Origin of the sequence: Devosia ureilytica, assembly GCF_024273195.1 — a bacterium.
GTDB classification, from domain to species: Bacteria; Pseudomonadota; Alphaproteobacteria; order Rhizobiales; family Devosiaceae; genus Devosia; species Devosia ureilytica.
Genome location: NZ_JAMZCU010000001.1, coordinates 337,843 through 453,185, shown reverse-complemented (window position 1 = coordinate 453,185; position 115,343 = coordinate 337,843). Strand labels below are relative to the sequence as shown.

The following is a 115,343-nucleotide window of genomic DNA, read 5'->3' as shown; positions in this document are numbered from 1 at the left end:
AACGCCCGTATCCGCAAGACCTGGCGCGCCACCAATCTGCCCATCGCCGTCATCGGCGAGCAGGCCGACCTGACTTACAACTATGAGCATCTGGGCAATGGGTTTGATACCCTGGCCAATCTGGCTGCCGGTAATGGTGCCTTTGCCGAAACCCTCAAGAATGCCCAGCGCCCGTTGATCATCGTGGGTGAAGGCGCTGTCTCCCATGCGTCGCTTGGCAAGCAGGCCGGCAGGGATACCATCGCGCTCGCCGCCAAGCTGGCCACCGGCGCCAATGTCGCCGAAGGCTGGAACGGCTTCGCGCTGCTGCACAATGCGGCCAGCCGCGTCGGCGGCATCGACATCGGCTTCGTGCCACACGACGGCGGCGTCTGCTCGGCTGATCAGATCGGCCTGGCCGGCAAGGGCGAACTCGACGTTCTGTTCCTGCTCGGCGCCGACGAATACGACACGTCCGCCATGGGCAAGGCCTTTGTGGTCTATATCGGCTCGCATGGCGACAAGGGCGCACATCGTGCCGATGTCATCCTGCCGGGTGCGACCTATACCGAAAAGTCCGGCACCTATGTGAACACCGAAGGCCGCGTGCAGGTCACCGCCCGCTCTGTGTTCCCGCCGGGCGACGCCAAGGAAGACTGGGCCATCATTCGCGCCCTGTCCGGTGTCATCGGCAAGCCGTTGCCTTACAATTCGCTAGCTCAGCTGCGCGCGGCGCTTTATGCGGAATTCCCGCATCTTGCCCGCATCGACCAGATCGTCCCCGGTTCGGCGGCGGACGTCGCCAAGCTGGGCAAGGCCGCCATCAAGACCAAGTCGGCGCCCTATGTGTCGATGGTCACCGATTTCTACCTCAGCAATCCGATTGCGCGTGCCTCGGCCACCATGGCCGAATGCGCCCAGATGGCCGCAGGCTTGCGGCAGGCTGCGGAGTAGGGGAGCACAATGGACTTTTTTCTCTCCGCACTCGACTATCTGCTCGGCATTCCCTTCCTTGGTTGGGGTGAGCAGATTGGCTTTGTTTACAAGGGCTTGGCGCTGCTTGTTGGCCTGCTGATCTTCACCGCCTTCATCCTTCTGGCTGACCGCAAGATCTGGGCCGCCGTGCAGATGCGCCGTGGCCCGAACGTGGTCGGTCCCTTTGGCCTCCTGCAGTCCTTTGCCGACTTGTTGAAGTTCGTCTTCAAGGAAGTGGTCATTCCGGCCGGTTCCGACAAGGTGCTGTTCCTGCTGGCACCACTGATCACTGCGACGCTGGCGCTCGCCGGCTGGGCGGTGATCCCCGTGGACAATGGCTGGGCCATGGCCAATATCAATGTGGGTATTCTCTACCTGCTCGGTATTTCCTCGCTCGGCGTCTATGGCGTCATCATTGGCGGCTGGGCCTCCAACTCGAAGTATCCGTTCCTGGGTGCGCTGCGTTCGGCGGCGCAGATGGTGTCCTACGAAGTCTCCATCGGCCTCGTCATCATCACCGTGCTGCTCTGCGTCGGTTCGCTCAACCTCAACGACATCGTGGTCGCCCAATCAGAAATGGGTCTCGCTCATGCCCTGGGCGTGCCGTGGCTGAGCTTCCTGAACTGGTTCTGGCTGCCGCTCTTCCCGATGTTCGTGGTGTTCTACATTTCGGCCCTGGCCGAAACCAACCGCCCACCCTTCGATATGGTCGAAGGCGAATCCGAGCTGGTGGCGGGCTTCATGACCGAATATTCGGCCACGCCCTACCTGCTGTTCATGCTGGGTGAGTACATCGCCATCCTGCTGATGTGCGCCATGACCACGATCCTTTTCCTCGGGGGTTGGGCCGCACCAATCGACCTGCCACCCTTCACCTGGATTCCGGGTGTCATCTGGTTCTTCATCAAGGTTAGTCTCGTCTTCTTCATGATCGCCATGGCAAAGGCCATTGTGCCGCGCTACCGCTACGACCAGCTCATGCGGATCGGCTGGAAGCTGTTCCTGCCGCTCTCGCTGATCATGGTCGTGATCGTCGCTTTTGTTCTCCAGCTGACCGGCTGGGGCTGGCACGGGGGTATTGCCTGATGCGCGCCGGACAAGTCATCAACACGCTGCTGCTCAAGGAATTCGTTTCGGCCTTCTTCCTGGCCATGCGTTATTTCTTCGGTGCCAAGCCGACCATCAACTATCCCTTCGAAAAGGGTGCGGTATCGCCGCGCTTCCGGGGTGAGCATGCCCTGCGTCGCTATCCCAATGGGGAAGAGCGCTGCATTGCCTGCAAGCTATGCGAAGCCATCTGCCCGGCGCAGGCCATCACCATCGAAGCGGGGCCCCGCCAGAACGACGGCACCCGCCGCACCGTTCGCTACGACATCGACATGGTGAAGTGCATCTATTGCGGCTTCTGTCAGGAGGCCTGCCCGGTGGACGCCATTGTCGAAGGCCCGAACTTCGAATTCGCAACAGAAACGCGCGAGGAGCTCTATTTTTCGAAAGAGAAGCTCCTCAGCAATGGCGACCGGTGGGAGCGTGAAATCGCTGCCAACCTCAGCGCCGATGCGCCTTATCGCTGAGAGGGAAGAGCATGACCCTTCCGCTGTTCTTCTTCTACGTCTTTGCCACCATCACCGTGGCGTCGGCCTTCATGGTCATCTCCGCGCGCAATCCCGTGCATGCGGTGCTGTTCCTGATCCTGGCCTTCGTCAACGCTGCGGGCCTGTTCATGCTGGCGGGGGCCGAGTTCCTCGCCCTGCTGCTGATCGTGGTCTATGTCGGCGCCGTCGCGGTGCTGTTCCTCTTCGTCGTGATGATGCTCGACGTCGACTTTGCCGAAATGAAGTCGGGGCTGCTGGCCTATGCGCCTGTTGGCATGGTCGTCGGGGCCATCCTTTTCCTTGAACTGCTTCTGGTGGCCGGCAGCTTTGTCGTCGCGCCTGATGTGGTGGGAGCAGGGGGCTTGCCGATCGATGCGACCATGGACAACACGCGTGCGTTGGGGCAGGTGCTCTACACGCGCTACATCTTCCTGTTCCAGGGTGCGGCTGCGGTGCTGCTGGTGGCCATGATTGGCGCCATCGTGCTGACACTGCGCCACCGGCCAGGCATCAAGCGGCAGAGCACTGCCGCGCAGCTGGGCCGCAAGCCCAGCGAGACGGTGAGAAACGTCAAAGTACAAAGCGGTCAGGGGCTGTAGGGGGTTATCATGGGTCTGGAAATCGGGCTCGGTCATTACCTGACCGTAGCGGCAATCCTGTTCACGCTGGGCGTGTTCGGCATTTTCATCAACCGCAAGAACATCATCGTCATCCTGATGTCGGTGGAATTGATCCTGCTGGCCGTCAATCTCAACTTCGTGGCCTTCAGCGCCCACCTCAACGACCTTCAGGGTCAGGTGTTTGCGCTGATGATCCTCACCGTGGCTGCCGCAGAGGCTGCCATCGGCCTCGCCATCCTGGTTATCTTCTACCGCAACCGCGGCTCCATCGCGGTTGAAGACGTCAATATGATGAAGGGCTAAGAGCACCGCTATGATCATTCAGGCGATTGTTTTCCTGCCCCTCATCGGGGCGCTTGTGGCCGGCCTTCTTGGCCGCTCTATTGGCCATCGGCCAAGTGAGTTCATCACCACCGGCCTGCTGCTGATTGCGGCCGTGCTGAGCTGGTACGTATTCATCCCGGTTGCCTTTGGCGACGGCCTGGTTGGCGCCGCGGGCGATGGCCATGCTGCGGTCGTCAAGGTCGAGGTGATGCGCTGGATTCAGGTCGGTGACATGGATCTGCGCTGGATCCTGCGGGTCGACACCCTGACCGCCGTCATGCTGGTGGTGGTCAACACGGTGTCCGCGCTCGTGCACCTCTATTCCATCGGCTACATGAACGAAGATCCGCACCGCTCGCGCTTCTTCGCCTATCTCTCGCTCTTTACCTTCGCCATGCTCATGCTGGTGACTGCCGACAACTTCCTGCAGATGTTCTTCGGCTGGGAAGGCGTGGGCCTGGCCTCCTATCTGCTGATCGGCTTCTGGTACACCAAGCCTTCGGCAACTGCGGCGGCCATGAAGGCCTTTATCGTCAACCGCGTCGGTGACTTCGGCTTTGCCCTCGGCATTTTCGGTGCCTTCCTGGTACTCGGCCATATCGACTTCGACGGCGCTTTCCATGCCGCTGACGAGTTCGCCACCACTGGCCTGCCGGTCATCCAGTTCCTGAACTGGCAGCTCGACGCCATGACTGTGGTCTGCCTGCTGCTGTTCATGGGCGCCATGGGCAAGTCGGCGCAGTTCCTGCTGCACACCTGGCTGCCGGACGCCATGGAAGGCCCGACCCCGGTGTCGGCGCTGATCCATGCCGCGACCATGGTGACGGCGGGCGTATTCATGGTGGCGCGCCTGTCGCCGCTGTTTGAAACATCGCCTTTCGCGCTCACCGTCGTTATCGTCATCGGCGCCATCACCGCTTTCTTCGCGGCAACCGTTGGCCTCGTTCAGAACGACATCAAGCGCGTCATCGCCTATTCGACCTGTTCGCAGCTGGGCTATATGTTCGTAGCGCTCGGCGTCGGCGCCTATTCGGCCGGTGTGTTCCACCTTTTCACCCATGCCTTCTTCAAGGCGCTCCTGTTCCTCGGCGCCGGCGCGGTTATCCACGCCATGCACCATGAGCAGGACATGCGGAACATGGGCGGCCTTCGCAAAAAGATCCCCATCACCTATGCGATGATGATGATCGGTACGTTGGCCCTGACGGGCGTCGGCATCCCGGGCACCAATTTCGGCTTTGCTGGCTTCTTCTCCAAGGACGCCATCATCGAAAGCGCCTATGCCTATGGCGGCAATGTCGGCTCGTTGGCCTTCTGGCTGCTGGTCATCGCCGCTCTGTTCACCAGCTTCTATTCTTGGCGCCTGGTTCACCTGACTTTCCACGGCTCGCCGCGCGATGCGCAGCATGCCGGCGAAGGCCCGCATCCAGATCCGGCTCATGCGGCGCTTGAAAGCCATGATGAACCGATCAGCGACCATGGCCACGACGATCACGGTCACCACGGCTCGGCCTATGACAATGCGCACGAAGCGCCCAATGTCATGCTGGTGCCGCTCTATGTGCTGGCACTCGGTGCGGTCCTGGCCGGCGTGGTGTTCTATGGCATGTTCTTCCACGACGTGGAGCACATCGAGCACTTCTTCGCCGGTTCGCTCTATATCGATCACGAGATCATCGAGGGCGCCCATCACGTGCCGCTCTGGGTCAAGTGGAGCGCCTCGATTGCCATGATCATCGGCTTCGTCGCCGCCTGGTACATGTATATCCGCCGTCCCGACATGCCGGGTCGCCTGGCCGCCACCAATCCTGGGCTCTACAAGTTCCTGCTCAACAAGTGGTACTTCGACGAACTCTACAACACGATCTTCGTGCGCCCTGCGCTCTGGATCGGCAATGCGGTCTGGAAGGGCTTTGATGACTGGCTGGTTGACGGCAAGATCACCGAAGGCCTTGGCCGCCGCGTGCAGAATGTCACCAGCTGGGTCGTCAAACTCCAGTCCGGCTATCTCTACCACTATGCCTTCGCCATGCTGATCGGCATCGCGGCGCTGTTGACCTGGGCCATTACGGCCGGGGGACTGATCTGATGACCTTCGAGAATTCCATCCTCACGCTTCTGACCTGGCTGCCAACGCTCGGCGCCGCCATTCTGCTGCTGACGCCGAAGGGCTCGGTCAATGCCATCCGCTGGATGTCGCTGGCCATTACCCTGGTTGTCTTCGTGCTCTCGCTGGTCCTCTGGCAGAGCTTTGATGCCTCCAATCCGGGCTTCCAGTTCGTCGTGAACATGCCCTGGATCGGCGACAGCATCGGTTACCGCGTCGGCGTCGACGGCATTTCGGTGCTCTTCGTGGTGCTGACGGCGCTGCTGATGCCAGCCGTCGTGCTGGCCAGCTGGGACGTCGACACGCGCGTCAAGGAATACATGATTGTGTTCCTGGTGCTCGAAACGCTGATGATCGGCGTGTTCACCACGCTCGACCTGGCCATGTTCTACGTCTTCTTTGAAGGCACCTTGCTGCCGATGTTCCTCATCATCGGCATTTGGGGCGGCGCACAGCGTATCCAGGCGGCCTACAAGTTTTTCTTCTACACCTTCGTCGGCTCGGTCCTGATGCTGCTGGCCATGATGGCCATGTATTGGGATGCCGGAACCACCGACATCATCCGCCTGCTGGGCCATGAATTCCCGGTCGGCATGCAGACCTGGCTCTGGCTGGCCTTCTTCGCCTCGCTGGCAGTGAAAATGCCCATGTGGCCGTTCCACCGCTGGTTGCCTGAAGCCCACGTGCAGGCGCCGACGGCTGGCTCGGTCATTCTGGCCGCAATTCTTCTAAAGCTTGGCGGCTACGGCTTCCTGCGCTTTTCCCTGCCCATGTTCCCCGAAGCCTCGGCGCAATTCGCCAATTTCGTCTTCCTGCTCTCGGTTGCTGCCATCATCCTGACCTCGCTGGTCGCTCTGGTGCAGACCGATATCAAGAAGCTGATTGCCTATTCGTCGGTCGCCCACATGGGCTTCGTGACCATGGGCATCTTTGCCGGCAACGCCCTGGGCGTGCAGGGCGCCATGTTCCAGATGATTTCTCACGGTATCGTCTCAGGCGCGCTCTTCCTCTGCGTCGGCGTCATCTATGACCGCATGCACACCCGCGAGATTTCCGCCTATGGCGGCCTCGTCGAGCGCATGCCGCAATACGCCTTTGCCTTCATGGTCTTCACCATGGCCAATGTCGGCCTGCCAGGCACGTCGGGCTTCGTCGGTGAATTCCTCACCATGATCGGCGTGTTCCAGGTCAACACCTGGGTGGCGTTCGGCGCAGCCTTTGGCGTCATCTTCTCGGCTGGCTATGCCCTTTGGCTCTATCGCCGCGTCATCTTCGGCGCGCTGACCAAGGATTCGCTCAAGGGCATTCTTGACCTCAACCTGCGCGAAAAGCTGGTGCTCTATCCGCTGATCGTGCTGACCGTGGTGTTCGGTTTCTATCCGGCCCCCATCCTCGATACGACCGCTGCTGCGGTTGATAATCTGGTGGCGCAATATGCGACCGCGAACGGCCTCGATCCGGCCGTGGCCCAGGCCGATGCCCGCGCCCCCCTTGAATATGTCGCGCCTGTCGAAGGCGCGGCCCAGCCGGCCGATGACCATGCGGCCGAGCCTGCTGCGCATTAGGAGACTGACGTGAACTCTGACGTTACCGATTTCGCGAGCCTGGCTCCCGCTTATCCCGAAATGCTCATGGCCGTGGGCATTCTCGTCCTGCTGCTGGTCGGCGTGGTGATCAACAAGGAGCGCTCGGCGCTTGTGTCGTGGCTGTCCGTTGGGCTGCTGGTCGCCACGGGCCTCCTGGTCATCCTGCAGCCTGTCGATGGGGTGGTCTTTAATGGCCTCTTCGTCGCGGACAGCTTTGCTCGCTACATGAAGGTGCTGGTCATTGGCGGCGCCGGTCTGGCGCTGATCCTGGCCATGTCCAACGCCGAGGAAAATGGCGTCCACAAGTTCGAGTATTCCGTGCTGGCTCTGCTCGCCACGCTGGGCATGATGGTCATGGTTTCGGCCAATGACCTGATGAGCCTCTATGTCGGCCTCGAGCTGCAGTCGCTCTCGCTTTACGTCATGGCTGCCATCAAGCGCGATGATACGCGGGCGTCCGAAGCTGGCCTCAAGTACTTCGTGCTCGGCGCACTTTCCTCAGGCCTGCTCCTTTATGGCGCATCGCTGATCTATGGTTTCACCGGTCACACCAACCTCAATGAAATCGTCGTCGCCATCGCCAATGGTGGTCGCTCCATCGGCCTGATCTTTGGCGTGGTCTTCCTGCTGGCCGGCGTTGCCTTCAAGATTTCCGCCGTGCCGTTCCACATGTGGACGCCCGACGTTTATGAAGGCGCACCGACCCCGGTTACGGCGTTCTTTGCCACGGCCCCCAAGGTCGCCGCGATGACGCTGATGGTCCGCCTGGTGATGGATACTTTCGCACCCATCACCCAGGACTGGCAGCAGATCGTTATCTTCCTCTCCATCGCCTCCATGGTCCTGGCCGCCTTTGCGGCCATCGGCCAGCAGTCGATCAAGCGCCTGATTGCCTATTCCTCCATTGGTCACGTGGGCTTTGCTCTTGTGGGCCTGTCCTCGGGCACCCAGGTCGGGGTGGAAGGCGTCGCGATCTACATGGCCATCTATATCGCCATGACCGTGGGGCTGTTTGCCTGTGTTCTCTCGCTGCGCACCGACACCGGCTATGTCGAAACCATCGACGAACTGGCCGGCGCCGCCCAGACCCGGCCTTTCGTGGCCGCCATCATGGCCATCCTGATGTTCTCGCTGATCGGCCTGCCGCCGCTCGCCGGGTTCTTTGCCAAGTGGCATGTGTTCCTGGCGGCCATCGAGGCTAATCTCTATGTGCTCTCGGTTATCGGCGTCCTGGCCTCGGCCATCAGCGCCTTCTACTACCTGCGGGTGGTCAAGGTGATGTTCTTCGACGCGCCGATCAAGCAGTTCGCTGCTGTTCCGGGCGAGCTCAACATCATCATGGGCGTGTCCGGGTTCCTGGTCGTCACCTACTATTTCACCGTTGGCAGCCCGCTCGCTTCCATGGCGCACACCGCCGCCGGAAGCCTGTTCTAGGTGGCAGATTTCCGTCTTGGTCAAGAGGCCCGCACTGCCGGCTACCGGTTGGCGGGCTTCGACACCATAGGCTCGACCAACAGCGAAGCGCTCGCGGCTGCTGCCGCGGGTGATCCGGGCGGCATCTGGTTTGCGTCCTTGCAGCAGACCGCAGGGCGCGGACGGCGGGGCAGGGAGTGGCACAGCCCCTCCGGCAACCTCGCAGCGAGCCTTCTCATCGTGCCCGACGCGACGCCCGACATCATTGCCACTCTCGGTTTCGTGGCTGGCGTTGCGCTCAATTCCGGTCTATCCGCAATCCTGCCGGGTGGCATGGTCCGCATTGGCATTGATGGTGCGGATGGGGCCGACGGTCGCTCCCGCATTGCCCTCAAATGGCCCAATGACGTTCTGGCCGATGGCGCCAAGCTTGCTGGTATCCTGCTTGAAGCCAGCAAGACGCCCGATGGCCGCACCGCGATCATCGTCGGCATTGGCGTCAATGTTGTTGCAGCGCCCGAAGGTGTGCCCTATCCAGCCACCTCACTGCGGGCGCTTGGTGTCGAGCGTTCCGCGGCGGATGTGTTCGAGGCCTTGTCCGACGCCTGGGTCGATACCTTCCGGCTGTGGGATGATGGTCGTGGGGTGAGCGCAGTGCTCGAACGCTGGCGCGGCTCTGCTGCCGGGATCGGCGCTCCGGTGGCCATCAGCCAGGACGGCGTGGTCCGCAGGGGCATCTTTGAAACCATCGACTCCTCAGGTCGGTTGATCATTCGCGACGACGATGGTGCGCGCATACCGATCACGGCGGGAGACGTACATTTTGGGGCAACGGCCAGCGCCCAAAGCTGACCACAACATAAGGGCAGGCGACCGGCGACCTCAGATCGTCCGGCGTCTGCCCAGACAAAGGAATAAAATACCCATGGCTAAGAACCAAAGGGATGAACTCGTCTTTGTGCCTCTTGGGGGCGTCGGCGAGATCGGCATGAACATGGCCGCCTATGGCTTCGGTCCGGCCAACCGCCGCAAGTGGATCGTCGTCGACTGCGGCGTCAGCTTTGGCGGCCCCGATCTACCCGGCATCGAGCTGATCATGGCCAATCCCGAATTTCTCGAGGAGAACGCCGACGACGTTCTGGCGCTGATCCTCACCCATTCTCACGAAGACCATTACGGCGCCGTGCTCGATCTGTGGCCGGTCTTTGACAAGCCGGTTTATGCCACCCCCTTCACCGCGGCCATGCTGGCCGCCAAGCGGGCGGGCGACGGCATTGTCGAGAATGTCGATATCACCATCATGCGCCCGGGCAAGGCATTCACGGTCGGCCCGTTCACCATCGAACCGATCAATGTTGCCCACTCGATCCCCGAGTCCAACGCCTTGCTGATCACCACCCCTATTGGCCGTGCCCTGCATACTGGCGACTGGAAGCTTGATCCCACGCCGGTGGTCAATGCCCCGACTGATGTGGCCCGCCTTCAGCAGATCGGCGAGGACACCTCGGTGCCGCTGGCCCTGATCTGCGACTCGACCAATGCCATGAAGGACGGCGAAAGTCCCAGCGAGCAGGAAATCGGCGACAATCTCGCCAAGCTGATCGCGGATGCACCGCATCGCGTTGCCGTCACCACCTTTGCCTCCAATGTGGGGCGCGTGGTCTCCATCGTGCGCGCTGCGCACAAGGCCGGTCGCCAGGTTGTGCTCTCGGGCCGCTCGCTGCACCGCATCATGGGCATTGCCCGCGAGTTGGGCATGCTCGAAGGTCTGCCCAACCTGCATGACCAGGATGCGTTCCGCTCCATCCCGCGCGACAAATGCGTGCTGATCTGCACGGGCAGCCAGGGCGAAGCCCGCGCCGCCATTGCCCGCATCGCGCGCGGCGATCATCCGGTCATCGACCTCAATGCCGGCGACCGCATGATCTTCTCGTCCTGGGCCATTCCGGGCAATGAACGCGAAGTGCAGGACATCCAGAACCTTCTTATCGACAAGGGCGTCGAGGTTCTGACGGCCGGCGACGCACTGGTCCATGTCACCGGCCATCCCCGTCGCGGCGAACTGCGCAAGCTCTACTCCTGGGTCAAGCCTGAGGTTCTGGTGCCGGTCCATGGTGAAGCCGCGCACCTGCAGGCCCACGCCAAACTGGGCCGCGAAGAAGGCATTGCCAATGTCTGCGAGGCCCGCAATGGCGACATGGTCCGCCTCTTCCCCGAGGCGATGACTTTCCCCGCTGAAGTGCGCGTCGGCGAGCTTTATCTCGATGGCCTGGTGCTCTGCACGCCCGAGGAAAGCGGCGTCAAGGGCCGCCGTCGGCTCTCGTTCGGCGGCATGGTCATTGTCAGCCTCTGCGTCAATGCTAGCGGTCAGGTGGTCTCCGGCCCCGATCTCGTGGTTGAGGGACTGCCCGAGACCGACGATGAATCGGTCACCGACCTCATCGAAGACGCCATCACCGGCGTTATCAAATCGATGCCCGCCAAGCGCCGCAGCGACACCGAAGTGCTCAATTCGGCGCTGTTCAAGGCCATCCGCAACGAGGTCAACGCCTTCTGGGGCCGCAAGCCCAATGTCAGCGTCTTCGTGCACCGGGTCTGATGCAGGACTGAAATTCATTTCCCCCACCAGCTGTCACCCCGGCGAAGGCCGGGCCCATTTCGAGATTTCAGGATGGGCCCCGGGTCAAGCCCGGGGTGACATCCGGTGGCAATGGCAGCACCCGCGACAATCCCGCCCCTTCCCCTTGAACCCCAAGACGCGTAGACAAGCCCCATGCAGATCGGTTCACTCATCGCCGTCTATTTCGTGGTCTGGTGGCTCACCTTCGTGGCAGTGCTGCCCATTGGCAGCCATAGCCATCACGAAACTGGCGCTGAAATTGTCGCCGGTTCCGATCCGGGCGCGCCGGTGCGACCGCGACTGGTCATGAAGGCCCTCATCACCACGGCGCTCGCCGCGGCCCTGACCGCACTGCTGCTGTGGGGCCTCAGCAACGAAACGCTCCAGGCCTACTGGAACCGCTGACCTTCGCCTTCCATGCGCAATTGGGGCCGTAGCGCCCGCGCTGCGCCGTGGCTATTTCCTGGTCTTTGCCACTGCATGAGCATGCGCCATCGTGAGCGCCGCCGCGATGTCATCATCGCTGGCGGGTACGATGAGAATCGTTGTCCAGCCCTGCCGTCCCCAGCCATTGTCGATGGCCTGAAATATTTCAGGGGCAACCATACATTTGAATTCTTGTTCCTCGGGCGTGAACTTGAGGTTTGCGCTCAGCCCGTCAGCAGCCAGCGTCGCAAATGTGCGCTTCACCTTGAACGCCGTGCGATCAAAATGCGGACCGGCCACAGTGCCGGGCTGCGCCATGGCAATTCGCACAAAACTTTCAGTGCTGGCCATAATATGTTGTTCCTGAAACAAAAAAGCAGGGCACTGGGCCCTGCTTGTAAAAGTTTGTTCGACAATACGTTGGTCTTAGGCACGCTATTCAGCGGCAGCCAACGCTCCTCCCTTGACGTTGTCGACGTCCGGCGGTTTGGGCCGCCTTTGTTTTATTGTGGCGGACCCTAACAATAGAAATTGGGTCTGCCAAGCGGATTCTGCATAGCTTGCATGCTTGCATCGAATGGACGCTTGCGATTTGAGTGGGCATCAACGAAACCCTCGAGTCGATGACCTTTTCCGTTGGAGTTCCCATGCGCCTTTCCCGCTATTTCCTGCCGGTGCTGCGTGACGTTCCCAAGGAAGCCGAGATCGTCTCGCACCGGCTGATGCTGCGTGCCGGCATGATCCGCCAGCAGGCGTCCGGCCTCTATTCTTGGTTGCCGCTGGGCTACAAGGTCCTGATGAAGGTGCAAAAGATCATCGAGGAGGAGCAGAACCGCTCCGGCGCGATCGAATTGCTCATGCCCACCATCCAGTCTGCCGATCTCTGGCGCGAGTCGGGCCGCTACGACGCCTATGGCAAGGAGATGCTGCGTATCGAGGACCGCCACGAGCGCGAATTCCTCTATGGACCGACGAATGAGGAGATGATCACCGACATCTTCCGCACCTATGTGAAGTCCTACAAGGACCTGCCGCTCAATCTCTACCACATCCAGTGGAAGTTCCGTGACGAGGTCCGCCCCCGCTTCGGCACCATGCGGTCGCGCGAATTCCTCATGAAGGATGCCTATAGCTTCGACCTGACCAAGGAAGCCGCCGTCGCCGCCTATGAGCGCATGTTCGTTGCCTATCTGCGCACTTATGCCCGCATGGGCCTGACCGCCATTCCGATGCGCGCCGACACCGGCCCCATTGGCGGCGACCTCAGCCACGAGTGGATCATCCTGGCCGAAACCGGCGAAAGCCAGGTGTTCTGCCACCGCGATCTGCTCGACAAGCCCATTCCCGGCCAGGACGTCGATTTCCGCGGCGACCTCAAGCCGATTTTCAACGACTGGACCTCGCTCTACGCCGCGACTGAGGAAATGGTCGATATGGCCGAATATGAGGCCAACGTTCCCGAGGACAAGCGCGTTTCTGCGCGCGGCATCGAGGTCGGTCACATCTTCTATTTCGGCACGAAATATTCCGAGCCGATGAAGGCCAGCGTCACCGGCAATGACGGCAAGGAAACCGTGGTCCACATGGGCTCCTACGGCATTGGCCTGACGCGCGTGGTTCCCGCGATCATCGAAGCCAGCCATGACGAGAACGGCATTGTCTGGCCGGTTTCCGTCGCGCCCTTCGAGGCCGTGCTGATCAATTTGAAGGCCGGCGATGCCGAGACCGACGCCGCCTGCGACGCGCTTTATGCCGAACTGACCGCCGCCGGCCTCGACATGCTGTACGATGATCGCGACCAGGGTGCGGGCGCCAAGTTCACAACGGCGGACCTGATCGGCATTCCCTATCAGCTGATCCTGGGGCCGCGCGGCCTTAAATCCGGCGAAGTCGAGATCAAGCATCGCAAGACCGGCGAGCGCGAAACGCTGCCGCTCACCGGGGCGGTCGCACGCCTCAAGGGCCTGATCGAACCCCAGCGGATGACCGACATTTGACCGACAGCGCGCGCGCAGTTCCGGGAGGCCGGGCAACCCGGCCCTTTTCCCGCTTTGAGTGGATGATCGCCGGACGCTATCTGCGCGCCCGCCGCAAGGAAGCCTTCATCTCGGTCATTGCCAGCCTCACCATGGTGGGTGTTGCCATTGGCGTGGCGACTCTCATTGTCGTTATGTCGGTGATGAACGGCTTCCGGGGCGAACTGCTCGACAAGATCCTGGGCCTCAATGGCCATTTCACCGCCTATCCCATCGAAAGCCAGTTCACCGACTATCGTGAGACAGTGGCGGCGCTCGAACAGGTCGATGGCGTCAGCTTCGCCGTCTATTTCGTCGAAGGCCAGGTGCTGGCCTCCGGTCGCGGCTCCTCGACCGGCGTTTCCGTGCGCGGCATGGACGAGGAAAACCTGAAAAAACTGGATTTGCTCTACAATTCGGCAGAGCAGGGCGGTTTCGACCAGTGGGATGACAGCAAGGGCGTCGCCATCGGCTATCGCCTTGCGCAGACCTTGGGCGTCGGCATTGGCGATTCTGTGCAGATCATCAATCCCGATGGCGCCATGACGCCCTTTGGCTCCACCCCGCAGATCCGGTCCTACCCGGTCAATGCCATCTACAATCTGGGCATGGTCGAGTTCGACAGCTTCTTCATGTACATGCCGCTCGAGCCCGCGCAGGATTATTTCCGCATGGTCGACGAGGTGCTCAAGCCCGGCCAGGCCCAGCTCGATCCGCTGGCCAGCGATGAGGAAATCGACGCCGCCTATATGCGCATTCCCCGCGCTTCAGCGGTGGAAGTGTTTATCGATGACCCCGATGAAGTCGGCATCATGCGTCAGCGCCTGCAATCGGCGCCCGGCGTTCGCCCGCTGGTGCTGACCGATTGGCAGCAGCGCAACGAGACCTTCTTCTCGGCCCTGCAGGTCGAGCGCGTGGTGATGTTCACCATCCTCTCGATGATCATCCTGGTGGCAGCCTTCAACATCATCTCCAGCCTCATCATGCTGGTGAAGGACAAGGGTGCCGACATCGCCGTGCTGCGCACCATGGGCGCGACGCGGGGTGCGATCATGCGCATCTTCTCGATCACCGGCACCACCATTGGCTTTATCGGCACGGCGGTCGGCACCGGGCTCGGGCTGATCGTCGCCGCCAATGCCGAGGCGCTGCGGGCCTCGATCTCCAACCTGCTGGGCGTTACCCTATTTCCGCCCGAGGTTTTCTTCCTCTCCTCGCTGCCCAGCCGCACCGATCCGATGGAAGTAACCGTGGTTGTGGGGATGGCCCTGGGACTCAGTTTCCTCGCCACGCTCTATCCGGCCTGGCGCGCCGCCCAATACGATCCTGTCGAGGCGCTGCGCTATGAGTAAGCCCCATCTGCGCCTGTCCGGCGTGCATCGTCATTACGGCGAAGGCGAACGCCTGGTGCGCGTCCTCGAAGCGGCAGACCTCACGGTCGAAAGCGGCGAGCTGGTTGCGCTCGTCGCCCCGTCCGGTGCCGGCAAGTCAACGCTGCTGCATCTCTGCGGCCTGCTAGAATCGCCCCAGAGCGGCGAAATCGAGATCGTCGGCCAGCCCACCAGCAGGCTCGGCGACCGCGCGCGCACCCAGTTGCGCCGCTCGACGGTGGGCTACGTCTATCAGTTCCATCACCTGCTGCCCGAATTCACCGCGCTCGAAAACGTGGTCATGCCCCAGCTCATCGCCGGCGTTGAGCAGAAGGCCGCCGAGGCTAGGGCCATGGAATTGCTCGATCTGCTTGGCGTCGCCCCCCGCGCCAGCCACCGCCCGGCCGAACTTTCCGGCGGCGAACAGCAGCGCATCGCCATCGCCCGCGCCGCCGCCAATCATCCGCGCGTCATCCTGGCCGATGAACCCACCGGCAATCTTGATCCCGAAACCAGCGACCTGGTGTTTGAGGCCCTCAAGGACCTGATCAAGAACGAAGGCGCCGCCGCCCTCATCGCCACCCACAACCACGACCTCGCCCGCCGCGCCGACCGGATCGTAACGCTCAAGGGCGGTCTCGTGGTGCCGCACACGCTTTAGATTCCGCAGATCTACAAAAGCGCTGTGTCATGATCACCAGCACCGGCATCTCGGCGCCTGCGCGCCTCCCCCTATCAGGGGGAGGTAGTGAAGCTTGGCCTTTAGGCCATAGCGAAACTGGGTGGGGGTATTGTCTGCAACAAAAATGCATCCACGAAAATCTTATCCCCGCACCCCAAACCTCTCCCATACTCCCTCCATCCCCACCGGCGACACGGGGTGCCGACGACGCTGCGGGGGGGGCGACGGGCCGCACCGGGTCGCCGGGGCGGGGGCGTATATGCTGACCACCGGCCGCTCAACAGAAGAGACTGGCGACAGGCGGCAATGGGTGTCTAAAAACATCCGGGCCAAAGGTCTGCGCCGACAGCCAAGGGGATGAGCACCTGCACGGGGGCCGCTCGATGCATGCGTCACATCTCCCGATCGTGGGAAGCGGCTTTCGCCTCTTCTTTACTAATACCTTTGGGGCGAAAGCCGCTTTTCACCGTGCAAACGCACGACCCTGGATGGGTCGGGCGCTACGAGTCGTGCCGGATGGGTGCCAATCGGCATGTCCCGAATCTTAACGCCTCCCGAACTTTTCCTAACCAAATCCTAACCAGTTAACCGCTGTCCCCGGTTTCACCGATGTTCCTGTCTGGACGAGAACAAAGATCGAACATATAAGAACATTACGAAAACACGGGAGACCACGATGCTCAACTTCGTTAAAGACCTCGCCGCTTTTGTTACCCTTGGTGCCTTCACCATCGGCTCGCTGACCTGGATGGATATCCTCACCCACTTTGCGTGATCGGCTGTGGATTGACCGCAGAGTGGTTTGACCCCGCGCGGGCCGTGCCACAAGGTCAGTTCAGGAGATGCACATGCGCGGCCCTGGCTTCATTCACCTTCACGTTCACTCTGCCTTCTCGCTGCTTGAGGGGGCCGTGCAGCTCGAAAACATCCTCAAGCTGGCGGCCGAGGATGCGCAGCCCGCGCTCGGCATTGCCGACACCAACAATCTCTTTGGGGCGCTCGAGTTCTCCGAGAAGGCCACGAAAAAGGGCATTCAGCCCCTGATCGGCGTCGAACTGGCCGTCGATTTCGCCGCTGCGGAGGAACGCCTTAGCGAGCGCGGCCATATCGCCTGGGCGGGCAAGTCCAGCATTGTGCTAATGGCCCAGTCCGAGCAGGGATTCTCCAATCTCTCCCGCCTCGTCTCCCGCGCCTATCTCGAAGGCGAGGATGGCATGGCGCGCGCCAGCCTCGACTGGCTGGATCGCGATAGTCTATCCGGCCTCATCTGCCTCTCCGGTGGCCCCGAAGGCGGCATCGACATGGCCTTTGCCAATGGGCAGGACGCCAATGCGGTTCGGCGCCTGGACCGGCTGGCCGACCTGTTCGGTGATCGCTTCTACATCGAATTGCAGCGCCATGGCCGCCCCATGGAAGCCGCAGTGGAACCGCGTCTGGTGGATTACGCCTACCGCAAGGGCATTCCGCTCGTCGCCACCAACGAGCCCTTCTTCAAGACGGCCAGGGAATATGAGGCGCATGATGCGCTCTTGGCCATCGCCGGTGGATCGGTGCTGGCCCAAAATGAGCGCCGCAAGCTCAACGACCAATATTATTTCAAGACCCGTGCCGAAATGGTCGAGTTGTTCTCCGACCTGCCCGAGGCGCTGGATTCGACCATAGAAATTGCGCGCCGCATTGCCTTCCGCCCGCGCACCCGTGGCCCCATCCTGCCGAAATTTGCCGCAGGATCGCACGACACCGAGGACGAGATTGTCGCTGCCGAGGCGCTCGAATTGCGCCGGATCGCCATGGAGGGGCTCGATAAACGCCTCGCGGTCACCGGCATCGCCCCCGGCAAGAGCGAAGCGGAATACCGCGACCGGCTCGAGTTTGAGCTGAGCATCATCGAAAAGATGAAGTTCCCCGGCTATTTCCTCATCGTGGCCGACTTCATCCAATGGGCCAAGGCGCACGATATCCCGGTTGGACCGGGCCGTGGTTCGGGTGCCGGTTCTCTCGTGGCCTATGCCACCACCATCACCGACCTCGATCCCTTGCGCTACAACCTGCTGTTTGAGCGCTTCCTCAACCCCGAGCGCATCTCGATGCCGGACTTCGACATCGACTTCTGCCAGGACCGGCGCGAGGAAGTCATCGACTATGTGCAGGACAAATACGGGTCCAGCCAGGTCGCGCAGATCATCACCTTTGGTACGCTCCAGGCCCGCGCCGTGCTGCGCGACGTCGGACGCGTCCTGCAGATGCCCTATGGCCAGGTCGACCGCATCTGTAAGCTCGTGCCTGCCAACCCGGCCGATCCATGGTCCATCGAGCGCACCATGAAAGAGGTGCCGCAGTTCAAGCAGATGGCCGACGAGGACGAGACCGTCGCCCAGCTCGTCGAGATTTCCAAGGCGCTCGAAGGACTCTTCCGCCACGCCTCGACCCATGCTGCCGGCATCGTTATTGGCGACCGGCCATTGCAGGAGCTGCTGCCGCTCTACCGCGATCCGCGTTCCGACATGCCGGTGACGCAATACAACCTGAAATGGGTCGAGCCCGCCGGCCTCGTCAAATTCGACTTCCTGGGTCTGAAAACCCTGACCACCATCCGCTACGCCGTGGACATGGTGAAAAAACGGGGTGTCGAACTCGACATCGACGCCATCCCCATCGATGACGCGGCGACCTACAAGCTTTATGCCCGTGGCGACACCTACGGCATCTTCCAGTTTGAAAGCGCCGGCATGCGCCGGGCCCTGATGGAGTTGAAGCCCGACCGCATCGAAGACCTGATCGCCATGAACGCGCTCTATCGGCCTGGCCCGATGGACAACATCCCGAGTTTCATTGATCGCAAGCATGGTCGCGAGGATGTCGCCTATCCGCATCCGACGCTGTCGACAGTGCTCGACGAGACTTACGGCATCATCGTCTATCAGGAACAGGTGATGCAGATCGCCCAACTCCTGTCAGGCTACTCGCTGGGCGAAGCCGACATGTTGCGCCGCGCCATGGGCAAGAAGGACCGCGCGGAAATGGACCGCCAGCGCGTTCGTTTCCGCGACGGTTCGGCCAAGGAGGGCGTCAAGGAAGCGCTGGCCGACGAAATCTTCGACCTGCTCGCCAAGTTCGCCAACTACGGCTTCAACAAAAGCCATGCGGCGGCCTATGCCTGGGTCTCCTATCAAACCGCCTATCTCAAGGAACACTATCCGCACGAGTTCTATGCAGCGTCGATGACGCTCGACATGGCCCAGACCGACAAGCTGGCCGATTTCCGTCGCGAAGCGAGCAAAAAGGGTATCGAGGTTGTCCCGCCCTGCGTGAACCAGTCCGAGGTCGTGTTCTCGGTCAAGAACGACCGCGTTCATTATGGTCTGTCGGCGGTCAAGGGCGTGGGCCGCGCCATGGCAGAACACATTGTCGAAGTGCGGGGCGATACGCCGTTCAAGGATCTCGGAGATTTCGCCCGCCGGGTCGATCCGCGCGTTCTCAACAAACGCACGCTCGAAACCCTGGTCAATGCTGGCGCCTTCGATGGTCTGGCGCCACGGCGCGAAGTCGCCTTTGCCGCCGTTGAAACAGTCATTGGCACGGCGCAGGCCCTGACGGCTGACCGCAGCAGCGGCCAGGTCTCCATGTTCGATAGTGTCGAGGAAGAGCCGTTCCGCCTGCCCACGGGCGTCGCCGTATGGAATTCCACCGAACGCGCCGATCGCGAACTGGCCGCCATCGGCTTCCACCTCTCGGCCCATCCGCTCGACGCCTATACCGATCTCTTTGAGAAGCTTCGCGTCCAGCGCTGGAGTGATTTCGAGCGCGCGGTCAAGGATGGGGCAGGGGCCGGGCGTCTCGCCGGAACCATTTCATCGCGTAACGACAGGCGAACGCGTAAGGGCACGCCGATGATGATCCTGTCCTTGTCCGACCAGAGCGGCACCTTTGAAACCATTGCCTTTTCCGAGCAGATCAACGAATACGGCGCCATCCTGCAGCCTGGCAATTCGGTCATACTCCAGGTGGGCGCCGATGAGCGCGCCGAGGGCATCAGCCTCCGCCTGATTTCGGCAGAGCCCATCGAGGGCCTCGCGGAACGCGTTGATCGGCAGCTGACCGTTTTCACGGCCGACGCCAAGGCTTTGGGGGCCATCAGCGCCCAGCTCAAGCGCGGCGGTAATGGCACCGTCAATTTCGTGGTCATCCGCGATGGCGGCGCCCGTGAATATGAGATCGAACTGCCCGGGAAGTACAACATCACGCCCGAAGTGGCGGGAGGCATCAAGGCATTGGATGGGGTGACCGACGTCCGCTTCGCCTAGGCCCCATTGCCATTCAGCTCGGGCCCAGCCGAAAATGTCGAGAACCGGAGCGCGTTTCCAGAAAAAGTGGCAACGGCTTTGCTCCTCGGACTTGATCCGAGGATCAGCAGCGCGACCTGACTCTGGATTTCGTCGATGCGATTGCCCAGAAAAGCGCGGGGGAGGCGAGCCATCGGCCCTTCCTCCCTCGCTCAGGGGCTCTCACCCTTGACCCCGCGTCTGGGCGCGGGTCTATGATCAAACAATAGCATGAAGGGCCCAACTGTTCCTTGAACTTGTTGTGAAAATGCGAAGAATTGCCCACGCAGGGGCCGGTGGCTTGCTTCTCTGGCCTTGTTCGCATATAGCACGCACGCGTTCGGCATGGGTCGAACGTGATTTCACACACGAAGCAGGCTTTCCTTTGCTGGAAATCCAACCGGTGGCGGGTTCCGCTGCAAGGCTTCGTGGAGGCATCAACCGGTAAAGGAGCAGCCCATCATGGCACTGCCAGAATTCTCTATGCGTCAGCTTCTCGAAGCTGGTGTTCACTTCGGCCACCAGAAGCACCGCTGGAACCCGAAGATGGAACGCTACATCTTCGGCGTTCGCAACGACATCCACATCCTCGACCTGAGCCAGACCGTGCCGGCCCTCAGCCGCGCCCTGCAGCTTGTGTCTGACACCGTTGCCGATGGCGGCCGCGTGCTCTTCGTCGGCACCAAGCGTCAGGCTGCCCCGCTGGTGGCCGATGCCGCCAAGCAGTCGGCCCAGTACTATGTCAATTCCCGTTGGCTCGGCGGCACGCTGACCAACTGGCAGACCATCTCGAACTCGATTGCCCGCCTGCGCGAGCTTGAGTCGATGAGCGAGGCCGATCTGTCCCTGCGCACCAAGAAGGAGCGCCTGATGATGTCCCGCGAGCAGGAGCGTCTTGAGCGCGACCTGGGCGGCATCAAGGACATGGGCAACCTGCCCAACCTGCTGTTCGTGATCGACACCAACAAGGAAGAAAACGCCATCAAGGAAGCCCGTCGTCTGGGCATCCCGGTCGTTGCCATTGTTGATACCAATTGCGATCCCGACATCGTCGATTTCGCCATCCCCGGCAATGACGACGCCAGCCGCGCTCTCGAGCTTTATGTCTCGCTGATCTCGCGCGCTGCCATCGACGGCATTGGCCGTTCGTCGAGCGCCCTGGGCACCGACCTCGGCTCTGCATCCGAAGCTCCGGCTGAGGACCTGCCGACCGAAGGCGAAACCGCCGTCAACTAATCGTCGTCTAGGCGTGCCTTCCTTGGCTGGGAGGCACGTCCAGCCCGAATGCGGGCTGGCGCATGATTGGGAAAAGCGAATATCGGTTCTCCCGCACGATCATGCTCAACACAGACTGATCCCTACTCAAAAAGCCGCCCCGCAAGGGGCCGCCAAGAGGTGAACCCATGGAAATCACTGCTGCAATGGTCAAGCAGCTCCGCGACTCGACTGGCGTCGGGATGATGGACTGCAAAAAAGCACTGGCCGAAACCAACGGCGATCTGGAAGCTGCGGTCGACTGGCTGCGCACCCGTGGCCTTGCCAAGGCTGCCAAGAAGGCCGATCGCGTTGCTGCCGAAGGTCTGGTTGGCGTTGTTACCGCCGGCACCAAGGCCGCCGCTGTTGAAGTCAACTCCGAGACCGATTTCGTTGCGCGCAACGAGCAGTTCCAGAACATCGTCGGCACCGTTGCCAAGCTGGCGCTCGACGCCGATGGCGACGTCGTCAAGCTGGGCGAAATGCCGTTCCCCGGCACCGGCCACTCTGTTTCGGCTGAGCTGACCGAAGCCATCGCCAAGATCGGCGAGAACATGAACCTGCGCCGCACGCAGACGGTCTCGGTGACCGACGGCGTCGTCGAAAGCTACATCCACAGCGCGGTCAAGCCCGGCCTGGGCAAGATCGGTATCCTGGTTGCGCTTGAATCGACCGGCGACAAGGCTGCCCTGTCGGCTCTCGGCAAGCAGCTGGCCATGCACATTGCTGCCGCCCAGCCGCAGGCCATTTCGGTCGAAGAACTGGATCAGGACGTTGTCGCCCGTGAGCGCGCCATCATTCTCGAGCAGGTCAAGGAAAGCGGCAAGTCTGCCGAGATCGCCGAAAAGATGGTCGAAGGCCGTATGCGCAAGTACTTCGAAGAAGTCACCTTGCTCAGCCAGGTCTTTGTCATCGACGGCGAGACCAAGGTTGCCGACGCGATCAAGAACGCCGAAAAGGATGCCGGCGCTCCGATCAAGCTGACCCGTTTCGTGCGTTTCGCCCTTGGCGAAGGCATCGAAAAGGTCGAAAGCGACTTCGCCGCTGAAGTGGCGGCCACTGCCGGCGTCAAGTAAGCCGAACCATCTTGAGGATGGGCCCAAGGGCCCGTCCTCCGCTCTCCAGAACGCGCTATTATCTGGATCGAGCTCACGAATTTCACAGTCCTCTCATGTAGAGCCTCGGCTTCATTTGCTGAGTGTTTTGCCTTAGGGTTCGCCGGGCCCGCCGGATTCGGTGGCCCGCATATTTTTCTGATCAAGGGGTCCGGCCGATGTCACCAGTTCACAAGCGCATTTTGCTCAAGGTTTCGGGTGAGGCGCTTGCCGGTGACAATTCATTTGGCATCGAGCCACCTTTCCTCCAGGCCGTCGCCAAGCAGATTGCCGACGTAGCCCGCTCCGGCGTCCAGGTCGCCATTGTAGTGGGTGGCGGCAACATCTTTCGCGGCATGGCCGGCGCTGCCGACGGCACCGACCGGGTCACGGCCGATTTGATGGGCATGCTGGGCACCATGATCAATGCGTTGGCCCTCAGCAATGCCATCATGCGCCAGGGTGTCATGTCGAAGCCCTTTAGCGCAGCGACCATGCCTTCAGTGGCGGATACCTTCACCGCACGCGACGCCAAGCTCGCCCTGGAGGAAGGCTTTGTGGTCGTTCTGGGCGGCGGCACCGGCAATCCGTTTTTCACCACCGATACGGCAGCCACCTTGCGCGCCATCGAGTTGGAATGCGACGTGGTGCTCAAGGGCACCAAGGTCGATGGGGTTTATTCCGCTGATCCGAAAAAGGACCCGACGGCCACCCGCTATGATGCTATCGGCTATGACGAGGTTATTCAGCAGAACCTCAAGGTGATGGATACTGCCGCCTTCGCGCTTGCCCGCGACAACGCCATGCCGATAGTCGTGTATGCTCTGGATGACGAAGCCGGTCTTTCGGGCGTATTGGAGGGCAGGGGGCGGTCTACACGTGTGGGCCACCCGCTCTAGCGCGACAACGGACCGTGGCGTCGCTCCCCCGGGAGCAAAAGTAGAACCGGATCGGCGCAGACACCTGTCAAGCGACCCATATCTGGCACAAGACTGGAAGGAAACGGCAATGGCCTCGACGTACGATCTCAACGACCTCAAGACCCGGATGCAGAAGTCCGTCGCTTCACTCAAGGACGAATTGGGCGGCTTGCGGACTGGCCGGGCCAGCGCCAGCTTGCTCGATCCGGTATCGGTTGAGGCCTATGGCTCGCGCATGCCGCTGAGCCAGGTCGCAACGGTGACCGTTCCCGAGCCGCGCATGCTCTCGGTTCAGGTTTGGGACCGTTCAATGGCAAATGCCGTCGAAAAGGCCATTCGCGACAGTGGCCTGGGCCTCAATCCAATGGGTGAAGGCCAGGTGATCCGTGTTCCCTTGCCCGAGCTCAACGAGCAGCGCCGCAAGGAACTGGCCAAGGTTGCCCACACTTATGCCGAACAGGCCCGTGTCGCCGTGCGCCATATTCGTCGCGACGGCATGGATGCCTTGAAAAAGGCGGAGAAAGACGGCGACATGAGCCAGGACGACGTCAAGAAGCAGTCCGAACTGGTGCAGAAAGCCACCGATGACGCTGTCGCCGAAGTCGACACCATCGTGGCACACAAGGAACAGGAGATCATGCAGGTCTGAGTGACCCGCTGATCTCGCGCCGGGAGGGCGTCAATGGCAGGGGAACCGGCCGCCAGTGTTAACGTCGAGACGGGCGCGGGCCTTAAGATTCCGCGCCATCTTGGCGTTATCATGGACGGCAATGGTCGCTGGGCCAAGCTGCGCGGCAAGCGCCGGACCGAGGGGCATGTCGAGGGCGTCAAGGCCCTGCGCGGCCTCGTTGAGCACTGCATCAATTATGGCGTCGGCTACCTGACGGTGTTCAGCTTCTCGTCCGAGAACTGGTCCAGGCCGCCCGACGAGATTTCTTTCATTTTCAATCTTTTGCGTCGCTTTGTTGCATCAGACCTGCAGCGCTTAATCCGCAACAATGTCCGCGTGCGGATCATCGGCTCCCGCCAGGATCTCGACCCGTCCCTGGTGCGGTTGATCGAGGATGTTGAGGCCAAGACCCACGCGAACACGGGCCTGACACTGGTTGTTGCCTTCAACTATGGCAGCAAAACTGAGATTGTTGCTGCCGCTCGCCACCTGGCCCGCGAAGTGGCCGCCGGTCGGCTCGATCCGGAAGCAATCGACGAGAAGCGGCTAGGCGATGCGCTCTATACCGCCGGCATGCCCGACCCTGACGTGATCATCCGTACCAGCGGCGAACAGCGCCTGTCGAATTTCCTGTTGTGGCAGGCCGCCTACGCTGAATTCGTCTTTGTCGATGAGCATTGGCCCGATTTTGACGAGGCCAGCTTCATCCGGGTCCTCGAGTCCTATTCCCAGCGGGACCGGCGGTTTGGCGGCATTGGAGCGACGGCGAGTTGAGCGAACCGGGCGGTCCCCAGCCAGAACCTTCCAGACAGACCCGGCGTTCCTGGGCCGATATTGGTCCGCGCCTCGCTTCAGCTGCCGTACTGATCGCCCTGACCGCAACGGCAATCTATGTTGGCAGCTATCTGTTCGCGGCCGTAGTCGGGGCCGTTTACGGCGGCGCCTATCGAGAATGGGAAACCATGGTCTCCCGCGCCCCGCTCACGCCAATGGGTTGGCTGCTGATCGGCCTCGTTGGGGTTTCCGGTCTGCTCTATCTGCTCCTTGGCATTGTCGGTTCACTGGCAACAATCGCACTGGCCTGCGTCCTGGCGATCTTCATGGGGCGCGAGCACCTGGCCTGGCGCATCGGCGGGCTGGTGCTGTTTGGTCTGCTCATTATCTCCCTCATCGCGATGCGCGGCACCGGCAACGCCGGCATCTGGGCAGGGCTCTATCTGGGCACCGTGGTCTGGATGACGGACTCTGCCGCCTTTTTCACCGGCCGCCAGATCGGCGGCGAAAAGCTGGCGCCCGACATTTCGCCATCCAAGACCTGGTCGGGCGCGCTTGGCGGCCTCGCATTGGGGACTGGTGCCGGGTTGCTGGTCTGGATCTGGGTCACCGACTCTCCCATCTGGATCGGCATCTTGCTGTCCGCGACAATCAGCATACTGGGGCAGGCGGGCGACTTGTCCGAAAGTGCCATCAAGCGATTCTTCCGCATCAAGGACAGTGGCGACATCATTCCTGGTCATGGCGGGTTGATGGATCGGCTCGATAGCCTCACATTCGGCGTGTTCCTGGTGGCAATCGTGGGCATGTCCCACGCCGGATTCGGCGCAATCGCCGAAGGTTTGCTCCATTGGTAGTGCGCCGGCTCCTTTTTGGGGCACACCTGAATTGGATACTGCATGTTTGATTTCGCCTTCTGGCTCCTGTCCTACATCGTGCCCTTCCTTGTGGTGCTCACGGTCATCGTCTTCGTCCACGAAATGGGCCACTATCTGGTTGCCCGTTGGAACGGCGTGGCGATCCAGACTTTTTCCGTCGGCTTTGGGCGCGAACTGATCGGTTGGAACGACCGGCACGGCACGCGGTGGCGCATTTCGGCTATCCCGCTCGGCGGCTATGTGCGCTTTGTTGGCGACATGAACCCCGCCGGCGGGCACGACGCTGATGTCATCGAAAAGGCGCCGCCGGAATTGGCCCCGCGACTTTTCGTCAACAAGAATGTCTGGCAACGCATTGCCATTGTCGCCGCCGGCCCGCTGGCCAATGTGCTTCTGACCTTCCTCATCCTCTACGCTCTGCTGCTGGGCTATGGCCGCTACACCATCACACCGGTAATCGGTGAGGTGCTGGCCGGTTCAGTTGCCGAATCCGCCGGATTTCTCGCAGGCGACGAAATCATCGCTGTCGATGGCTATGCTGTTCGCGGCTTTGAAGATTTCCAGCGCTATGTCGCCACCAGCCCGGAGCGCCCTGTTTCAGTCGAGCTGAAACGCAACGGCGAGACACAAAACCTGACGCTGGTGCCTGAAGCTGTGCAGGTCGAAGATCGATTTGGCAATGAGCAGCGGATCGGACGAATCGGGGTCACCCGGGACGTTGAAGACGCTGACGTGGTCCTCTATCGGCCCGGTCCGGTCGAGGCCGTGGGCATGACGCTCGAGGAAATCCGCTTCATCGTGCAGCGAACCGCCGCATTCCTGGGGGACTTCTTCGTCGGCCGCGGTGACGTGGAGCAACTGGGTGGACCGGTAAAGGTCGCCAAGGTCTCCGGCGAGGTCGCCACCCTTGGCATCGTCGCCCTCATCAACCTCATGGCGCTCCTCTCCCTCAATATCGGGGTCTTCAACCTGTTGCCGGTGCCCATGCTCGACGGTGGACATCTGATGTACTATCTGGTCGAGGCCATTCGGGGCCGCCCCCTCAGCCTGCGGATCCAGGAAATCGGGTTCAGGTTCGGGTTTGCCCTGGTGCTGGCACTGATGGTCTTCACATTGTTCAACGACACGGTGTTCGACCATTTCGGTATTTTGCGCTAACGCACTGTTAACCTTGGTTTGCAAGGTGTTGCACGAATACACGGGTGCCAATGAATTACTAACCGCGAAGGCACTGACGCCTTGTTCCTGGTTAAAAAAACAGTAAAACAGTCCAATGGAGTTAGCTTGGGGGAGCGCTGTGCATGGCGATTCTCCGAGCCGGTCGCAAGAAGGCAATAACAATATGACTCACCCCACCAAGCTGATGCGTGGCGCGGTTTCGGCGATCGCAATCCTGGGGGCTTCCCCCATGGTCGCTGGCCTGCCTATCCTTGGCGTCGTGACAGCACAGGCACAGGAGCAATTGGTTGCTTCGGTGCTCTTCGAGGGCAACCGTCGCTTCCCGGACAGCCAGCTTCTGGCAATGGTCGATATGTCGACCTCCGGTATTTTCAGCCAGCAGCGCCTGAATGCAGACATCGAAAGCATTCGCCAGGCCTATGACCGCGATGGTTTCACCTCGGTTTCCGTGACGGCGCGGACTGAAGCGACCGACGATGGTCGCGTTCGTGTGATCTTCACGGTCAACGAAGGGGAGCGCGCGGGTATCGCGGCGATCAACTTCACCGGCAATAATTCGATCGGTGCCAATAATCTCAAAGGCACGATGCTCACCAAGGAATCGGGCGTCCTGAGCTGGCTGCTCCGCGACGATACCTATGACGAGCAGAAGATGGCGGTCGATCGCGAGCGCATTCGTCTGTACTACGCCAACCGCGGCTTCCCCGACGCGCAGGTCAATTCGGTCTCCGAATATGATGCTGCCCGCAACGCCTATTTCATCAACGTGACGGTGAATGAAGGCCAGAAGTACGAATTCGGCACCGTCGGCATCGAGACCAGCATTGATGGCCTCAATACCGATGCGCTGCGGGGCACCGTGCGGACTGGCCAGGGCGCGACCTATTCTGTGCTCGACCTGCAGACGTCCATCGAAGACATGGCATATGAGGCGACCGCCCAGGGCTATTCCTTCGCTGACGTGCGCGCTCGTCTCGACCGCGATGTTGCGACCAACACCTTCAACGTCACCTATCTGGTGGACGAGGGTGCCCGCATTTATGTCGAGCGCATCAACATTACGGGCAACGTCAAGACCCGCGACTTCGTCATTCGTCGCGAGCTCGATTTTGCTGAAGGCGACCCGTTCAACCGCTCGATGGTTGTTCGCGGACGCAGCAATATCGACGCCCTTGGTTTCTTCTCCAAGGTTGATGTGACCACCGGTCCAGGCTCTTCGCCGGACAAGATCGTGCTCAACATCAATGTCGAAGAAACCTCGACCGGTGAATACGGTGCGACGGCAGGTTACTCGACCTCCGACGGCATCCTGGGCGAGCTTTCGCTGACCGAACGCAATTTCCTGGGTCGTGGTCAGTATCTGCGTGCCGCCATTGGCGCTTCGCAGTCGGGCCGCACCTTTGACTTCTCGTTCACTGAGCCGCGCTTCATGGGGCTCAAGGTTTCGGCTGGTGTTGATGCCTATCACCGCATCAACGACGAAACCTCCACCAGCTACTACGGCTCGGAAACGACCGGTGGCCAGCTGCGCGTCGGCGTGCCGCTGACCAGCGCTCTCAATGCCCAGTTCTTCGGCGGCTACGAGCGCAAGCTGATCAAGGATGTCGATGCACCTAATTCGACCTTGGTCAACGATGGCGATACGTTCAACAAGGCTTTCGTCGGCTACACCCTCACCTGGAATGGCGTCGACGACGTCAAGAACCCGACCGAGGGCCTCTATGCCACCTTCTCCCAGCAATACATCGGCTGGGATCATAACCTGCTGCGCAGCGAGGCGCGCGCTCGCTACTTCATGCCGCTCATTCCAGACAGCGGCATGGTGGCAAGCGTCCGCGGCCAGGCCGGTGTTATCAACAGCCTGGACGGCGGTTCGGTGCATCCGGTTGAAGCCTTCACGCCGGGTTCGCAGTTGATCCGCGGCTTCGAGGGCAGGGGCTTCGGTCCGCGCCTGGGGACTGGCGAATATGTCGGCACGACGATGTTTGCCGGTATCTCGGGCGAAATCGAGTTCCCCATCCCCGGTCTGCCAGAGAACTACGGTCTGAGCGGTGCGGTCTGGGCCGACGCTGCCTGGATTGGTGACAGCAGCGACATCCTGGGTGGTGCTGGCGCTGTTGCTACCAGCAATGATCAGCCTTGGCGGACCTCCGTCGGTGCATCGCTTATCTGGGACTCGCCGTTTGGCCCGCTCCGTGGCGACTTCGCTCACGTGCTGAACAAGTCGACCGACGACCGGACACAGATGTTCCAGTTCACCATCTCGACCTTGCTCTAGTCCGAGCAGCGTGAGAAAGTTTTAGAGCCGCGGGGCGGTAGCGCCGCGGCTCTCTCTTTTTTTAAGTGATGTAATGGTCGACACCCGCTTTCACCGCTTCGCCGGCCCGTTCACTTTGAGCGCTTTGCTGGCCCAGATAGGCCGCGCTGATCTGGCACAGAACATATCGGCGGCCGACCACGTGGTGACAGGCGCGTCGGATCTCGATCTGGCCGAGCCGGGCGATTTGGCCCTTGCTGCGCAACCCAGCTATGTCGAGGAATTGCGCCGTACCGCGGCCGGAGTGGTGCTTGTCGCCCCCGCCTTGCGTGACGCCGTCCCGGCTGGCTGCATCGCCATTGCCGTAGACAAGCCACATCATCTGTTCGCTGATCTCTTGGATGCGCTCTATCCAGCCAGCACGCGGTCGGTCATCGCATCGGGTCGCGACGATCTCGGCGCGCCGATCTTTGAACGCGACGTAACACTGGGGACCAATGTGGTCGTCGGCGCCGGCGTCGAGATCGGACGCGGCACCGTCATTGGCGCAAATACCGTCATCGGGGCCGGTGTCACCATTGGCAGGAACTGTACTATCGCTGCCAATTGCACCATCGATTGCGCGCACCTGGGCAATGACGTGGTCATACACTCTGGGGTTCGCATCGGCACGGAAGGCTTTGGCTGGCTCGACTTCGGCCAGTCAAACCGCAAGATTCCCCAGCTTGGTCGAGTGATAGTCCAGGACAAGGTCGAGGTGGGCGCTAATAGCACGATCGACCGGGGCGCTTTGGGCGACACGGTGATCGGTGAAGGGACCAAGATCGATAACTTGGTCCAGATTGGTCACAACTGCCGTATTGGCCGCTATTGCCTGATTGCTTCTATGAGCGGACTGTCCGGCTCGACCATCCTAGGCGATGGCGTATTGCTGGGCGGCGGCGTTGGAACCTCGGGCCACCTGAGCATCGGAGCGGGATCCATGGTTCACGGCCGGGCGGCGGTGACAAAGGACTGGCCTGCCGGTTCCAAACTTGCCGGTGCTCCGGCACAGGATATAAGAGATTTTTGGCGAGAACTCGCCGTCATGCGGAAACTGTCGAAGGGGGAGAAGCGGGGATGAACGATACCACCGCCGTAACCGAGCTCAATGCCATGAGCATTGCTGAAATTCTGGAAGCGCTGCCACACCGCTATCCCTTCCTCATGATTGATCGCATCGTCGACATCAATGGCGATGAATCGGCTGTCGGCATCAAGAACGTCACGTTCAATGAGCCGATCTTCCTCGGCCATTTTCCGGGCAATCCGATCTTCCCCGGTGTGCTGATCATCGAGGGCATGGCGCAGACCGCTGGTGCCATCGTCATCAAGCACGATTCAACCGGTGGTCAGAAGAACATCGTCCTGATGCTGGGCGTCGACAATGCGCGCTTCCGCAAGCCTGCCGGGCCCGGCGACACCATTGAATTCCACATCTCCAAGATGCACCGCCGCCGCAATGTTGGCCGTTACGAAGCCAAGGCCAAGGTCAACGGTGTGATCATCGCCGAAGCCGAAATCACCGCAATGATTGTCGGCGTGCCCTCGTGAGCGCACCGCTCGTTCACTCGACTGCCATCATCGCAGACGGTGCCAGGCTCGGATCCGGCGTTCGCGTCGGGCCCTACAGCATCGTTGGTGCCCGGGTGGTCCTCGGTGACAATGTCGAGCTGGTTTCCCACGTCGTCGTGGAAGGCAATACGAGCATTGGCGCTGGCACGCGCATCTTTCCGTTCGCCTCTGTCGGACATCAGCCGCAGGATCTCAAGTTTCATGGCGAGGACTCTCGTCTCGAGATCGGCGAAAATTGCACGATCCGCGAATCGGTCACCATCAATCCCGGCACCGAGGGCGGGGGCATGGTCACCCGGATTGGAGACAATTGCCTGATGATGGCCAATGCCCACGTCGCCCATGATGCCATCGTCGGCAACAATGTCGTCATGGCCAATTATGTCGGCATTGCCGGTCATGTGCATGTCGGCGACAACGTCATCTTCGGCGGCACCTGCGTCATCCATCAGTTCACCCGCATCGGTGCCCACGCCTTCATCGGTGCCCAGTCCATGGTCGATGGCGACGTCATCCCCTATGGCATGGCCCTGGGTAATCGCGCGACGCTGACAGGCCTGAACCTCGTCGGCCTCAAGCGCCGCAAATTCGACCGTGAAGCCATCCATCGCCTTCGCGCTGCCTATCGCCAGATTTTTGCCAGCGAGGGCACCTTGCGCGAGCGGGTGGAAGACGCTGCCGAATTGTTCCGTGACGATGAGCTGGTGCAAGACGTTGTGGCCTTTATCGCCGATGCCAAGGATCGCCCGATTCTCCTGCCGCGCAACGGCCACGAGACCGAATAGCATCGGCGCCGGAGATGGCCATGAGTGACCCGCTGCGCCTGTTCATTCTGGCCGGCGAGCCATCCGGTGATCGCATTGCCGCCGATCTGGTCGCGCGCCTTCGGCAACGGGTTACGCTGTCGCTATCGGGTGTTGGCGGCGATGAATTGGCCGGCCAAGGGATTCAATCCCTCTTTCCCATGTCTGATCTCGCTGTCATGGGCATCACCGATGTGCTGCTCAATCTCCCCAAGCTGCTCTGGCGGCTGGAGCAGACAGCGCGGGCAATCCTGGCCGAGCGTCCCGATGTGGTCGTTCTCGTCGATGCCCAGGACTTTTCGCGCCTGTTGGCCGCAAAGCTGAGAAAGCGCGGTTTTTCCGGCACGCTGATTCTCTACGTCGCCCCCTCGGTTTGGGCCAGAAATCCCGAGCGCGCAGCCAAGTTGAAGCCTCTGTTTGACGCCGTCCTGGCCGTCTTGCCGTTCGAGCCCGCGGCCATGGATCGGCTCGACGGTCCGGCCACGACTTACGTCGGCCATCCCGCGCTTGCCGAGGGTCTGCCCGCGCGGCAGACGCCCGACCGGGGGGCGCTGGTGCTGTTGCCGGGCAGCCGGGAAGGGGAGTTGCGGCGGCACCTGCCGGTTCTCGCCGCCATGGTTGGCGATCTCGCCGGGCGCGACGAAATCACCGAATTCGTCATCCCGACCTTGCCGCGCCTGCGCGAGCGATTGTCCGCGGAAACCCGCAATTGGCCGGTCCCGGTTCGACTCGTGGACAATCGGGGTGCCCGGCGCGAACTCTATGCGTCCGCAATCGCGGCTGTCTGCGTCTCCGGCACCGTGACCCTTGAACTGGCCCTGGCGCGCGTCCCCATGGCCGTGATCTATGCCCTCGACGGCCATCAGGCGCGTGTATTCGATAAGCTTGGCCGCCCTCAGGTTTCGTTGCCCAATATTATTCTTGATCGCCCCGTCGTCCCCGAGATGGTATCAGCGCCGCTGACAGCAGATCAGGTGTCTCCGATTGTCGCAGGGCTTCTGGCCGACAAAAAAGCCCGCCAGGACCAGATTGCGGCCTTTGGCGAGCTTTATGCTTTGATGGAGGCGGGCATGCCGCCGTATCAGCGACAGGACCCGGCGGAGCAGGTCCTGTCAATCTGGCGCAATCAACCGGCGTCGTAGTCGCGAGCCACCGCGCCGTTGTAGAGCTGGCGCGGACGGCCGATCTTCTTTTGCGGGTCGCCGATCATTTCCTTCCACTGGCTGATCCAGCCAACGGTGCGGGCCACAGCAAACAGGACCGTGAACATCGAGGTCGGGAAGCCGATCGCATCGAGGATCACGCCCGAGTAGAAATCGACGTTCGGATACAGCTTGCGGTCGATGAAGTACTGGTCTTCGAGCGCGATGCGTTCGAGTTCCTGGGCGACCTGCAGCGTCGGGTTGTTGCCGACGCCCAGAATCTCCAGCACTTCCTTGGCCGTGGCCTGCATGACCTTGGCGCGCGGATCGAAGTTCTTGTAAACGCGGTGGCCAAAGCCCATCAGGCGGAACGGATCGTTCTTGTCCTTGGCGCGGGCGATGAATTCGGGAATGCGGTCAACCGTGCCAATTTCGCGCAGCATGTTGAGGCAAGCCTCGTTGGCGCCGCCATGAGCGGGACCCCAGAGGCACGCGACGCCGGCGGCTATACAAGCGAACGGATTGGCGTCTGACGAACCCGAAAGGCGTACAGTCGAGGTCGAGGCATTCTGCTCGTGGTCGGCATGAAGCGTGAAGATCAGGTCCATGGCCCGGGCGATCTTGGGATCGACCTTGTATTCCTCGGCCGGAACCGAGAAGCACATGTGCAGGAAGTTCGACGCATAATCGAGGTCGTTGCGCGGATAAACGAAGGGCTGGCCTACCGAATATTTATACGCCATCGCCGCAATGGTCGGCATCTTGGCGATCATGCGGATCGAGGCAATCTCGCGCTGCTGCGGATCATTGACGTCGGTCGAGTCATGGTAGAACGCCGCCATTGCGCCAACCACGCCGGTCATGATGGCCATGGGGTGCGCGTCGCGACGGAAGCCGCGATAGAAATAGTGCATCTGCTCATGCACCATGGTGTGGCGCGTCACCAGCTGCTCGAAGTCCTTGAACTGGGCCTTGGTCGGCAGCTCGCCATAGAGCAGCAGATAGCAGACTTCGAGGTAGTTGGACTTGTCGGCCAGTTGCTCGATGGGATAGCCGCGATAGAGCAGTTCGCCCTTGTCGCCATCGATGTAGGTGATGGCGCTATCGCAGGCCGCCGTTGATGTGAAACCCGGGTCGTATGTGAACAGTCCCGTCTTGGCATAAAGCGATCGAATATCCATCACATCCGGACCCACCGAACCGCTCAGGATCGGGAATTCGTGGGTCTGGTCTCCGATGACGAGTTTGGCGACTTTATCGGTCATTGAGCTCTCCTCGCTACACCCCTCGCACCCGCAGAAAAGGACAGGAAAAGCGGGCCCGGGGCCGGCGCCTTGAAAGCGCCGATTTTCCCGACGAGAGGTATCAGGTCTTGCCCACGGCAAGCAACCGATAGGTGAGTATGACTTATCTATCTGACACCCGTGTGATGGGGCTCCGGGATGGCATCAGCCGACGGTCTGGTCACCCAGACGCGCCAGGCTTTCTTCACGCCCGATCAGCACCATAACCTCGAAAATCCCCGGAGAAACGGTGCGTCCGGTGAGGGCCGCGCGCAAAGGCTGGGCCAGTTTGCCCAGCTTCAGCCCCTTCTCCTCCGCCAGTGCACGCATGGCCGTGTCGATGGCCGGCACTGACCAATCGGCAAGCCCCCCTAACGTATCGGCAATGCTCTTGAGCACAAGCCGCGCGTCATCGGTCAATAATGCCGCCGCTGCGGCGTCAGGCATGATGGGACGAAGGGCATAGATAAACTGGGCCAAGTCGATCAGTTCGAGCACCGTCTTGGCGCGCGGCTGCAACTCCGGCAGCGCCGCCAACACCGTATTATGATTGGCAAGAAGGCCCTTGGCGTCCTCGTCGCGACCCACTTCCTGGGCCGTGGCGATCATCACCTCATAGAGATAGGCAGGGTCCGCCTCGCGGATATAGTGACCGTTGATGTTCTCGAGTTTGACGAAATCAAACCGCGCCGCGCCCTTGTTGAGGGCTTCAAGGCTGAACCATTCCACCATCTGCTCGGTCGAAAAGATCTCGTCGTCGCCATGGCTCCAGCCCAGCCGCGCCAGATAGTTGCGCAGGGCCTCCGGCAGATAGCCCATCTGCCGATAGGCTTCGACGCCCAGCGCACCATGGCGCTTGCTCAACTTGGCGCCATCCGGGCCATGGATCAGCGGAATATGCGCCATTTCCGGCACCGGCCAGCCCATGGCGTTGTAGATGACAATCTGGCGGGCTGCATTGGTCAGGTGGTCGTCGCCGCGGATGATATGGGTCACGCCCATGTCATGGTCGTCGACCACCACCGCATGCATATAGGTCGGCGTGCCGTCCGAGCGCAGGATGATGAAGTCATCAAGGTTCTCGGTCTTGAACACCACATCGCCCTGCACATGATCATGCACGGTGATTTCGCCGCTCAGGGGCGCCTTGATGCGAATAACCGGCGAAACGCCCTCTGGCGCCTCTGCGGCGTCGCGGTCGCGCCAATAGCCGTTGTAGCGCGGCGGCTTGCCTGCGGCGCGGGCTTCCTCGCGCATCTGGTCCAGCTCCTGCGGCGAGCAATAGCAATAATAGGCGTGACCCATCTTCACCAGTTCATGAGCCACTTCGGCATGGCGCGAGGCGCGTGCGAACTGGCTGATCGGCTCGCCTTCCCAGTCGAGACCGAGCCATTTCAGCCCATCGACCAACGCCGTGACGGCAGCTTCGGTCGAGCGTTCACGGTCAGTATCCTCGATGCGCAGCAGCATCTTCCCACCCTTGTTCTGGGCAAAGGCCCAGCTGAACAGCGCAGTGCGGGCACCGCCGATGTGCAGATAGCCAGTGGGGGAGGGTGCGAAACGGGTGACGACCTGAGACATGGACAACCGGAAAGATTTGAGGATTTGCGGGCCGTGTGTAGCATAGGCAAGCTTGAGCGCAAGGGCGGGGGCGCATGGACGCGGGGCAACAGGCATTGGGGGGCGCGGCCGGGTTCTGGCAACGGTGGCGCACCCGTCAAGTCCAGCCGTCCTGGCCACCGGAGAAAGACCGGCGTGCCGGACGGGCATATCTACGTGACGCCATTGCCAGTGCCATAGAGAAACGGCGTCTCTTTGTCCTTCTGCCCTTCGCCCTGATCGCAGGCCTCGTCTGCTACGCCGCATTGCCAGACGAACCCCCAATCCTCGCTTTTATCGCCAGCGGCATTGGCGTGCTTTCGGCGTTGATGATTGCCATCTGGCAGGGTTCGGTCCCGGGCTTGCGGGCCGGAATCCAGTGCCTTGCCCTCTGGCTCGGCTTCTGTCTCCTCCCGCTCCACGGGCTGGCCTTCGGCACGCCCATGCTCATCTATCCGGCCTATGGCACCTATGACGCCACGGTGGACGAGGTGCTGTCCGCCGACGGCAACCAGCAGCGGCTGATCGTTTCCAACATTGCCGCCACGGGTGACGCACGTCCGGTGCCGATCCGCCGTGCCCGCCTGCTATTGCCTTCCACCACACCCCTGCAACCCGGCGACAAGCTGCGCGCCAGGCTACGCCTTGCACCCATACCCGGGCCAATTTTGCCCGGCGCGCATGACGGCCAGTTCCATTCCTATTTCATCGGCGTTGGCGCCTATGGCTCGGCCATCGGCGATGTGGAGCAAATCGCCCAGGGCGACAGCTTCAGCCTGGCTCGACTGGTGCAGGGCCTCCGCGACGCCATCGGTAAGCGGATCGATACGGTTCTTTCAGACGATACGGCGGCCATCGGCAAGGCCATGGTGGTCGGCGATCAGAGCGCCATCACCGACGATACCCGTGAAGTTATGGCAGCGTCGGGCCTGGCTCATATCTATTCGATTTCCGGCCTGCACCTGTCCATCGTCGCTGGTGGTCTGTTCTGGCTGCTGCGGCTGGCGCTGGCCTCGGTGCCAGCCCTTGTCGGCTGGCCGGTCAAGCAGATTGCCGCCGTCACCGGCATTGTCGCCGCTTTCCTCTATCTGCTGCTGGCGGGCGGCGTCGACAATGTCCCGGCCTTCCGCTCGACCCTGATGCTTGCCCTGATCTTCGGGGCAGTCCTTGCCGGACGGCAGGCGCTCACCATGCGCAATGTCGCTATCGCCGCCATACTGATCATCCTCATCGACCCCTCCAGCATCTTCCGCCCCAGCTTTCAGCTGTCCTTTGCTGCAGTCGTCGGCCTGATCGGCGTCTATGAGCTCCCAAGGCGCCAGGCCCTGGGGTCGCCGGGACGATTGGCGCGGATTGGCGGGGTCATTGGGGCAACCGCCTGGACCAGCTTCATCGCCGGCCTCGCAACCCTTCTATTCTCCGCCTACCACTTCCAGCAAACCGCGCCGCTGGGGGTCATTGGCAACCTTCTCGCGCTGCCCTTTGTCAGCCTCGTCATCATGCCCTTTGGTGTGCTTTCGGTGCTCAGCATGCCTTTGGGCCTTGAAACCCCGTTCCTTTCGATCATGGGCTGGGGCATCGACCGCATGGTCGACATTGCAGAATTGGTCGCAGGGTGGAGCCAGGGTTGGACTGGAAATCCTCTTCTCGCGACCTGGACCCTTGGCCTGGGGCTCCTCGGTCTCGCCTGGTTCGCATTCATCGACAACCGCTGGCGGCTTGTGGCCCCTATGCTCGCCGCCGGCATCATTTTGCTGCTTGGTTTCGAGCAACGGCCTGATGTGCTTATAGCTGACTCCACCCAGGCCGTTGCCATCCGTGATGGCGAAGGGCTGGCTTTGGGCAGCGGTCGCACCGGCAGCTTTGCGGTGGATGTCTGGAGCCAGCACTTCCAGACCGAGATTGCCGAAGCCCATCCCGGCGCGCGCTGCGATGAGCTGGGCTGCATTGTGACGACACCCGATTTCAGCATCGCCATCGTCCGCAATGCCGCAGCTTTCGCCGAGGATTGTGGCCGCCACAATCTACTGATCGCCCGCATTTATCCGCCAAAACACTGCTTTGCAGACGGACAAGTCATTGGACCGGCCCAATTGGCCAGCGGCGGCGTGCATCGGCTGTCCTGGAACCAAGGGGCAGGGCAGTTTGATATCCGCCCCGCCATCGAAAGTCTCAATCGCCCCTGGCGAGTTTCGCCACGGTGACCCCTGCCGCCGGAATTTCGGCTCCGCCCAGCACATAGCCTACCTCGTCCGCCGCCGGCGCCAATGTGGTGTCCCCCGCGCCGTAGTTCACATAAATGCGGAAGTCGCCGCGCACCCGGCAGCGCACGCCGGCGGGAAGCGTCAAGGTCGGTGTATTAGCCTCGGCAATCAGATAATCGACGACGCGCTGAACCAAAGCCCGATCGCCCGTGGTGGTCAGATAGAACAGCTTTCCCTGCGAGAGCAGCACCGGGACGCCCTCAACGTCCTCCATCACCACCTCTGCGCCGCCTTCGACCTTCTCGCGCCAAAGTCGCGCAGCGCCACCACCCTTGACGGCCACATCGACGCCCGGCGGCAGGCTATCGACCCGCGCCACCTTGGCGTCGAGCAGATTTTGCGGCAGGTCCGGTCCAAGCCGCGCGGGCGTGGCAAAATGCTCGGTCTTCGATCCCGTGCGTGGCCCGACAAGCAAATGCCCTTCAAAACTGGCAACAGCCTCGCGCAGTGCATCGCTCCACGCCAGCAGCGCAGGAATGGCAACAATGTCATATCCGGCAAAGCTCGTGGTCGTTGGTGGCAGTATGTCCACATCAAGCCCATGCTTTCGGAACGCGGAATAAAGCCCGCGCACATGATTGCCATGCTTGAACCCGGCGGCCTGCGGCTGGATTTCCCAGGCCCACTCGCTCTCATAGTCAAAGATAAGCGCGATCTTGCCCTTTGCGGCGGTGCCGCCAAGGCCGACTGAAGCCAGTTCCCGCGCCACCTGGCTGGCTTCACCATAGGCCGGCGCCGGCTCGCTGTCCGGCCGCAACAGCCCCGCGTGCATCTGCTCTTGCGCAAATGGCGCCTGCCGCCAGCGGAAATAGGAAACGACTTCTGCCCCATGGGCAAACGCCTCCCACGCCCAGAGCCGCGCCATGCCCGGCAGCGGATCGGGGTTGGCATTGGCCCAGTTCACTGGCCCCGGCTGCTGCTCCATCACCCACCAGCGGCCATGGCCCACGGTGCGGTAGAGGTCATGGTGGAAGCCCGCATTGTCTGGATCACCTTGGCGGAGATACTGAGCCTTGTGTTCTATGGTCTCGTCGCTCATCGCCAGATGCCCGATGGGGTAGGAATCCCAGCTGGCAATGTCGATGCTTTCGCCCAGGTCGTAATGATCGAACTCGCTGTAGCGGCTCATGAAATTGTGGATCACCGGCAGGTCCGGGCGCTTGGCCTTCAGTATGTCGTACTGCACCCGGTTGAAGGCCGACACCTGATCCGATGAATATCGGCGGAAATCCAGCTCATGCGCGGGCGCCGCGTCGCACACCAACAGGTTCGGCAGTTCGATTTGCTCAAACCGATTATATTCCATCGACCAGAACACATTGCCCCAGGCCGTGTTGAGCGCGCCGATTGTCTCGTACTTTTCCCTGAGCCAAAGCCGGAACCCGTCGAGCGCAGCAGGCGAATATGAGTAGGTCGTGCCGTGGCAGCCATATTCATTGTCCGTTTGCCAGCCGCCCAGTGCCGGATGGCCACTCAACGCCTCCGCCAGAATCTGGGTAATGCGCGCCGCCTCGGCCCGATAGCCCAGGTGCGAAAAGTCATAGTGCCGCCGAGAGCCAAAGCCCTTGCGGCGCCCCTCGATATCGACGGCCAGCATGTCGGGATGCTTGTCGATCATCCAGCGGGGTGGCGTGGCGGTGGGCGTGCCGACAATCACCTTGAGTCCATGCCGCCCGAGCACGTCCATCGACCGGATCATCCAGTCGAGCTGCAGGTCTCCCTCGCTTGGCTCCAGTCGCGACCAGGCGAACTCGCCGATGCGTACAAACCGAATGCCGACCTCGGCCATTCGCGCCGCATCGCTCTCCCAAACGTCCTCGGGCCAGTGTTCAGGATAGTAGCAGACGCCAAGGGTCGGGCTGGTCATGGGAGGTCTCAGAGCTTGATTTTCGCTTCCGGCAGGCCGGCAATGTCGAGGTCGATATAGAACACACCGCCGGCCACCTTTTCGGCCGCAAGTTGCTCCGCTGACAGCGTCTTGTTGGCTGTCGTCAGGAACAGCCGCTTAAGGTCCTTGCCGCCAAAGGCGGGGCAGGTGACCTGGCTGACCGGCACCTCGATGATGCGATCAATGCTGCCATCCGGCGCGTAGCGGATCACGCAAGAGCCGCCCCAGCGGGCGTTCCAGAGAAAGCCCTCGCTGTCGACCACGGCTCCATCAGGATAGCCACGATGCTCCGAAACATCGGCAAACAGCTCCCATTCGCTCACCGGCATGCCGGTTTCGGGATCAGTTTGGCACTTGAGGATCTTCTGCTCGGGCGTGTCGGCCCAGTATGCAGTGCGCCCATCGGGCGAAAAACATGTGGCATTGGGGATTGCCGCATTGGAAATGATCTTGGTCAGGACGCCTTTGCGGTAGTGATAGACTGCGCCGTCCTTGGGTCCCTCGTCCTTGACCATGGTGCCAATCCAGAAAGCGCCCGACGGATGCACGCGGCTGTCATTGGTGCGATTGGCTGGCACGTCTTTCTCGATATCGACGATGTCGGCAATGTCACCCGTGGCCAGGTCGAAGCGCTTGAGGCCTGTCTCGGTGGCAATGGCAAGTGTGTTGTCATCGACAATCGCGGCAGCCGCGACAATCTCGTCGAAATGCCACTGGCTTTGCACATCGCCTTCGGCGCTTGCAGCGAAAAGGGTGCGATTGTTGATATCGAACCAGAACAGCTGCTGCCGTCCCTCGTGCCAAAACGGGCCTTCTCCCAATGCGCACTGGCTGTCGACCAGAAGTTTCGCTGTTTGCGTCATTTCGCCTGTCCCCGATCATAGGCCGCAACCGCGGTGGCCGCCCGTTCTGCCACCTCGGCAACGCCCATGCCGGGCTTGAAAATATAGGTACCCAGCCCGAAACCGGTGCACCCCACGGCGAAGAATTCGTGGAAATTATCGGGGTTAGCCCCGCCCACGGCATAGACCGGCAGGGCAGGCGGCAGCACCGCCTTCATCGCCTTGATCCCCTTTGCGCCCAGCACCTCGGCCGGGAAGAATTTCAACCCCGTCGCGCCGGCGCGGATCGCGGCAAAGGCGTCTGTGGGCGAAAACACCCCGGGATAGGACTTGAGACCCAACCGTACAGTCTCGGCAATCACTTCGGGATTGGTGTCCGGCGAAACAATGAATGTCCCGCCAGCCCCGGCAACAGCACGCACATCCTCCGGCGTCAGCACAGTGCCCGCGCCAATCTCGGCTCGATCCGCGAGAGCAGCTGCGGCTCGCCCGATGCTGTCAACCGCGTTAGGCGAATTGAGCGGCACTTCGATCAGCGTAATGCCAGCTTCGGCCAGGGCGGTGCACACCGGAACGGCTTCCTCAGGCGTGATGCCGCGCAGGATGGCGATGATATGACGATGGGTCACGAGACAAATCCTCAGGCAATCGAGGCGCGGGCGGCCTTGAGGCCCGCCAGCACCACTTCGGTGGAATCAACGACACGACCGGCGGCGCCGGTCATGGCCAGCACCCGCGCATAGAGCGCGCAAAGCGTCGCCGAGCCGATCAGTGGCACGGGATCCGTGCCGATCTGGTTACGGTTAGCGGCAATTTCGGTGCCGATAAGCAGGCCCGAGAGGTACCCGGCGCACCAGTCTGGCGTGCGGCCCGAAAGCAGCGCGCTGGCCCGCACTTCGAACAGTTGTCCGAGCAGTTTTTCCGGTTCATCAAGGCCATCCTGGGCCCCGGCCAGGAACCCGCCGTCCCGCTCCGGCCCATTGACGTCCCCGGCGAGGGAGTGGCGAAGCACGGAATGGGTCTTCAGCAGCTCGAACAATTCGCCCGTCATGGCGGTCGAAAATCCGGCTATCCGCGTGCCCTCAAGGCGCGCCCACTTTGAATGCGTGCCGGGCATGCAGACAAGGCCGGCATAGGTCGGCGCCGTCACAGCAAGGCCCAGGAGCTGCGTTTCTTCCCCACGCATGACATTCTCGCCACCTTCGCGCTGGCAGACGCCGGGCAAAATCGAGACGCGAAGTCGTTCATCCGGCATATTCGGGTGGACCGCGCCCTGGCCAAGCGCAATGAGATCGGTTGGCGCCTCGAGATAAGGCGCTTCGAGCCAGCCCTGCCGGGCCCCAGCCATACCGCAGATGACGACATCCACCGGTTCGTCTGGCAGAGCCAACTGGTTCGCGACCGCCATGAGAGCCGCTGGAAATTCCTGGGGCGCGAGCTTGCCCATGCCCTGGTCGGAGCCGGCTGTGGCAACGACGGCGCCAGCGGGGCCGATGCCCCAGGCGCGAAGATTGGACGTCCCCCAATCCACCGCGATCCATGCAATCTGTTCAGTCAAGGTCGTCCTCGCTCATTCCGGCGTTGTCGCGGCGCGACCCTAAAGCCCTGCCTGCCTACTGACCAGATCGATTCCTCATCTGCTGTTTTCATAGCGCAATGCCGGCGCTCTCACTTGTCCGCGGGTAAGCTCAAACACTTCCTCAGGCAGATTTCCACCAGAGTTCGCACTGACTTGTCCGATTTGTATGATTTTTTGCCATCACCCCATTCACAGCGCCTTGCGTCGTGATAGAACAAGCCCACCAAGGCCCTCACTTCCGCGACCTGGCGGATAAGCAAGGAACAGGCAAATGACTGCAGACAATGGCGGCACCGGCGGCCGCAAGCTTCGCTCGCGCGCGTGGTTCGACAACCCGGACAACCCCGACATGACCGCGCTCTATCTCGAGCGCTACATGAATTTCGGCGTGTCGCGCGAGGAGTTGCAGTCGGGCAAGCCGATTATCGGCATTGCACAGACCGGCTCCGATCTCAGCCCCTGCAATCGCCACCACATCGTGCTGGCCGAACGCGTCCGCGAAGGCATTCGCGAGGCTGGTGGCATCGCCATCGAGTTTCCGGTTCACCCGATCCAGGAAACCGGCAAGCGTCCGACCGCGGGTCTTGACCGTAACCTGGCCTATCTTGGCCTCGTCGAAGTGCTTTATGGCTATCCGCTGGATGGCGTCGTTCTCACCATTGGTTGCGACAAGACCACGCCTGCCATGCTGATGGGCGCTGCCACGGTCAATATTCCCGCCATCGCACTCTCGGTCGGCCCCATGCTCAACGGCTGGCACAAGGGTGAACGTACCGGTTCCGGCACCATCGTCTGGAAAGCCCGCCAATTGCTCGCTGCCGGCGAGATTGACTATCCCAAGTTCATCGAGCTGGTGGCATCCTCGGCGCCTTCGACTGGCTATTGCAACACCATGGGCACCGCCTCGACCATGAATTCGCTGGCTGAGGCTCTGGGTATGCAGTTGCCCGGTTCGGCCGCCATTCCCGCGCCCTATCGTGACCGTCAGGAAATGGCCTATCGCACCGGCAAGCGCGCCGTTGAAATGGTGCACGAGGATCTCAAGCCTTCGGACATCCTGACCAAGGAAAATTTCCTCAACGCCATTGTCGTCAATTCTGCCATTGGCGGCTCGACCAATGCGCCGATCCACATCAACGCCATTGCCCGCCATATTGGCGTCGATCTCCACATCGACGAGTGGCAGGAGCACGGCCAGAAAGTGCCACTGCTGGTCAATCTGCAGCCGGCCGGAGAATATCTGGGCGAGGATTATTACCACGCTGGCGGCGTTCCCGCGGTGGTCAACGAGCTCATGGCCCAAGGCCTGATTCACGAAGGCGCACCGACCGTCAATGGCAAGACCATTGGCGAGAACTGCCGCACGACGGTCATCGAAGACGACAAGGTCATTCGGCACTTCGACAACCCGCTCAAGGCAGAGGCCGGCTTCCTGGTGCTGCGCGGCAATATGTTCGACAACGCCATCATGAAGACCAGCGTCATCTCGGCCGAATTCCGTGATCGTTACCTGTCCGATCCGGCTCATCCCGGCATGTTCGAAGGCAAGGCCGTGGTCTTTGATGGTCCCGAAGACTATCACCACCGCATCGATGATCCGTCGCTGAACATTGACGAACACACGCTGCTGTTCATGCGCGGCGCCGGTCCAATCGGCTATCCCGGTGCAGCCGAGGTCGTCAACATGCGGCCACCTGATTACCTCATCAAGAAGGGCATCCATTCGCTGGCCTGTATCGGTGACGGTCGTCAGTCGGGCACCTCAGGCTCGCCCTCCATCCTCAATGCTTCGCCCGAAGCCGCTGCCGGCGGTAACCTGGCCATTCTCAGGACGGGCGACCGCGTGCGCATCGACCTGAACAAGGGCGAGGCAGATATCCTGATTTCTGTCGAAGAAATCGCCACCCGCCGCGCGGCGCTGGAAGCTGAAGGGGGCTACAAGTATCCCAAGCACCAGACGCCCTGGCAGGAAATCCAGCGCGGTATTGTCGACCAGCTCGGCGATGGCGCCGTCCTGCGACCGGCTGTCAAATACCAGCGCATCGCCCAGACCGAAGGCGTGCCGCGCGATAATCACTGACGCGCTGCGGCCTGGACCAAAACGAAAGGCCCGCCAAACCGGCGGGCCTTTTCATTTGGGATCGGCGCTGAGGTGCTCATGGATAATCACCCAGCCGGCCGTCTCTCGGCGCAATACGGTCGTGCCACGTCCACCGCCATCAGCCGGTGCTCCCCCTACGATTCCCTGCCAACGAAACCGATAGATGCAGCAAGCGCAAGACCCATCGTCGGACAGCCAATTCATATCCTCGAGCCAGTAGCGCTCGTCATCGATCCCTGACCATGTGGTCTCAAATGCCAGCCGGGCAGCAGCGATGCCACGGTGCGACCCGGAATTGAACCAGAAAACCACGTCATCGGATAACACCTGCAACAAAGCGTCAAACAGATGCTGATTGATCACCTCGCTGTAGAAGCGCATCGCCGCCTGTGGGGAGGCGAAACCCATCTCAATATTTGCGCAGCAATCCCACCAATCGCCCCTGCACCTTCACCCGGTCGGGCGGGAAAATGCGGGTTTCGTAGGCCGGGTTGGCAGCCTCAAGCGCCACTGTGTCGCCCTTGCGGCGGAGGCGCTTGAGCGTGGCTTCCTCGTCATCCACCAGGGCGACGATAATCTCCCCGGTCGAGGCGTGTTCCTGCTTCTTGATGAGCACGGTGTCACCGTCGAAAATGCCGGCCTCGATCATCGAGTCACCGCGCACTTCCAGCGCATAATGCTCACCGGCGCCCAACATTTCGGGCGGCACAGCAATGGTGTGGGAATGAGTCTGGATGGCCTCGATGGGCGTGCCGGCCGCAATGCGGCCCATGACCGGGACCGAGACGGGACGTGCATAGTCGTCGCCGCCAATGTTCCGCGATGGCGGGGAGGCAACCTTGCCCAGATTGCCCTCGATGACCGAAGGTTCGAACCGCGCCTTGCGACCGCCCAGTGATGGATTCATCGAGTCGGGCAGTTTCACCACTTCGAGCGCGCGCGCTCGGTTGGGCAGGCGGCGGATAAACCCGCGCTCTTCCAGAGCCGTGATCAGCCGGTGAATGCCCGATTTGGACGCGAGATCAAGGGCATCCTTCATTTCATCGAAGGACGGGGGGATACCGCTCTCTTTCATCCTTTCGTGGATGAACATCAGCAGCTCGTGTTGTTTGCGTGTCAGCATTGGCCCCTAACCCCAGAATCGGAACATAGACGGAACGACCATACATGTTCCATTTATGTTCTGCAACTCTTCACCGGGGCCGATCGGACCTTCGGGCATGGCTGAGTGCAGGGGGCCTCAGAATTCGTCGATGGGTAGCGCCTCGACGACTGAACCCTCTTTTTGCCCTGGATCATGCTCTGGCTGCATGATCAGCATATCGGCATTGGCAAGGGACGACGTATGCCCACTGTCCGTCTGGCTGATCGGGAGCAATCGTGGTCCGGCCGACCCATGCAACAGTTGCGCCCGCATGAAATGCCGGCGCGCACTATTGGGCGGCGTCTCGCCAGCCAGTGGCAGCCGCCAGCGATCGGGCGCGGCATATCCGAGCCAGGCGCGCAGCGCCGGTTTGATGAACACCATGGCCGTAACCATGGCAGAAACCGGATTTCCAGGCAGCCCAAATACCAGCGTGCGTCCACGGGTCCCGAACATTAGCGGCTTGCCGGGACGCATATTGATGCGCCAGAAATCCAGCGATACCCCGAGTTCCTTGAGCACATCCTGGACCAGATCGTGCTCGCCCACCGAGGCGCCGCCAGTGGTCACCAACACATCAGGCTCGGCGGCAAAGGCATCGGCCAACCGGCTTCGGAGCGCATCGATATCATCCCCGACGATGCCATGATCCTCAATGGTCTGGGCATAAGGCGCCAGCATCGCCGCAAGGCCAAAACTATTGGATGCCACGATCTGATCGGGTCCCAGTGGCGTGCCAGGAGCAACCAATTCATCCCCGGTCGCCATCAAATGAATATGCGGCCGGCGCGCGACCGAAAGTGTCGCCGCATTGGCTGCAGCCGCCACGGAGATCTGCATCGGCGTCAGGCGGGTACCCCTGGGCACCAGCATCTGTCCCGTTGCGAAATCATTGCCCTTGGGACGAACACTGTGGCCGAACCGGGCAGGGACGATGAAGCGCACATTGTCGCCCTCCCGAACCGCCTCTTCCTGCATGATGACTGTGTCGGCCCCGAAGGGAACCGGTGCGCCGGTAAAAATGCGAACGGCCTCGCCCTCGGCAACGGAGCCAGAAAAGGCGACGCCCGCTTGCGAAGTCCCAACCACCTTGAGCCAGACGCCCTCGCCAACATCGGCCGCCCGCATGGCGTAGCCATCCATGGCGCTGGCATCAAACGGCGGTTGATCGTGACTGGCGATCAAAGGCTCCGCCAGCACGCGTCCAAGAGCGTCGCTTAGAGACACCGCCTCAGACGTAACCGCCGGGACGCGAGCAAGAATGGCGCCGAGAGCCTCGTCGACTGGCAACAGGCTCATGATGCACGTTGGAAATCGCCCGACTTGCCGCCGGATTTTTCCACGAGGCACAAATCGGAAATCACCATGGCCCGGTCGATGGCCTTGGCCATATCGTATAGCGTCAGCGCTGCGGTCGAAGCAGCAACCAGCGCCTCCATTTCCACCCCGGTCTGCCCGGTTGTCTCAGCCGCCGCCACAATGACAATTGAGGCGTCGCCGTCGCCTTCAATGTCAACGCTGACCTTGGTCAACGGGATCGGATGACAGAGCGGGATCAGCTCCGAAGTCTTCTTGGCCGCCATGATCCCGGCTACGCGGGCCACTGCAAGGGCATCACCCTTCCTGAGACCGCCACCCAGAATGGTGGCTATGGTGGCGGCCTCGCCGCTCAACCGCGCCCGTGCAATCGCACGACGACGCGTAACAGCCTTGTCACCAATATCAACAATATGGGCCTCGCCCTTCTCGTTAAGATGGGTCAGGCCGGCGGTATTCATCAGCGTACCGTTTCCGCTGCGCCCATCAGCAGGCTGCGCGTCGCGGCGACCACATCGTCCTGCCGCATCAGGCTTTCGCCGACGAGGAAGGTGCCAACATTGCAGCGCTCTTCGAGCATTTTGACATGCTCATGGGTAACAATGCCGCTCTCGCTGACCAGCAAGACATCGTCCGGCACGCCGACTGCCAGCGTCACCGTCGTCTCGAGCGTGGTTTCGAACGTGCGCAGATTGCGATTATTAACGCCGATGAACTTGGCATCGAGCGCCAGGGCGCGGTCCAGTTCGGACTGGTCATGCACTTCCACCAGCGCGTCCATGCCCCATTCCTCGGCGGCGTCCAGCAGATAGCGCGCCACATCGTCGCCAACGGCAGCAAGGATGATAAGGATACAATCGGCACCCCAGGAACGGGCTTCGGCGACCTGATAGGTCTCGAACAGGAAGTCCTTGCGCAGTACCGGCAGCTTGGTGGCAGCACGGGCCTCGATCAAATAGCTGGGCGACCCCTGAAAACTCGGTCGGTCCGTCAGCACCGAAAGACAGGCGGCGCCGGCCAGTTCATAGGCGCGTGCAATTTCCGTCGGGTGGAAATCCTGTCGGATCAGCCCCTTTGAAGGGCTGGCCTTCTTAACCTCGGCAATCAGTGCATAGTTACCATTTTGCCGCTTGGCCTTAATGGCCTTGATGAATCCTCGCGGTGGCGGCTGGTCATGTGCCTCTGCCACCACTTCCGCCCAAGGGCGCATGCTCTTGGCCGCAGCAATCTCTTCGCGCTTATAGGCCTCGATCTGCTTTAGAAAGTCGCTCATGAAGTCTGTCCGTTCGATACGGCAACGAGGCGGGCGAGAGTGTCCTTTGCCTTGCCGCTGTCAATGGTCTGGCGGGCCAGGGCAATCCCGTCCTCTATGGTTTCAACCCGGTCGGCGACCAGCAGGGCTGCGCCCGCGTTGAGCAGCACGGTATCGCGATAAGCGCCCGGTGCTCCATCAAAAAGCGCGACAATCGCCGCTGCATTTTCCGAGGGCTCGCCGCCCAGAAGGTCCTTGGGATCGGTCAGCTTGAGACCGACTTTTTCGGGATGAAGCTCGAAGCTTCGCAGATCGCCGTTGGCGATCTGGGCCACGAAATTCGGGCCGGAGGTCGACAATTCGTCCAGACCCTCGCTCGAGTGCACGACCCAGGCCTTGATCGCCCGGTTGGCGAGTAGCGCCGCAGCCACTGGCTCCACCCATTGCTGGGAATAGACGCCAAGCAGATACCGGCGCACGCCTGCGGGGTTGGACTGAGGACCAAGCAGGTTGAACAACGTCCGTACCCCCATTTCCGCGCGGGCAGGGCCCACATGGCGCATGGCCGGGTGGTGATGCGGGGCGAACATGAAGCCGATATTGGCCTCGGCAATGGTCCTGCCGATCTGCTCTGGCGTCAGGTCAAGCTTGACGCCCAGCGCCTCAAGCGCCTGCGACGAGCCTGAACGCGACGACAGGGCCTTGTTTCCATGCTTAGCCACCGGCACGCCGGCAGCGGCAACCACGAGGGCCGTTGCTGTCGAAATGTTGAGGCTGCCCACGCCGTCACCGCCGGTGCCGACAATGTCGATGGCGTTTTCGGGGGCAGATACGGGCACCATTTGCTCGCGCAGAATGGATACGGCAGCCGCGATCTCGCCGACTGTCTCGCCTTTGATCCGCATGCCCATGAGGAACGCGCCGATTTGGGCCTGCGTAGCCTCGCCTGCCATGATCACACGCATGGCGCCGCGCATTTCTTCACCGGTCAGGTCCATGCCTTCGGCGATTTTGTGAAGGGCGGTCTTGAGGTCCATCACGCAGCCTTCGTCCCGTTGAAGTCACGGGCGATATTGAGGAAATTCTGCAAAAGCGCATGGCCGTTTTCGGATGCGATGCTCTCGGGGTGAAATTGCACCCCATGGAGCGGCAGGCTCCTGTGTTGCATCCCCATGATCAGGCCATCATCGGTTGTCGCCGTCACCTCGAGCACATTGGGCAGGCTGTCCGCTTTGACGATCAGGGAGTGATACCGGGTGGCCTCGAAATTGTTGTTGAGTCCACGGAAAATGCCCTTGCCCGTATGATTGATCTTGCTGGTCTTGCCATGAAACAGGTTCGGCGCGCGCACCACATCGCCCCCCAGAGCCTGGCCCATGGCCTGGTGCCCAAGGCATACGCCCAGCATGGGGATCGAGTCTTTGAACCGGTCGATGACCGCAAGGCAAATCCCCGCCTCATTGGGCGTGCAAGGGCCCGGAGAGAGCACTATCGCCTCAGGTGCCATGGCGGCGATCTCTTCAAGCGTAATCTTGTCGTTACGCTTCACGGTGATGTCGGCGCCCAGTTCACCCAGGAAATGGACAAGATTGTAGGTGAAGCTGTCGTAGTTATCGATGACGAGGGTCTTGGTCATTGGCCTGTCCTCATTAAATGGCTCTGGTGGCGTCGTTCAGAACCAGCTTTGCCATCGACGAATATAGGTATTACGCACCATCACTGCCCAACTCCCGCCTCGCCGGCATAGCGTAGCGCTTCCTCAGCGGCGCTGAAAAGAGCGCGAGCCTTGTTCTCGCACTCCATCTGCTCCAGCTCTGGCCTGCTGTCAGCCACGATACCGGCCCCGGCCTGCACGTAAAGCTTGTCATCCTTGATGATGCCGGTGCGCAAAACGATGCAGGTATCCATGGTGCCATCGGCCCCGAAATAACCCACGCAGCCGCCGTAGATGCCGCGCCTCGACTTCTCCAGCTCGTCGATGATTTCCATGGCTCGCACCTTGGGCGCCCCCGAAACCGTGCCTGCCGGGAACCCCGCCGACAGCGCGTCGACAAAGTCATATTGGGGATCGAGCACGCCCACCACATTGGATACGATGTGCATGACGTGGGAATAGTATTCGAGGAAGAACTTGTCGGTGACCTTGACCGTGCCGGTCTTGGCGACGCGTCCCACATCATTTCGCCCAAGGTCGAGCAGCATCAGATGCTCGCTGAGTTCCTTGGGATCGGACAGCAACTCGTCCGCCATTTCCTTGTCCCGAGCCGGTGTCGCGCCGCGTTTGCGGGTTCCGGCGATGGGGCGGATGGTCACCTCGCCATCCTGCACCCGCACGAGGATTTCAGGGCTCGATCCGGCAACTGCAAAGCTGCCGAAGTCGAAGAAATACATGTAGGGGCTTGGATTGGTTCGGCGAAGAGCACGATAGAGCGCCGTTGGTGGCAGCGTAAAATCCGCTGAGAAGCGCTGGCTTAGCACCACCTGAAACACGTCACCGGCAGTGATATAGTCCTTGGCCCGCGCCACCATCTCGAAATACTCGTCCTTCGAGGTGTTGCTGGTGACTGCGATTGAATCGAGGTCGGGCAGGGGGCTCGTTGCCGGCAGGGCACGAGACAGGCGGGCGATGGCCTCTTCGATCCGGCTCTCTGCGGCAGCAAGCGCTTGTGCTGCGCTCACGCCGTCACGCACATAGACCGGCGCCGTGAGGTAAAGCTCGTCCTTGACTGTGTCAAAGATCGCCAACAACGACGGCCGCATCAAAATGGCTTCAGGAGTCTGCAGATCGTCTGGATTGCCGTTGGGCAGCACTTCCATGTAGCGAACCATCTCATAGCCGAGATAGCCATAAATGCCCGCCGACTGCGGTGGCAGTCCGGCCGGCATATCGATCTGGCTTTCGGCCACCAGCTTGCGCAGTGCGTCGAGCGGCATGTCGTCCATAGGCATGAACGCATCCGGCGCCGTCTGGGCAGAGCGATTGATCGAAGCCTTGCCGTCGGCAACCTTCATGATCAGGTCTGGTAGCAAGCCGATCATCGAATAGCGACCGCGCGTGGTCCCGTCCTGGACGCTTTCGAGCAGGAAGGAATGGGTGCGCCCCGCGGCCAGCTTCAGATAGGTGCCGATCGGCGTTTCCAGGTCCGCCACGATGCGACGCCAGACAAGTCCAGACTTTCCGGCATCATATTGCGCGGCAAAGGTCTTGGAGTAGTCGTCGCCCATTTTGGTCTGGTTCCGTTGGTAAGTTGCGCCGTTACTGGCCGTAATTTTGTACGAGCAGCTGGTTGATGGCCTGCTGGTTGATCCTCAGGCCCGCATCATCGCGGAGCGCCGCGACAAATTCCGAGTAGAGGCCAGCGCGGGCTTCGGTGTTGAGGCTGTCCAGCGCCGTTGCTTCGAGCGGCGTGCTGGGAGCTGTGGTATCGACCACCTGGAACACCACCACCTCGCCGGTTTCATTCACCACTGACCCAACATGGCCCGGGCCACCGGCAAAGGCTGCGGCCGCGAGGGTGCCGTCAACAAGGCCATCCTCCGAGCCAAAGCGGGTGAAGGGCGCACTCAGCTGCGGGAAGGCACTCAGCTCGAACCCGACATCTGCCAGCGTCTCGCCGGCCTCGAGCCGCGCCACGATTTCTTCGCTCTTGGCAAGCAGCGCGTTGTTGGTCCGCTCCTCGATGATTGCGGTCTCCACTACGTCACGGACTTCTTCGAGTGTCTGGTCGCGCGCTTCGGACACAGCCTCAAGGTCGAACCAGATATGGGCGTTCCCCGAGAGTGGGATAGATGGGATCAGGCGATCTTGCTCGGCAGCGAAAATGGCCTGAGCGACGCGCGAATAGTCTTCCGGCGCCAGGTTCGGCAGTACTGACAGCTCGTTGCCATTCGCCGAAACATCAGCCTCGTAGACGGGCAGGCCAAAACGCTCTGCAATCTGGGCAATCGGCTGGAAAGCGGCGCGCAGTTCTTCAATCTGGTCCAGCACGTCGTTAATTTCCGTGCGGGCCTGAGCCAGAGACAGCCGCTCGACAATGTCGTCGCGGGCTTCCTCAAGAGTCGGCTCGCGGGTGGCCTCGATCTCGACCACATGTATGGCGCGTTTGCCGCCAATGCCGTCGATGATGGCAAAACCGCCCTCTTCAAGACCGAAGGCCGCGTTGGCAAGGCGGGTATCGGTGATATCGGCCTGTGCCAGGGTCCCAAGGTTCGCCGGCGTCAGGCCAGCCTCTGCGATCAGCGTTCCGAAATCGGTGCCCGCAGCCAGACCTGATTCAAACTGCACCAGCAGTTCGGGGGTGGGCAGCGTAACCTGCTCAAGGGCACGACGCTCGGGCGTAGTCAGCGACCCCTTCGTTCTTTCGTACTCGGCAACGATTTCATCCTCGGCAACCTCTTTGGTCGCGGCAAGCGAAGCCAGCGACAAATCCAGCAACTGAACCGTCCGCGTTTCCTGGGTACGGAACTCGGACTGGTGCTCAGCCAGATAGGCGGCCAGTTCCTCATCGGTAGGCGCAGCCGGGGTCTCGATGCTGGTCTCGCTCAGGATGATATAATCCATAGTGCGGGTTGCAGTGGCGTAGTCATTGATCAGTCCGGTCGCCACCGAAGGCATTTTAGTGGTGGCGAACAGGGAATCGGTCAGCTGATCCCGGCGCGCTTCGTCGCCGCGCGCATCGAAATATTCCGCCTCTGTCCAACCCGAGCTTTGCAGCACCTGGGTAAAGATGCCGGGCTCAAAGGTGCCCAGAGTGCCATGGAACGAGGGATCTTCGCGGAGCAGTTCGGCCAACTTGGCGTCGGAAACGCCAAGGTTAAACTGGCTGGCAAGGGAATCGAGCGTTGCGCCTTCGGAAAGTCCGAGCAGCACGGCGGTCGGAATGCCCAGGGCCTCCGCCTGGCTTGCTGTCGGCACAGAACCGATCTGCTGCGCAATCCGGCTGGCCTGGCTTTGGTAGGCGCGCAGGAACTCGCGGGAATTGATTTCTTCGTCGCCCACACGAGCGAGCGTATTGCTGCCCAGATCAACGATCACATTGTTGATGCCGAAGCCGGCTACACCCACCAAAAGGAACGCGCCAAGGATTTTTCCCGGCCAGGATTTTGCAAAACCACGCAAACCATCAAGCATCTGAAGCGTTCCAGTTTCGGGTCCAACCCTTTACCCAAGCGGCAAGGGCGGACTAGTAAGACAAATACGACAGCCGGGGTTAGGGCAAAGCCCTCTCCGGCGCAAGAGGCAGGAGTAGCAAGAGTGTCGACCATCTCACCGCTGATAGCAGGAAACTGGAAGATGAACGGGCTCACCCATTCACTGGATGAACTCGCTGAATTGGCACGATTGCTGACCACTGGCGAGGCCCCCAGGGCGCTCGTCGTCGTTTGTCCGCCCGCGACCCTTCTGGCAGCAGTGGCAGCCCAGGGCGCTTCGAGCGGCATCATTGCCGGCGGACAGGATTGCCATGCTGAACCCTCGGGCGCCCACACTGGCGATATTTCCGCCAGCATGCTGGCCGATGCCGGTGCACAATACGTGATCGTGGGGCACTCCGAGCGCCGCACGGATCACGGTGAAAGCAGCGACACCGTTCGCGAAAAAGCCGAGGCGGCCATCGGCGCAGGTCTGAAGCCGATTATTTGCGTGGGCGAGACCGAGGCGCAGCGCAATGCGGGAGACGCAGAATCAGTTGTTGCCGGCCAGTTGGCTACTTCCATTCCCGATGCGGCCGGTCAGCATGAAGTCATCGTCGCCTATGAGCCGATTTGGGCCATCGGCACTGGCCGGACACCGACGCTGGACGAAATCGGCCAGATGCACGACACCATTCGCGCTCGGTTGGTTGACCGGTTTGGACTGAGCAAGGGCGAAAGCATTCGCATTCTCTATGGCGGTTCGCTCAAGCCCCAGAATGCGCGCGAGATTTTGGGCGTTGCCAACGTCAATGGCGGCCTTGTTGGGGGCGCAAGCCTCTTGGCAAAGGACTTCTATACGATTATCTCCGGCGTCTAGAACCAAATGGCGGCCTCCGCTTGTGGCGAAAAAGCGCTGCAGGCGGCTGGCATTTGCCGTTCGAGGGGTGTATGACCCCGCATCCTTTCCAACCCGGCGGGTCATTTTGGCACGTCCGGACTGACGCGAAGACAAGAGTTTCATGGCCAACGTACTGCTCGTCGCCTATCTGCTGATCGTGCTGGCGCTGATTGTCGTCATCCTGATCCAGCGTTCCGAAGGGGGCGCACTCGGCATTGGTGGTGGCGGTGGCGGCGGCATGATGACCGCACGCGGCTCGGCCAATCTGCTGACCCGCACCACGGCTATCCTGGCAACCCTGTTTTTTGCCTCTGCCATTGGCCTGACCATCCTCAATGAACTTGATCGCGGCACTTCGAGCATTCTCGAGGGCGCGAGCGCGGTTGAAGATGGGGCAGAACCAACCACGGTTCTGGACGCATTGAATGCGCTCCAGGGTGATGACACCTCTGACTTGCCGCTCCCGGTGGACAATGGCGTCGCTCCGGCAACCGACACCACGTCACCTTCAACCGATGACGCGCTTCCGGTTCCTGAGGCACCCGCTGAGGAAGCGCCCGCCGAACCGGCGGGTAACTAATCCGCCGCAAGGCGTTCGCGAAAAAGGGGATGGCAACATCCCCTTCTTCTTTTTGTGTAGAGCGCACTTCCCGTTCTGCGAATCATTTCTGATGTGCTTATGGTGATCGCCCATGGCTCGGTACGTATTCATCACCGGAGGCGTGGTCTCCTCCCTTGGCAAAGGTTTGGCTTCAGCGGCGCTTGGCGCTGTGCTGCAGGCGCGCGGCTATAAGGTCCGCCTCCGCAAGCTCGACCCCTATCTCAACGTGGATCCCGGCACGATGTCGCCGACCCAGCACGGCGAGGTTTTCGTCACCGATGACGGTGCCGAAACCGACCTCGACCTGGGGCACTATGAGCGCTTCACCGGTCGCGCGGCTAACAAGCGTGACAACATCACCTCGGGCCGGATTTATTCTGATCTGCTGGCCAAAGAGCGCAAGGGCGAGTTCCTTGGCGCCACGGTGCAGGTCATTCCGCACGTTACCGACTCGATCAAGCAATTCGTGCTCGACGGAAACGAAGAGTACGACTTCGTCCTCGTTGAAATCGGCGGCACCGTCGGTGACATCGAAGGCCTGCCTTTCTTTGAGGCCATCCGCCAGCTGGGCAATGAATTGCCGCGCAACCACTGCGCCTACCTGCACCTGACGCTGATGCCCTACATTCCCTCCGCCGGGGAATTGAAGACCAAGCCGACCCAGCACTCCGTCAAGGAGCTCCGCTCCATTGGCATTGCGCCGGATGTGTTGCTGGTCCGCTGCGACCGCCCGATCCCGGAAGGGGAAAAGAAGAAGCTCAGCCTCTTCTGTAACGTGCGCGAAAGCGCCGTTATTCAGGGCCTCGATGTCGGTTCGATCTATGATGCGCCGATGGCCTATCACAACGAGGGCCTCGACCGCGAAATCCTCGCCGCTCTGGGCATTACCGACGCGCCCGAGCCCGACATGTCGGCTTGGAACGAGGTGACGACCCGCTATCACAACCCCGAGGGCGAGGTAAACATCGCTATCGTGGGCAAATATACTGGCCTGAAAGACGCCTACAAGTCGCTGTCCGAAGCCCTTACCCACGGCGGCATCGCCAATAAGGTGAAGGTTAATCTGCAATGGATCGACTCGGAAGTCTTCGAGCGTGACGATCCTGCGCCTTACCTTGAACACGTCCACGGCATTATGGTGCCGGGCGGCTTTGGTGAGCGCGGCTCTGCCGGCAAGATCGAAGCCGCGCGCTTTGCCCGCATCAAGGATGTTCCCTATTTCGGCATATGCTTTGGCATGCAGATGGCCTGCATCGAGGCTGCGCGGAATACTGCCGGCATCAAAAACGCCTCATCCACAGAGTTCGGCCCCACCAAGGAGCCAGTCGTGGGGATGATGACCGAATGGGTGAAGGGCAATGCCAAGGAAAGCCGCGACGACAAGGGCGACCTTGGCGGCACGCTGCGTCTGGGCGCCTATCCGGCCCAGCTCACCCGCGGCTCGCGCGTGGCTGACATCTATGGCTCCACTCGCATTTCCGAACGTCATCGCCACCGCTACGAAGTGAACATGGATTACCGGAAACGCCTGGAAGCCAATGGCCTCCTGTTCTCCGGCGTCTCGCCCGATGGCACATTGCCCGAGATTGTCGAGCGCACTGACCATCCATGGTTCATCGGCGTGCAGTTCCACCCGGAATTGAAATCCAAGCCCTTCGAGCCGCATCCGCTCTTCACCAGCTTCATCGCCGCAGCGATGGACCAGAGCCGGTTGGTCTAATGGAAATCCGGACGGCGCGGCTCCTGCTGCGTCGCCCCCGGCCAGATGATCTTGAGCCCTTGTACTCCATCATGTCCAACCCGCTTGCCATGCGGTATTGGTCGACGCTTCCGCACGCCAACACGGACGTGACCCGCATCTGGTTGGACGCGAAGCTGGCCCGCAACGCCGCGGGCGGTGAGGACTTTCTCATCGTCTATGAGGGGAAGGTCATCGGAGAAGTGGGCGCGTCGCGCTTGCCAGAATTTGGCTTCATTCTGCATCCGGACTTCTGGGGCAGGGGAATGGCCTATGAGGCGGCATCGGCTTTTCTCTCCCATGCCTTTTCGACCACAAACACCCCCGAAGTGACGGCTGATGTGGACCCGCGCAACCACGCTTCGCTGGATTTGCTGGCTCGCCTCGGATTTGTCGAGACCGGACGGGCTGCGCGAACCTTCCTTCTGGGCGACGAGTGGTGCGACAGCGTCTATTTGCGCCTCGCACGCCCCTCGGGGCCAAGCGACATGTTCACCAAACCGCATTCGCCGTGATACCCTGCGCCATGGCCGATATCATCAACCTCCGCACCGCCCGCAAAGCCAAGGCTCGCGCCGACAAGGAAACCGTCGCCGAAGCAAACCGCCTCAAATTCGGGCGGACCAAAGCTGAAAAGCTGAAAGACGCCAGTGAGAAAGCGCGGGCCGACAGGCATATCGACGGGCACAAGAGGGACGAATAGCAGCCCTCCCAACGCCGGCCGACCCCTCGCCCCCTGTCTGCCCTACGGGCACCTTCTCCAACAAGGGAGAGGGGAGCCGTCTATTATACGTTCAGCGTCTTACCAATCCACCTGGCAATCGACGCCATCCGGCCCGAACTGCATGCTGTCGGGTGTGTATTGGAAGATTTCGATTTTCACCCCGCTCGGATCGGCCAGCCAGCACTGCCAGGTGTGGTCAACGCCCAGCTTCTTGTCGGTGACAGCAATGCCCTTTGCCTTGGCGTTGACCATGAAGCCGTCGATGTCATCGGTCTCGAAACAGATGTGGTTGATCTGGTTGGATTCCTCGAAGCGGGTCTCTTCCTTCTTGAAGACCTCGACAAAGGTACGGTTGCCGAAATCGAGGTAGAAGCCGATCCGGTCCTCACCGCGCTTGAAATCGAACTTTGGCGCAACGCCGAGCACGTCACGATAGAAGGTTTCCACGGCGTCGAGGTCGCGGGCAAAAATGCAGGTATGGGCCACCTGTTTGACGAGGGGTCTGGTCAATAGTCTTTCCTCCGGAAGCGGCAGGCCGAACGGCCAGCGCTGACATGTTAGGGCAGGGCAAAGGCCAGTGGCAACGTTTCAGTCATCGCCCTGCGCCTTTTTTGCATCTCCCCTCTTTTCACTGTCACAAGGCGCGTCTAGACAGGCACACACACCGAAAAAAGTTTCCGGGAAGGGCTCGCATGTCTTCAATCATCCACGTCAATGGCCGCCAGATTTTCGATAGTCGCGGCAATCCGACCGTCGAGGTCGATGTGGTGCTCGACGATGGCAGCTTTGGCCGCGCGGCAGTACCCTCCGGCGCCTCCACCGGCGCGCACGAAGCAGTTGAACTGCGCGACGGCGGCAAACTTTACTCGGGCAAGGGCGTCACCCAGGCGGTCGAAAACGTCAACACCATCATTGCCGACGAAATCCAGGGCATGGATGCGCTCGACCAGCTCGGTGTCGATCAGGCCATGATCGAGCTCGACGGCACCGCCAACAAGGGCAAACTCGGCGCCAACGCCATTCTCGGTGTATCGCTGGCTGTAGCGAAGGCCGCTGCGGAATCGAGTGAACTGCCATTCTACCGCTATATCGGCGGCCCCAACGCCCATGTCCTGCCGGTACCGATGATGAACATCATCAATGGCGGCGAGCATGCCGACAACCCCATTGATATGCAGGAATTCATGATCCTGCCCGCCGGCGCCAAGTCGATTGCGGACGCCGTGCGAATCGGCTCGGAAATCTTCCACACCCTCAAGAAGGGTCTGTCGGCGGAGGGCCACAACACCAATGTGGGCGACGAAGGCGGCTTCGCGCCAAATCTTGGTTCAGCCGATGATGCCCTGGGCTTCATCATGCGCTCCATCGAAAAGGCCGGCTACAAGCCGGGCGAGGACGTGTTCCTCGGCCTCGATTGCGCTGCCACCGAATATTACAAGAACGGCAAGTACGAGATGGTCGGCGAGGGCAAGTCGCTATCCTCCGACGAAAACGTCGCCTTCCTGGCCGATCTTGCCGCCCGCTACCCGATCATCACCATCGAAGACGGCATGGCTGAGGACGATTGGGATGGCTGGAAGGCATTGACCGACGCCATTGGCGACAAGGTGCAGTTGGTGGGCGACGATCTTTTCGTGACCAACACCTCCCGCCTGGTTTCGGGCATCAAGATGGGTGTTGCTAACTCCATCCTGGTCAAGGTCAACCAGATCGGCTCGCTTTCCGAGACGCTCAATGCCGTCGATACCGCGCACCGTGCTGGTTACACCTCGGTCATGTCGCACCGCTCGGGCGAAACCGAGGATTCTACAATTGCCGACCTCGCCGTGGCGCTTAACTGCGGTCAGATCAAGACCGGCTCCCTCAGCCGTTCAGATCGTCTGGCCAAGTACAACCAGCTCATCCGCATCGAGGAACAGCTTGGGTCGTCCGCCAAGTACGCCGGCTATTCGGTGGTCAAGGGCCGCTGATCGGTTCGCGTCACGTTACGAAAAGCCCGGTAACAATACCGGGCTTTTTTTATTGCGGCGCACCACTAATCCTCAGACCGGCTATCGCTTGTGCGGTCCCGTTCATAGTGCGATTTGACTGGAAAAGGTGGTAGCCAGGCCTCGCGTCGAATCGTCCAAAGTTCATACGTCGGCATGAACTGATCGGGCCTGTCGAGGGCGCCAATATTAATCTCAATTTCGTCGCCTGAACGCCCAAAAACCGACGATCCGCACTGCGGGCAGAAATGCCGGCCCTTATAGGCGCCCGTTTCGCCTGTTATGCGGACCGCGTCCATCGGAAAGATTGCCGAGACATGGAACAGCGAGCCATGGTGCTTGCGACAATCCATGCAGTGGCAAAGGCCGACCCTAAATGGCTGTCCCGCCGCGACAAACCGCACCCGGCCACATAAGCATCCGCCTTCATACTCCTGCATCTTCGAGCCTACTGGAACGCTGTTTCCGCAAAGCTCCTGAGCTTGCGCGAATGCAGCCGCTCCGCCGGCTGATCCCGCAGAATCTCCATGGCCCGCAGACCGATCTGCAAGTGCCGATTGACCTGCGTGCGATAGAAATCCGACGCCATACCGGGCAGCTTCAATTCACCATGCAGCGGCTTGTCGGAAACACAGAGCAGGGTGCCGTAAGGCACGCGGAAACGGAACCCATTGGCGGCAATTGTGGCCGATTCCATGTCCAGCGCGACAGCGCGTGATTGGCTAAGCCGCCGGGTGATTTCCTCCTGGTCGCGCAACTCCCAATTGCGATTGTCAAAGGTCGCTACGGTGCCGGTGCGCATGATTTTCTTGGTTTCCAGCCCCTCGGTCTGGGTCACCTCCTCCACCGCCTGCTCCAGTGCCACCTGCACTTCGGCCAGCGCCGGGATGGGTACGGAGAGCGGCAGATCGGCGTCGAGCACATGGTCCTCACGCACATAGGCGTGCGCCAGCACATAATCGCCCAGTTCCTGCGAATTTCTAAGGCCTGCGCAGTGGCCCAGCATAATCCAGGCGTGCGGCCGCAATACCGCGATATGGTCGGTAATGGTCTTGGCGTTGGACGGGCCGACGCCGATGTTGACCATGGTGATGCCCCGCCCTCGATCGCCCACCAAGTGATACGCTGGCATTTGAGGGCTGCGCGGAGGCGGTGATCCGGTGACGCCGCCGCCGGTCAGCATGTTGTCAGTCGACACATTACCAGGCTCGATAAACCGCTGATAATGTGGATGTTTTTCGGCCATCCAGCTCTTCGCCACACGGCAGAATTCGTCAATGTAGAACTGGTAGTTTGTGAAGATCACGAAGTTCTGGAAGTGCTCGGCGTTGGTCCCGGTATAATGGGCCAGCCGGAACAGCGAATAATCGACGCGCGGGCCAGTAAAGGCCGACAGCGGATAGGGCCCGCCGCGCGGCGGCACATAGGTGCCATTGGCGATCTCGTCATCGGTGTTGCCCAGGTCCGGCGCGTCGAACACGTCGCGCAGCGGCACGTCCAAGGCATTGATGGCCTTGCCATCCAGATGGTCATGCGGCCCCAGCGCGAAGTGCAACGGAATCGGCGTGTCGGATTCCCCAACCTCGATGGCTCCCCCATGGTTCTTGAGAATGACCGCGAATTGTTCCTGCAGGTAACCCTTGAACAAGTCAGGCGCGGTCACAGTCGTGCGGTAAATACCCGGCGTATGCAGATAACCGTAGGGCAGGGTGCTTTCGTGGCGCGAATAACTGGTGGAGCGGACCTCCACCTGCGGGTAGCAGGCGCGCACCCGACCGGCGGGTATTATGCCCTTGGTCAGCGCATCAAGGTGGCCGCGGATGTAATCGCAATTACGATGGTAGATGTGAGCGATGTGGGCCCAGGCGGCCTCGGGGTCTGTGAAGGATTGCGTCTCAAGGCGCGGCGGGCTCAGTGTGGTCATGCTTGTCCTCATGTGCCACCCGCGGATCGGGCGGCCGGATGTTGGAATCGTCTTTTCAATCCACGCCAATATAGGGCCCGCATGACGGCTTCTCAACGCAGTCGCCTGCGCCGGCCATAACTTTCACACTTGAGTGAGCGCTACTTTTGTTGCCGCATTTCCTCACCATCTTCCCAGGTAGTTCATCGGCGTAGCAAACGACCCATGCAACCGATGGACGGGAAGAGGTTTGCCGCTTGTCCCCCAAGCCCTCAACAGCGCGGTGGACCCGATCCCCCAAGAGGCCGCCCGGCAGCAATGCTGTGGCGGCCTTTTTCGGCTCCGGTGAAATGAAACGCGAAGTGGCGAACCCGCTAGAGTTCTGGATAGGTGTCCCGCAGCCGTCTGACCGAGATCTCCGCCAGCGCCCGCAAGACATCGAGGTCGATGTCACTGAGCCGCTTCACGTATAGACAGGCCTTGCCCATGCGATGCTTTCCAAGCTTGGTCAGCAAGGCCTCACGCCGCGCCGTCTCTTGAGGAAAGTAGGTGCCCATCAGATAGATGCTGAACTCGCTTTTGCGCGGTGCAAATCCCACGAGAAACGCATCGCCTTCGTGACCCGTCGGATACTTATAGTGATACTGCCCGAAGCCGACCATCGTGCCCCATAGCACCGGCGGTTTGCCGGAAACGCCGCTCATCAGTTCGACGAGGATATGCGCTTCATCCCGCGTTCGTGGGTCCTCTAATTGCGCCAGAAATTCTCCCACATCGCCGGTATGGGGCTTGGTTTTTTGCACGGCCACCGCGCTAACCTTCCCAATAGTTGAGAATGGTTTCAGGGTTCACCTCGCCGTCATAGCTGGCGTCGATGTCAAATTGCTGCAGCCGGAATGCACCATCGACGAAAGTCCACCAGCCCGATGAGGACGCGTCGCCAACGCCGCGCCAGAAAGAGTGCGCGGTAATGGTCAGGGATTCGGGATCGAAGTCCGAATTGACAAGAAAATTGCTGGTTCCCATGCCAGTCATTTTGAGGCTTTCAAGCGGCCCATCCGCGCCCTCGGCCTCCCCATATATGGCCTCATACGTCGGCATCGCAAAACTCAGGGGCAGCAGTCCCTCATGGGGTGTGAGGATGTAGTAGGCGTGGTTGACGTTGTACGCGCCCGACATGCACCACACCCGGAACAGAGTCACTTCCTCGCGCTCGGCGTCCTCGCTCCAGCTCGGCTGATAGGTGAAGGTCCAGCTTTTGAAGGCGCCATCCGCATCTGAGGGCACTGCGTCCGGCTGGCACCAGTCGCCGCCGGCCAGAGCGTGCAGCTTCATTACCCGCTTCTCTAGCGAGGCCTCCTGCGCCAGAGACTGAGGGGTAGAAACGGCCAGAAGCGGCAGCCAAAGCAATGGACGGATCATCGCGCATCCCTTATGTCGAAGCCAAGAGGCGGGGCCGATCCCCGCCCGCTTCATTCAAGCAGATCGAGGCCCACATGACCGCAAAAATCATCGACGGAAAACGCTTTGCCGAAGAGCTGCGCGGTCGTATCGCCGGTCACGTGGCCCGTCTCAAATCCGACCATGGCATTACGCCGGGCTTGGCGGTTGTCATCGTCGGTGAAGATCCGGCCAGCCAGGTCTATGTCTCGAGCAAGGCTAAGCAGACCGCCGAAGTCGGCATGAATTCCTACAAATACGAACTACCCGCCGACGCCCCCGAGGCCGATGTTCTGGCGCTGGTCCACCAGCTCAACGTTGATCCGGCCGTGCATGGCATTCTCGTGCAGATGCCGGTGCCCAAACACATCGACCCGAACAAGGTTATCGAGGCCATCGATCCGGCCAAGGACGTTGACTGCTTCACGCCCGCAAATGTCGGCAAGGTTCAGATCGGCCTGCCCGGACCAGTGTCCTGCACGCCTCTGGGGAGCCTGATGCTGTTGCGCGATGAACTGGGTTCGCTCGAAGGCAAGCACGCGGTCATCATCGGACGCTCCAACCTCGTGGGTAAGCCCATGATGCAGCTGCTGCTACGCGACAATTGCACCGTTACTGTCGCGCATTCCCGCACCAGAAATCTCGCGGAAATTGTCCGTCAGGCCGATATCGTGGTGGCCGCCGTTGGGCGCCCGCAGATGGTCAAAGGCGACTGGATCAAGCCTGGCGCCGTGGTTATCGACGTTGGCATCAACCGCATCCCTGCGCCAGAAAAGGGTGAGGGCAAGACCCGGCTTGTGGGCGATGTAGATACCGCTGCCGCTGCCGAAGTCGCCGCGGCCATTACCCCGGTACCCGGCGGCGTTGGCCCAATGACCATTGCCTGCCTTCTGGCCAATACCATCACCACCGCTTCGCTGATGAATGGCCTCACCCCGCCGCGCGATCTCACCGCATGAGTGAAATCGCCCACGATCCTGGCGGCAAGGTGCGCCTGCGCCTTGGTGAAGGTGTGCGTGGCGACGCGGTGATGAGTGCCGATGGCCGCTACCGCCAGCTCATGCGCCGCTGGCTCGGGGAGACCTTTCCCGAGCGTTACATACTATTTATCGGCATGAACCCCTCAACCGCCGACGCCACGGTCGACGACCCCACCTGCGCCCGCGAATGGACTTTCGCCCGCCGCGAAGGCTTTTCGGCCATGGTCAAGTGCAATGTCGGCGACTATCGCGCCACCGATCCCAAGATGCTGGTGGCGCCCGGTGTCGTCGCCGTATCACCAGACAATCTCCCTGTTATCCGGGAAGCCGCGCGCGGGGCAGGGTGCGTGGTGCTGTGCCACGGCAAGCTCAACAAGGCTCTGGCCCCCGCCGGCCGCGAACTGGTCGATGCGCTCAACGCCGACGGCGCCGAACTATGGTGCTTTGGCACCAATGCCGATGGCTCCCCCAAGCATCCGCTCTACCTGCGCGCCGATACGCCGCTTGTGCGGTTCGAGGGCTAACCCACCAGCACAAACATTCGTGCCACCGTGTGGTCCCGCAGCGCTTGCGCCGGTAGCCTGCCGGTCAACGCTGCCACCACCTGCGTCTTGTCACTGACCGCACTGGCATCCACGACTACCCGCGTAAACGCTGGCCGCATATCTCGCCGGTGCTCCTCGAGCAGGTTGTACAGCAGTGCCCGTACATCGGTTTGGGCCGCGCAGGCCACGCAGGTGTCACCATCCGCATGGCCATGCCCGGAATTGGCCGACAGGCGGATCAGCGCCGTGTCAGCATCAAGTGGCACCAACTGGCCGGGTTCGGTCAGGAGTGTGACAGGTATAGGCTCCATCCGTGACATGGCCGTTACCGTTTACTCCGCCGCGACTGCACCGGGCATGTAGTTGAGGATCGGTCCGAGCCAGCGCTCCACCTCCTCCACTGCCATGCCCTTGCGCTGCGCATAGTCCAACACCTGATCGCGCTCCACCTTGGCCACGCCGAAGTAATAGGCATCCGGGTGGCTGAAATAGAGCCCGGACACCGAGGAGCCCGGCCACATTGCAAAGCTCTCGGTCAGCGTAATGCCAACACTGTTCTCGGTGTCGAGCAGGCGGAACAGCGTCGTCTTTTCGGTGTGGTCAGGCTGCGCCGGATAGCCCGGGGCCGGGCGGATGCCCTGGTACGTCTCCGTAAGCAGATCGTCGTTGCTCAGCGCCTCGTCGGCGGCATAGCCCCAGAATTCGCGCCGCACCCGCAGATGCATATATTCGGCCAAGGCCTCGGCGTAGCGGTCCGCCAGTGCCTTCACCAAAATGGATGAATAATCGTCGTTCGCCCGCTCGAAACGTTCGGCAATGGCGACCTCCTCGATCCCGGCCGTCACGGCAAATCCGCCTATATAGTCGGCCTTGCCGCTTGTCGCCGGTGCGATGAAGTCGCTGAGGGCCAAATTCGGCTTGCCATCGCGCTTGGACAGCTGCTGGCGCAGCGTGAACAGCGTCGCCAGCTCGTCCTTGCGATCCTCGCCGGTAAAAAGCCGAATATCATCACCCACGGCATTGGCAGGCCAGAAACCAACCACCGCCTTGGGAACAAACCACTTTTCTTCGATGATCTGCTTGAGCATGCTCTGGGCATCGGCCCACAGCGCCCGCGCCGCCTCGCCCTGCTTCTCATCCTGGAGAATCGCGGGATAGCGCCCCTTCAATTCCCAAGTCTGGAAGAAAGGCGTCCAATCGATAAACGTCGCCAGCTCGGCCAGATCGAAATCTGCGAACTCCCGTTTGCCGATAAAGCTCGGCTTCGGTGGGGTATAGCCAGACCAATCAGGTTTGAAGGCATTTTCACGGGCCGAGACCAACGGCAGGCGGCGCTTCTCGGATTCGGCGCGCTCATGCGCCGCGGCAGCCTTGGCATATTCCGCCCTCACCTGGTCGATGAAGGTCACCTTGGTGTCGTTCGATAATAGGTTCGAGACCACGCCCACCGCACGGCTGGCATCGTTGACATGCACTGCCTGCCCACGCGCATAGCGTGGATGGATTTTCACCGCCGTATGCACACGACTGGTCGTCGCCCCGCCGATCAGCAGCGGAATGTCAAAACCCTCGCGCTCCATTTCCGACGCGACATGCACCATTTCGTCCAGCGACGGCGTGATCAGGCCCGAAAGACCGATAATGTCGACGTTTTCCGCCTTGGCTGTTTCCAAGATCTTCTGTGTCGGCACCATGACGCCGAGATCGATAATCTCATAGTTATTGCATGCGAGCACGACGCCAACGATGTTCTTGCCGATGTCGTGGACGTCGCCCTTCACCGTCGCCATCAACACCTTGCCGGCGCTGCGTCGTCCGGTGGCGTTGCCGTCAGCGTTCTTCTCCTCTTCCATGAAGGGCAGCAGATAGGCCACCGCCTGCTTCATCACGCGGGCGGATTTGACCACCTGCGGCAGGAACATCTTGCCCGAGCCGAACAGGTCCCCAACCACATTCATGCCGCTCATCAGCGGCCCTTCGATGACATGCAGCGGGCGCTCGAAGCTGAGCCGCGCTTCCTCGGTATCGGCCTCGATATATTCGGTGATGCCATTGACCAGCGCATGGGAAATGCGCTCACCCACCGGCAACTCGCGCCAGCTGAGGTCCTTGGCCTTGCCTTCACCGCCAGCCTGGCCCTTGTAGCGCTCGGCCAGCTCCAGCATCCGGTCGGTCGAATCCGCGCGCCGGTTGAGGATGACGTCCTCGCAGGCGTCACGCAGTTCCTTGTCGATGCTTTCGTAAACCGCCAGCTGCCCGGCGTTGACGATGCCCATGTCCATGCCATTCTGAATGGCATAGTAGAGAAACACCGCGTGCATGGCCTCGCGCACCGGCTCATTGCCGCGGAACGAGAAGCTCAGGTTCGAGATGCCGCCCGAAATGTGCACATGGGGCAGGGCGTCCGTGATTTCCTTGGTCGCCTCGATGAAGTCGACACCGTAATTATTGTGTTCCTCAATGCCCGTCGCCACGGCGAAGACGTTTGGATCGAAGATGATGTCTTCCGGCGGCAGGCCGACGACTTCGACGAGGATCTTGTAGGCGCGGGCGCAGATTTCCACCTTCCGGGCCTTGGTGTCGGCTTGTCCGGTCTCGTCAAAGGCCATCACAACGACGGCGGCGCCATAGGCCTTCACCAGCTTCGCGTGATGGATGAACGCCTCCTCGCCTTCCTTGAGTGAGATGGAATTGACCAGAGCCTTGCCCTGAACGCACTTCAGGCCTGCCTCGATTACCTCCCACTTGGAAGAGTCGATCATCAGCGGCACCTTGGCGATGTCGGGTTCGGCCGCCAGGAGATTGAGGAACTCGATCATCACCTGTTTGGAGTCGATCAGGCCCTCATCCATATTGATGTCGATAACCTGGGCACCATTGGCCACCTGGTCGCGTGCGACATCGAGCGCGGCGGTGTAGTCGCCCGCGGTGATAAGCTTCCTGAAACGGGCCGAGCCGGTAACATTGGTGCGCTCGCCAATGTTGACGAAGGGAATATCCTTGGTCAGCGTGAATGCCTCGAGCCCTGCCAACCGCAGCAGCCGGTCGGCATGAGGAACTTGGCGCGGAGCAAATCGCGCGGCAGTCGCGGCAATCGCTCGGATGTGGTCGGGCGTCGAGCCACAGCAACCGCCCACGATGTTGAGCAGGCCGTCGCTGGCGAACACCTCCAATTGCGCCGCCATCTGTTCGGGCGTTTCGTCATAGGCACCCATTTCATTGGGTAAACCGGCGTTGGGGTAGGCGCAGATAAATGTATCGGCAACACCTGACAGCTCAGCGATGTGGTCGCGCATCAGATTGGCACCCAGGGCGCAATTCAGCCCGATGGTGATCGGTCGCGAATGCCGCGCGGAATACCAGAACGCCGTCGGCGTCTGGCCGCTGAGCGTACGTCCCGACAGGTCGGTGATGGTGCCCGAAATCATGATTGGCACATCGATGCCGCGTTCCTCGAACAGGCGCTGGGCCGCGAAGATACCGGCCTTGGTATTGAGGGTGTCGGTGATGGTCTCGAACAGCAGGAGGTCGGCGCCGGCATCCACCAGGCCGCGAATAGCCTCGCCATAGGCCTCGACCAACTCGTCAAAACTGATGGCCCGATGACCCGGGCTATTGACGTCCGTCGACATGGACGAGGTCTTGTTGGTCGGTCCAAGCGCGCCAGCCACGAAGCGGCGGCGCCCGTCGATTGCCTCGGCCCGCAGCGCAGCCCGGCGGGCGCAAACCACGCCCTGGAAGTTGATGTCGTAGACCGCTTCCTCGCAGGCATAATCAGCCTGCGCCACCGACGTCGCCGAAAACGTGTTGGTCTCAACGATATCGGCGCCTGCCAGATAGTAATCGAGGTGGATATCCTCAATCACCTTCGGCTCGGTAAGGACTAGCAGGTCATTGTTGCCCTTGAGCGGATGACTCCAATCCTTGAAGCGCTCGCCTCGGAAGTTCTCCTCGGTCAGTCCCAGCCGCTGGATCATCGTGCCCATGGCGCCATCAAGGACCAGGATGCGTTCCGCCATGGCGCTTGTCAGCGCGGCGCGCACCTCGTTCCAGTCAGGAATGGCGGGGTTGGCATTGATCTGGTCGGGGGAGGGGCTCATCGCCATCCTCACTTTCTTGGAGTTGCGGCGCAATAGGGCGTCGCGCCATCACATAAAGATATCTTTATATCAGTCAAGCGCCAAGGCATGGCTTTGCGTTTTGAAGGTGGTCCGCGAAAAGTCTCAGGTTTTCTCTGGGATCGACTGCACGACCGCATCGGCGCGGCAGTTTGCGGAAAATGCCACGTAAGGCGCTAACATCTTGTTGGCCTTAACTGCTCCTAAACCAGAAAATTGTTCCATTCTGTCAACAGCGCCGTCAGCGGGCTATGCTCTCGCGCAAGAGCGATTTTGTTCAAAGAGTATTGCGTACCGTGTCGACTTCCTGGCGTAGCGCCGTCCGAGCCATTGCCCTGGCCGCCCTGATCGCCCCGATGGTAGCAGCCTGCGCGACAGGTAGCTTCGGTCCCACTCTTAAACGCGCCGCCTTCACCTCCAGCGAATATGGCGTGGCCGTTTCGCCCCGCGTTTCCAACAATCCCAATCCACCAAGGGGCGGCGGCCGTTACCAGGTCGGCCAGCCCTATACGGTGCGCGGCAAGACCTATGTTCCGCAGCATGATCCCAGCTACGCGGCTTCCGGGTCCGCTTCCTGGTATGGCTCCGACTTCCACGGGCGCCGCACCGCAAATGGCGAAATCTTCTCGGCCAATGCCATCACCGCGGCACACCCGACCCTGCCGCTGCCCTCCTATGTCCGCGTCACCAACACCGACAACGGTCGTTCGCTGATAGTGCGCGTCAATGACCGCGGCCCTTATGTCTCGGGCCGTATCATCGACCTGTCCCACCGCGCGGCGGCGATGCTGGGCTATGTCAACAAGGGCTCCGCCAGCGTACATGTTGAATATGTCGGGCAGGCGCCGCTTGAAGGCGACGACACCCGGATGTTGGTCGCCAGCTACAATGGCCCTGCTGATTACGACAGCGGCCCGATCCGCGTCGCCAGTTCCGGGGGCGGGCAAAGCAATCGTAGCCTGGTGGGCATGACGACCAACTTCATCTCCGGGCTCTTTTCTTACGCCGACACCACCCCGCTCGAGGCTAACGCGGCCATTGGTTCCGCCCATGCCGCTGCCAACGCCATGGCTGCTGGCAATGCCGACCTGGCCGCATGGGCAGCCTCCGTCGATGCGGACGGTCGCGCAATCCGTATGGGGCTGGGCATTTATGCCGATCCAGCAAACGCTGCCGCGCTTGCCCAGCAATTTGCGATTCTGGGCGCAGTCACTGAAGAGGCGGTCACGGCCAATGGTCGTCCGGCCATAAAGCTAACGCTGACGCATCTCAAGCCCGGCGCGACAGAGCAGGATGCGTTCAATCTTGCGCGAGACCTTGGCCTGAATGACGCAATTCTCTATTAATTGCAAAGTCTGCGGCACGGGAGCGGTTCGTCGCCGGCGCTGAGACCCGAGGGAAATGCCCGTGAGAGTGCTGATCGCCATCGCCGCATTGCTGGTCTTTGCCGGATCGGTCGCCGCGCAGGCCGAGTTTGACACCAAAGCCAGTTTCGCTGTCCTGATGGACCACGAGTCCGGCACCGTCATTTTTCAGAAAGAGGCCGATGCCGCGCTGGAGCCGGCATCCATGGCCAAGCTGATGACCCTGGCCGTCGTGTTCAACGAAATCCGGGCCGGTCGCGTCAGCCTCGACGACGAGTTCTTCGTTTCTGAACACGCCTGGCGCACGGGTGGTGCTGCCTCAGGCGGCTCGACCATGTTCGCCGACCTCAATTCTCAGATCCGGGTCGAAGATCTGGTGCGCTCTGTCATCATCCAGTCCGGCAACGACGCCGCCATCGTTTTGGCCGAAGGAATAGCGGGATCGGAAAGTACCTTCGCGCTGATGATGAATGAGCTGGCGGCGGACATCGGCCTAACTGGTTCGCATTTCACCAATCCCGCAGGTCTGCCCGATCCTGACATGTATTCGAGCGCCCGCGACCTGGCCGAGCTTGGGCGCTACCTGATCCGCGAATTCCCTGAATATTACCATTACTTCTCCGAGCCCGAGATGGAATGGAACGGCATCAACCAGGCCAATCGCAATTCGCTGGTCGAAATGGGCATCGGCGTTGATGGCCTCAAGACTGGCCACACAGAGGCCGCTGGCTACGGCTCCGTCACCTCCACCGACCAGGGCGACCGTCGGCTTATCGCGGTCGTCCATGGCCTGACCTCGATGCGCGAACGGACCGAGGAAGCCCGCAAACTCTTGACCTGGGGCGCCCGCGCCTTTGAACGCTTTACCCCCTATGCCGCCGGGCAGGTGGTTGCTTTTGCCGATGTCTATGGCGGCGCCAACCCCCATGTCGGACTCATCGGCCGGGGCGAAATCGCTCTCTATCTGCCCCGCGGCTCACGCCAATGCCTCAGCGCCACCGTCAATTACGAAGCCCCGCTTTTGCCACCGGTCAACGAGGGCGACAAAATCGCCGAATTGCGTGTCTACTGCAACGACCAGCTTGTTCAGTCGGCCCCCCTCTATGCCGCCGAAAGCGTAGGGCAGGGCGACCTCGTGCGCCGCGCCACGGATGCGCTCAAGCAGCTCGCACTAGGCTGGCTCTGAGGAGGTCAGAAGAGCTACGCTCGAATGGCGGGGAGCCGGCCGCCGGTGCCTTCTCCCTTTTCCCACCGGGCAAGGTGGCCTAAAAGAAATCGGACCACGGAATCAGCTAGCCCATGCTTGAAGCGCCCAATCGACGCCCGGCCCGATTCATAACTTTTGAAGGCGGGGAAGGTGTCGGCAAATCCACCCAGGTGCGGCGTTTGCTGAATAATCTGGGCCATCACGCCATCGAGGCGGTTCGCACGCGCGAGCCTGGCGGCACGCCCAAGGCAGAGGCCATCCGCTCCTTCATCCTGCAGGGACGCTCCGAAGCCTGGGGCGCCGGGTCCGAAGCCGTTCTCTTTGCCGCGGCGCGCCTTGATCACGTCAATCAGCTTATCGCTCCCAATCTGGCAAAAGGCACCTGGGTCATCTCGGACCGCTTCTGTGACTCCACCCGCGCCTATCAGGGCCTGACCGGCGGCGTCGATGACCGACTGATTGACGCGCTTGAAAACCTGGCACTCGACGGCCACACGCCGGACCTCACCATTGTGTTGGACATGGACCCTGAAGTGGCCTTTCGCCGCGTTGAACAACGCGCCGTCGAAGATGGGCTCCAACTGACCGGCGACCGCTTCGAGAAGGAAGAACTTGGGTGGCACCAGCGCCTGCGGGAAAACTTCCTCGATATCGCCGGCAGGAACGCCGACCGCTGCGTCGTCATTTCCGCCGAGCAGGACGAGGAAAAGCTTGAGGCCGCCATCTGGGACGTCGTGAGCAAGCGCTTCCCCGAATTACAAGGGCCGATCGTCGCGTGACCGACCCGACAGCACTCCTGGATCTCCCACTGCCAGAACAGAGGCAGATCGCCATCGGTCATGACGCCGCACGCAGTGCAGTGCTTTCTCAGCTGGCTGACGGCCGCCTGCCGGGTGCAATTATGCTTCATGGGCCCCAGGGCATCGGCAAGGCCACTCTGGCCTTTGAGCTTGCGGCATCCATTCTCACAGCGACTGGCGACGAACCGCCACACCGCGTGCATGAACAGGTCGCTGCCCTGTCCCATCCCAACCTGTCGGTCCTTCGCCGCCGTCTCAAGGACAGCAAGGGCTATTACACTGTCATTCGCGTTGAAGATGTCCGCGATCTGCGCGAAGCGCTGCACCACACCCGCGGCCGGGCAGGGCATCGCATTGCCATTCTCGACAGTATTGATGACTGCAATCCCAATGCCGCCAATGCCTTGCTCAAGACCCTCGAAGAGCCGCCCGCCGATACGACCTTCTTCCTGATTTCACACCGGCCAGGCCAGTTGCTGCCCACCATTCGCTCGCGCTGCCACAACCTGGCCTTGCGGCCTCTGGTCGACGATCTCGTCACCAGCGTCGTCGCCTCTAGTATGCCGGACCTCGCCCCATCCGCGCTGGACCGCGCTATCGCACTCGCCGGGGGACGCCCCCGCCGCGCCTTCGAGACCCTGGCTTTAGCCGACAATTCGCCAGTTGGCGCGTTGCAGCTCTGGCTGCGCCAGCCTGAGGCCGCCCCTGTAGCAGCCGAACTCCAACTGGCCGACGCGCTCGGCAGCGACCCGCAGGGCGCCGACATGTCCTTCGCCCGGGAAATCCTCAATGATTGGCTAGCCACCGAGATGCGGGACGCGGCATTACAGCCAGGCGCACGCAGGCGGCTTGCCTCGGCAACCGAGCTATGGGAGAAGGCAGGCGCACTTCTGGGCGAAGCCGACAGCGTCAACCTCGATATGAAGCAGACGCTGGTGGTTATCTTTGACGCCATACGGAAGCATTGCGCCCTCATCGCCAATCCCGTCGAGCCAGCATGACCCCCAAGCCCTTTTACGTCACGACCGCGATCTCCTATCCCAACGGCGCCCCGCATATCGGTCACGCCTATGAGATGATCGCGACCGACGCTATCGCGCGCTGGAAGCGGCTTGAGGGCAGGGAAGTCTATTTCCTCACCGGCACGGACGAGCATGGCATCAAGATGGTGCAGACAGCGGCCAAGGAGGGCATTCCGGTACGCGAACTGGCAGATCGCAATGCCGGCGAATTCCGCAAGCTGGCAGCTGAACTTAATCTTTCCAACGACGACTTCATTCGCACCACCGAGCCACGCCATTATGAGGCGTCGCAGGCCATCTGGAAAAAGATGGCCGCCAGCCAGAATGGCGACATCTTCCAGTCCACATACAAGGGCTGGTACTCGGTCCGCGACGAAGCCTATTTCGATGAAGACGAGCTGACCGAGAAGAATGGCAAGCGCTTCGCGCCGTCGGGCGCCGAAGTCGAATGGGTCGAAGAGCCAACCTATTTCTTCCGTCTTTCAGCCTACCAGCAAAAGCTGCTCGACCTCTACGAAGCCAATCCCGACTTCATTGCACCCAAAGAGCGTCGTAATGAGATCATCTCCTTCGTCAAGAGCGGCCTCAAGGACCTCTCCATCTCTCGCACCACCTTTGAATGGGGCGTGCCGGTGCCGGATGCGCCCGGACATGTGATGTATGTCTGGGTTGATGCCCTGACCAATTATATTACGGGCCTAGGCTACCCGGACGAGCAGAGCGATCTGTTCAAAAAATTCTGGCCGGCTGACCTTCACGTTGTGGGTAAGGACATTATCCGTTTCCACACTGTCTATTGGCCCGCTTTCCTGATGAGCGCCGGCATCGAGGTGCAGCATCGAGTCTTCGCCCACGGCTTCCTGACCGTCGACGGCCAAAAGATGAGCAAGTCGCTGGGCAATGTCATTGACCCATTCGCGCTGGTCGACACCTTCGGCGCCGATGCCGTGCGCTATTTCTTTGCTCGCGAAGTTTCCTTCGGCAACGATGGCGACTACAGCCACGAAAAGCTGGTCAACCGCGTCAATGCCGACCTGGCCAACAATCTTGGCAATCTGGCGCAGCGCTCACTCTCGATGATCAACAAGAACTGCGACGCCAAGGTGCCCGAATTGGGGGCTCTGACCGACGCTGACAATGCGATCATCGCAGAAGTCACCGAGGCACTGGCCGAGGCCCAGAAAGCCATGGATCAGCAATTGATCCATGAGGCCACCGGCGCCATCATCGCAGCGCTGAGCTCGGCCAACAACTATTTCGCCGGCCAGGAGCCCTGGGCGTTGAAGAAGACCGATCCGGTCCGGATGGCGACTGTCCTCTACATCACGGCCGACACCGTCAGGCGCCTCGCCATCCCAATGCAGGCTTTCGTTCCGGCATCGGCCGCAAAGCTGCTCGATCAGCTTGCCGTTCCGGCAGAAAGTCGCGGGCTGGACGCCGCCGCCACGGTGAACGCACTCCAATCCGGCACGGAACTCCCGGTGCCGCAAGGCGTCTTCGCGCGCGTCGAAAAACCGGCCGAGTGACATGCTGATCGACAGTCATTGCCATCTCGATTTCGAGGCGCTGTCCGCCGATCTGGACGGCGTGATGGCGCGCGCCGCTGCTGCTGACGTCACCGGCATGGTGACGATATCCACAAGAGTGGAAAACTTTTCCACCTATGCTGGTCTTGCAGAACGTTTTCAGAACGTCTGGTGCTCGGTCGGCACTCATCCGCATAATGCGCATGAAGAGCTGCATATCGAAACGGATGATCTTGTCCGGCTAAGTGCCCATCCGCGCTGCGTTGCCATCGGTGAAGCCGGCCTTGATTATTTTTACGACAACGCCCCGCGCGACGCCCAGGCGACGGGCCTCAGGCGCCACATCGCTGCGGCGCGGATCACCGGTCTTCCACTGGTTATCCACAGCCGCCAGGCCGACGACGACATGGCCGCCATCCTTGAGGAAGAGACCGGGCAGGGTGCTTTCCCCTTCGTTCTCCACTGCTTCACTGCAGGCATGACCCTGGCGCAGCGCGCCCTGGCTCTTGGCGGCTACATCTCCTTCTCCGGCATCCTGACCTTCAAAAATGCCGTGGAAATTCAGGCCGTTGCCAAGGCCGTTCCCGCGGATCGCTACCTGGTCGAGACTGATGCGCCTTATCTGGCGCCGATCCCGCACCGTGGTCAGTCCAACGAGCCCAGTTTTGTGCGTCACACGGCGACGAAACTTGCCGAGATCCGTGGCATCTCGCTTGAGCAGCTAGGCGCCGAATCCACGGCCAATTTCGGCCGTCTATTCTCCAAAACCGGCGTGAGATAACGCCATGGCGCCGCCAGACCGGATCATCGCGACCATCTTGGGCTGCGGGTCCTCCGGCGGCGTGCCACGCATCGGCAATGAATGGGGTTCATGCGATCCGCATGAACCGCGCAACCGACGTCGACGCTGCTCGCTGCTGATCGAGGGCTGGCGCAATGGCGTCGAGGCACCCACGCGCGCACTTGTCGATACGGGCGCCGATCTGCGCGAACAGCTCCTCGCCGCCCAGGTCGATCGTGTCGACGCTGTGCTCTACACCCATGAACACGCCGACCACACGCACGGCATCGACGATCTGCGCGTCCTGGCACTCCACAATCGCCGCCGGGTCGATGTCTACTTTTCGTCCGCCTGCGGCGAACGCCTGCGCGAAGCCTTTGGCTATTGTTTCTCAACGCCGCCGGGCAGCAACTATCCACCCATCCTCAACGCCCACGAAGTCGCCGATGGCGATACGATTGCAGTCGATGGTCCAGGCGGCACTTTGGATATCCACGCCTTCGACCTGATCCACGGCGACATCAACGCCTTTGGCTACCGCATTGGTGGTTTGGCATATTGCTGCGATCTATCGGCCGTGCCAGCGAGCGCCCACGATGCGCTCAACGGCCTCGACACCTGGATCATCGATGCGCTGCGCCCGACGCCACATCCGAGCCATTTGAGCCTGCCGGAAACGCTGGAACTGATCGAACGTTTCGCGCCGCGCCAGTCGGTGCTGACCAATATGCACATCGACCTCGATTATCACGCCACCGACGCCGAAACGCCTCCCAACGTCACTCCGGCCTTCGACGGCATGCAGATCGACATCACCGCAGGGCGCATCCTCAACCGTTGACATCGGCAGCCAAAGCGTTGGCCGCGAACGCGGCATCCAGAACCATCGCAATCATTTCAGGGCTTCCCAGCCTCGGGCAACCCAAAAACCTAGCATTTTCAACAAATCCGAACTCACAAAAGTTCCATAATATATATTATGCGAAAAACGGATTGATGAAATTTGCTGGCGCTCGGCGCCGGTCGCTTCTCCCCCACGCTTTGCTATGGTGCGCAACAGCGATTCTGAGGACTTTCATTATGCAGCCATCCCGTGACATTTCCCGCCTCATCGAGATCATGGCGGCGCTCCGCAATCCCAACGGCGGCTGCCCATGGGATCTGGAACAGGATTTCCGCTCCATCCGCCACTACACCATCGAAGAAGCCTACGAAGTTGCCGACGCCATCGAGCGCAACGACTTTGGTGATCTGCGCGAGGAACTGGGCGACCTGTTGTTGCAGCCGATCTATCACGCCCAGATGGCCAGCGAGATCGGCGAATTCGACATTGGTGATGTCGTCATGGCCATCACCGAAAAGCTCATCCGCCGCCATCCGCATGTCTTTGGCGATGTCATTGCCGATGGCGCCGGCGACGCCCAGAACCGCTGGGAAGCCATCAAGGCCCGCGAACGTGCCGCCAAGGCCGAACGCAAGGGTGATACCGAGCCCTCCATTCTCAATGACGTACCCCAGGTACTGCCTGCCCTGGCCCGCGCCGAAAAGCTCACCAAGCGCGCCGCCAAGGTCGGGTTTGATTGGCCCGACCTGCCGGCCGTCCGCGCAAAGGTTGCTGAGGAACTGGCCGAAGTCGCCGAGGCCGAGAATGCCGGCGACGAAGCTGCCCTGCGCGAGGAAATCGGAGACCTGCTCTTTGCCGTCGCCAATCTCGCCCGCAAGGCCGGCGTTGATCCCGAAGCGGCATTGCGAGACGCCAATTCCAAATTCACCCGCCGCTTCCACTATGTCGAAGCCCGTTGCCGCGAGGACGGTATCGAGGCGTCATCGGCCGGCCTCGACCGGCTGGACGGCTATTGGAACGAAATCCGCGCCCAGGATAAGTCCAAGGCCTAAAGATCGGACAGCGCGATGCGACCGTTGAACCGCTCGAGAAACGCCGTCTTGTGACGCGGGTCGACGCGCACCACGAAGTCCGACCCCAACTCGGTCGGCTCGCTCCGCGAGATCACCTCGGCATTGCTGTGCAGCCAGCCGATGTCACTGCCGGCGCTATGCGGCACATGCACGTGATAGGTCCGGCTTTGCTCGCCCAGCGCCTGCTCAATCCTGAGCTTTAGCGCCTCGAGGCCCTGCCCGGTGTGCGCCGAAACTGGCATGGTGGCCAGCACCTTGCCCATCGGTGCCGCACTCGCCAAAGCAAGTCCCGGCTCTTCGAGCAGGTCGATCTTGTTCCACACCTCGATGATCGGCGTCTCTTCTGCAGAAACGCCAAGTTCTTCAAGCACTTCGAGCACGTCCTGAGCCTGCCCAGCGTGGTCGGGATTGGCAATATCGCGCACATGGAGAATGATATCGGCGTCGACCACCTCTTCCAGTGTGGCGCGGAACGCTGCCACCAGGTCGTGCGGCAGGTCGGCAACAAAGCCCACCGTGTCACTCAACATCACCTCGCGCCCGTGCGGCAGTTCGATTTTGCGCACGGTGGTGTCCAGCGTCGCGAACAGAAGGTTTTCGGCAAACACCCCTGCCCCGGTCAACGTGTTGAAAATACTAGACTTTCCGGCGTTCGTGTAGCCCACCAGCGCCACCACGGGTATCAGGGCCTTGGTGCGTTGCCGCCGCTGTTGCTCGCGGGTTTTCCGAACCTTGTCGAGCCGATCTTCGAGCAGCACGATGCGGTCGGTAATCTGCCGGCGGTCGCTTTCGATCTGGGTTTCGCCCGGGCCGCCCATGAAGCCCGTACCGCCGCTGCCGCGCTGGCGTTCCAGGTGGGTCCACGAGCGCACGAGGCGCCCCTTCTGATAGTTGAGATGGGCCAGTTCCACCTGCAACACGCCTTCGCGTGTCGCCGCGCGCTCACCAAAAATCTCCAGGATGAGCGCAGTGCGGTCCAGCACCTTGGTGCCGGTCTCGCGTTCCAGGTTGCGCTGCTGGATCGGTGTCAGCGCCGCGTCGACCAGCAAAAGCTCGATATCTTCGGCCTTTACTTTTTCAGCCAGCGTCGCCACGTGACCAGCGCCCAAATAGGTGGCGGGCTTGACGTCGCGCACCTTCACCACATCGGAAAATACGATGTCGAGGCGAATGGCGCCTGCAAGGCCTTCAAATTCGGCCTGCCGCGCTTCGATGCTGTGATAGGACGACTTCCCCTTGACGTCTGGACACACCAGTCCCGTTCGCGTCGGCAGTTCCTGCCGATCGATATAGCGCTTCGGGCCGCCCGAATGGGCGTCCTGCTCGTCGTCAAAATCGTCCATATATGGGGTCAGTCGTGGTCTGTATTCTGCTCGGGGTCAAACAGCTGGATTGGCGCGCCGGGCATAATGGTTGAGATGGCGTGCTTATAAACCAGTTGCGACTGCGCGTCACGACGCAACAGCAGGCAGAAATTGTCGAACCAGGTGATGACACCCTGCAACTTGACACCGTTGACCAGGAAAATGGTCACTGGAACTTTTTGCTTACGAACGTGGTTGAGGAAGGAATCCTGCAGGTTTTGCTGCTTTTCGCTAGCCATTTGAGGCCTCTTTGCCGCGGCTTTATTGTCGCTGTTGTTTCCGCAAAAACTTGCGTCCTGGCCCTGATGGACTACCGCACAGCCCCCAAAGCCAGAATTATCATATATTAGGCACTATGGCACACAAGCGCCCAACTGCCTACCCGCCCTCATTGCATGGCAGAGAGGCATTTTCATAGTTTTTTCAGAGCCCCAGTGACTTTATCTTGCGGTGCAGCGCGCTACGCTCCATGCCCACAAATTCAGCCGTCTTGGAAATGTTCCCGCCAAAGCGTTCAATCTGCGCCAGCAGATACTGCCGCTCGAACACTTCTCGTGCGTCTCGCAATGGCAGGCTCATCAGATGCGCCGAGGCATCGGTGTCGCCCACCGTGGGCAGCACTTCGCCAATGTCCGAGGGCAGCATCGTGGCGGTAATAACCCCATTCTCCGGCTGCTGGTCTTTCATCAGAATAAGCAGGCGTTCCAGCGAATTGCGCAGTTGCCGCGCATTGCCTGGCCAATCCTGCGCCTGCAATACCGCCATCGCATCATCGCCAATAACCAGCCGCTGCAAATTATGCATGCGGCAGACCTGCTCGATAAACACAGAAACCAGCGGCGGCACGTCTTCCCGGCGCTCGCGCAGTGGCGTCAGCGGCAAGGGAACGATCGACAGCCGGTGGAACAGGTCCGAGCGGAACTCACCCGCCTCGACCTGGGCCGCCACATTCTGCGAACTGGACGAAATAATTCGCACGTCGATGGGCACCGCCTGGCTGCCGCCAACCCGGTTGAACCGGTTTTCGACCAGCGTGCGCAACAGGGTCGTCTGCACCTGCTGCGGTAGCGTGGTGACCTCCGAGAGGTAAAGTGTGCCGCCGTGGGCGCGCTCCAATGCCCCCACTTCGACCTTGAGCAGTCCGCTTTTGTCGCGCGCCTCGCGCCCAAACAGCACCACCGGCACCTCATCAGGGGCGTAGAGCGAGGCGTTAATCTCGACAAACGGCGCATTGGCACGCGGGCTGCGCTGATGGATTTGCCGTGCCACCAAACCCTTGCCGGCGCCCGACGGCCCGGACACAAATATGCGCGAATTAGTCGGCGCGGACTTCTCGATAACCGCGCGGATTTGCTGAAGCGCTGGCGATGTGCCGACCATCTCGGCGCTCTTGCTGGGCGAACGTTCCTTGAGTTCGGCAACCTCGTTGCGCAGGCGCGTCGCTTCCATAGCGCGCTGCGTCACATGCAACAGCCGGTCGATCTTGAAGGGCTTCTCGATATAGTCATAGGCGCCACGCCGGATGGCCGACACCGCCGTCTCAACATTGCCATGCCCCGAGATCATCACCACTGGCATGTCCGGGTGTTGGTTCTGGAACACATCGAGCAATTGCAGCCCGTCAAGACGCGAACCCTGCATCCAGATGTCGAGAAACACCAGGCTCGGTCGCCGCCGGGCTATTTCATTAAGCCCGCTATCGGCGTCATGAGCCTGTCGGGCCTCGTAGCCTTCGTCTTCGAGAATCCCCGCGATCAGGTCGCGGATGTCATCCTCGTCATCAATAATCAAAATGTCTAAAGCCATTTATTTCTGAACAACCGCAGACAACTGCGGCTCCTCCTCTTGGACAGGGTCTTCATCCGCCGGGGCGGCTTCTGTCTCGATGGTGCTCATTGCAGGCGAATGCAAAGGAAGCGTGAAGGTCACGCACGCCCCCACCCTGCCCTGTGGATCGGGTTCGGCATCGATCAACTCGACGATGCCCCCGTGTTGCTCGATAATGCGGGCGACAATGGCCAGCCCCAAGCCCGTGCCCTTTTCGCGCGTCGTCATATAGGGCTCAAGCAGTCTTTGCCGATTATCCGGGGGCCAGCCTTTCCCATTGTCGGACACCGATACCCGGGCGTGATTGCCCTCGATATGGGCCTCCACGGTGATCGTGGGCTGCCATTCCGCCGAAAGAGGAAGTCCCTCAAACGCCTCGACCGCATTCTTGATCAGATTGGTCAGGGACTGCGAAACCAAGCGCCCATCAAACCAAGCCACAATCGCCTCTTCGGGCAGCAGGGTCACGATATTGACCTCGGGCAACCGCACGCTTTCAAGGAAAACGGCCTGCCTGATCGTGTCGCTCAGGTCGCCGGTCTCGGGCGCGGATTCCGGCATGCGGGCAAACGCCGAAAACTCATCGACCATGCGCCCGATATCGCCGACCTGCCGCACAATGGTATTGATACACTTGTCAAAGACCTCGCGGTCGTCCTCGAGCTTGCCGCCATAGCGCCGACGTAGCCGCTCGGCCGATAGCTGGATTGGCGTCAGCGGATTCTTGATTTCATGGGCAATGCGCCGCGCCACGTCCGCCCAAGCGCTTGTGCGCTGCGCTGATTCGAGGTCGGTAATGTCATCGAAGGTCAGCACATAGCCCTTTGATTCAGTAATCGAACCCTCGCGTGTCAGTTGCACCTGATAGATGCGGCGGTCGGTTTCATTGCCGAGCTGGATCTGGTCGCGCACCTGGCCGCGCCGCGCTGACTTTGCCTTTTCAAGCGTCGCCCCGACTTCGGGCATGATCTTGTCGAGCTGCTCGCCCATGAGTTCAATTTCAGTCCGCCCCAGCATTTCGCAGGCCCGAGCATTCACCAGTGTCACCGCGCCAAAGGGATCAAGGCCGATAATCCCGGCCGAAACACCCTCCACCACCGCTTCCGTAAACTGCCGGCGCTTCTCGTTGACCTCATTGGCTTTCAGCAGGTCAAGTCTCTGCGTCTTGAGCTGTTGGGTCATACTGTTGAACCCGTTCGACAGATCGCGCAGGTCCCCGCGTCCCTCCTGCACCGGCACTTGAACATCGAGATCGCCGGCACTCACTCGGCGCGAGGCAATCATAAGGTTTCGGATCGGGTCAACGAAGCGGTTGGCGAGGGCAATGCCGACCCATAGGGCTGCCAGCAACAGCACCACTGCAAGTCCGACATACATGATGGTGAAGGTGATCTGGAACACCAGGCGGCTCGACGCATATTCACGATATTCCGTTATATTTTCGTCGGTTAGCCGCATATATTCGAGCACTTCGGCATCGACTGGCCGCGCCACGAATAAGAAGGTGTCGTCATAACCGCGCAGCTTGATCACCGAGCCGACGAACTGCGTCGCGCCAGGCGCAATGGGAGTCGGTATGCCCTCCACCACCCCGTCGGTCACCCCTGCCGGCAGCTTCGGGAACGACCCCGCGACATTGATCTGGGCCCGCATTAGCGTTTCGCCAGCCGGATCGATCAGAGAGGTAAAGGGCAGCGAGCGCGTTACCGCCAGGGCCGTCAGGATGCGCTCGAAGCGCTCCGGCTCATTCTCATAGGTGGCGCGCGCCTGCTCTAGCTCGGACGCCACCCAGATAATATCGTCGCGCAACACCTGTGCATGCTCGAGCATGTAGGAGCGCGCAACAAGGCGCGAACTCTCCACCATGGCCCGGGTGCGTTCCGAGAACCACTGATCCAGTCCCTGGTTAAGCGAGATGGTCGCAACGATGGCAACCAGCACGGCGGGCACGGCGGCCACGAAGGCAAACATCGCCACCATACGCACCTGCAGGCCTGCGCCGGGCACGCCGCGCAGGCGCGCCTGAAACAGCAACACCGCCTCAGTCACCACCAGCGCGATCACCAGCAGAACCAGCAGCCCGGTGACAACCCAGATCACCGTCCAGATGGCGGGCGAAGGCTCTATCGTCGTAATGCCCGATAGGATCAGGAACGACACCGACGACATCAGCACTGAGGCCGAGACGATCAGGAAACCCAGGACGCGCAGCGACTGGTTCTGCCGGATGCGCGAAAGAGCCCGACCACCGGACCGGGATTCGGCCACAGCATCGTCCCGTTGCACATCGCTGGCTGAGACCAAATCGGCCATATACCGCCCAGTTTCCTTCGCTTCGTTGACTTGACCCGGCGCCATTTCGGACTGCCGGTCGCCCTCATCTAGGTGCAATGCCAACGTGAATGCGAAGCCTGACCCAATTCAGCCGACCCTTCAAGACAATTGTTGCCAAAATGTGACACTCAGCCCCGGCCGGCTACGCCCCTAAAAACGCTCCAGTGGAGCGTTTTTAGGGGCTGAGGCCATGAGAGCTGTGCTCGAATGGCACCTGGGGGGGCGAGGAGAAAGCGGTCCGGTGGACCGATTTCCGCCATGGAGGCGATCAGGCCTATGCTCGAATGGCGTGAAGGCTCCGACCCAGTTCCTCAGGAACATTGGGTGAAATCAGCCAAGCAGCCCGCCCCTACGCGCCCCGACGGCTATGCTTGACGATCTCAATGCTATGCGTCCGGATTTTCTTGCGCAGCGTATTGCGATTGAGCCCCAGGAGGTCGGCGGCTTTGATCTGGTTGCCACCGCAGGCGTTCAGCGCCATGGCAATCAACGGCGCCTCGACCTTGTCGATCACCCGCTGATACATCCCCGCTGGCGGCAGGTTGGGTTCAAATTCGCGCAGCAGCTGGCCCACATGGGTTTCCACCGCCATGGAAATGTCCATCGGCCCCGAGGCTGCGTTCGCAGATGGCCGATCGACAATGTTGAGTTCGTTCTGAACGATTTCCGCGGAGATTTGCTCGTCGGCATAAAGCGCCGACAGCCGACGCACCAGGTTTTCCAGTTCTCGGATATTGCCCGGCCAATTGTAATTCTGCATAAGGCGGATGGCGTCAGGCGATATCGTCTTCGACGGCTCGCCCTCGCGCTGCGCCAGGCGCAGGAAGTGCTGCACCAGATCGGTAATGTCGTCGATGCGCTCGCGCAGCGGCGGCAGGCGGATTGGCACCACATTGAGGCGGTAGTAAAGATCCTCGCGGAACAGACCCTGCCGGATCATCTGGCTGAGGTCACGGTGTGTGGCGGCGACGATACGCACATTGGTCTTGATGGCGCTTCGGCCACCCACCATCGTGTATTCGCCTTCCTGCAGCACGCGCAGCAGACGCGTCTGGGCGTCCATCGGCATATCACCGATTTCGTCGAGGAACAGCGTACCGCCTTCGGCCTGCTCGAACCGGCCTGACGAGCGCGTATTGGCGCCGGTAAAGGCCCCCTTCTCGTGCCCGAACAGTTCCGCTTCGATCAGGTCGCGCGGGATCGCGGCCATATTGATGGCCACGAACGGGCCATTGCGGCGCTTGCCGAAGTCATGCAGCGCTCGGGCGACAAGCTCCTTGCCGGTGCCGCTTTCGCCGGTGATCATCACTGTCAGGTCGGTCTGCATCAGCCGCGCCAGTGCGCGATAGATGTCCTGCATGGCGGTGGAGCGGCCCACCAGCGGCATGGTTTCGCCCGGCTCCTCCGCCTTGCGTTCGGCATTGGTCGGCTTCTTGGCGTCAGCCAGAGCGCGCGCCACCACCGAGAGCACTTCGGTGATGTCGAACGGCTTGGGCAGATATTCATAGGCGCCCACTTCCGAGGCTCGGATGGCCGTCATGAACGTGTTCTGGGCGCTCATCACGATCATCGGCAGCTCGGGGCGAAGCTTCTTGATCTTGGGCATCACCTCGAAGGCATTGCCATCGGGCATGGCGACGTCGGTGATCAGGATGTCTCCTTCCCCGCGGCTGACCCAGTTCCACATTGTCGAGATATTGCCTGTCGGCCGCACCTCATATCCCGCCCGCGTCAGGGCCTGGTTAAGCACCATGCGGATTGCGGCATCGTCATCGGCAAGCAGAACGACATGGCTCATATGGACGAACCCTCTTCGTCGGCAGGAGTTTGGAATACACCGCTGGCCACAGGCAGCAGGATACGGAAACGGGTGCGCCCGGGTCGGCTGTCGCAGTCGATCACGCCGCCATGGTCACCCACGATCTTTGCCACCAACGCCAGTCCCAGGCCCGAGCCGTTGGTCTTGGTGGTCACAAACGGATCGAACAGGAACGGCAGAATATCGGCCGGCACACCCGGTCCATTGTCCTCGATGACAATTTCGAGCGGCAGCGAGATACGCTCGGCCACGCCGGCGACGCTGATGCGAATGCCCGGACGGAATGCCGTCGTCAGCTTAATTTCGGGTTTCTGTGTCCTTTCAAGCGCTTCCGAGGCGTTCTTGATCAGATTTAGGAAAATTTGAATAAGCTGGTCGCGATTGCCAAACACCGGAGGCAGCGATGGATCATATTCCTCACTGAACGTAATGCCCCGTGCCACGCCATTGCGCGCCAGCAGCTTCACTCGGTCGAGAACAATGTGAATATTGATCGGCTCGCGCTCCAGTGGACGCTCGTCGCCAAACACTTCCACCCGGTCGATCAGCCCCACGATCCGGTCGGTTTCCTCGCGGATCAGCCGCGCCAGCGGCACTTCTTCGGACGGAACCGATTGCTCAAGCAATTGCGCGGCACCGCGAATGCCGGACAGCGGGTTCTTGATTTCATGGGCCAGCATCGAGGCCAGGCCTGTCACCGAGCGTGCTGCCCCGCGCGACACCATCTGCCGGTCGATCTTGTCGGCCATGGTGCGCTCCTGGATCAACATCGCCACCCGCCCGTCGGTGTCGGAAATCGGGCTGGCAAAGACGTCGGCAATGCGTTCGTCGCCGAACCGCGATGAGCCGACCCGCACTCGGTACTCGGTCATCGGCGCCCGCCGTTGCACCACGGTTTCCACCAGCGAAATGATGGGAGACCCAAAGGCGATGAGATCGTCCAGTGACTGCCGCGTCAGCACGCTCAACGACGCGCCAAAGAACGCCTCGGCGGCGTAATTGACGAACTGGATGCGCCGCGCCTCGTCGAGCACGAGAATGGGTTGCGGCAAAGCCTGCAAAACCGCCCGCGCTGGCACCGAGTCCAAGTCCATCAGCACTGCACTGCTCACGCCGCAGTCCTCCACTCACCGGAAAACAGGGTGCCGATCAAAGCCAGCACCTCTTTTGTGTTGTCATTGTCGAGCAGCGTCTTGCGCGTCGGCTTGTCGAGTGCCAGCCCGGCGGCCTCGGCATACCAGTCCAGATGCTTGCGCGCCGCGCGTGAACCGACTTCGCGGCCATAGTCCAGCAGCATCTCTTCATAGTGAAGCTGCACCAGTTCGATCAGTTCTGCGCCCAAGGGCGCGGGCTCAACCTCTTCGCCGGCCAATGCCGCACCAATCTGTCCAACGCGCCAGGGCTGCCCCTGCGCGCCACGCCCCAGCATGACGGCTGCGGCCCCCGATTCTTTCAGTGCTTGTCGAGCACTGGCGAGATCGACAATGTCGCCATTGACCACCACCGGTACATCGACGGCATCGACCACGCCGCGCACCAGTGACCAGCGAGCCGTACCCTTGTAGAATTGCTGCCGGGTGCGACCATGAACGGTGATCATCTGCGCCCCGGCACTGACCGCCAATTGCGCAATCTGCGCCGCATTGAGGCTGTCGTCGTCCCAACCGAGCCGCATCTTGACCGTTACGGGCTTGTTGGTGGCTCCCGCGACGGCTTCGACAATGCTTAGTGCCTGGTCCGGCACCCGCATCAGCGCCGAGCCAGCATAGCCATTGGTCACCCGCTTGGCGGGGCAACCGAAATTGATGTCGATGATATCGGCGCCCGCCGCCTCGGCGATCCGCGCGCCCTCGGCCATCCACTGTGGCTCGCAACCGGCGAGCTGCACCATATGCGGCAGATGTCCGGCGCGCGTCAGCTTGCGCACCATGCCTTCATGACCGGTGGTCAGGGCGGAGCTGGCAACCATTTCGGATACGACCATGCCGGCGCCAAAGCGTTCGGCAATATCGCGAAACGGTCGATCGGTTATGCCCGCCATCGGCGCCAGAAAGGCACGATTGCGAATGGCATGCCCTCCGATGCTCAATGCACAGGCACTGTCTTCCAAAGAGTTGCCCCAGAAATGTTCAATTTGGCAATGGTGCCCGCACAATAATCATTTTCATTGGGCGCGCAACCGCTTCGCACTGTCGCAGCGCCGGATATCAGCCCCGCTCTTGCCGCATGGCGGGGCGGCGGCTAGACCGTAAGCGACGACGACAGTTTCGGATCGAAGTGCCTATATCGCCATGCGTTCAAAATCCATAGCTGTCATCATTGTCGCCGCCGGCAAAGGCGAGCGCGCCGGGGCTGGAGGCGCCACTGATCCCAAGCAATATCGCCTGGTTGCCGGACAGCCAGTGCTATCCCGCACCATTGCTGCCTTCCTGTCCCTCCCGGCGATCACTCATGTGGTTCCGGTCATCCATGCCGATCACGCCGAGCGCTATTCGGCTCTCGGTCTGGCGGACGCGCGGCTCATGCCCGCGGTTCATGGCGGCGCCACGCGCCAAAGCTCGGTCCTGGAAGGCCTGAAGGCCCTGGGCCCCCTCCGTCCTGACCGGGTCCTGATCCACGATGCGGCGCGGCCCTTTGCCTCGCTCGAGTTGATCACGCGCGTCACCACGGCCCTTGACCAGCACGATGGCGCCCTGCCCACCTTGCCGGTGACCGACACTATCAAGCGCTCGCTCGACGGTGATCTGGTTGCCACCACAGAAGACCGGCGCCAGCTCTTTGCCGCGCAAACCCCTCAGGGATTTCGCTTCGGCCAGATTTTCTCGGCCCATATGCGCGCCGGCACCGTTCGGCGCGAATTCACCGATGACGCCGAGATTGCCGAATGGGCCGGACTTCGCGTCGCCATGGTCGAGGGCGAGCGCAACAACATCAAGATCACCCACCCCGAAGATTTCATCCGAGCGGAGCGCATCGTCATGGCAGACACGGGGTTCGAGACCCGCATTGGCACTGGCTATGATGTCCACCCCTTTGCTCCGGGTGATGCTGTCTGGCTCTGCGGCGTCAAAATCCCGCACAGCGCCAAATTGCATGGCCACTCGGATGCCGATGTGGCGCTTCATGCCCTCACCGACGCCATCCTGGGCGCCATCGGCGAAGGCGATATCGGCGTGCATTTTCCGCCCAGCGACAATCAGTGGAAGGGCGCAGCTTCCACCATCTTCCTGCGTCACGCAGGCACCCTTGTGGCCGCCCGTGGCGGGCGTATTGTCAATCTCGACGTGACAATCGTTGCGGAAGCTCCCAGGATTGCCACGCACGCCCCTGCCATGTGCGCTGTCATTGCCGAGACTCTCGGCATTTCGGCCAGCCGCGTGGCGGTCAAGGCAACAACCAATGAAAAGCTCGGGTTCATCGGGCGGGAGGAAGGCATCGTGGCTATGGCGAGTGCAAGCGTGGAACTTCCGAGGGTCGATTGAATGGCAAGCAAGGCAAAACCCTCTGCGGGCAAGCAGATCATCGACATCCTGGCTGAGCGTGGCCAGACCCTGGTGACCGCCGAGAGCTGCACGGGCGGCATGATCGCATCGGCCCTCACCGACATCCCCGGTGCCTCGGCGGCTATTTATGGCGGCTACATCACCTATGCCAATTCGGCAAAATCCCGCATGATTCAGGTGCAGCCTCGCCTCATCGGCGACTATGGCGCCGTCAGTAACCAAGTCGCCCGTGCCATGGCCGATGGCGCTCGCAACACCGCCCGCGTCGATTTCGCCGTGGCGGCAACCGGCATTGCCGGGCCCGATGGCGGCACGGAAAAAAAGCCGGTTGGGCTCGTCTATGTGGCGGTTTCGTCAGAACTGGCCACTGTCGTCATTGAACACAACTTTGGCGATATCGGCCGCGACGGCATCCGTAAGGCCACCGTTGATGCGGCGCTGGACCTGGTGCTGCAGGTGCTTTCGAGCAATCCGCCTGGCCCCTGAGCGGGAGGGCAATTCTCTCCAGTGGAGAGATCTGAGGCGAGAAGGCCACACGCGCTACGCGCGTATGGCCAGCACCCAGAGACGGTTTGCGTTTCGTCTCTTACCTATCCTTTGGGGCGGCCGCTTGGTCTACCGGCGTTTCGGCATGGCATAGTGCGGAAAGATTTTTGAAATCAGTCCCCAAACCGCCGGTCCGCTTCGTCGCAGAAGGCACGCATGATTTCCTCCTGCTTGGCGGCAAAGGCCGGTTCGGCCACGGCCGCGATCAGCAGATTGGAAATTTTGAAGTCGATCTCGAAGCGTACGCGCGTGCCCTGCCCTTCGGGTTCGAAACTCCAGACCGAGTCGAGATAGGCAAAGGGACCGTCCACGGCCTTGGCGCGGATGGTGCGCGCTACAGGATCAAGCGTCACACGGCTGGTATACGCTTGAGTAATCGGGCCGAAGGAAATGGTCATGCGTGCAAGCCGCACATCCTTGCTGCCCGAAGCAGGATCAGGGCGAACCTGCATGGCCTGACAATTGGGCACAAAGCGCGGATAGTCGTTGAGATCGGAGACAATCTCGTACATCCGCTCCGGTAGGTGCGGCACATGTCGTTCGTAAAAACGCTTCATCCTGGATCAGTGCCCGAGCTTGGCCATGCGGTTGGCCCTGAGGCGCGCGAAATCCTCACCGGCATGATGCGATGAACGGGTGAGCGGGCTCGAAGAGACGAGCAGGAAGCCCTTGGCGGTCGCCACCGTCGCGAAGGACTTGAACTCTTCGGGCGTCACAAAACGCTGCAGCGGATAGTGCTTCTTGGTAGGCTGCAGATATTGCCCGATGGTCAGGAAATCGACCTCGGCCGACCGCAGGTCGTCCATGAGCTGAAGCACTTCATTGCGCTCTTCCCCCAGGCCCACCATGATACCGGACTTGGTGAATATGGAGGGGTCAAGCTCCTTGACCCGCTGCAAAAGCCGGATCGAGTGGAAATAGCGCGCGCCGGGACGCACCTTCAAATATTTCGATGGCACCGTTTCGAGGTTGTGGTTGAACACGTCCGGCTTGGCCGCCACGACGATTTCAAGGGCACCGTCCTTGCGCAGGAAGTCCGGCGTGAGGATTTCGATGGTCGTCCTGGGGTTGCGGGCACGGATGGCCAGGATCACGTCGGCGAAGTGCTGCGCGCCACCATCGGCAAGGTCGTCGCGGTCCACCGAGGTGATGACGACATGTTCTAGGCCGAGTTTTTCGACCCCGATCGCGACGTTCTCAGGCTCGTTCGGATCGAGGGCCGTTGGCAGACCCGTGCGCACGTTGCAGAAGGCGCAGGCGCGGGTGCAGATCTCGCCCATGATCATCATGGTCGCGTGCTTCTTGCTCCAGCACTCGCCGATATTGGGGCAGCCCGCTTCCTCGCAGACGGTGACGAGATTGTTCTCGCGCACGATCTTTTGCGTTTCATTGTAAACCGGAGACCCCGGCGCCTTGACGCGGATCCAGTCGGGCTTACGCAGCACAGTGCTGTCGGGCCGGTTGGCCTTTTCCGGGTGGCGCGGCTTGGCCGCATTATCGATGAGCGTGACCATGTCAGTCCTGACTGGGAACCAGTGTTTCCCGGCGAAGTGGGGATCGTTTCGCCGTCTGGAAACACGTCCACATATAGATTGCCCCTATATCGCCTCCCTGGGAGGCCGGTTCAAGCCGACCTTGGTGCTGGGCCGCCATGCGGCGGCGTCTCAGCCCAGCACTTCCTTCATATCCACCCAATCGCCGTTGCGCGAGGCGGAAAGGATCGTTGCTTGCACCAGCGCAAGCGAGCCAAGATTATCTTGGCCCGAACTGAAACCACGAGGCACTTGCCCCCCCGTCAACACCTCGGCAATGGCGTTGAGCGTGCCGGTCCGGTCGGGGAATTTCACCTTGTCGAGCTTGACCTTCTCCCGCTTGCCGTCGAGCGGCTGCAGCGTCATCACATCGGGGCCCGCCTTGTCGCGGAAATGGTCGCGCGAACTCCAGGCGATCTGCCCTTCGGCCCCATCCATCACCCATTCGCCGGCCCAAGGCGTCACTGGACCCGAATTCATCCAGCTGGCGCGGTAGGAGACGACGGTACCCTTGGAGAATTCGATGGTCGCCACTCCACTCGGATCAAAGCGGAACGGGCTGCCTGGTGGGTTCCAGGTGCGGCAGGAAAGCCGGACCGGCTCATCCCCGAGCACAAAACGCATCAGGTCGAAATGATGGATCGACATATCCGCCAGCAGCGGATCCGGCATATCCCAATAGCGATAGCCCTGGCTTGGGCCATGACGGCGAAAATCGATGGAAACCATGTTGAGCGCGCCGAACTTGCCATCGGCAATCAGTTGCGCCGCCGCGATTGGCGCGGGCTGATGGCGATAGTTCTGGCTGACCATGAGCACCCTGCCCTGCGCCTGGGCGAGTTCCACCAGTTCCTTGCCCTGGGCAATCGTGGTGGTGAAGGGCTTCTCCACCAGCACATTGTACCCCAGTTCAAGGCAACGCTTGACCACTGGATAATGCGCCTCTGTCCGCAGGGTGCAGAGCGCCAGCGTCGCATCGGTGTGGTTCGCCGCGTCTTCAAGGCTGGCGAAACAAAGCTTCGGATCAATCCCGAGCTCGGTTTGGACCCGCTGGCTGGCATCTGGATTGGTATCCACATAGCCCACCATCTCGACAGTGGGAACTTTGGGGATAACATCCTTGGACCAGCTGAAGCCCCAGTGTCCCAGCCCGATCTGGATTGCCTTGACCATGTGGATAACTCCTTTGGTTGTACGCTCCGCGTCGGCGCCGAGCACCGCCTGATCATCAAATATTCAGCGCGCGCCCATAAGCATCGAGCACGCTTTCCTTCATCGTCTCGCTCAGCGTCGGATGCGGGAATATCGTGTGGATCAGCTCTTCCTCGGTGGTTTCAAGGTTCATCGCCACCACAAAGCCCTGGATCAGTTCGGTCACTTCCGCACCGACCATATGCGCCCCGAGCAACTCACCGGTCTTGGCGTCAAAAATCGTCTTCACCAGGCCATCGGGTTCGCCCAGCGCAATCGCCTTGCCATTGCCCACGAAGGGGAAACGCCCGACCTTGATCTCGCGCCCGGCTTCCTTGGCCTTGGCTTCGGTCAGACCAACACTGGCCACCTGCGGCTCGCAATAGGTGCAGCCCGGAACTTTGGTCTTGTCGAGACCATGGACCTTGAGACCAGCGATCTTTTCAACGGTGATGACCGCCTCATGCTCGGCCTTGTGCGCCAGCATTGGCGGGCCCGCCACATCGCCAATGGCCCAGATGCCCTCAATATTGGTCTTGCCGTAACCATCGATGACAATCGCGCCGCGCTCGGTCTTCACACCGACCGTCTCGAGCCCCAGCCCTTCGATATTGCACTGCACGCCGACCGCCGAGATCAGCTTGTCGCCGGCAATCTGCTGGCTCTTGCCGTCTTTGGTCTCAACATGCGCGATCACGCCGTCCTTGGTCTTTTCAACCTTGGCGACCTTGGCCTCGGTGAGGAACTTGATGCCGCGCTTCTCCAGCCGCTTGCGAGCCAGCCCCGAAATCTCTGCGTCCTCGACCGGCAGGATCTGCGGCAGCAGCTCGATGACGGTCACTTCAGCACCCATCGAGCGATAGAAGGAGGCGAATTCGACGCCGATGGCGCCCGAACCCATGACCACCAGCGACTTGGGCATTTCGGCCGGCTTCAACGCCTCGAAATAGGTCCAGATCTTATCGCCATCCGGCTCGATGCCCGGCAGCACGCGCGGCCGGGCGCCAGTGGCGATGATGATGTTCTTGGCCCTGTAGGTCCCCTCACCCAGCGCATTCTTGGGCACGGGCCCCTGCGGCTGGACAATCGGCTTCTTGCTGGGCGCGACCTTGACTTCGCCCGGCTTGGTGATGGTGGCCTCGCCCCAGATGATGTCGACCTTGTTCTTCTTCATCAGGAACTGCACGCCATTATTCATCTGCGCCGCAATGGCGCGCGAACGCTTGACGATGCCGTCGAGATCGAAGCCGAATTTTTCTGCGGTCAGCCCATAGTCCTTGGCATGGCCCATGTGGCCATAGATTTCGGCCGAACGCAGCAGCGCCTTGGTCGGGATACAGCCCCAGTTGGAACAGATGCCGGCCATATGTTCGCGCTCGACAATGGCCACCTTCATGCCCAGTTGCGCGCCACGGATGGCAGCAACATAGCCGCCTGGGCCGGCGCCGATGACGAGAAGATCGTATTGGTCAGCCATGAGGGCCTCCAGAATTATGCGGGGTCAGAGACCCAGGATTTTCGAGACGAGCGGCACCAGCCCCTCGCCGATAGCACGTGTATTGGCCGGGTCGAGATGCACACCGTCGCGCGCATCGGCTTTGGCGACCGTGGCGGCATCGAAAAAGGCGACCCCGGTTTCCTCGGCATGGCGGCGATAGTGCCGGGCAAAGTCCTGCGACTCGCGGATGAGGTGATCGAGCCCGCCAAAATTGCTCAGCATATTCTCATTGCTCGTCTCGACCACATGCGGCGGCGACACGAGGAGAATTTGCGGCACAGCTTCGCCCACACCGGCAAAATGCGCGCGCGTCATTTCGATCAGCCGACGGGCACCGCGCGCGGCATAGGCGGCAGATCCGGCGACAAACGGCTTGAGATCATTGGTGCCGAGAAAGATGATGACCAGATCGAGCGGCGCATGGCTGGCCAATAGCGTCGGCAGAATGCGCGCGCCATTACGGTCTGCCGCCGCCGTCCAGTCGTCATAGGCGGTGGCGCGACCGCCAAGGCCCTCTGCAATCACCCGGGCCTTGCCACCAAGCCCCTGCTCCAACACCGTTGGCCAGCGATCCTCGAAGGCGTGGCGAGGCCCGCCGCCGGGGTCCGCGCCATAGGTCAGGCTGTCGCCATAGGCGAGAATGGTCTTCATCGCCAAGGCTCCTTACGCCAGCATCATCACGGGGTTTTCGATGAGGCCCTTGAACACGCCGAGCACTTCGGCGCCTAGGGCGCCATCAACGGAGCGGTGATCGCAGGAGAGCGTGCAGGTCATGAACTGACCAATCTTGATCTCGCCCTTATCGGGATACACGCGCTCCTCGCCCACGCCGACCGCCAGGATCGTGCCATGCGGCGGGTTGATGACGGCAGCGAAGTCCTTGATCCCGAACATGCCCAGATTGGAAACCGACGAAGCACCGCCCTGATACTCATGCGGCATCAACTTCTTGTTGCGCGCGCGGGTGGCAAGGTCCTTCACGGCCTCGGAAATTTCCCGCAAGCTCTTGGTGTCGCAGCTCTTCACAACCGGTGTGAAGAGACCGCCCGGAATAGCCACCGCCACGGCCACATCGCTGCGCTTGTGGTAGAGGATCGCATCCCCTGCCCAGGTGGCGTTGGCCAGGGGCACCCGCTGCAACGCGACAGCCCAGGCCTTCATGACAAAGTCATTGACCGAAAGCTTGTACTCGGGCTTGCCGTCCTTGGACTTGGGCGCGGACGCATTGATCTGCTCGCGGGCAGCAAGCAGTGCGTCGATCCGGCAGTCTACCGTCAGGTAGAAATGCGGAACGGTCTGTTTGCTCTCGGTGAGGCGCGCCGCAATGGTCTTGCGCATGCCATCGGCGGGAACCAGCTCATAGCTGCCCTCTTCGTAGAGGGACAGGACCTGGGCCTTGCTAAGGCCACCGGCCATCGCAGTACCACCCGATGCAGCTGCGGCCGGGGCGGCGGCAGCCTTGAGAGGCGTCTTGCCCGACTTGGCGGCCACAACATCCGACTTGACCACGCGGCCTTTGGGGCCGGTGCCGGAAATGGCGGCAACGTCGATCCCGGCTTCCTTGGCAAGGCGGCGGGCCAGAGGCGAGGCAAACACCTTGCCGCCATCGGCTTTGGCCGGAGCAGCCGCGGGCTTGGGGGCTTCGGCCTTGGCAGCAGGCGCCGGGGCGGCGGCCGCAGGCCCAGCAGCCTTTGGCGCCTCGGCCTTCGGCGCTTCAGCCTTGGGTGCGGGCGCTGAGCCAATGGCCCCGGCGTCCTCGCCGTCCTGAAGCAACACCGCGATAACGGCGTTGACCTTCACATTCTCCGTGCCCTCGGCCACGAGAATCTTGCCGATCTTGCCTTCATCTACGGCTTCCACTTCCATGGTCGCCTTGTCGGTTTCGATCTCGGCGATCACGTCACCGGAGGAAACGCTGTCGCCTTCCTTGACGTGCCACTTGGCAAGCTTGCCCTCTTCCATCGTGGGAGAGAGCGCCGGCATGGTGATATTGATTGGCATCCCGGTTCTCCCTTACGAGCGGTATGTGACAGCGTTCACTGCCGCGATCACTTCATCAACGTTGGGCAGCGCCAGCTTTTCAAGATTGGCAGCATAGGGCATGGGGACGTCCTTGCCGGTGACTCGGATAACGGGCGCATCGAGATAGTCGAACGCCGCTTCCATGACGCGGGCCGAGAGTTCGGCTCCGATGCCGCTTTGCGGCCAGCCCTCTTCCACAGTCACCATACGGCCGGTCTTTTTTACCGACTCGATGACCGTATCGCTGTCCATAGGACGCAGTGTGCGCAGGTCGATCAATTCCACGTCGACACCCGCTGCAACCAGTTTCTCGGTAGCCTGGGTCGCGTAGCGCATGCCCATCGAGAACGACACAATGGTGACATCCGCGCCCTTGCGCGCAATGCGCGCCTTGCCGATGGGCAGCACGAAATCGTCGACCTTGGGGACCAGCCCTGTCGAGCCATAAAGAATTTCGTTTTCGAGGAACACCACCGGATTGGGCGAGCGGATGGCGGCCTTGAGCAGGCCCTTGGCGTCTGCCGCGCTATAGGGCGCGATCACGGTCAGGCCCGGCACATGGCTATACCATGCCGAATAATCCTGACTGTGCTGTGCACCCACGCGCGAAGCGACGCCGTTTGGACCGCGGAACACCATGGGCGCCTTGACCTGACCGCCGGACATGTACAGCTGCTTGGCCGCCGAATTGATGATCTGGTCGATGGCCTGCATCGCAAAATTCCAGGTCATGAATTCGACAATCGGCTTGAGGCCCGCAAAGGCTGCACCAACCGCAAGGCCAGCAAAACCATGCTCGGTAATCGGCGTATCGATGACGCGATCCTTGCCGAACTCCTGCAGCAGGTTCTGGGTAATCTTGTAGGCGCCCTGATATTCGGCAACCTCCTCACCCATGATGAAGACGTCCTTGTCGAGGCGCATTTCCTCGGCCATCGCCTCGTTCAGCGCCTGTCGAACAGTCATTTCGACCATTTCGACGCCCTCGGGCAGATCAGGATCGGCCTGTGGTTCAAACTTGGGGGCAGCCGGAACAGCAGCAGCCTCAACGGCATCTGCACCCTTTTCAGCGGCAACGACGGGCGCCTCGGAAGGTTCGGGAGCCGTCTCGGCAACTGGCGCAGCTGCCGAACCAGCGCTTTCGCCTTCGGCCAGCACCATGGCGATGGGCGTATTGACCTTCACGCCTTCCGTGCCTTCGGCCACCAGAATTTCGGTGACCGTGCCTTCATCCACGGCTTCGACTTCCATCGTCGCCTTGTCGGTTTCGATTTCGGCCAGAACGTCGCCTGACTTCACCGTATCGCCAACCTTGACGACCCACTTGGCAAGCTTGCCTTCTTCCATGGTCGGCGACAAAGCGGGCATGAGGATTTGGGGCATATCAGCTCTCCACGAGGATCGCGCCGGGCATGGAGGCCACAGGGCGGATAGAGGAATTTAGGTTCAAGACAGCGGCATCGATCCGCCATCCCGTCAATTTTTTTGAGGTCGTCTCGGCCGCGCCATTCGGGCGCTGATTGACCACCCAGCCACTGAGCACCAAGCCCAGAATGACAAAGGCGACTGCAGCAATCACTGCGCGCTTATAAACAGCCGCCTGCACTTCACCAGAAAGACCCGCCCGCTGGCTGATCTCGCCAAAGCGCCACCAGCCAAATAGCCATCCGCGCCATTCGACCTGCGGCGCCAGCCGGCTGATGGCCATGGCCTGACCGGCGGCGAGAGCCACCGACAGGGCCGCAAACAGCAGGACTACGCCAAGCAGAATGGACATCGCGCCTCAGGCTTCGATGGTGATGTCGGTCCAGAGCTCGGCAGGTGCCGGCTCGGGATCATTGGTGGCAAAATCTGCGGCCTCGGTGACAATGGCGCGAATGTCGGTCTCGATCTTTTTGAGATCTTCCTCGCTGACCGAGCCACCTTCAATAAGTCGCGCCCGCACCTGCTCGATGGGGTCGCGCTCTTGCCGGTATTTGGTCACCTCGTCCTTGGTGCGATATTTCGCCGGGTCGGACATGGAATGGCCGCGATAGCGATACGTCAGCATTTCCAGAATATAGGGGCCATTTCCCGAACGGGCATATTCAATGGCGCGCTGGGCCGCGTCATAGACCATGCGCACATCCATGCCATCGACTTGCTCGCCCGGAATGTCGAACGATGCGCCGCGCATCGAGAAATCGGTGGTGGCAGCCGCACGCTCAATCGAGGTGCCCATGGCATATTTGTTGTTCTCGATGATGTAGACGACCGGCAATTTCCAGAGCTTGGCCATGTTGAAGCTCTCGTAGACCTGGCCCTGGTTGGCTGCGCCATCGCCAAAATAGGCAATGCTCACGGCGCCATCGCCCTTGTACTTGCTGGCAAAGGCAAGGCCGGTTCCGAGCGAAGCCTGCGCACCAACGATGCCGTTGCCGCCATAGAAGCGATGCTCATTGGAGAACATGTGCATCGAGCCGCCCTTGCCTTTCGACAGGCCGCCCTGGCGGCCGGTCAACTCGGCCATCACACCTTTGGGATCCAGGCCCATGACCAGCATGTGTCCGTGGTCGCGATAGCCGGTGATCTGGGCATCTTTGCCCTTCTCGCTGGCCATGGTGATCCCTGTGACCACCGCTTCCTGGCCAATATAAAGGTGGCAGAACCCGCCGATCAGACCCATGCCATACATCTGGCCGGCCTTTTCCTCGAACCGCCGGATCAACAACATCTCGCGAAACGCTTCGAGATCCTGCTCCTGAGTGAACTGGGGGATATTGGGCTGCGTCTTGGCCTTGGTGGCCGTCGCCTTGCGCGCCATTCTACACTCCGCTTGGGTCGGGGAATTTGCCGCTTTGGCCAATCAGGCCACTTCGCGCATGATACTGCAAGCGCATGAGCAATAACATTGCCCGGATCGCTAAACAAAACCAGAATTAAAGCGTTGAATCCGCTTCGATAATCGAGATTAACTGATTATCGATTAATTCTTCGAATTTACCGGAAATCGGTTTACCGCTTTGAGGATTCACCATCACGAGAATATCGTCGGCATGTGCCATGTTGAGCAACGCCCGGGCGCGTTCGGTGACAATGTCAGGATCGAGGTGGCGAGGATTGAGCAGCGAAACCCGGTGCCTGTAAGCATCGATCTCGGCCTGCAGAGCCGCACTGCGATCCTGCAGAATCTCGATATCGGACAGAATTTCTTCTCGGCTCTCGATGCCGAACTGGCCCGAAATAGCCGAATATCCAAGATAGCCCTGGAACCCGAGCAGGGTCACCGTGAGGGCCAGTGGACGCCAGAATGGGGGACGTTTGAGACGGGTGGGCATGGGCGAACCAATTCGAGACACCCGACAATGCCGTACAAGGGATTAATGCCCGGTTTCCTATTCTGCAGCGGCCCGGTCGCCCTTTGGGACATCGTGGAACAGCGCGCTCACCGACTCGCCATTGTTGATCCGCCGCATAGCTTCGGCCAGGGCCGGCGCGACAGAAAGCACAGTCACCTTGTCGCTCAGCTGATGCCCGGCAATGGGCAGCGTATTGGTGCAGACGATCTCGCTCAAATCAGCCTCGGCCGACAGCCGCTCCAGCGCCGAGCCAGCGAAAATACCATGGGTGCAGGCAATGCGGATCGAGCGCACACCATTGCTCCTTAGATGCGCCAGCAGCTCGATCATCGAGCCGCCGCTGGCGATTTCATCGTCCAGCACGATCACGTCCCGCCCGCGAACGTCGCCGATGATTGCGGAAATATGCACTTTGGTATCGCTGATCCGCTCCTTGGCGCCCGCCGCCACCGGCGTACCCAGGCGTCGCGCAAAGGCAGCAGCCGCCTTGGCATTGCCCAAGTCCGGCGAAACCACCACCGCATTGCTCAAATCATAGCGCTGGAAATAGGCAGCAAGCTCGCCGAGCGCATGCAGGTGATCTACTGGGACGCTGAAAAACCCATGCACCTGCGGCGAGTGCAGCGTCATTGTCACCACGCGATTGGCGCCAGCGGTCGCTAGCAGGTCCGCCACCAGTCTTCCGCCGATGGAAATGCGCGGCGCGTCCTTCTTGTCGGATCGCGCATAGGCATAGTGCGGAATGACGGCGGTAATGCGCGCCGCCGAGGCGCCCCGAGCTGCGTCCAGCATCAGCAGAAGTTCTACCAGATGATCCTGCACCGGCCCGCTCAGTGTTTGGATCAAAAACACGTCCTGCTCGCGGCAATTGGCCTGCAATTGCACTTCGAGACAGTCATTGGAGAAGCGTTTGACCGACGTTGGTTGTAGCGGCACGCCAAGCTGGATGCAGATCTCCTGCGCAAGCTGCGGATGCGAACTCCCTGCGAACACGGCAATCGGGTTCATGGCGCATCCTCGGCTTCTGGCGACGGTGCCCGTCAATAGCGCAAGGCACCATCACCCGCAAGCAAGCGATCACCTTGTGACCAGAGCCCTCAGGCCAGGGGGCGACGGTTTTGCGATGGGAGACCGCGACCGGACGAAGTCCTAGAGCGCCACCGTGTCGATCTCTTGGAACCGCTCCACCTCCGGTATCCATCTGTCACGCACGAACGCCACATGATCAGGGTGGACATTGTAGGCGTCATAGGCAGCCTGATCTGCAAATTCCATGGCAAAGCCGAAGTCGAAATCCGCCTTGGGGCTAACCTGCCTCAAACGCTCGAACTTTTCGACGCCGGGAATAGTGGACAGCACCATCGCCGCCTCCAGAAAGTCTCGCTCCTCCGTCGATCCTCCCGCGTGCCGCAGCGAGAACACCACACTGTGTCGGATCATTTGCCCGCTCCGATAGCTTCATTGGCCGCGATGGCCGCCATATTGACGATGCCGCGACTGGTCACTGAGGGCGCCAGAATGTGCGCCGGCGCCTTCATCCCCATCAGGATCGGCCCAACAGCCAGGGCATTGTTCATTTCCTTGAGCAGCGTCATGGAGAGATTGGCCGCATCGAGGTCCGGGAACACCAGCAGATTGGCTTCGCCCTTGAGCACTGTGTCTGGAATGTAGCGCTCGCGCAGCGCCTCGCTGAGCGCCAGGTCACCCTGCATCTCGCCTTCCACGATCATGTCCGGCGCAATGGATTTGAGCTTGGCATAGGCCTCGCGCATTTTGTAGGCGCTGTCGCCATCGCGCGACCCGAAGTTCGAATAGCTCAGCAGCGCCGCCTTGGCCTCAATATTGAAGCGCTTGAGGTGATCGCGCGCCTGGAGCGTGATTGACACGATTTCGTCGGCGCTGGGGTTCTGGCTCACATAGGTATCGGTGAGGAAGAACGCGCCGCGCGGCATGATCAGCATCGACAGCGCCGAAGCCTCGGTAACGCCGTCCTGCAGCCCCAGCACCGATCCGATGTCGCGCACATGCTTGATATAGCGCCCCTGCAATCCGCACAGCATCGCATCCACATCGCCGCGCTTCAGCGCCAGGGCACCAATCACCGTGGTATTGGTGCGAACGATGGTACGGGCCGTGTCCGGCGTCACGCCATTGCGGCCCACCAGCGAATGGAACAGGCTCACATAGTCGCGGTAACGCGGATCGTCCTCGGGATTGATGATTTCAAAGTCCCTGCCCGCCTTGATGGAGAGACCGAAACGTTCGATGCGCGCTTCAAGCACCGCGGGACGGCCGATCAGCACCGGACGGGCAATACCCTCTTCGAGCAGCACCTGCGCGGCCCGCAGCACACGCTCGTCCTCACCATCGGCAAAGGCGATGCGCTTGCCCTGACCCTGCGCCCGATCGATGATCGGCTTCATCACCAGGCCCGAGCGGAACACGAAGCGGTTTAGCGTGTCGAAGTAAGCGTCCCAGTCGGCAATCGGCTTCTTGGCCACGCCAGAATCCATCGCCGCCCGCGCCACCGCCGGTGCAATGCGCAGCATCAGCCGCTGGTCGAACGGATTGGGAATGATGTGCTCCGGGCCAAAAACCGCCGGCGCGCCGGAGGGCGACACTTCCAGCCCCGGCTCATGCGCCAACTTGGCAATGGCACGCACCGCCGCCAGCTTCATTTCCTCGTTGATCGTGGTCGCATGCACGTCGAGTGCCCCACGGAAGATGAATGGGAAGCAGAGGACATTATTGACCTGGTTCGGATAGTCGCTCCGGCCCGTGCAAACCATGGCGTCCGGCCGCGTTTCCTTTGCCAGTTCCGGCATGATTTCCGGGTTCGGATTGGCCAACGCCAGGATCAGCGGCTTCGGCGCCATTTTCGCCAGCATTTCGGGCTTCAGCGCCCCAGCCGCTGAAAGCCCCAGGAACACGTCGGCCCCCTCGATCACCTCGGCAAGGCTGGTCGCCTCGCTGGTGCGCCGGAATTGCCCGCGCCACTTGTCGTTGACGTCATTGCGCTTGTGGGTCACCAGGCCATCCTTGTCGGCCACCCAGATGTTTTCGTGCTTGGCGCCCAGCGCCACTAGCACATTGAGACAAGCAATGGCCGCGGCCCCTGCCCCCGACGTGCAAATTTTCACGTCCTCGATCTTCTTGCCTGCCAGCTCCAGTCCGTTGAGCACTGCCGCGCCCACAATGATCGCCGTGCCGTGCTGGTCGTCATGGAATACGGGGATCGGCATGCGCTCGCGCAGCGCCTCCTCGATTTCAAAACAGTCTGGCGCACGGATGTCCTCAAGGTTGATGCCGCCAAAAGTCGGCCACAACGGCGCCACCGCATCGATGAACTTTGTCGGATTGATCTCGTCGATCTCCAGATCGAACACATCGATGCCGGCAAACTTCTTGAACAGCACTGCCTTGCCTTCCATCACCGGCTTGCTGGCCAGCGCGCCGATATTGCCCAAACCCAGCACAGCGGTGCCGTTGGAAATCACCGCCACCAGGTTCTGTCGCGAGGTATATCGCGCCACGGATTCCGGGTTCTGGGCAATTTCTTCGCAGGGCGCGGCCACCCCGGGCGAATAGGCAAGCGCCAGGTCGCGCTGGTTGCCCAGCGGCTTCAGGGGCTGGATTTCCAGCTTGCCGGGTTTGGGGAATTCATGGAAATGCAGCGCCGCTTCACGCAAGGCCCGGCGCTGTTCATTGATATCTGTGGACACGAAACTCTCTCCCGGCAGGCCATTTGGCCGCGTTGGTGCCATCAATCCAAAGGATTGAAAAGGCCGGATACGCTCAAGGCGTCGAGTCCAGGGCAAAATTGCGACGTCAGCAGACTGAGGCGCGGTGAACCATCAAAATTGGGCGCGTTCCCGCCAGCTTGGCGACAGGTTCCGACTCAGGCCGCCGAGGCGACCACTTCCAACTGCGGTCGTGGATTGCCGGCCTGGTGCAGGGCCATCGCCAGCTCCTTGTACGCCGCGATTTTGAGGGCCGGCGCAAAGATATAGCCCTGGGCATGCAGCACGCCACGAGAACGCAGGTATAGCGCCTGCTCCTCCGTCTCCACGCCCTCGGCAACGATCTCGCAATCAAGGTCCTTGGCCATGGCAATCAACCCGTCCAGCACGGGTACCTGCGTGGTGCCGGGTTTGATCATATCGACGAAAATCCGGTCGATCTTGATCACGTCAACGCCCAGCGTGGCGAGGTAGGCCAGGTTCGAGTGGCCCGTCCCCGCATCGTCCATGGCCAGGCGTGAACCCAGCGCATGCAGGCCCGAAATCACGCTTGTTGTGGTCATGGAATTGTTCAGCGGCCGGCGCTCGGTAATTTCAAACACCAATTGGCGGAAGCTGATGGGCGACTGCCCAAATATCGCCTGCACGTCCTCAACGATGCCCACATCGCGGAAATGCCCCTCGAACAGATTGATCGAGATCTTCATGTCCGGCATCAGCTTGGACAGATCGCCGAGATCGTTGCGCACCTGCTGCATCAGCGACACGGTCATGGGAATGGCAAGCCCGGTAACCTCGGCGTAATCGATGAAGGCGCCAGGAGGGATCACCTGCCCATTGCGCTTTTCCCAGCGACACAGCACTTCGCAGCCCACGAGTTCACCAGTGCGCAGATTGATCACCGGCTGATAGTACGGTTTGATCTCATTGCGCTCGATGGCGCGTTCGAGGTCGAACGCTGGAACACGCGAGCGGCGAACATAGCTCAGGTTCAGTAGCAGGAACACCGCGCTGGCCAGGCAGGCAATGACGGTGAAAATGACATCGAGGTCGGCATAGCCGGCCCGAACCATGGCAAAGGGCACCGCGTATTCGACCTTGATCGGAAATTGACCTGCATAACCCTGCGCACTGATGTAGTCAGCGCTCGATGTCCGCCGGTCAAACCCCGAAGGATCCCCTATAGCCACAATGGCCAGACCATTGGTGAGCGTCACCCGCATCATGGCCGCGTCAAACATAGTTTCCGACAGCGCGTCCTCAGACTGACCAAGAAGCGGCACGAAGGCAGAAACCCGGCGGGTCTCGCCGAACGTCTGGGAAATCTTGAGCGCTGGCATGGCCATCTCGCCCAGCTTTACCGCTGCCATGGTTTCGGTCAGGCCGGGCACCGGCAGTGGCTGCGACAGCGGCGAATGGGTCACCATGCGTCCATAGGCATCGCAATATTGCACGCCGTCGAGGTTCTCGACGAGAAACTGCTTCAAATTGAGACTGGACTCTATCGCCGTCTGGGCGTTGGTCACGAAGGTCGGTGTGCAAAGCGAAGGGCTCTCTGCAATCACCTTGCGAAGGGCTGCAACGCCATCCATCGCGCTTGCATTGATATGTGAGCTTACGGACTCAACATACGACTGCGCATAGTCTTTTTCACGATATTGAACATAGGCGTCGAGCAGGTAGTCCACCGCAATAATGGGCACAAACGCCATAACGGCGCCCAGCAGCATCAGGATATTGGAGAACTTGGACTTCACACTGCGAATCCGAACCCGGAAAATCTTGCCTACCTGACTAGCAAGTTAAGTTTTAACGGGTCGTTAATGCTGATTAACCAGCGCTAACCATGGCTCAGCAAAAAGGGCGACCCAAAGGCCGCCCTTCCGTATCCAGGCTACACCGCCTTGGTCAGCTTTGCACGTTGAGCCGGACGCTGAGTTCACGCAACTGCTTGGCGCTGGCTGGGCTTGGCGCGCCCATCAACAGGTCTTCGGCTTGTTGGTTCATCGGGAACGCTGTGATCTCGCGCAGGTTCTGCACGCCACACAGCAGCATCACCACGCGGTCGATACCAAAGGCAGCGCCACCATGCGGCGGAGCGCCATACTGGAAGGCCCGATAAAGGCCACCGAACTGCTCCTCAACCTCCTCGCGCGACTTGCCCGTCAACTCGAAGGCCTTGATCATGGTCTCCGGTTCCTGGTTTCGGATCGACCCGGAGGCGATCTCGAAGCCATTGCAGACCGCATCATACTGATAGGCCTTGAGCGAGAGAGGATCGGCCGAGTTCAGCGCTTCCAGCCCGCCCTGCGGCATCGAGAAGGGGTTGTGAGCGAAATCGACGCGCTTTTCTTCCTCGTCCCATTCGTAGAATGGGAAATCAACGATCCAGCACAGGGCAAACTGCTCGGTGTCGATCAGATCGAGGTCGGTCCCCACCTTGGTGCGGGCTTCGCCGGCAAACTTGTAGAACTTGTCGGGACGACCGGCCACGAAGAACACGGCGTCGCCGTCTTCCAGACCCAGCTGGGCCTTGAGCGCTGCCGTGCGCTCCTCGCCGATGTTCTTGGCAATGGGGCCGGACCCCTGCCCTTCCTTGAAGAAGATATAGCCAAGGCCCGGCTGGCCTTCGCCCTGCGCCCAGGCATTCATACGGTCGCAGAAAGCCCGGCCGATCGGCTCGGCGCCTGCCTTGTTCTTGGCCGGAACCGCCCAGACTTCCACCTTCGGGTCGGCCTCGATCTGGTTGGCGAACACCTTGAAGCCCGAGCCGGCAAAATGCTCGGTCACGCTCTGAATTTCGATCGGGTTGCGCAGGTCGGGCTTGTCCGAACCATATTTGCGGATCGCGGTGTCATAGGGAATGCGGGGCCAGCCCTTGGTGACGCGCTTGCCATCGGCAAACTGCTCGAACACCTCGGTCATCACTGGCTCGACCGTGTTCCAGATGTCTTCCTGGGTCACAAAGCTCATTTCCAGGTCGAGCTGGTAGAATTCGCCCGGCAGGCGGTCGGCGCGCGGGTCTTCGTCGCGGAAACATGGTGCCACCTGGAAATAGCGGTCAAACCCGGCCACCATCAACAGCTGCTTGTACTGCTGCGGCGCCTGCGGCAGGGCGAAGAACTTGCCCGGGTGGATGCGGCTCGGCACCAGAAAGTCGCGCGCGCCTTCCGGCGACGAGGCCGTCAGGATCGGGGTCGAAAATTCGGTAAATCCGGCGCCGCCCATGCCGGAGCGCATCGCCGAAATGATCTTTGTGCGCTTGACGATATTGGCATGCAGCTTTTCACGGCGCAGGTCGATGAAGCGATAGCGCAGCCGGATATCCTCCGGGTATTCGGCATCGCCGAACACCGGCAGCGGCAATTCCTTGGCCGCCGACAGCACTTCAATGTCGCGAATGAAAATCTCGATGGTGCCCGTGGGGATGTTCGGGTTCACCACTGAGGCGTCGCGCAACTTCACTTCGCCATCGATCTTTAGAACCCATTCGGAGCGCACCTTTTCTGCGGTGCTGAACGCCGCGGAATCAGGGTCGATCACGCATTGGGTGATGCCGTAATGATCGCGCAGATCGATGAACAGCAGGCCGCCGTGGTCACGGACGCGATGCACCCAGCCACTGAGGCGGACATTATTGCCGGCATCACCCGCCGTGAGGGCGCCACAGGTGTGGGAACGGTAGCGATGAAGGGTCATGTCAGGTCTCGGAAATGCTGGAAAAAGGCCGGGTAGGAGCATCGGACCAAAAGGTGCGACGCAGTTTTCGGACGAATCCGATGCTCAACGAAGCGTGAGCGCGCACGAACCGATTCCTTCGGGACGTCCGGCGCACACGCGCGGGAAAAGCGCATGGCGGCCCTCGCTTGTCAAGCAACGGGGGCATATCGGTTTTGGCGCCTTTACCGCAAGGGAAATCGAAGGTGGAGCAATCGTGTTGCACCTGCTAGGAAGAATGTTGACGATTTTGAGACGGTATTGGGTATGGACCTCATTATTTCCACAGACGTGCTCGCGGCATTCTGCGAGCGCGCCGCCAAGTTCGAATTTGTGACGGTCGATACCGAATTCCTCCGCGAAACGACCTACTGGCCGCGGCTGTGCCTGATTCAGGTGGCAACGGACGACGAAGCGGTGCTTATCGATCCGCTCGCGCCCGACATCAAGCTCGCGCCCTTCTTTGACCTTCTCGCCAATCCCAATGTCACCAAGGTCTTCCATGCCGCCCGGCAGGACGTCGAAATCTTCGTCAAGCTGACCGGGGCGGTCCCGCACAACATCTTCGACACCCAGGTCGCTGCCAGCGTCTGCGGCTTCGGTGACAGCGCGTCCTACGATAGCCTCGTGCGCGCAATTTGCTCAGTCGAACTCGACAAGTCCTCGCGCTTCACCGACTGGTCGGCCCGCCCGCTCACCGAAAAGCAACGCACTTACGCCGTCGCCGACGTTACCTGGCTGCGCGACATCTATCGGGAATTGCGCAAGCAGGTTGAGGCCACGCGGCGCTGGGATTGGGTCGAAGACGAAATGACCACCCTGCGCAGCATCGACACCTACGTGGTCCAGCCCGAGCAGGCCTGGGAACGGTTGAAGATGAAGTTCAATCGCTCCCGCGATCTGGCCGCGCTCAAGGTTCTGGCCAAATGGCGCGAACAGCGGGCGCAGGACACCGACCAGCCCCGCAGCCGCATCCTCAAGGACGATGTGCTGGGCGAGCTGGCAACCCAGCGCCCGCTGACGCCCGATGCCTTTGAAAAGCTCCGCGCCGTACCGCGCGGCTTTGGCCGCAGCAGCGCCGCAGCTGAAATCATGGCTCTGCTCAAGGACGTCGAGGCTCTGCCTAAATCCGAGCTGCCGCCTATGCCCGAGCGCTACCGCGGTCCCTCGCCCAAAGGCGCTGTCGGCGATCTGGTTCGCGTCCTCCTCAAGGCCGTGGCCGAGCAGAATGGCGTCGCCGCCCGCATCATCGCCACTTCCGATGAAATCGACGCTCTCGTGCTCGACGACGATGCCGATGTTCCCGCTCTCAAGGGTTGGCGCCGCAAGCTCTTCGGCGAAAAAGCCCTGGCCATCAAGCACGGCCGCATCGGCCTCATCGCCACCCGCAAAGGCATCGTGGAATTCCCGGTCAGCCAGACTGAGGCGGCCGAGTAGCATTCTTGGAACGACCAATTTCGCGTGCTATTCTTGATACATGCGCGAACTGGCCCGAGAACAGCTTCTGAAAGAACTCCGTGAACTGAGACCTCAGTTCGAGCGTGGTGGCGTAACGCACCTCACTCTATTCGGCTCACGTGCAAGGGGTGACCACGGCCCCGATAGTGACATAGACCTGATGATCGAGGTTGACGATACGAAGCCGTTTTCAATGTTGAAAATGGTGGGCATCGGGCACATCGTGGAAGACCACACAGGACTACCCGCAAACATATTCATGAGAAGAAGTCTCGACGAGAGCTTTGTCAGGGCGACGAGAACAGATCTCGTACAAGTATTTTAATGACCAGGCGAATTGTCTATCGGCTCAACGACATAAGAGACTTGATCGCCAAAATACGTCGTGAGAGCGGCGTTCGAGCGGTATCTAGAAGCTGCAAGCGAAGCATCGCGGCACGTTCCGCAGGAGCTAAAGGATGATTATGGCCCCGATGTGCCGTGGCGCAATGTTGCAGATCTGGGGAATGTTCTGAGACACACTTATCACAGGTCGGACGCGCGAACTTTGTGGGACATCTACACGACCGAACTGGACGCACTGGATCGGGCAATTTCTTCGATGATCGATGCTGTCCAAGACGGCGACTAGAACCTACCCGACCACAACCCGCGATTCCGCATGACCCGCACCCTCGGCGAATTGGCGGAGGCGGTTGCGTAGATGGTCGCCGTTGAGAAACGCAAAGTCGGCTGGCAGGTTGAGCACCAGAGCGTCGGCATTTCGGCTGAAATGGGTGCGCGGCAGAATGCCGGGCATGGCGGCAGTCATCGGATAGGCAACGCGCATCAGCGACCCGATCAGCCGCGCCCGCGCCGTCAACTCCGCTGATCCAAGCGGCGCCAACACCTGCGCAGCCTTGCTCTTGAGCCCATCGTAGCGCACGGCCATGGTCTGGGCGAGAAAGCTTCGTCCAGGGTGATCGACCCCTGTCAGCGATCCATAGGCGACTGCGTCAACGCTTTGCGGCCCGCGATAGTCGGGGTGCGAGCGCCAGCCGATGTCGGCCAAAAGGCAAGCGACAATGCGCAGGCGCATCTCCGCCGGCGTTTCGCCGATCCCGGCACAATCAAAATACTGGCTGGTGAACTCGATCAGGTCATTGGCGTGGGCTGGCGAACGCGAACGCAACACCGAAAGCTCTTCGGCGCCCTGGATCAGGGGATCGATACCGCGCTCCCGCTCGTCCAGCATGCCGTGCAAATAGCCTTCACGCACCCCAAGCGCCGAAAACACAACGCTGGAAAATCGACCCGCCTTGAGAATTTCGGCCAACACGGCCGCGCCGATCGGCACCAGTTCCCGGCGGGAACTGCTGACTTTCCCCGAGCCCTCATAGGATTTAAGCGAATCCGCCGCGACGATCTCCTGGCAAAAGCTGATCATCTCCTCGGCCGCTACCACATAGTCCTGCACCATGTGCAACGGATAATCCCGCTGGGCTTGATGCAGCTTGGCCAACGAACGCCAGGTGCCCCCGATCGCGGCAAATTGCGTCCCGGCCTCGGCGCCTTTGAGGATTGACCCCTCCAACCGCTCCTCGGCCAGCGCCGCAGCGGCCTTGGGCGAGCCATTGGCATCGTCCTGCAGGCGAATGACACCCAGCTCAAAACTTTCACCATTGGTGTCATGGCCATTGGCAATATTGGAAAATTCGAGACTTCCGCCGCCAAGATCGCCCACCACGCCGGCAAAGCCGGGAATACCCGCCACCACACCAAGCGCCGCGTAATGGGCCTCTTCCTCGCCACTGAGCACCCGAACAGGGGCCTCCATGACCGCCTCGACGGCGGCGACGAATTCCGCCCGGTTGGCAGCGTCGCGCACCGCAGACGTGGCCAGGATATAGGTCTTGCCCACCCGCATCATGCGCGCCACCAGCGCAAAGCGCTTCATGGCTTCGATGGCCTTGTCCATATTGGCGTCTGCCAGCCGGCCGCTCTGGGCCATCCCGCGCCCCAGGGCGCAGGCGGATTTTTCATTGTAGAGCGGCGTCAGCGCGCGCGCATGGCGCTCATAAACCACCAGGCGGACCGAATTGGAACCGATGTCGAGAACGGCCACTGGACGGGCGCCCTTGATGCGTCCCTGCGCGGTCGGATCGGCATCGACGCCCCAGAACTGTGTCAAATTCAAGCCTCGTCACTCTCCACCATGCCCGCGCTACCGCGCCCGGACAGGGAAGGATTGGTCATGAAATAGTCATGGGCATTGAAAGGCTCTTCGCCCTCATTGACCTTTACACGATGCGAGCTGCCATCGGGAAGCACTTCCCAGCTCTGCTGATTGTCCTTGAGATAGGCAACCAGAATTTGATCGAGGATCTGCTTGTGCACGGTTTCATTCAGGATCGGCACCAGTGTTTCCACCCGGCCATCCAGGTTCCGGCCCATCAGGTCGGCCGATGAGATATAGACCTTGGCGCGCAGCGACGGCATCGCCTCGCCATTGCCGAAGCAATAGATGCGGCTGTGTTCAAGGAACCGGCCAACCACCGATTTCACCCGAATATTGTCCGAGAATCCTGGAATACCGGGCCGCAGGCAGCAGATGCCGCGCACGATGAGGTCGATCTTTACGCCCGCCTGGCTGGCATCATAAAGCGCATCGATCACCTGCGGATCGACTAGCGAATTCATCTTGAGCAGGATCGACGCAGGCTGTCCGCTGCGCGCCAGTTCGATCTCGTGGGCGATATTGTCCACCAGGGTCTGGCGCAGGTTAACCGGCGAAACCGCGATGGTTTCGAGTTCGGTCGGCCGCGCATAACCCGTGATGAAATTGAACACCCGCGCCACGTCCCGCGTGATTGCCGGGTCGATGGTGAAATAGCTCAGGTCCGTATAAATCTTGGCGGTAATCGGGTGATAATTACCCGTGCCGATATGGCAATAGCTGACCAGCTTGCCCTTCTCGCGCCTTACCACTTGGCTCAGCTTGGCATGGGTCTTAAGTTCGATGAACCCGAACACCACCTGCGCCCCGGCCCGCTCCAGGTCACGCGCCCAGCGAATATTGGCCTCTTCGTCAAAACGCGCCTTGAGTTCCACCAGACACGTCACCGACTTGCCGGCCTCAGCCGCCATGACCAACGCCTTGACAATGGGGCTGTCGGACGAGGTTCGATAAAGCGTCTGCTTGATGGCCACCACCTCGGGGTCGCGCGCCGCCTGCATCAGGAACTGCGCCACCACATCGAAGCTCTCGAACGGATGGTGGACCAGAATGTCCTTGGCTCGAATGGCCGCAAAGCTGTCGCCATTGTAGTCGCGGATGCGCTCGGGGAAGCGCGCTAGATAGGGCGTGAACTTGAGGTCTGCCCGGTCGATGTCGCAAATCTTGCGCGCGTCGGCCAACCCCAGGAACCCCTGCACCTCGAACACCTCGGCTTCCTTGACGCCCAGTTGTTCACCGATTTGCCGCTTCAGGGCCCGGGGCATGGACCGCTCGATTTCGAGCCGGATCACCTGCCCGCGCCGCCGCTGGCGCAGCGCACTTTCGAACTCCACCACAAGGTCCGCCGCCTCGTCGTCGATTTCGATTTCGCTGTCCCGAATGATGCGGAAAGCCCCTGAACCGACCACTTCATGGCCCGGAAACATCTTGTGAAAGAATAGCTTGATGAGCGTATCGATGGTCACGACTTCCGAGCGTCCTTCGGAAACCAGTCCGCTCGGCAGATTGATAAAGCGGTCGAGATTGCCCGGAATGCGCACCAGCGCCGTCAGGTGTTCGTCACTGTTTGGGCGCTTCAGCTCAAAGGCCAGCGCCAGTCCAAGATTGGGAATGAACGGAAACGGATGCGCCGGATCCACCGCGATGGGCGTGAGGATCGGGAAGATTTCCTCGCGGAACAATTTCTGCAGATAAGCAATCTGCTCCGCGGTCAGGTCATCGGCCTCGTGGATGACGACGTTCTGCTCAAACAGCTCTTCGCGCAGTTCCTTCCAATGGTCCTGCTGCTCAAGCTGCAGGTGCTGCGCCAGGGTGGCGATTTCGTCCAACTGCTCGGCGGGCGAAAGGCCATCGGCGCTCTGCTTGGTCATGCCGGCGCGGATCTGGCCTTTGAGGCCGGCCACGCGCACCATGTAGAATTCATCCAGATTATTCGCCGAGATTGATACGAACCGCAGCCGCTCCAGCAGCGGGTGGGATTGGTTGCCGGCTTCTTCGAGCACCCGCATGTTGAACTGCAACCAGCTCACTTCGCGATTGACGAAGCGGGCCGGGCTAACGCGCAGCGCCTCGACGTCGGGAGCCGAACCCTCGGATTCGGCAAATTCGCTCATTTCATTCATCGGCTTCGGCGTCCCAATCCTGTTGCCGGTCGAGTCCCTGCGCATTCTGGCGCAGCGCAAGGGCTTCCGACGCTATTGTGCGGGTAATGGCCGACCCCTTGGCAAGGGCCAGCCTGTCCATGAGATCAACAAGGGCAGCAGCCTCCTCGGGGCTGCGCTCCATGCGCGGCACCACATAGCCGATGACCTTGGGATCGATCCTGATTTGCCGATCCCCGAACAGTTTCACGAACATCTGTGACAGTTCGATGTCGTCGCTGACTTCCAGCCGGAAAACCGGCGCACGGCGAACCCGCGAGCGCACATCATCGGTCCGAAGTGGCCAGTGCGCAACATCTTCCCGCGCACTGAGCAGCAGCGTGCGCTCGCCCCGCATCGCCTGGTTCAACAAATGGAACAGATCGTGTTCGTCATAGCCAAGGCGGTCGACATCCTCCACCACCACGGCCTGCCGACCCGGCACGGCAGCCACTGCGCCAATGCTCTCTGGGGTCACGACCAGCGCGCCACTGCGGTCGGCAAAAATACGGGCCAGATGCGATTTGCCCGAGGCTGCCGGCCCAATCAGCAGCGTCACCCCGTCAGGCCAATGCGGCCAGGCAAGGATTCGCGCATGCGCCAATCCATTGCCTTCACCGACCAGAAAGTCGTCTTCGGCATGCGATGGTTCATGGCCCAGATCGAGCGGCAATTGCCGCGGTCCGGTTTCAGGGTATGGCATCGTCACGCGAAGCACGTCGTTTGGGACCGAGATAGAGCGTGCTTTCCTTGTATTTGCGCACCCCATAGCGCACCAGCACCGAGGCGATGGCCGCCATCGGCACGGCCAGCAGCAGGCCGACAAAGCCGAAGATGGCGCCCAGGCCCAAAAGGGCGAACATCATCCAGACCGGATTGATGTTGATCGAGGACCCGACCAGCTTGGGGTAAAGAATATTGCCCTCGATGAACTGCCAGAAAAAATAGACACCAGCGACAAGGGCGATCATCCACCAGTTCGGCGCATACTGGACCAGCGCGATCCCCACTGAAAGGCCCAGCCCCACGGCGAAACCCACAAACGGTATGAAGCTCAGCAATCCTGCGATCAGACCAACCGCCAGACCATAGTTGAGCCCGATCAGGCTCAGCGCCGTCGCATAAAAGGCCGCATCGAGCAACAGCACGCTGCCCTGCCCGCGGATCACTCCGGCCATCGATTTGTCGATTTCGCGCAGAATACCCTTCACCTCGCCCTTGTGTTCCTTGGGCAGAAGTTCATCGATGCCGCGCACCATGCCTTCCCAGTCGAGCAGTAGGTAGAAGGCCACAACCGGCGCCAGCACTGCGAAACCAACCACCGCCGCACCCGTCAGACCAATATTGACCAGCTCCGCGGGCAATGTTGCGATGAAACCCAGGGCCTGGCGTGCAAGGTCATTGAGGCTGGTCTGCAATTGCGCGGCGCGCTCTGGTCCCAGCCATTCGTTGATCTCCGGCGACCAGGTAACCGCCAGTTCCTGCAAATCGCCGACATAGCGCGGCAGGCGCTGGATCAGGCCAACAATCTGTTGACCGATCAGCGGCACGAACATGAAGAACAGGCTGATCACAATGGTCAGCACGCTCAGCAGCACCACCACCGTGGCCCAGACGCGGCTGAAACGCCACTTCTGCAACTGGTTGACCAGCGGGTTCAGCAAATAGGCCAGGGCCGCACCCACCACGAAGGGGAGCAGGATGCCACGAAATATCCAAAGGGTCAGGATCAGGGCGAGAAGCAACCCAATCCAGATGAACACTTGATTTCTGAGTGCCATGAAGTCGGGCAGCCCTTGCGTCTGGGTAATCGAAAAGCTATCAGGCCGTCTAACGGCCAACACCGAAAAATTCAACCAACCCGGTTCGCGCGCAGCCATTTGCGCCCGCAATCCCCAGTATGGCAAGAAGGCTTATGACCGACGCACAAAACCTGCCATCAAACGGTCTCTCGTACAAGCAGGCAGGCGTCGACATCGACGCCGGCAATGCACTGGTGGAAGCTATCAAGCCAGCCGTGCGCTCCACGCGCCGGCCCGGCGCCGATGGCGAGATTGGTGGCTTTGGTGGCCTGTTCGATCTCAAAGCCGCCGGGTTCACAGATCCGGTGCTGGTTGCGGCCAATGATGGCGTTGGCACCAAGCTCAAGATTGCCATTGATACCGGCCGGCACGGAACCATCGGCCAGGACCTCGTGGCTATGTGCGTCAACGATTTGGTAGTCCAGGGCGCCGAGCCGCTGTTCTTCCTTGACTACCTGGCCACCGGCAAACTCGACGTCGCCCAGGCGACCGCTATTGTCGAGGGCATCGCCCATGGCTGCCGCCTCGCGGGCTGCGCGCTGATCGGCGGCGAAACCGCCGAAATGCCGGGCATGTACCATGGCAACGATTATGATCTCGCCGGCTTTGCCGTCGGCGCTGCCGAGCGCAACGCCCTCCTGCCCCGCAAGGATATTGCTGCTGGCGATACCCTTGTGGCTGTGGCTTCGTCAGGCGTCCATTCCAATGGCTATTCACTTGTCCGCAAGATCGTAGATCTTTCCGGCCTCGCCTGGGACGCGCCGGCCCCTTTCGCCGACGGCAAGTCGCTGGCCGAAGCCCTGCTCGAACCCACCCGCATCTATGTCAAGCCGTTGCTCGCCGCCCTGCGCGCCGGCCTTGGCATCAAGGCCCTGGCCCACATTACCGGCGGTGGTTTCATCGACAACATCCCGCGCGTCCTGCCCGATGACCTGGCGGCTGACATCGACCTCACTGCAGTCAGCGTCCCGCCCGTCTTTGGCTGGCTCAGCCATGTCGGCGGCATGAGCGAGCGTGAAATGCTGCGCACCTTCAATTGCGGCGTCGGCATGCTTGTCGCCGTCGCCCCCGAGGATGCCGAAGCACTGGTGACAAAGCTCACCGCCGATGGCGAAACGGCAGCCATTGTCGGCCAGCTGGTTGCCCGCGATGGCGAACCCGTCACCTTCCGCGGCAAGCTCGCACTGTGAACCGCAAGCGCGTTGCCATTCTGATTTCCGGCCGCGGCTCGAACATGTCCGCGCTGATCGAAGCTGCCAAGGCGCCTGATTTCCCCGCCGAGATTGTTGGCGTGCTGTCAAATCGTGCCGCGGCACCGGGTCTCGAGATCGCCGCAGCCAATGGCATTGCGACGGCCTCGCTGGCCCAAAGCAAGTTCCTTAGCCGCGAAATGTTCGAAGACACCATGACCCAGCTGCTCGAAGGCTGGGAGGTCGACTTCGTCTGCCTGGCCGGCTTCATGCGCATTCTGGGCGAGGATTTCGTCAACCGCTGGATGGGCCGATTGATCAACATCCACCCCTCTCTCCTGCCCGCCTACAAGGGCTTGCACACCCACGAGCGCGCCCTGGCCGACGGCGTTGCTGAACACGGTTGCACCGTTCATTTCGTGACCCCTGGCCTCGATGAAGGCCCCGCCATTCTCCAGGCCCGCATCCCGGTGCTGCCCGGCGACACCCCCGAGACCCTCGCCACCCGACTTCTCGTCGAAGAACACCGCATCTACCCCGAGGCCCTGCGCCTCCTCGCCACGGGCACCGCACGTCTCTGATCCATCACAACAATTGATGGACCTATCGTCAAAATCGGTTCGACCTTTGTTCACGCGGGGCGTAGCGTGCCGGCCTTCTAAGCGGGTATGCAAAAATGAGTCTGCGCGACTGGTTCTGGATCATTCTCCTGGGCGCCATCTGGGGATGTTCCTTTGTTTTCAACGCCATACTGATCCGCGAAATCGGCCCGCTCTGGGTCACCTCGCTGCGCGTCGGCATCGGCGCCCTCGGCTGTTGGGCGGTGATGGTTGCCCTGCGCAAACCCGTCCCGCGTGATCCAATGCTCTGGCTGCAACTGGCCGCGCTCGGCGTTGTTGCCTACGCCATTCCCTTCGCCCTCTTCCCACTGGCCCAGGCGCATCTGGCCAGCGGCATCGCCGCGATCATCAATGCGTTGACCCCCATGGTCACCGCCGTCATCTCCCACTTCTGGATCGGTGGCGAAAAAGGTTCGCGTACCAAATTCACCGGCGTTGCCATTGGCTTTGTCGGCGCGGCAATCCTCGTGTCTCCGGCGCTCTCCCAGGGCGGCAATTCCCAGATCTGGGCCGTGGCCGCCTGTCTCGGCGCCACGCTCTGCTATGCGCTCACGCTCAATATCACACGCAGTTTCAAGCATATCGAGCCGACCGCTTTCGCCTCGATTGCCCTGACGGGCGCTGCCGTCATCGCCGTGCCAGTCGCCTTTTTCACCGAAGGCGTGCCGCATATGACCCGTCCAGAAACCTGGGGCGCGGCACTCGCCATCGGCCTGCTCTCGACCGCCTTCACCTTCCAGGTCATGTACCGTATTCTGCCCCGCGTCGGCGCCACCAACTTTGCCACCACCACGTTCATCGCGCCGATTTCGGCGCTGCTGATCGGCGTGACCGTGCTGGGTGAAACCATCCTCCCCATTCAGGTCCTCGGCATGTTGGTGATCTTTTTTGGCCTGCTGTTCATCGATGGGCG

The 115,343-nt window shown here is 61.1% G+C and carries 102 protein-coding genes (2 of these 102 only partly in view); 53 read left to right on the top strand and 49 right to left on the bottom strand.

The window, feature by feature from the left end; all coding sequences use genetic code 11:
- The 11 genes from nuoG to NIM87_RS02160 form a co-directional block, all read left to right on the top strand.
- Positions 1–933, top strand: partial view of an NADH-quinone oxidoreductase subunit NuoG gene (gene nuoG / locus NIM87_RS02210; RefSeq protein WP_254672991.1) — the 3' end only. Its footprint begins 1,170 nt before the window's first position; the window shows 933 of its 2,103 coding nt (coding positions 1,171–2,103); its start codon lies off the left edge, out of view; it ends in the stop codon at positions 931–933.
- A 9-nt stretch (positions 934–942) separates the two neighbouring features.
- Complete coding sequence (gene nuoH / locus NIM87_RS02205; protein WP_254672990.1) at positions 943–2,040, top strand: NADH-quinone oxidoreductase subunit NuoH; 1,098 nt, start codon at positions 943–945, stop codon at positions 2,038–2,040.
- Positions 2,040–2,528 carry an NADH-quinone oxidoreductase subunit NuoI gene (gene nuoI / locus NIM87_RS02200; protein ID WP_254672989.1) on the top strand — a complete coding sequence of 163 codons (489 nt, stop codon included), beginning with the start codon at positions 2,040–2,042 and terminating at the stop codon, positions 2,526–2,528. Before nuoH ends, nuoI begins: the two co-directional genes overlap by 1 nt.
- An 11-nt stretch (positions 2,529–2,539) precedes the next feature.
- Positions 2,540–3,148 carry an NADH-quinone oxidoreductase subunit J gene (locus NIM87_RS02195; protein WP_254672988.1) on the top strand — a complete coding sequence of 203 codons (609 nt, stop codon included), beginning with the start codon at positions 2,540–2,542 and terminating at the stop codon, positions 3,146–3,148.
- Between the two features lie 15 nt (positions 3,149–3,163).
- On the top strand, positions 3,164–3,472 hold the full coding sequence (nuoK, locus tag NIM87_RS02190) for an NADH-quinone oxidoreductase subunit NuoK (protein WP_220307475.1): 309 nt from the start codon (positions 3,164–3,166) through the stop codon (positions 3,470–3,472).
- 10 nt (positions 3,473–3,482) lie between these two features.
- Positions 3,483–5,582: an NADH-quinone oxidoreductase subunit L gene (gene nuoL / locus NIM87_RS02185; RefSeq protein WP_254672987.1), complete on the top strand. Its 2,100-nt coding sequence runs from the start codon at positions 3,483–3,485 to the stop codon at positions 5,580–5,582.
- Positions 5,582–7,165, top strand: a complete 1,584-nt coding sequence (locus NIM87_RS02180) for an NADH-quinone oxidoreductase subunit M (RefSeq protein WP_254672986.1) — start codon at positions 5,582–5,584, stop codon at positions 7,163–7,165. Before nuoL ends, NIM87_RS02180 begins: the two co-directional genes overlap by 1 nt.
- A gap of 9 nt (positions 7,166–7,174) precedes the next feature.
- On the top strand, positions 7,175–8,620 hold the full coding sequence (nuoN, locus tag NIM87_RS02175; protein ID WP_332017499.1) for an NADH-quinone oxidoreductase subunit NuoN: 1,446 nt from the start codon (positions 7,175–7,177) through the stop codon (positions 8,618–8,620).
- Entirely contained in the window at positions 8,621–9,451 is an 831-nt protein-coding gene (locus tag NIM87_RS02170) for a biotin--[acetyl-CoA-carboxylase] ligase (RefSeq protein ID WP_254672985.1), read from the top strand.
- Positions 9,452–9,524: 73 nt separating this feature from the next.
- Entirely contained in the window at positions 9,525–11,198 is a 1,674-nt protein-coding gene (locus NIM87_RS02165; RefSeq protein ID WP_254672984.1) for a ribonuclease J, read from the top strand.
- Between the two features lie 174 nt (positions 11,199–11,372).
- Positions 11,373–11,624 carry a DUF1467 family protein gene (locus NIM87_RS02160; protein ID WP_254672983.1) on the top strand — a complete coding sequence of 84 codons (252 nt, stop codon included), beginning with the start codon at positions 11,373–11,375 and terminating at the stop codon, positions 11,622–11,624.
- Between the two features lie 51 nt (positions 11,625–11,675).
- Here NIM87_RS02160 and NIM87_RS02155 read toward each other — a convergent pair whose 3' ends face one another.
- Complete coding sequence (locus tag NIM87_RS02155; protein WP_254672982.1) at positions 11,676–11,996, bottom strand: MmcQ/YjbR family DNA-binding protein; 321 nt, start codon at positions 11,994–11,996, stop codon at positions 11,676–11,678.
- Positions 11,997–12,292: 296 nt separating this feature from the next.
- Here NIM87_RS02155 and proS point away from each other — a divergent pair, with 296 nt between their 5' ends.
- From proS to NIM87_RS02075, 16 genes are all read left to right on the top strand, one after another.
- Positions 12,293–13,642, top strand: a complete 1,350-nt coding sequence (gene proS / locus NIM87_RS02150) for a proline--tRNA ligase (protein ID WP_254672981.1) — start codon at positions 12,293–12,295, stop codon at positions 13,640–13,642.
- Positions 13,639–15,012 carry an ABC transporter permease gene (locus tag NIM87_RS02145; protein ID WP_408640042.1) on the top strand — a complete coding sequence of 458 codons (1,374 nt, stop codon included), beginning with the start codon at positions 13,639–13,641 and terminating at the stop codon, positions 15,010–15,012. The genes proS and NIM87_RS02145 overlap by 4 nt, the downstream gene beginning before the upstream one ends.
- The gene (locus NIM87_RS02140) at positions 15,005–15,691 is read left to right on the top strand and encodes an ABC transporter ATP-binding protein (protein WP_254672980.1); all 687 of its coding nucleotides are present in this window, start codon (positions 15,005–15,007) and stop codon (positions 15,689–15,691) included. Before NIM87_RS02145 ends, NIM87_RS02140 begins: the two co-directional genes overlap by 8 nt.
- Positions 15,692–16,560: 869 nt before the next feature.
- Positions 16,561–20,016 carry a DNA polymerase III subunit alpha gene (gene dnaE, locus NIM87_RS02135; RefSeq protein ID WP_254672979.1) on the top strand — a complete coding sequence of 1,152 codons (3,456 nt, stop codon included), beginning with the start codon at positions 16,561–16,563 and terminating at the stop codon, positions 20,014–20,016.
- 480 nt (positions 20,017–20,496) lie between these two features.
- Positions 20,497–21,270: a 30S ribosomal protein S2 gene (rpsB, locus tag NIM87_RS02130; RefSeq protein WP_254672978.1), complete on the top strand. Its 774-nt coding sequence runs from the start codon at positions 20,497–20,499 to the stop codon at positions 21,268–21,270.
- A 167-nt stretch (positions 21,271–21,437) separates the two neighbouring features.
- Entirely contained in the window at positions 21,438–22,364 is a 927-nt protein-coding gene (gene tsf / locus NIM87_RS02125) for a translation elongation factor Ts (RefSeq protein WP_254672977.1), read from the top strand.
- Between the two features lie 197 nt (positions 22,365–22,561).
- Entirely contained in the window at positions 22,562–23,281 is a 720-nt protein-coding gene (gene pyrH / locus NIM87_RS02120) for a UMP kinase (RefSeq protein WP_254672976.1), read from the top strand.
- Between the two features lie 109 nt (positions 23,282–23,390).
- On the top strand, positions 23,391–23,951 hold the full coding sequence (frr, locus tag NIM87_RS02115; RefSeq protein ID WP_254672975.1) for a ribosome recycling factor: 561 nt from the start codon (positions 23,391–23,393) through the stop codon (positions 23,949–23,951).
- A gap of 33 nt (positions 23,952–23,984) precedes the next feature.
- A complete protein-coding gene (locus tag NIM87_RS02110) occupies positions 23,985–24,746 on the top strand; it encodes an isoprenyl transferase (protein ID WP_254672974.1) in 762 nt (253 codons plus the stop codon).
- Complete coding sequence (locus tag NIM87_RS02105) at positions 24,743–25,603, top strand: phosphatidate cytidylyltransferase (protein ID WP_254672973.1); 861 nt, start codon at positions 24,743–24,745, stop codon at positions 25,601–25,603. Before NIM87_RS02110 ends, NIM87_RS02105 begins: the two co-directional genes overlap by 4 nt.
- A 42-nt stretch (positions 25,604–25,645) precedes the next feature.
- On the top strand, positions 25,646–26,782 hold the full coding sequence (rseP, locus tag NIM87_RS02100; protein ID WP_254672972.1) for an RIP metalloprotease RseP: 1,137 nt from the start codon (positions 25,646–25,648) through the stop codon (positions 26,780–26,782).
- A gap of 184 nt (positions 26,783–26,966) precedes the next feature.
- Complete coding sequence (gene bamA / locus NIM87_RS02095) at positions 26,967–29,081, top strand: outer membrane protein assembly factor BamA (protein ID WP_254672971.1); 2,115 nt, start codon at positions 26,967–26,969, stop codon at positions 29,079–29,081.
- Positions 29,082–29,154: 73 nt separating this feature from the next.
- Positions 29,155–30,183 (top strand): UDP-3-O-(3-hydroxymyristoyl)glucosamine N-acyltransferase, encoded by a 1,029-nt coding sequence (lpxD, locus tag NIM87_RS02090; RefSeq protein ID WP_254672970.1) that lies wholly within the window; start codon positions 29,155–29,157, stop codon positions 30,181–30,183.
- Positions 30,180–30,653, top strand: a complete 474-nt coding sequence (gene fabZ, locus NIM87_RS02085; RefSeq protein ID WP_254672969.1) for a 3-hydroxyacyl-ACP dehydratase FabZ — start codon at positions 30,180–30,182, stop codon at positions 30,651–30,653. The genes lpxD and fabZ overlap by 4 nt, the downstream gene beginning before the upstream one ends.
- Complete coding sequence (gene lpxA / locus NIM87_RS02080) at positions 30,650–31,459, top strand: acyl-ACP--UDP-N-acetylglucosamine O-acyltransferase (protein ID WP_254672968.1); 810 nt, start codon at positions 30,650–30,652, stop codon at positions 31,457–31,459. Before fabZ ends, lpxA begins: the two co-directional genes overlap by 4 nt.
- A gap of 20 nt (positions 31,460–31,479) precedes the next feature.
- Positions 31,480–32,619, top strand: coding sequence for a lipid-A-disaccharide synthase (locus tag NIM87_RS02075; RefSeq protein WP_254672967.1), 1,140 nt, complete (start codon positions 31,480–31,482; stop codon positions 32,617–32,619).
- Here the strand turns inward: NIM87_RS02075 and gltA are convergent.
- Complete coding sequence (gene gltA, locus NIM87_RS02070; RefSeq protein WP_254672966.1) at positions 32,604–33,884, bottom strand: citrate synthase; 1,281 nt, start codon at positions 33,882–33,884, stop codon at positions 32,604–32,606. The two genes, NIM87_RS02075 and gltA, sit on opposite strands and share 16 nt — an antisense overlap.
- Before the next feature lie 183 nt (positions 33,885–34,067).
- Complete coding sequence (gltX, locus tag NIM87_RS02065; protein WP_254672965.1) at positions 34,068–35,483, bottom strand: glutamate--tRNA ligase; 1,416 nt, start codon at positions 35,481–35,483, stop codon at positions 34,068–34,070.
- A 74-nt stretch (positions 35,484–35,557) separates the two neighbouring features.
- Here gltX and NIM87_RS02060 point away from each other — a divergent pair, with 74 nt between their 5' ends.
- Positions 35,558–37,705 (top strand): ComEC/Rec2 family competence protein, encoded by a 2,148-nt coding sequence (locus NIM87_RS02060; RefSeq protein WP_254672964.1) that lies wholly within the window; start codon positions 35,558–35,560, stop codon positions 37,703–37,705.
- On the opposite strand, the gene NIM87_RS02055 is transcribed toward NIM87_RS02060, so the two are convergent.
- From NIM87_RS02055 to NIM87_RS02040, 4 genes are read right to left on the bottom strand one after another with little or no spacing between them, the layout of a single operon-like run.
- Positions 37,674–39,632 carry a beta-galactosidase gene (locus tag NIM87_RS02055; RefSeq protein WP_254672963.1) on the bottom strand — a complete coding sequence of 653 codons (1,959 nt, stop codon included), beginning with the start codon at positions 39,630–39,632 and terminating at the stop codon, positions 37,674–37,676. The two genes, NIM87_RS02060 and NIM87_RS02055, sit on opposite strands and share 32 nt — an antisense overlap.
- Positions 39,633–39,640: 8 nt before the next feature.
- Complete coding sequence (locus NIM87_RS02050) at positions 39,641–40,516, bottom strand: SMP-30/gluconolactonase/LRE family protein (RefSeq protein WP_254672962.1); 876 nt, start codon at positions 40,514–40,516, stop codon at positions 39,641–39,643.
- The gene (locus NIM87_RS02045; RefSeq protein ID WP_254672961.1) at positions 40,513–41,124 is read right to left on the bottom strand and encodes a 2-dehydro-3-deoxy-6-phosphogalactonate aldolase; all 612 of its coding nucleotides are present in this window, start codon (positions 41,122–41,124) and stop codon (positions 40,513–40,515) included. The genes NIM87_RS02050 and NIM87_RS02045 overlap by 4 nt, the downstream gene beginning before the upstream one ends.
- Positions 41,125–41,135: 11 nt before the next feature.
- The gene (locus tag NIM87_RS02040) at positions 41,136–42,053 is read right to left on the bottom strand and encodes a 2-dehydro-3-deoxygalactonokinase (protein WP_254672960.1); all 918 of its coding nucleotides are present in this window, start codon (positions 42,051–42,053) and stop codon (positions 41,136–41,138) included.
- Positions 42,054–42,345: 292 nt separating this feature from the next.
- Between NIM87_RS02040 and NIM87_RS02035 the strand changes: the two genes are divergently transcribed.
- Positions 42,346–44,154, top strand: coding sequence for an IlvD/Edd family dehydratase (locus NIM87_RS02035; RefSeq protein WP_254672959.1), 1,809 nt, complete (start codon positions 42,346–42,348; stop codon positions 44,152–44,154).
- 51 nt (positions 44,155–44,205) lie between these two features.
- On the opposite strand, the gene NIM87_RS02030 is transcribed toward NIM87_RS02035, so the two are convergent.
- From NIM87_RS02030 to NIM87_RS01990, 9 genes are all read right to left on the bottom strand, one after another.
- On the bottom strand, positions 44,206–44,583 hold the full coding sequence (locus NIM87_RS02030; RefSeq protein ID WP_254672958.1) for a YybH family protein: 378 nt from the start codon (positions 44,581–44,583) through the stop codon (positions 44,206–44,208).
- 1 nt (position 44,584) lies between these two features.
- Positions 44,585–45,298: a transcriptional repressor LexA gene (gene lexA, locus NIM87_RS02025; RefSeq protein ID WP_254672957.1), complete on the bottom strand. Its 714-nt coding sequence runs from the start codon at positions 45,296–45,298 to the stop codon at positions 44,585–44,587.
- Between the two features lie 117 nt (positions 45,299–45,415).
- Positions 45,416–46,618 (bottom strand): molybdopterin molybdotransferase MoeA, encoded by a 1,203-nt coding sequence (locus NIM87_RS02020; RefSeq protein ID WP_254672956.1) that lies wholly within the window; start codon positions 46,616–46,618, stop codon positions 45,416–45,418.
- Positions 46,615–47,097 carry a cyclic pyranopterin monophosphate synthase MoaC gene (gene moaC, locus NIM87_RS02015; protein ID WP_254672955.1) on the bottom strand — a complete coding sequence of 161 codons (483 nt, stop codon included), beginning with the start codon at positions 47,095–47,097 and terminating at the stop codon, positions 46,615–46,617. Before moaC ends, NIM87_RS02020 begins: the two co-directional genes overlap by 4 nt.
- Positions 47,097–47,909, bottom strand: a complete 813-nt coding sequence (trpC, locus tag NIM87_RS02010) for an indole-3-glycerol phosphate synthase TrpC (protein ID WP_254672954.1) — start codon at positions 47,907–47,909, stop codon at positions 47,097–47,099. Before trpC ends, moaC begins: the two co-directional genes overlap by 1 nt.
- The gene (trpD, locus tag NIM87_RS02005) at positions 47,906–48,928 is read right to left on the bottom strand and encodes an anthranilate phosphoribosyltransferase (RefSeq protein WP_254672953.1); all 1,023 of its coding nucleotides are present in this window, start codon (positions 48,926–48,928) and stop codon (positions 47,906–47,908) included. Before trpD ends, trpC begins: the two co-directional genes overlap by 4 nt.
- Positions 48,925–49,524, bottom strand: coding sequence for an anthranilate synthase component II (locus NIM87_RS02000; protein WP_254672952.1), 600 nt, complete (start codon positions 49,522–49,524; stop codon positions 48,925–48,927). Before NIM87_RS02000 ends, trpD begins: the two co-directional genes overlap by 4 nt.
- A gap of 80 nt (positions 49,525–49,604) precedes the next feature.
- Positions 49,605–51,113, bottom strand: coding sequence for an anthranilate synthase component I (gene trpE, locus NIM87_RS01995; protein ID WP_254672951.1), 1,509 nt, complete (start codon positions 51,111–51,113; stop codon positions 49,605–49,607).
- A gap of 31 nt (positions 51,114–51,144) precedes the next feature.
- Positions 51,145–53,019: a peptidylprolyl isomerase gene (locus tag NIM87_RS01990; protein ID WP_254672950.1), complete on the bottom strand. Its 1,875-nt coding sequence runs from the start codon at positions 53,017–53,019 to the stop codon at positions 51,145–51,147.
- 123 nt (positions 53,020–53,142) lie between these two features.
- On the opposite strand from NIM87_RS01990, the gene tpiA reads away from it, so the two are divergent.
- From tpiA to NIM87_RS01965, 5 genes are all read left to right on the top strand, one after another.
- A complete protein-coding gene (gene tpiA / locus NIM87_RS01985) occupies positions 53,143–53,898 on the top strand; it encodes a triose-phosphate isomerase (RefSeq protein WP_332017498.1) in 756 nt (251 codons plus the stop codon).
- 142 nt (positions 53,899–54,040) lie between these two features.
- Positions 54,041–54,499, top strand: a complete 459-nt coding sequence (secG, locus tag NIM87_RS01980) for a preprotein translocase subunit SecG (protein WP_254672949.1) — start codon at positions 54,041–54,043, stop codon at positions 54,497–54,499.
- Between the two features lie 112 nt (positions 54,500–54,611).
- Positions 54,612–56,240, top strand: a complete 1,629-nt coding sequence (locus NIM87_RS01975) for a CTP synthase (RefSeq protein WP_254672948.1) — start codon at positions 54,612–54,614, stop codon at positions 56,238–56,240.
- Positions 56,129–56,773: a GNAT family N-acetyltransferase gene (locus NIM87_RS01970; RefSeq protein ID WP_332017497.1), complete on the top strand. Its 645-nt coding sequence runs from the start codon at positions 56,129–56,131 to the stop codon at positions 56,771–56,773. The genes NIM87_RS01975 and NIM87_RS01970 overlap by 112 nt, the downstream gene beginning before the upstream one ends.
- Positions 56,774–56,784: 11 nt before the next feature.
- A complete protein-coding gene (locus tag NIM87_RS01965; RefSeq protein WP_254672946.1) occupies positions 56,785–56,961 on the top strand; it encodes a DUF4169 family protein in 177 nt (58 codons plus the stop codon).
- A 99-nt stretch (positions 56,962–57,060) separates the two neighbouring features.
- Here NIM87_RS01965 and NIM87_RS01960 read toward each other — a convergent pair whose 3' ends face one another.
- On the bottom strand, positions 57,061–57,492 hold the full coding sequence (locus tag NIM87_RS01960; protein ID WP_254672945.1) for a VOC family protein: 432 nt from the start codon (positions 57,490–57,492) through the stop codon (positions 57,061–57,063).
- Between the two features lie 182 nt (positions 57,493–57,674).
- Between NIM87_RS01960 and eno the strand changes: the two genes are divergently transcribed.
- Positions 57,675–58,952: a phosphopyruvate hydratase gene (gene eno, locus NIM87_RS01955; RefSeq protein WP_254672944.1), complete on the top strand. Its 1,278-nt coding sequence runs from the start codon at positions 57,675–57,677 to the stop codon at positions 58,950–58,952.
- 65 nt (positions 58,953–59,017) lie between these two features.
- Here eno and NIM87_RS01950 read toward each other — a convergent pair whose 3' ends face one another.
- The 4 genes from NIM87_RS01950 to NIM87_RS01935 all read right to left on the bottom strand — a co-directional run bounded on the left by NIM87_RS01950 (position 59,018) and on the right by NIM87_RS01935 (position 62,208).
- A complete protein-coding gene (locus tag NIM87_RS01950; protein WP_254672943.1) occupies positions 59,018–59,410 on the bottom strand; it encodes a GFA family protein in 393 nt (130 codons plus the stop codon).
- Positions 59,411–59,418: 8 nt separating this feature from the next.
- The gene (locus NIM87_RS01945) at positions 59,419–60,894 is read right to left on the bottom strand and encodes an AMP nucleosidase (protein WP_254672942.1); all 1,476 of its coding nucleotides are present in this window, start codon (positions 60,892–60,894) and stop codon (positions 59,419–59,421) included.
- Positions 60,895–61,247: 353 nt separating this feature from the next.
- Positions 61,248–61,682, bottom strand: coding sequence for a DUF1801 domain-containing protein (locus NIM87_RS01940; protein ID WP_254672941.1), 435 nt, complete (start codon positions 61,680–61,682; stop codon positions 61,248–61,250).
- 4 nt (positions 61,683–61,686) lie between these two features.
- Positions 61,687–62,208, bottom strand: a complete 522-nt coding sequence (locus tag NIM87_RS01935) for a DUF1176 domain-containing protein (RefSeq protein ID WP_254672940.1) — start codon at positions 62,206–62,208, stop codon at positions 61,687–61,689.
- Positions 62,209–62,369: 161 nt separating this feature from the next.
- Between NIM87_RS01935 and folD the strand changes: the two genes are divergently transcribed.
- Positions 62,370–63,272: a bifunctional methylenetetrahydrofolate dehydrogenase/methenyltetrahydrofolate cyclohydrolase FolD gene (gene folD, locus NIM87_RS01930; protein ID WP_254672939.1), complete on the top strand. Its 903-nt coding sequence runs from the start codon at positions 62,370–62,372 to the stop codon at positions 63,270–63,272.
- On the top strand, positions 63,269–63,817 hold the full coding sequence (locus tag NIM87_RS01925; RefSeq protein ID WP_254672938.1) for a DUF1643 domain-containing protein: 549 nt from the start codon (positions 63,269–63,271) through the stop codon (positions 63,815–63,817). The genes folD and NIM87_RS01925 overlap by 4 nt, the downstream gene beginning before the upstream one ends.
- On the opposite strand, the gene NIM87_RS01920 is transcribed toward NIM87_RS01925, so the two are convergent.
- The gene (locus NIM87_RS01920; RefSeq protein ID WP_254672937.1) at positions 63,814–64,158 is read right to left on the bottom strand and encodes a hypothetical protein; all 345 of its coding nucleotides are present in this window, start codon (positions 64,156–64,158) and stop codon (positions 63,814–63,816) included. The genes NIM87_RS01925 and NIM87_RS01920 overlap by 4 nt on opposite strands.
- A gap of 12 nt (positions 64,159–64,170) precedes the next feature.
- Positions 64,171–67,938, bottom strand: a complete 3,768-nt coding sequence (metH, locus tag NIM87_RS01915) for a methionine synthase (protein WP_254672936.1) — start codon at positions 67,936–67,938, stop codon at positions 64,171–64,173.
- A gap of 314 nt (positions 67,939–68,252) precedes the next feature.
- Here metH and NIM87_RS18520 point away from each other — a divergent pair, with 314 nt between their 5' ends.
- From NIM87_RS18520 to mazG, 8 genes are all read left to right on the top strand, one after another.
- The gene (locus NIM87_RS18520; RefSeq protein WP_332017496.1) at positions 68,253–69,302 is read left to right on the top strand and encodes a septal ring lytic transglycosylase RlpA family protein; all 1,050 of its coding nucleotides are present in this window, start codon (positions 68,253–68,255) and stop codon (positions 69,300–69,302) included.
- Positions 69,303–69,363: 61 nt separating this feature from the next.
- Positions 69,364–70,506, top strand: coding sequence for a D-alanyl-D-alanine carboxypeptidase family protein (locus NIM87_RS01905; protein ID WP_254672935.1), 1,143 nt, complete (start codon positions 69,364–69,366; stop codon positions 70,504–70,506).
- Positions 70,507–70,619: 113 nt separating this feature from the next.
- Positions 70,620–71,306, top strand: coding sequence for a dTMP kinase (gene tmk, locus NIM87_RS01900; RefSeq protein WP_254672934.1), 687 nt, complete (start codon positions 70,620–70,622; stop codon positions 71,304–71,306).
- A complete protein-coding gene (locus tag NIM87_RS01895) occupies positions 71,303–72,328 on the top strand; it encodes an AAA family ATPase (protein WP_254677725.1) in 1,026 nt (341 codons plus the stop codon). Before tmk ends, NIM87_RS01895 begins: the two co-directional genes overlap by 4 nt.
- The gene (metG, locus tag NIM87_RS01890) at positions 72,325–73,875 is read left to right on the top strand and encodes a methionine--tRNA ligase (protein ID WP_254672932.1); all 1,551 of its coding nucleotides are present in this window, start codon (positions 72,325–72,327) and stop codon (positions 73,873–73,875) included. The genes NIM87_RS01895 and metG overlap by 4 nt, the downstream gene beginning before the upstream one ends.
- 1 nt (position 73,876) lies before the next feature.
- Positions 73,877–74,656 carry a TatD family hydrolase gene (locus NIM87_RS01885; RefSeq protein ID WP_254672931.1) on the top strand — a complete coding sequence of 260 codons (780 nt, stop codon included), beginning with the start codon at positions 73,877–73,879 and terminating at the stop codon, positions 74,654–74,656.
- Positions 74,657–74,660: 4 nt separating this feature from the next.
- Complete coding sequence (locus NIM87_RS01880; RefSeq protein ID WP_254672930.1) at positions 74,661–75,497, top strand: MBL fold metallo-hydrolase; 837 nt, start codon at positions 74,661–74,663, stop codon at positions 75,495–75,497.
- A 239-nt stretch (positions 75,498–75,736) separates the two neighbouring features.
- Positions 75,737–76,552, top strand: coding sequence for a nucleoside triphosphate pyrophosphohydrolase (gene mazG, locus NIM87_RS01875; protein ID WP_254672929.1), 816 nt, complete (start codon positions 75,737–75,739; stop codon positions 76,550–76,552).
- On the opposite strand, the gene hflX is transcribed toward mazG, so the two are convergent.
- The 7 genes from hflX to dusB all read right to left on the bottom strand — a co-directional run bounded on the left by hflX (position 76,549) and on the right by dusB (position 86,006).
- A complete protein-coding gene (gene hflX / locus NIM87_RS01870; protein WP_254672928.1) occupies positions 76,549–77,916 on the bottom strand; it encodes a GTPase HflX in 1,368 nt (455 codons plus the stop codon). The genes mazG and hflX overlap by 4 nt on opposite strands.
- A gap of 8 nt (positions 77,917–77,924) precedes the next feature.
- Positions 77,925–78,176: an RNA chaperone Hfq gene (gene hfq, locus NIM87_RS01865; RefSeq protein ID WP_220306999.1), complete on the bottom strand. Its 252-nt coding sequence runs from the start codon at positions 78,174–78,176 to the stop codon at positions 77,925–77,927.
- Positions 78,177–78,360: 184 nt separating this feature from the next.
- On the bottom strand, positions 78,361–79,743 hold the full coding sequence (gene ntrX / locus NIM87_RS01860) for a nitrogen assimilation response regulator NtrX (RefSeq protein WP_254672927.1): 1,383 nt from the start codon (positions 79,741–79,743) through the stop codon (positions 78,361–78,363).
- Positions 79,744–82,077 (bottom strand): sensor histidine kinase, encoded by a 2,334-nt coding sequence (locus NIM87_RS01855; RefSeq protein ID WP_254672926.1) that lies wholly within the window; start codon positions 82,075–82,077, stop codon positions 79,744–79,746. It abuts the gene before it with no gap.
- A 370-nt stretch (positions 82,078–82,447) separates the two neighbouring features.
- Positions 82,448–83,896, bottom strand: coding sequence for a nitrogen regulation protein NR(I) (gene ntrC / locus NIM87_RS01850; protein WP_254672925.1), 1,449 nt, complete (start codon positions 83,894–83,896; stop codon positions 82,448–82,450).
- A complete protein-coding gene (locus NIM87_RS01845; RefSeq protein WP_254673301.1) occupies positions 83,893–85,011 on the bottom strand; it encodes a two-component system sensor histidine kinase NtrB in 1,119 nt (372 codons plus the stop codon). The genes ntrC and NIM87_RS01845 overlap by 4 nt, the downstream gene beginning before the upstream one ends.
- A 14-nt stretch (positions 85,012–85,025) precedes the next feature.
- The gene (gene dusB / locus NIM87_RS01840) at positions 85,026–86,006 is read right to left on the bottom strand and encodes a tRNA dihydrouridine synthase DusB (RefSeq protein WP_254672924.1); all 981 of its coding nucleotides are present in this window, start codon (positions 86,004–86,006) and stop codon (positions 85,026–85,028) included.
- Between the two features lie 202 nt (positions 86,007–86,208).
- Here dusB and NIM87_RS01835 point away from each other — a divergent pair, with 202 nt between their 5' ends.
- Positions 86,209–87,399, top strand: a complete 1,191-nt coding sequence (locus NIM87_RS01835; RefSeq protein ID WP_254672923.1) for a bifunctional 2-C-methyl-D-erythritol 4-phosphate cytidylyltransferase/2-C-methyl-D-erythritol 2,4-cyclodiphosphate synthase — start codon at positions 86,209–86,211, stop codon at positions 87,397–87,399.
- Positions 87,400–87,906 (top strand): CinA family protein, encoded by a 507-nt coding sequence (locus NIM87_RS01830; protein WP_254672922.1) that lies wholly within the window; start codon positions 87,400–87,402, stop codon positions 87,904–87,906.
- Between the two features lie 173 nt (positions 87,907–88,079).
- Here NIM87_RS01830 and NIM87_RS01825 read toward each other — a convergent pair whose 3' ends face one another.
- The 15 genes from NIM87_RS01825 to aspS all read right to left on the bottom strand — a co-directional run bounded on the left by NIM87_RS01825 (position 88,080) and on the right by aspS (position 104,986).
- Complete coding sequence (locus tag NIM87_RS01825; RefSeq protein ID WP_254672921.1) at positions 88,080–88,523, bottom strand: type II toxin-antitoxin system RatA family toxin; 444 nt, start codon at positions 88,521–88,523, stop codon at positions 88,080–88,082.
- Between the two features lie 6 nt (positions 88,524–88,529).
- Positions 88,530–89,480, bottom strand: coding sequence for a lipoyl synthase (gene lipA / locus NIM87_RS01820; protein ID WP_254672920.1), 951 nt, complete (start codon positions 89,478–89,480; stop codon positions 88,530–88,532).
- A 150-nt stretch (positions 89,481–89,630) separates the two neighbouring features.
- Positions 89,631–90,671 carry a Gfo/Idh/MocA family protein gene (locus NIM87_RS01815; protein ID WP_254672919.1) on the bottom strand — a complete coding sequence of 347 codons (1,041 nt, stop codon included), beginning with the start codon at positions 90,669–90,671 and terminating at the stop codon, positions 89,631–89,633.
- Between the two features lie 55 nt (positions 90,672–90,726).
- A complete protein-coding gene (lpdA, locus tag NIM87_RS01810) occupies positions 90,727–92,166 on the bottom strand; it encodes a dihydrolipoyl dehydrogenase (RefSeq protein ID WP_254672918.1) in 1,440 nt (479 codons plus the stop codon).
- Between the two features lie 24 nt (positions 92,167–92,190).
- On the bottom strand, positions 92,191–92,838 hold the full coding sequence (locus NIM87_RS01805; protein WP_254672917.1) for an SGNH/GDSL hydrolase family protein: 648 nt from the start codon (positions 92,836–92,838) through the stop codon (positions 92,191–92,193).
- A gap of 12 nt (positions 92,839–92,850) precedes the next feature.
- Complete coding sequence (locus tag NIM87_RS01800) at positions 92,851–94,188, bottom strand: pyruvate dehydrogenase complex dihydrolipoamide acetyltransferase (protein WP_254672916.1); 1,338 nt, start codon at positions 94,186–94,188, stop codon at positions 92,851–92,853.
- Positions 94,189–94,200: 12 nt separating this feature from the next.
- Positions 94,201–95,592, bottom strand: coding sequence for a pyruvate dehydrogenase complex E1 component subunit beta (locus NIM87_RS01795; RefSeq protein WP_254672915.1), 1,392 nt, complete (start codon positions 95,590–95,592; stop codon positions 94,201–94,203).
- Between the two features lies 1 nt (position 95,593).
- Positions 95,594–95,986, bottom strand: a complete 393-nt coding sequence (locus NIM87_RS01790; RefSeq protein ID WP_254672914.1) for a hypothetical protein — start codon at positions 95,984–95,986, stop codon at positions 95,594–95,596.
- Between the two features lie 6 nt (positions 95,987–95,992).
- Positions 95,993–97,012 carry a pyruvate dehydrogenase (acetyl-transferring) E1 component subunit alpha gene (gene pdhA / locus NIM87_RS01785; RefSeq protein WP_254672913.1) on the bottom strand — a complete coding sequence of 340 codons (1,020 nt, stop codon included), beginning with the start codon at positions 97,010–97,012 and terminating at the stop codon, positions 95,993–95,995.
- 115 nt (positions 97,013–97,127) lie between these two features.
- Positions 97,128–97,526 (bottom strand): FtsB family cell division protein, encoded by a 399-nt coding sequence (locus NIM87_RS01780; RefSeq protein WP_254672912.1) that lies wholly within the window; start codon positions 97,524–97,526, stop codon positions 97,128–97,130.
- 57 nt (positions 97,527–97,583) lie between these two features.
- Positions 97,584–98,555, bottom strand: coding sequence for a ribose-phosphate diphosphokinase (locus tag NIM87_RS01775; protein WP_254672911.1), 972 nt, complete (start codon positions 98,553–98,555; stop codon positions 97,584–97,586).
- Positions 98,556–98,696: 141 nt separating this feature from the next.
- Positions 98,697–98,987 (bottom strand): Dabb family protein, encoded by a 291-nt coding sequence (locus NIM87_RS01770; RefSeq protein WP_254672910.1) that lies wholly within the window; start codon positions 98,985–98,987, stop codon positions 98,697–98,699.
- Positions 98,984–101,311 carry an NADP-dependent malic enzyme gene (locus NIM87_RS01765; protein ID WP_269467857.1) on the bottom strand — a complete coding sequence of 776 codons (2,328 nt, stop codon included), beginning with the start codon at positions 101,309–101,311 and terminating at the stop codon, positions 98,984–98,986. Before NIM87_RS01765 ends, NIM87_RS01770 begins: the two co-directional genes overlap by 4 nt.
- Before the next feature lie 134 nt (positions 101,312–101,445).
- The gene (locus NIM87_RS18680) at positions 101,446–103,044 is read right to left on the bottom strand and encodes an EAL domain-containing protein (protein WP_254672909.1); all 1,599 of its coding nucleotides are present in this window, start codon (positions 103,042–103,044) and stop codon (positions 101,446–101,448) included.
- A gap of 151 nt (positions 103,045–103,195) precedes the next feature.
- Entirely contained in the window at positions 103,196–104,986 is a 1,791-nt protein-coding gene (gene aspS / locus NIM87_RS01755; protein WP_254672908.1) for an aspartate--tRNA ligase, read from the bottom strand.
- A gap of 285 nt (positions 104,987–105,271) precedes the next feature.
- Between aspS and rnd the strand changes: the two genes are divergently transcribed.
- The 3 genes from rnd to NIM87_RS01745 are packed head-to-tail and all read left to right on the top strand — an operon-like array spanning position 105,272 to position 107,093.
- Positions 105,272–106,441: a ribonuclease D gene (gene rnd / locus NIM87_RS01750; RefSeq protein WP_254672907.1), complete on the top strand. Its 1,170-nt coding sequence runs from the start codon at positions 105,272–105,274 to the stop codon at positions 106,439–106,441.
- 40 nt (positions 106,442–106,481) lie between these two features.
- On the top strand, positions 106,482–106,787 hold the full coding sequence (locus NIM87_RS18780) for a nucleotidyltransferase family protein (RefSeq protein ID WP_408640043.1): 306 nt from the start codon (positions 106,482–106,484) through the stop codon (positions 106,785–106,787).
- 60 nt (positions 106,788–106,847) lie between these two features.
- Complete coding sequence (locus NIM87_RS01745) at positions 106,848–107,093, top strand: HepT-like ribonuclease domain-containing protein (protein ID WP_254672906.1); 246 nt, start codon at positions 106,848–106,850, stop codon at positions 107,091–107,093.
- 3 nt (positions 107,094–107,096) lie between these two features.
- Here NIM87_RS01745 and NIM87_RS01740 read toward each other — a convergent pair whose 3' ends face one another.
- Genes NIM87_RS01740 through NIM87_RS01725 form a run of 4 tightly spaced genes read right to left on the bottom strand, consistent with a single transcriptional unit; the run spans position 107,097 to position 112,599 of the window.
- Positions 107,097–108,638: a Ppx/GppA phosphatase family protein gene (locus tag NIM87_RS01740; RefSeq protein WP_254672905.1), complete on the bottom strand. Its 1,542-nt coding sequence runs from the start codon at positions 108,636–108,638 to the stop codon at positions 107,097–107,099.
- Positions 108,635–110,800, bottom strand: a complete 2,166-nt coding sequence (locus tag NIM87_RS01735) for an RNA degradosome polyphosphate kinase (RefSeq protein ID WP_254672904.1) — start codon at positions 110,798–110,800, stop codon at positions 108,635–108,637. The genes NIM87_RS01740 and NIM87_RS01735 overlap by 4 nt, the downstream gene beginning before the upstream one ends.
- Positions 110,793–111,527 (bottom strand): P-loop NTPase family protein, encoded by a 735-nt coding sequence (locus NIM87_RS01730; RefSeq protein ID WP_254672903.1) that lies wholly within the window; start codon positions 111,525–111,527, stop codon positions 110,793–110,795. The genes NIM87_RS01735 and NIM87_RS01730 overlap by 8 nt, the downstream gene beginning before the upstream one ends.
- The gene (locus NIM87_RS01725) at positions 111,508–112,599 is read right to left on the bottom strand and encodes an AI-2E family transporter (RefSeq protein ID WP_254672902.1); all 1,092 of its coding nucleotides are present in this window, start codon (positions 112,597–112,599) and stop codon (positions 111,508–111,510) included. Before NIM87_RS01725 ends, NIM87_RS01730 begins: the two co-directional genes overlap by 20 nt.
- Positions 112,600–112,733: 134 nt before the next feature.
- Between NIM87_RS01725 and purM the strand changes: the two genes are divergently transcribed.
- From purM to NIM87_RS01710, 3 genes are all read left to right on the top strand, one after another.
- Positions 112,734–113,810, top strand: a complete 1,077-nt coding sequence (purM, locus tag NIM87_RS01720) for a phosphoribosylformylglycinamidine cyclo-ligase (RefSeq protein WP_254672901.1) — start codon at positions 112,734–112,736, stop codon at positions 113,808–113,810.
- Positions 113,807–114,391, top strand: coding sequence for a phosphoribosylglycinamide formyltransferase (gene purN / locus NIM87_RS01715; protein WP_254672900.1), 585 nt, complete (start codon positions 113,807–113,809; stop codon positions 114,389–114,391). The genes purM and purN overlap by 4 nt, the downstream gene beginning before the upstream one ends.
- A gap of 95 nt (positions 114,392–114,486) precedes the next feature.
- Positions 114,487–115,343 carry the 5' portion of a DMT family transporter gene (locus NIM87_RS01710; RefSeq protein WP_254672899.1) on the top strand. 34 nt of this gene lie beyond the right edge of the window, so only the first 857 of its 891 coding nucleotides appear in the window; the start codon lies at positions 114,487–114,489; its stop codon lies beyond the right edge, outside the window.

Excerpts from the sequence above, each read along its gene's own strand:
- NIM87_RS02160 (WP_254672983.1), top strand. The coding sequence starts at position 11,373 with ATGCAGATCGGTTCACTCATCGCCGTCTATTTCGTGGTCTGGTGGCTC.
- NIM87_RS01830 (WP_254672922.1), top strand. The coding sequence starts at position 87,400 with ATGGCAAGCAAGGCAAAACCCTCTGCGGGCAAGCAGATCATCGACATC.
- NIM87_RS01775 (WP_254672911.1), bottom strand. The coding sequence starts at position 98,555 with ATGAACCCGATTGCCGTGTTCGCAGGGAGTTCGCATCCGCAGCTTGCG.
- NIM87_RS18780 (WP_408640043.1), top strand. The coding sequence starts at position 106,482 with ATGCGCGAACTGGCCCGAGAACAGCTTCTGAAAGAACTCCGTGAACTG.
- NIM87_RS02165 (WP_254672984.1), top strand. The coding sequence starts at position 9,525 with ATGGCTAAGAACCAAAGGGATGAACTCGTCTTTGTGCCTCTTGGGGGC.
- NIM87_RS02075 (WP_254672967.1), top strand. The coding sequence starts at position 31,480 with ATGAGTGACCCGCTGCGCCTGTTCATTCTGGCCGGCGAGCCATCCGGT.
- NIM87_RS02195 (WP_254672988.1), top strand. The coding sequence starts at position 2,540 with ATGACCCTTCCGCTGTTCTTCTTCTACGTCTTTGCCACCATCACCGTG.
- NIM87_RS01765 (WP_269467857.1), bottom strand. The coding sequence starts at position 101,311 with ATGGCACCAACGCGGCCAAATGGCCTGCCGGGAGAGAGTTTCGTGTCC.
- aspS (WP_254672908.1), bottom strand. The coding sequence starts at position 104,986 with ATGACCCTTCATCGCTACCGTTCCCACACCTGTGGCGCCCTCACGGCG.
- rpsB (WP_254672978.1), top strand. The coding sequence starts at position 20,497 with ATGGCACTGCCAGAATTCTCTATGCGTCAGCTTCTCGAAGCTGGTGTT.
- tmk (WP_254672934.1), top strand. The coding sequence starts at position 70,620 with ATGCTTGAAGCGCCCAATCGACGCCCGGCCCGATTCATAACTTTTGAA.
- pdhA (WP_254672913.1), bottom strand. The coding sequence starts at position 97,012 with ATGGCGCGCAAGGCGACGGCCACCAAGGCCAAGACGCAGCCCAATATC.
- lpxD (WP_254672970.1), top strand. The coding sequence starts at position 29,155 with ATGGTCGACACCCGCTTTCACCGCTTCGCCGGCCCGTTCACTTTGAGC.
- NIM87_RS01845 (WP_254673301.1), bottom strand. The coding sequence starts at position 85,011 with ATGGACTTGGACTCGGTGCCAGCGCGGGCGGTTTTGCAGGCTTTGCCG.
- NIM87_RS01770 (WP_254672910.1), bottom strand. The coding sequence starts at position 98,987 with ATGATCCGACACAGTGTGGTGTTCTCGCTGCGGCACGCGGGAGGATCG.
- NIM87_RS01805 (WP_254672917.1), bottom strand. The coding sequence starts at position 92,838 with ATGAAGACCATTCTCGCCTATGGCGACAGCCTGACCTATGGCGCGGAC.
- NIM87_RS01885 (WP_254672931.1), top strand. The coding sequence starts at position 73,877 with ATGCTGATCGACAGTCATTGCCATCTCGATTTCGAGGCGCTGTCCGCC.
- moaC (WP_254672955.1), bottom strand. The coding sequence starts at position 47,097 with ATGAATACCGCCGGCCTGACCCATCTTAACGAGAAGGGCGAGGCCCAT.
- lexA (WP_254672957.1), bottom strand. The coding sequence starts at position 45,298 with ATGCTGACACGCAAACAACACGAGCTGCTGATGTTCATCCACGAAAGG.
- NIM87_RS01975 (WP_254672948.1), top strand. The coding sequence starts at position 54,612 with ATGGCTCGGTACGTATTCATCACCGGAGGCGTGGTCTCCTCCCTTGGC.
- NIM87_RS01945 (WP_254672942.1), bottom strand. The coding sequence starts at position 60,894 with ATGACCACACTGAGCCCGCCGCGCCTTGAGACGCAATCCTTCACAGAC.
- NIM87_RS01970 (WP_332017497.1), top strand. The coding sequence starts at position 56,129 with ATGGTTCATCGGCGTGCAGTTCCACCCGGAATTGAAATCCAAGCCCTT.
- NIM87_RS01855 (WP_254672926.1), bottom strand. The coding sequence starts at position 82,077 with ATGGCCGATTTGGTCTCAGCCAGCGATGTGCAACGGGACGATGCTGTG.
- ntrC (WP_254672925.1), bottom strand. The coding sequence starts at position 83,896 with ATGAGCCATGTCGTTCTGCTTGCCGATGACGATGCCGCAATCCGCATG.
- NIM87_RS02035 (WP_254672959.1), top strand. The coding sequence starts at position 42,346 with ATGACTGCAGACAATGGCGGCACCGGCGGCCGCAAGCTTCGCTCGCGC.
- nuoH (WP_254672990.1), top strand. The coding sequence starts at position 943 with ATGGACTTTTTTCTCTCCGCACTCGACTATCTGCTCGGCATTCCCTTC.
- NIM87_RS02155 (WP_254672982.1), bottom strand. The coding sequence starts at position 11,996 with ATGGCCAGCACTGAAAGTTTTGTGCGAATTGCCATGGCGCAGCCCGGC.
- NIM87_RS01835 (WP_254672923.1), top strand. The coding sequence starts at position 86,209 with ATGCGTTCAAAATCCATAGCTGTCATCATTGTCGCCGCCGGCAAAGGC.
- trpC (WP_254672954.1), bottom strand. The coding sequence starts at position 47,909 with ATGAGCGACTTTCTAAAGCAGATCGAGGCCTATAAGCGCGAAGAGATT.
- NIM87_RS01825 (WP_254672921.1), bottom strand. The coding sequence starts at position 88,523 with ATGAAGCGTTTTTACGAACGACATGTGCCGCACCTACCGGAGCGGATG.
- hfq (WP_220306999.1), bottom strand. The coding sequence starts at position 78,176 with ATGGCTAGCGAAAAGCAGCAAAACCTGCAGGATTCCTTCCTCAACCAC.
- rnd (WP_254672907.1), top strand. The coding sequence starts at position 105,272 with ATGGACCTCATTATTTCCACAGACGTGCTCGCGGCATTCTGCGAGCGC.
- purM (WP_254672901.1), top strand. The coding sequence starts at position 112,734 with ATGACCGACGCACAAAACCTGCCATCAAACGGTCTCTCGTACAAGCAG.
- lipA (WP_254672920.1), bottom strand. The coding sequence starts at position 89,480 with ATGGTCACGCTCATCGATAATGCGGCCAAGCCGCGCCACCCGGAAAAG.
- tsf (WP_254672977.1), top strand. The coding sequence starts at position 21,438 with ATGGAAATCACTGCTGCAATGGTCAAGCAGCTCCGCGACTCGACTGGC.
- NIM87_RS01790 (WP_254672914.1), bottom strand. The coding sequence starts at position 95,986 with ATGTCCATTCTGCTTGGCGTAGTCCTGCTGTTTGCGGCCCTGTCGGTG.
- NIM87_RS02020 (WP_254672956.1), bottom strand. The coding sequence starts at position 46,618 with ATGAGCCTGTTGCCAGTCGACGAGGCTCTCGGCGCCATTCTTGCTCGC.
- NIM87_RS01880 (WP_254672930.1), top strand. The coding sequence starts at position 74,661 with ATGGCGCCGCCAGACCGGATCATCGCGACCATCTTGGGCTGCGGGTCC.
- eno (WP_254672944.1), top strand. The coding sequence starts at position 57,675 with ATGTCTTCAATCATCCACGTCAATGGCCGCCAGATTTTCGATAGTCGC.
- NIM87_RS02110 (WP_254672974.1), top strand. The coding sequence starts at position 23,985 with ATGGCAGGGGAACCGGCCGCCAGTGTTAACGTCGAGACGGGCGCGGGC.
- NIM87_RS01795 (WP_254672915.1), bottom strand. The coding sequence starts at position 95,592 with ATGCCCCAAATCCTCATGCCCGCTTTGTCGCCGACCATGGAAGAAGGC.
- NIM87_RS02060 (WP_254672964.1), top strand. The coding sequence starts at position 35,558 with ATGGACGCGGGGCAACAGGCATTGGGGGGCGCGGCCGGGTTCTGGCAA.
- NIM87_RS01965 (WP_254672946.1), top strand. The coding sequence starts at position 56,785 with ATGGCCGATATCATCAACCTCCGCACCGCCCGCAAAGCCAAGGCTCGC.
- dnaE (WP_254672979.1), top strand. The coding sequence starts at position 16,561 with ATGCGCGGCCCTGGCTTCATTCACCTTCACGTTCACTCTGCCTTCTCG.
- NIM87_RS01800 (WP_254672916.1), bottom strand. The coding sequence starts at position 94,188 with ATGCCAATCAATATCACCATGCCGGCGCTCTCTCCCACGATGGAAGAG.
- mazG (WP_254672929.1), top strand. The coding sequence starts at position 75,737 with ATGCAGCCATCCCGTGACATTTCCCGCCTCATCGAGATCATGGCGGCG.
- metH (WP_254672936.1), bottom strand. The coding sequence starts at position 67,938 with ATGAGCCCCTCCCCCGACCAGATCAATGCCAACCCCGCCATTCCTGAC.
- NIM87_RS01950 (WP_254672943.1), bottom strand. The coding sequence starts at position 59,410 with ATGCAGGAGTATGAAGGCGGATGCTTATGTGGCCGGGTGCGGTTTGTC.
- proS (WP_254672981.1), top strand. The coding sequence starts at position 12,293 with ATGCGCCTTTCCCGCTATTTCCTGCCGGTGCTGCGTGACGTTCCCAAG.
- rseP (WP_254672972.1), top strand. The coding sequence starts at position 25,646 with ATGTTTGATTTCGCCTTCTGGCTCCTGTCCTACATCGTGCCCTTCCTT.
- hflX (WP_254672928.1), bottom strand. The coding sequence starts at position 77,916 with ATGGACGATTTTGACGACGAGCAGGACGCCCATTCGGGCGGCCCGAAG.
- NIM87_RS01935 (WP_254672940.1), bottom strand. The coding sequence starts at position 62,208 with ATGAAGCTGCACGCTCTGGCCGGCGGCGACTGGTGCCAGCCGGACGCA.
- NIM87_RS01735 (WP_254672904.1), bottom strand. The coding sequence starts at position 110,800 with ATGAATGAAATGAGCGAATTTGCCGAATCCGAGGGTTCGGCTCCCGAC.
- NIM87_RS02055 (WP_254672963.1), bottom strand. The coding sequence starts at position 39,632 with ATGACCAGCCCGACCCTTGGCGTCTGCTACTATCCTGAACACTGGCCC.
- NIM87_RS02180 (WP_254672986.1), top strand. The coding sequence starts at position 5,582 with ATGACCTTCGAGAATTCCATCCTCACGCTTCTGACCTGGCTGCCAACG.
- ntrX (WP_254672927.1), bottom strand. The coding sequence starts at position 79,743 with ATGGCTTTAGACATTTTGATTATTGATGACGAGGATGACATCCGCGAC.
- nuoI (WP_254672989.1), top strand. The coding sequence starts at position 2,040 with ATGCGCGCCGGACAAGTCATCAACACGCTGCTGCTCAAGGAATTCGTT.
- secG (WP_254672949.1), top strand. The coding sequence starts at position 54,041 with ATGGCCAACGTACTGCTCGTCGCCTATCTGCTGATCGTGCTGGCGCTG.
- nuoL (WP_254672987.1), top strand. The coding sequence starts at position 3,483 with ATGATCATTCAGGCGATTGTTTTCCTGCCCCTCATCGGGGCGCTTGTG.
- NIM87_RS01925 (WP_254672938.1), top strand. The coding sequence starts at position 63,269 with ATGAGTGAAATCGCCCACGATCCTGGCGGCAAGGTGCGCCTGCGCCTT.
- pyrH (WP_254672976.1), top strand. The coding sequence starts at position 22,562 with ATGTCACCAGTTCACAAGCGCATTTTGCTCAAGGTTTCGGGTGAGGCG.
- trpE (WP_254672951.1), bottom strand. The coding sequence starts at position 51,113 with ATGGGCGACGACTACTCCAAGACCTTTGCCGCGCAATATGATGCCGGA.
- NIM87_RS02140 (WP_254672980.1), top strand. The coding sequence starts at position 15,005 with ATGAGTAAGCCCCATCTGCGCCTGTCCGGCGTGCATCGTCATTACGGC.
- NIM87_RS02000 (WP_254672952.1), bottom strand. The coding sequence starts at position 49,524 with ATGACCAAGACCCTCGTCATCGATAACTACGACAGCTTCACCTACAAT.
- metG (WP_254672932.1), top strand. The coding sequence starts at position 72,325 with ATGACCCCCAAGCCCTTTTACGTCACGACCGCGATCTCCTATCCCAAC.
- NIM87_RS01920 (WP_254672937.1), bottom strand. The coding sequence starts at position 64,158 with ATGTCACGGATGGAGCCTATACCTGTCACACTCCTGACCGAACCCGGC.
- NIM87_RS01725 (WP_254672902.1), bottom strand. The coding sequence starts at position 112,599 with ATGGCACTCAGAAATCAAGTGTTCATCTGGATTGGGTTGCTTCTCGCC.
- gltX (WP_254672965.1), bottom strand. The coding sequence starts at position 35,483 with ATGTCTCAGGTCGTCACCCGTTTCGCACCCTCCCCCACTGGCTATCTG.
- frr (WP_254672975.1), top strand. The coding sequence starts at position 23,391 with ATGGCCTCGACGTACGATCTCAACGACCTCAAGACCCGGATGCAGAAG.
- NIM87_RS01780 (WP_254672912.1), bottom strand. The coding sequence starts at position 97,526 with ATGCCCACCCGTCTCAAACGTCCCCCATTCTGGCGTCCACTGGCCCTC.
- folD (WP_254672939.1), top strand. The coding sequence starts at position 62,370 with ATGACCGCAAAAATCATCGACGGAAAACGCTTTGCCGAAGAGCTGCGC.
- bamA (WP_254672971.1), top strand. The coding sequence starts at position 26,967 with ATGACTCACCCCACCAAGCTGATGCGTGGCGCGGTTTCGGCGATCGCA.
- NIM87_RS02050 (WP_254672962.1), bottom strand. The coding sequence starts at position 40,516 with ATGACGCAAACAGCGAAACTTCTGGTCGACAGCCAGTGCGCATTGGGA.
- gltA (WP_254672966.1), bottom strand. The coding sequence starts at position 33,884 with ATGACCGATAAAGTCGCCAAACTCGTCATCGGAGACCAGACCCACGAA.
- fabZ (WP_254672969.1), top strand. The coding sequence starts at position 30,180 with ATGAACGATACCACCGCCGTAACCGAGCTCAATGCCATGAGCATTGCT.
- lpdA (WP_254672918.1), bottom strand. The coding sequence starts at position 92,166 with ATGGCTGACCAATACGATCTTCTCGTCATCGGCGCCGGCCCAGGCGGC.
- NIM87_RS01990 (WP_254672950.1), bottom strand. The coding sequence starts at position 53,019 with ATGCTTGATGGTTTGCGTGGTTTTGCAAAATCCTGGCCGGGAAAAATC.
- NIM87_RS02030 (WP_254672958.1), bottom strand. The coding sequence starts at position 44,583 with ATGGGTTTCGCCTCCCCACAGGCGGCGATGCGCTTCTACAGCGAGGTG.
- NIM87_RS01815 (WP_254672919.1), bottom strand. The coding sequence starts at position 90,671 with ATGGTCAAGGCAATCCAGATCGGGCTGGGACACTGGGGCTTCAGCTGG.